68 protein-coding genes are annotated in these 81,734 nt (G+C 73.1%); 37 read left to right on the forward strand and 31 right to left on the reverse strand.

Features of this window, described 5'->3' with window-relative positions:
- Positions 1–132: 132 nt before the first annotated feature.
- A complete protein-coding gene (locus OJ997_RS16360; protein ID WP_270026238.1) occupies positions 133–678 on the reverse strand; it encodes a TetR/AcrR family transcriptional regulator in 546 nt (181 codons plus the stop codon).
- A gap of 17 nt (positions 679–695) precedes the next feature.
- On the opposite strand from OJ997_RS16360, the gene ilvD reads away from it, so the two are divergent.
- Positions 696–2,573 (forward strand): dihydroxy-acid dehydratase, encoded by a 1,878-nt coding sequence (gene ilvD, locus OJ997_RS16365; protein WP_270026239.1) that lies wholly within the window; start codon positions 696–698, stop codon positions 2,571–2,573.
- Here ilvD and OJ997_RS16370 read toward each other — a convergent pair.
- Together OJ997_RS16370 and OJ997_RS16375 are read right to left on the reverse strand one after the other, a co-directional pair.
- Complete coding sequence (locus OJ997_RS16370) at positions 2,554–3,750, reverse strand: MFS transporter (protein ID WP_270026240.1); 1,197 nt, start codon at positions 3,748–3,750, stop codon at positions 2,554–2,556. The genes ilvD and OJ997_RS16370 overlap by 20 nt on opposite strands.
- A 6-nt stretch (positions 3,751–3,756) precedes the next feature.
- On the reverse strand, positions 3,757–4,920 hold the full coding sequence (locus tag OJ997_RS16375) for an FAD-dependent oxidoreductase (RefSeq protein ID WP_270026241.1): 1,164 nt from the start codon (positions 4,918–4,920) through the stop codon (positions 3,757–3,759).
- 131 nt (positions 4,921–5,051) lie between these two features.
- Here OJ997_RS16375 and OJ997_RS16380 point away from each other — a divergent pair, with 131 nt between their 5' ends.
- Positions 5,052–5,546, forward strand: a complete 495-nt coding sequence (locus tag OJ997_RS16380) for a hypothetical protein (RefSeq protein WP_270026242.1) — start codon at positions 5,052–5,054, stop codon at positions 5,544–5,546.
- Here OJ997_RS16380 and OJ997_RS16385 read toward each other — a convergent pair.
- The 3 genes from OJ997_RS16385 to OJ997_RS16395 all read right to left on the reverse strand — a co-directional run bounded on the left by OJ997_RS16385 (position 5,504) and on the right by OJ997_RS16395 (position 13,344).
- On the reverse strand, positions 5,504–5,824 hold the full coding sequence (locus tag OJ997_RS16385) for an STAS domain-containing protein (RefSeq protein ID WP_270026243.1): 321 nt from the start codon (positions 5,822–5,824) through the stop codon (positions 5,504–5,506). The genes OJ997_RS16380 and OJ997_RS16385 overlap by 43 nt on opposite strands.
- Before the next feature lie 64 nt (positions 5,825–5,888).
- Positions 5,889–6,536 carry a class I SAM-dependent methyltransferase gene (locus OJ997_RS16390; RefSeq protein WP_270026244.1) on the reverse strand — a complete coding sequence of 216 codons (648 nt, stop codon included), beginning with the start codon at positions 6,534–6,536 and terminating at the stop codon, positions 5,889–5,891.
- A 13-nt stretch (positions 6,537–6,549) separates the two neighbouring features.
- The gene (locus OJ997_RS16395; RefSeq protein WP_270026245.1) at positions 6,550–13,344 is read right to left on the reverse strand and encodes a S8 family serine peptidase; all 6,795 of its coding nucleotides are present in this window, start codon (positions 13,342–13,344) and stop codon (positions 6,550–6,552) included.
- Between the two features lie 120 nt (positions 13,345–13,464).
- Here OJ997_RS16395 and OJ997_RS16400 point away from each other — a divergent pair, with 120 nt between their 5' ends.
- The 5 genes from OJ997_RS16400 (at position 13,465) to OJ997_RS16420 (ending at position 20,389) form a co-directional block, all read left to right on the forward strand.
- Entirely contained in the window at positions 13,465–14,301 is an 837-nt protein-coding gene (locus OJ997_RS16400) for an undecaprenyl-diphosphate phosphatase (protein WP_270026246.1), read from the forward strand.
- A 125-nt stretch (positions 14,302–14,426) separates the two neighbouring features.
- Positions 14,427–17,348: a M64 family metallopeptidase gene (locus OJ997_RS16405; RefSeq protein WP_270026247.1), complete on the forward strand. Its 2,922-nt coding sequence runs from the start codon at positions 14,427–14,429 to the stop codon at positions 17,346–17,348.
- Between the two features lie 72 nt (positions 17,349–17,420).
- On the forward strand, positions 17,421–18,023 hold the full coding sequence (locus OJ997_RS16410; protein ID WP_270026248.1) for a class I SAM-dependent methyltransferase: 603 nt from the start codon (positions 17,421–17,423) through the stop codon (positions 18,021–18,023).
- A 72-nt stretch (positions 18,024–18,095) separates the two neighbouring features.
- Entirely contained in the window at positions 18,096–18,515 is a 420-nt protein-coding gene (locus tag OJ997_RS16415) for a universal stress protein (RefSeq protein WP_270026249.1), read from the forward strand.
- Between the two features lie 5 nt (positions 18,516–18,520).
- A complete protein-coding gene (locus tag OJ997_RS16420; RefSeq protein WP_270026250.1) occupies positions 18,521–20,389 on the forward strand; it encodes a cation:proton antiporter in 1,869 nt (622 codons plus the stop codon).
- Here the strand turns inward: OJ997_RS16420 and OJ997_RS16425 are convergent.
- The 6 genes from OJ997_RS16425 to OJ997_RS16450 all read right to left on the reverse strand — a co-directional run bounded on the left by OJ997_RS16425 (position 20,349) and on the right by OJ997_RS16450 (position 26,148).
- Positions 20,349–21,338 (reverse strand): CE1 family esterase, encoded by a 990-nt coding sequence (locus OJ997_RS16425; RefSeq protein ID WP_270026251.1) that lies wholly within the window; start codon positions 21,336–21,338, stop codon positions 20,349–20,351. The two genes, OJ997_RS16420 and OJ997_RS16425, sit on opposite strands and share 41 nt — an antisense overlap.
- 42 nt (positions 21,339–21,380) lie before the next feature.
- On the reverse strand, positions 21,381–22,019 hold the full coding sequence (locus OJ997_RS16430; RefSeq protein ID WP_270026252.1) for a trimeric intracellular cation channel family protein: 639 nt from the start codon (positions 22,017–22,019) through the stop codon (positions 21,381–21,383).
- Positions 22,020–22,265: 246 nt separating this feature from the next.
- Entirely contained in the window at positions 22,266–23,129 is an 864-nt protein-coding gene (locus OJ997_RS16435; protein ID WP_270026253.1) for a SigB/SigF/SigG family RNA polymerase sigma factor, read from the reverse strand.
- A gap of 49 nt (positions 23,130–23,178) precedes the next feature.
- A complete protein-coding gene (locus OJ997_RS16440) occupies positions 23,179–23,589 on the reverse strand; it encodes a hemerythrin domain-containing protein (protein WP_270026254.1) in 411 nt (136 codons plus the stop codon).
- Positions 23,590–23,804: 215 nt separating this feature from the next.
- Positions 23,805–25,496, reverse strand: coding sequence for a M28 family metallopeptidase (locus OJ997_RS16445; RefSeq protein WP_270026255.1), 1,692 nt, complete (start codon positions 25,494–25,496; stop codon positions 23,805–23,807).
- A 94-nt stretch (positions 25,497–25,590) separates the two neighbouring features.
- Complete coding sequence (locus OJ997_RS16450; RefSeq protein WP_270026256.1) at positions 25,591–26,148, reverse strand: hypothetical protein; 558 nt, start codon at positions 26,146–26,148, stop codon at positions 25,591–25,593.
- Between the two features lie 80 nt (positions 26,149–26,228).
- Between OJ997_RS16450 and OJ997_RS16455 the strand changes: the two genes are divergently transcribed.
- The 3 genes from OJ997_RS16455 (at position 26,229) to OJ997_RS16465 (ending at position 31,525) form a co-directional block, all read left to right on the forward strand.
- Positions 26,229–26,975, forward strand: a complete 747-nt coding sequence (locus OJ997_RS16455) for an FAS1-like dehydratase domain-containing protein (RefSeq protein ID WP_270026257.1) — start codon at positions 26,229–26,231, stop codon at positions 26,973–26,975.
- Positions 26,972–28,093, forward strand: a complete 1,122-nt coding sequence (locus OJ997_RS16460; protein ID WP_270026258.1) for an acyl-CoA dehydrogenase family protein — start codon at positions 26,972–26,974, stop codon at positions 28,091–28,093. Before OJ997_RS16455 ends, OJ997_RS16460 begins: the two co-directional genes overlap by 4 nt.
- Before the next feature lie 90 nt (positions 28,094–28,183).
- Positions 28,184–31,525: a DUF7379 domain-containing protein gene (locus OJ997_RS16465; RefSeq protein ID WP_270026259.1), complete on the forward strand. Its 3,342-nt coding sequence runs from the start codon at positions 28,184–28,186 to the stop codon at positions 31,523–31,525.
- Here OJ997_RS16465 and OJ997_RS16470 read toward each other — a convergent pair whose 3' ends face one another.
- Positions 31,526–32,845 carry a LolA family protein gene (locus OJ997_RS16470; protein ID WP_270026260.1) on the reverse strand — a complete coding sequence of 440 codons (1,320 nt, stop codon included), beginning with the start codon at positions 32,843–32,845 and terminating at the stop codon, positions 31,526–31,528.
- Positions 32,846–32,903: 58 nt separating this feature from the next.
- Positions 32,904–33,482: an RNA polymerase sigma factor gene (locus OJ997_RS16475; RefSeq protein ID WP_270026261.1), complete on the reverse strand. Its 579-nt coding sequence runs from the start codon at positions 33,480–33,482 to the stop codon at positions 32,904–32,906.
- 78 nt (positions 33,483–33,560) lie between these two features.
- On the opposite strand from OJ997_RS16475, the gene OJ997_RS16480 reads away from it, so the two are divergent.
- Complete coding sequence (locus OJ997_RS16480; RefSeq protein ID WP_270026262.1) at positions 33,561–34,184, forward strand: L,D-transpeptidase family protein; 624 nt, start codon at positions 33,561–33,563, stop codon at positions 34,182–34,184.
- Here the strand turns inward: OJ997_RS16480 and OJ997_RS16485 are convergent.
- Together OJ997_RS16485 and OJ997_RS16490 are read right to left on the reverse strand one after the other, a co-directional pair.
- A complete protein-coding gene (locus OJ997_RS16485) occupies positions 34,181–35,338 on the reverse strand; it encodes an FAD-dependent oxidoreductase (RefSeq protein ID WP_270026263.1) in 1,158 nt (385 codons plus the stop codon). The genes OJ997_RS16480 and OJ997_RS16485 overlap by 4 nt on opposite strands.
- Before the next feature lie 84 nt (positions 35,339–35,422).
- Entirely contained in the window at positions 35,423–36,490 is a 1,068-nt protein-coding gene (locus tag OJ997_RS16490; RefSeq protein WP_270026264.1) for a PDDEXK nuclease domain-containing protein, read from the reverse strand.
- Between the two features lie 191 nt (positions 36,491–36,681).
- On the opposite strand from OJ997_RS16490, the gene OJ997_RS16495 reads away from it, so the two are divergent.
- The 3 genes from OJ997_RS16495 to OJ997_RS16505 all read left to right on the forward strand — a co-directional run bounded on the left by OJ997_RS16495 (position 36,682) and on the right by OJ997_RS16505 (position 40,132).
- On the forward strand, positions 36,682–39,033 hold the full coding sequence (locus OJ997_RS16495; protein ID WP_270026265.1) for a phosphoketolase family protein: 2,352 nt from the start codon (positions 36,682–36,684) through the stop codon (positions 39,031–39,033).
- An 81-nt stretch (positions 39,034–39,114) separates the two neighbouring features.
- Entirely contained in the window at positions 39,115–39,603 is a 489-nt protein-coding gene (locus OJ997_RS16500) for a universal stress protein (protein WP_270026266.1), read from the forward strand.
- Positions 39,584–40,132 carry a hypothetical protein gene (locus tag OJ997_RS16505; RefSeq protein ID WP_270026267.1) on the forward strand — a complete coding sequence of 183 codons (549 nt, stop codon included), beginning with the start codon at positions 39,584–39,586 and terminating at the stop codon, positions 40,130–40,132. The genes OJ997_RS16500 and OJ997_RS16505 overlap by 20 nt, the downstream gene beginning before the upstream one ends.
- A gap of 3 nt (positions 40,133–40,135) precedes the next feature.
- Here the strand turns inward: OJ997_RS16505 and OJ997_RS16510 are convergent, their stop codons facing one another.
- From OJ997_RS16510 to OJ997_RS16525, 4 genes are all read right to left on the reverse strand, one after another.
- Positions 40,136–40,669: a DNRLRE domain-containing protein gene (locus OJ997_RS16510; RefSeq protein ID WP_270026269.1), complete on the reverse strand. Its 534-nt coding sequence runs from the start codon at positions 40,667–40,669 to the stop codon at positions 40,136–40,138.
- A 245-nt stretch (positions 40,670–40,914) separates the two neighbouring features.
- Entirely contained in the window at positions 40,915–42,522 is a 1,608-nt protein-coding gene (locus OJ997_RS16515; RefSeq protein ID WP_270026270.1) for an urease subunit alpha, read from the reverse strand.
- Complete coding sequence (gene ureA, locus OJ997_RS16520; RefSeq protein ID WP_270026271.1) at positions 42,515–43,174, reverse strand: urease subunit gamma; 660 nt, start codon at positions 43,172–43,174, stop codon at positions 42,515–42,517. Before ureA ends, OJ997_RS16515 begins: the two co-directional genes overlap by 8 nt.
- On the reverse strand, positions 43,174–44,157 hold the full coding sequence (locus OJ997_RS16525) for an agmatine deiminase family protein (protein ID WP_272599866.1): 984 nt from the start codon (positions 44,155–44,157) through the stop codon (positions 43,174–43,176). The genes ureA and OJ997_RS16525 overlap by 1 nt, the downstream gene beginning before the upstream one ends.
- 47 nt (positions 44,158–44,204) lie before the next feature.
- Here OJ997_RS16525 and OJ997_RS37615 point away from each other — a divergent pair, with 47 nt between their 5' ends.
- A complete protein-coding gene (locus tag OJ997_RS37615) occupies positions 44,205–45,773 on the forward strand; it encodes a DNA polymerase/3'-5' exonuclease PolX (RefSeq protein WP_270026273.1) in 1,569 nt (522 codons plus the stop codon).
- A 1-nt stretch (position 45,774) separates the two neighbouring features.
- On the opposite strand, the gene OJ997_RS16535 is transcribed toward OJ997_RS37615, so the two are convergent.
- The gene (locus OJ997_RS16535) at positions 45,775–46,692 is read right to left on the reverse strand and encodes a LysR family transcriptional regulator (protein WP_270026274.1); all 918 of its coding nucleotides are present in this window, start codon (positions 46,690–46,692) and stop codon (positions 45,775–45,777) included.
- A 71-nt stretch (positions 46,693–46,763) separates the two neighbouring features.
- Here OJ997_RS16535 and OJ997_RS16540 point away from each other — a divergent pair, with 71 nt between their 5' ends.
- Genes OJ997_RS16540 through OJ997_RS16555 form a run of 4 tightly spaced genes read left to right on the forward strand, consistent with a single transcriptional unit; the run spans position 46,764 to position 51,839 of the window.
- The gene (locus OJ997_RS16540; protein ID WP_270026275.1) at positions 46,764–48,080 is read left to right on the forward strand and encodes a flavin monoamine oxidase family protein; all 1,317 of its coding nucleotides are present in this window, start codon (positions 46,764–46,766) and stop codon (positions 48,078–48,080) included.
- Positions 48,073–48,954 carry a dihydrodipicolinate synthase family protein gene (locus OJ997_RS16545; RefSeq protein WP_270026276.1) on the forward strand — a complete coding sequence of 294 codons (882 nt, stop codon included), beginning with the start codon at positions 48,073–48,075 and terminating at the stop codon, positions 48,952–48,954. The genes OJ997_RS16540 and OJ997_RS16545 overlap by 8 nt, the downstream gene beginning before the upstream one ends.
- The gene (locus OJ997_RS16550; RefSeq protein WP_270026277.1) at positions 48,951–50,396 is read left to right on the forward strand and encodes an aminobutyraldehyde dehydrogenase; all 1,446 of its coding nucleotides are present in this window, start codon (positions 48,951–48,953) and stop codon (positions 50,394–50,396) included. Before OJ997_RS16545 ends, OJ997_RS16550 begins: the two co-directional genes overlap by 4 nt.
- Before the next feature lie 6 nt (positions 50,397–50,402).
- A complete protein-coding gene (locus tag OJ997_RS16555) occupies positions 50,403–51,839 on the forward strand; it encodes a CoA-acylating methylmalonate-semialdehyde dehydrogenase (RefSeq protein WP_270026278.1) in 1,437 nt (478 codons plus the stop codon).
- On the opposite strand, the gene OJ997_RS16560 is transcribed toward OJ997_RS16555, so the two are convergent.
- Positions 51,778–52,746, reverse strand: coding sequence for a LysR family transcriptional regulator (locus OJ997_RS16560; RefSeq protein ID WP_270026279.1), 969 nt, complete (start codon positions 52,744–52,746; stop codon positions 51,778–51,780). The genes OJ997_RS16555 and OJ997_RS16560 overlap by 62 nt on opposite strands.
- Positions 52,747–52,818: 72 nt before the next feature.
- Here OJ997_RS16560 and OJ997_RS16565 point away from each other — a divergent pair, with 72 nt between their 5' ends.
- From OJ997_RS16565 to OJ997_RS16595, 7 genes are read left to right on the forward strand one after another with little or no spacing between them, the layout of a single operon-like run.
- The gene (locus tag OJ997_RS16565; protein ID WP_270026280.1) at positions 52,819–53,940 is read left to right on the forward strand and encodes an NAD(P)/FAD-dependent oxidoreductase; all 1,122 of its coding nucleotides are present in this window, start codon (positions 52,819–52,821) and stop codon (positions 53,938–53,940) included.
- Positions 53,941–53,946: 6 nt separating this feature from the next.
- Positions 53,947–55,272, forward strand: coding sequence for a 2-oxoadipate dioxygenase/decarboxylase (gene hglS, locus OJ997_RS16570; protein ID WP_270026281.1), 1,326 nt, complete (start codon positions 53,947–53,949; stop codon positions 55,270–55,272).
- A gap of 6 nt (positions 55,273–55,278) precedes the next feature.
- Entirely contained in the window at positions 55,279–56,787 is a 1,509-nt protein-coding gene (gene amaB / locus OJ997_RS16575; RefSeq protein ID WP_270026283.1) for an L-piperidine-6-carboxylate dehydrogenase, read from the forward strand.
- Positions 56,784–57,902, forward strand: coding sequence for a Glu/Leu/Phe/Val family dehydrogenase (locus OJ997_RS16580; RefSeq protein ID WP_270026284.1), 1,119 nt, complete (start codon positions 56,784–56,786; stop codon positions 57,900–57,902). Before amaB ends, OJ997_RS16580 begins: the two co-directional genes overlap by 4 nt.
- Positions 57,899–59,257: an FAD-binding oxidoreductase gene (locus OJ997_RS16585; RefSeq protein WP_270026285.1), complete on the forward strand. Its 1,359-nt coding sequence runs from the start codon at positions 57,899–57,901 to the stop codon at positions 59,255–59,257. The genes OJ997_RS16580 and OJ997_RS16585 overlap by 4 nt, the downstream gene beginning before the upstream one ends.
- 36 nt (positions 59,258–59,293) lie before the next feature.
- Positions 59,294–61,003 (forward strand): hypothetical protein, encoded by a 1,710-nt coding sequence (locus tag OJ997_RS16590; protein WP_270026286.1) that lies wholly within the window; start codon positions 59,294–59,296, stop codon positions 61,001–61,003.
- 37 nt (positions 61,004–61,040) lie between these two features.
- Complete coding sequence (locus OJ997_RS16595) at positions 61,041–61,832, forward strand: SDR family NAD(P)-dependent oxidoreductase (protein WP_270026287.1); 792 nt, start codon at positions 61,041–61,043, stop codon at positions 61,830–61,832.
- Here the strand turns inward: OJ997_RS16595 and OJ997_RS16600 are convergent.
- A complete protein-coding gene (locus OJ997_RS16600) occupies positions 61,822–63,213 on the reverse strand; it encodes an SAM-dependent methyltransferase (protein WP_270026288.1) in 1,392 nt (463 codons plus the stop codon). The genes OJ997_RS16595 and OJ997_RS16600 overlap by 11 nt on opposite strands.
- Positions 63,214–63,238: 25 nt before the next feature.
- Here OJ997_RS16600 and OJ997_RS16605 point away from each other — a divergent pair, with 25 nt between their 5' ends.
- The 3 genes from OJ997_RS16605 (at position 63,239) to OJ997_RS16615 (ending at position 67,416) form a co-directional block, all read left to right on the forward strand.
- Positions 63,239–64,234, forward strand: a complete 996-nt coding sequence (locus OJ997_RS16605; RefSeq protein WP_270026289.1) for a hypothetical protein — start codon at positions 63,239–63,241, stop codon at positions 64,232–64,234.
- A gap of 61 nt (positions 64,235–64,295) precedes the next feature.
- Positions 64,296–66,407 carry a glycogen debranching protein GlgX gene (glgX, locus tag OJ997_RS16610; RefSeq protein ID WP_270026290.1) on the forward strand — a complete coding sequence of 704 codons (2,112 nt, stop codon included), beginning with the start codon at positions 64,296–64,298 and terminating at the stop codon, positions 66,405–66,407.
- A gap of 31 nt (positions 66,408–66,438) precedes the next feature.
- The gene (locus tag OJ997_RS16615) at positions 66,439–67,416 is read left to right on the forward strand and encodes an SDR family NAD(P)-dependent oxidoreductase (protein ID WP_270026291.1); all 978 of its coding nucleotides are present in this window, start codon (positions 66,439–66,441) and stop codon (positions 67,414–67,416) included.
- Here the strand turns inward: OJ997_RS16615 and OJ997_RS16620 are convergent.
- The gene (locus OJ997_RS16620; RefSeq protein ID WP_270026292.1) at positions 67,413–68,123 is read right to left on the reverse strand and encodes an ABC transporter permease; all 711 of its coding nucleotides are present in this window, start codon (positions 68,121–68,123) and stop codon (positions 67,413–67,415) included. The two genes, OJ997_RS16615 and OJ997_RS16620, sit on opposite strands and share 4 nt — an antisense overlap.
- Complete coding sequence (locus OJ997_RS16625; protein ID WP_270026293.1) at positions 68,120–69,001, reverse strand: ABC transporter ATP-binding protein; 882 nt, start codon at positions 68,999–69,001, stop codon at positions 68,120–68,122. The genes OJ997_RS16620 and OJ997_RS16625 overlap by 4 nt, the downstream gene beginning before the upstream one ends.
- A 113-nt stretch (positions 69,002–69,114) precedes the next feature.
- On the opposite strand from OJ997_RS16625, the gene OJ997_RS16630 reads away from it, so the two are divergent.
- The 7 genes from OJ997_RS16630 to OJ997_RS16660 all read left to right on the forward strand — a co-directional run bounded on the left by OJ997_RS16630 (position 69,115) and on the right by OJ997_RS16660 (position 73,547).
- The gene (locus tag OJ997_RS16630; RefSeq protein WP_270026294.1) at positions 69,115–70,263 is read left to right on the forward strand and encodes a sensor histidine kinase; all 1,149 of its coding nucleotides are present in this window, start codon (positions 69,115–69,117) and stop codon (positions 70,261–70,263) included.
- Complete coding sequence (locus tag OJ997_RS16635; protein WP_270026295.1) at positions 70,260–70,397, forward strand: hypothetical protein; 138 nt, start codon at positions 70,260–70,262, stop codon at positions 70,395–70,397. The genes OJ997_RS16630 and OJ997_RS16635 overlap by 4 nt, the downstream gene beginning before the upstream one ends.
- Complete coding sequence (locus tag OJ997_RS16640; protein WP_270026296.1) at positions 70,394–70,996, forward strand: response regulator transcription factor; 603 nt, start codon at positions 70,394–70,396, stop codon at positions 70,994–70,996. Before OJ997_RS16635 ends, OJ997_RS16640 begins: the two co-directional genes overlap by 4 nt.
- Positions 70,997–71,064: 68 nt before the next feature.
- Complete coding sequence (locus OJ997_RS16645; RefSeq protein WP_270026297.1) at positions 71,065–71,823, forward strand: SDR family oxidoreductase; 759 nt, start codon at positions 71,065–71,067, stop codon at positions 71,821–71,823.
- A gap of 9 nt (positions 71,824–71,832) precedes the next feature.
- A complete protein-coding gene (locus tag OJ997_RS16650) occupies positions 71,833–72,123 on the forward strand; it encodes a hypothetical protein (protein WP_270026299.1) in 291 nt (96 codons plus the stop codon).
- Positions 72,120–72,920, forward strand: coding sequence for a Rossmann-fold NAD(P)-binding domain-containing protein (locus OJ997_RS16655; RefSeq protein WP_270026300.1), 801 nt, complete (start codon positions 72,120–72,122; stop codon positions 72,918–72,920). Before OJ997_RS16650 ends, OJ997_RS16655 begins: the two co-directional genes overlap by 4 nt.
- A 3-nt stretch (positions 72,921–72,923) precedes the next feature.
- Positions 72,924–73,547 (forward strand): hypothetical protein, encoded by a 624-nt coding sequence (locus OJ997_RS16660; RefSeq protein WP_270026301.1) that lies wholly within the window; start codon positions 72,924–72,926, stop codon positions 73,545–73,547.
- Here the strand turns inward: OJ997_RS16660 and OJ997_RS16665 are convergent.
- From OJ997_RS16665 to OJ997_RS16680, 4 genes are all read right to left on the reverse strand, one after another.
- A complete protein-coding gene (locus OJ997_RS16665) occupies positions 73,544–74,872 on the reverse strand; it encodes a peroxidase family protein (RefSeq protein ID WP_270026302.1) in 1,329 nt (442 codons plus the stop codon). The genes OJ997_RS16660 and OJ997_RS16665 overlap by 4 nt on opposite strands.
- Positions 74,853–75,479 (reverse strand): sigma-70 family RNA polymerase sigma factor, encoded by a 627-nt coding sequence (locus OJ997_RS16670; RefSeq protein ID WP_270026303.1) that lies wholly within the window; start codon positions 75,477–75,479, stop codon positions 74,853–74,855. Before OJ997_RS16670 ends, OJ997_RS16665 begins: the two co-directional genes overlap by 20 nt.
- Positions 75,476–75,781 carry a hypothetical protein gene (locus OJ997_RS16675; protein WP_270026304.1) on the reverse strand — a complete coding sequence of 102 codons (306 nt, stop codon included), beginning with the start codon at positions 75,779–75,781 and terminating at the stop codon, positions 75,476–75,478. The genes OJ997_RS16670 and OJ997_RS16675 overlap by 4 nt, the downstream gene beginning before the upstream one ends.
- Before the next feature lie 85 nt (positions 75,782–75,866).
- Entirely contained in the window at positions 75,867–76,577 is a 711-nt protein-coding gene (locus tag OJ997_RS16680; protein WP_270026305.1) for an alpha/beta fold hydrolase, read from the reverse strand.
- A gap of 164 nt (positions 76,578–76,741) precedes the next feature.
- Here OJ997_RS16680 and OJ997_RS16685 point away from each other — a divergent pair, with 164 nt between their 5' ends.
- Positions 76,742–77,452 carry an alpha/beta fold hydrolase gene (locus OJ997_RS16685; RefSeq protein WP_270026306.1) on the forward strand — a complete coding sequence of 237 codons (711 nt, stop codon included), beginning with the start codon at positions 76,742–76,744 and terminating at the stop codon, positions 77,450–77,452.
- On the opposite strand, the gene OJ997_RS16690 is transcribed toward OJ997_RS16685, so the two are convergent.
- Both OJ997_RS16690 and OJ997_RS16695 read right to left on the reverse strand, forming a co-directional pair.
- A complete protein-coding gene (locus OJ997_RS16690; RefSeq protein ID WP_270026307.1) occupies positions 77,449–80,163 on the reverse strand; it encodes a helix-turn-helix transcriptional regulator in 2,715 nt (904 codons plus the stop codon). The genes OJ997_RS16685 and OJ997_RS16690 overlap by 4 nt on opposite strands.
- Before the next feature lie 2 nt (positions 80,164–80,165).
- A partial coding sequence (locus OJ997_RS16695) for a helix-turn-helix transcriptional regulator (RefSeq protein ID WP_270026308.1) occupies positions 80,166–81,734 on the reverse strand: 1,569 nt, incomplete at its 5' end.

An 81,734-nucleotide genomic window follows, 5' to 3' on the forward strand; every position in this document is an offset into this window, starting at 1 on the left:
ACGATCTTCGATGACCGTAACTTGACGGTAGGCCTGCACACCAACCCGACCGTGCCGCGCGGAGCCCGAGAGGCGCTGAGCCTGGGCGCGCGGTTGGCACCCGCGCTCCCTTCCCCCCTCGATGGCCGTTGTTCAGCGCCGCATGCCCCGAAGAACCAACTGAGCTAAGCGCCGAGCGCCACCAGGATCGAGCGCCCCCGCCTCGCGCGTGGATTTGAAGACAAGCCGCAGATCCTCGTGCGAAGCATCCTCCCGCAACACCGGCCGAGCCCGCTCCACGAGGTCGCGCAACGCGCGAGTCGCAGCCTCACGCGCCGCGGCCACGTCCGCGCGGCGCTCCGCGGCGTCATCCCAAGCCGACTGTGAGAGGAAATCCGTGGCTCCTTCCTCGGCGGTCTCATACGTCGCCCGCTCCAACGCGTCCCACGCGTCAGGCGAGTCCAACGCCGCCGTGAACCGCTCGACCAAGCGCGAAGCGCGGACGATCACCAGCGCCGCGATCACGTCCTCCTTCGCCCCCACCTGGCGGTAGATGCTCCCCACGCCCGCTCCGACGGCGGCGGCCAGGACGGGCATGGCCACGTCCAGCCCGTCGCGCGCGAAGAGCGAGTCCGCGGCCGCCAACGTGCGCGCCACCTTCTCTTCGCCGCTCAACTCGGCCCACACCGGAATGGCCATTCCGCTACCTTACCGACATGCCCGCGCTTCGTTCCCGCACCGTGACCCACGGCCGCAACATGGCCGGCGCCCGCGCGCTTCTGCGCGCCGCGGGTGTGGAGAAGGACGACCTCGGGCGCAAGCCGATCATCGCGGTAGCCAACAGCTACACGCAGTTCGTGCCGGGGCACACGCACCTGAAGCCGGTGGGCGAGATCGTCGCGGAGGCGGTCATCGAGGCGGGCGGGATCCCGCGCGAGTTCAACACGATCGCGGTGGACGACGGGATCGCGATGGGGCACGGCGGGATGCTGTACTCGCTGCCGTCGCGGGACCTGATCGCCGACAGCGTCGAGTACATGGTCAACGCGCACTGCGCGGACGCGCTGATCTGCATCTCCAACTGCGACAAGATCACGCCCGGGATGCTCAACGCGGCGCTGCGGCTGAACATCCCGACGGTGTTCGTGTCCGGCGGCCCGATGGAGGGCGGCACGGCCGTCCTGGTCGACGGCACGGTGCGCACGCGCGTGAACCTCATCACCGCGATCTCCGACGCCGTGGCCGATCAGGTGTCCGACGAGGACATCGCGATCATCGAGGAGTCGGCGTGCCCGACGTGCGGCTCGTGCTCGGGAATGTTCACCGCGAACTCGATGAACTGCCTGACCGAGGCGCTCGGGCTCGCGCTGCCCGGGAACGGCTCGGTGCTGGCGACGCACACCGCGCGGGCCGACCTGTACCGCGCCGCTGGCCGTGCGGTCGTCGACATCACGAACCGCTACTACGACGGCGACGACGTCTCCGTGCTCCCGCGCAACGTCGCCACGCGGGAGGCGTTCGAGAACGCGATGACGCTCGACGTCGCCATGGGCGGCTCGACCAACACCGTGCTGCACCTGCTGGCGGCCGCGCAGGAGGCCGAGCTCGAGTTCACGATGCAGGACATCGACGAGATCTCACGCCGCGTGCCGTGCCTGAGCAAGCTCGCGCCGAACGGCACCTACCTGATGGAGGACTGCCACCGCGCCGGCGGCATCCCCGCGATCCTCGGCGAGCTGCACCGGGCGAACCTGCTGCACACGAACGTCCACACGGTCCACTCGACGTTCGAGCGCTGGCTCGCCGAGTGGGACATCCGCGGCGGCACCGCGACCGCCGAGGCGATCGAGCTCTTCCACGCGGCGCCCGGCTGCAAGCGCAGCGCGCAGGCGTTCTCACAGTCCGAGCGCTGGGAGACGCTGGACACCGACGCGGCGGACGGCTGCATCCGCGACGTCGAGCACGCGCACTCAAAGGACGGCGGGCTCGCGATCCTCTACGGGAACATCGCGCTCGACGGGTGCGTCGTGAAGACCGCGGGCGTCGACGAGTCGATCCTGAAGTTCTCCGGCCCGGCGCGGGTCGTCGAGTCCCAGGACGCGGCGGTCGAGCTCATCCTCAGCGGCGGCGTGAACGCGGGCGACGTGATCGTGATCCGCTACGAAGGGCCGAAGGGCGGGCCGGGCATGCAGGAGATGCTCTACCCGACGTCCTACCTGAAGGGCCGTGGCCTCGGAAAGGAGTGCGCGCTGATCACCGACGGGCGGTTCTCCGGCGGGACTTCCGGCCTCTCGATCGGTCACGTCTCCCCCGAGGCGGCGGCCGGCGGCGCGATCGCGCTCGTCGAGGAGGGCGACACGATCGACATCGACATCCCGAACCGCACGATCGCGCTCGCCGTGACCGACGCCGAGCTGGCCGAGCGGCGCGAGGCGCTGGAGGCGACGACGGGCTACCTGCCGGTCGGACGTGAGCGCGTGGTCTCCCCCGCGCTGCGCGCCTACGCGGCGATGGCGACGTCCGCCGACCGCGGCGCCGTCCGCGACGTGGCGCTGATCGAAGAGCGCGCGCGGGTCAGCTCGCCAACGCCCTGATGTCGGGCACGCTGAGCAGGCCGAGGATCACGACGAGCGCGAGCCCGAAGGCCAGCCACAGCGCGGTGCCGACCCCGAGCAGACCGGCGATCGGTCCCCACAGGGCGACGCCGAACGACGAGAACACGAGCGAGCCGAACCAGTCGTAGGAGCTCACGCGGGAGAGCGACTCGCGCGGGATTTGACGCTGGAGCGTGGACTGCCAGACCGAGGCGGCGACGGTCACCCCGATCGAGGACAGGAGGGCGCCGGCGGCGACCACCACGACCGACGGGCTCGCCGCCAGGCACGCGAGCGGCAACGCGAACAGCGCGTCCGCGATCGCGGCGAACAGCAGCGGGCGCCGCGGCTCGACCTGGGTCGCGATCAGGCTGCCGACGAGCGTCCCGATCCCCGCCGCCGCCAGGACCGTGCCCCAGGCGGCGGCGCCGCCGAGGTCGTCACGCGCGACGATCGGCCCGAGCACGAGCCACGCGCCCCAGAGCACGTTGCCGACCGCGAAGTAGGCGACGAAGGTCCACACCCAGCGGCGTGAGCGGAACGCGTCCCAACCCTCGCGCAGGTCGGTGAGGAAGGAGCTCGCCGCGACGGCGGCCACTCGCTTCGGCAGCCGCAGCAGCATGAGGCAGGCCGCGCTCACCGCGAACGTCGCCGCGTCCGCCGCCACCGCCCAGCCCGCGCCGGCCACGGCGATGAGCACGCCCGCCGCGACCGGCCCGAGGATCTCGCCGACGGACAGGACGGACGAGCGCAGCGCGTTGGCGGGCTGCAGCTCCTTCTCCGGCACGACTTCCGGGAGCAGGCCGGTCGACGCGGGGCTGAAGAAGCCGGTGGCCGCGCCGCTCACCGCGGCCAGGAGCGCGAGCATCCACACCTCGGCGACGCCGCCGATCAGCAGCGCCGCCATCGCCCCCTGGCTCGCGACCCGCACCAGGTCGGCGAGCACCATCACCGTCCGCCGCGAAGCGCGGTCGGCGACCACGCCGCCCACGAGCACGCAGCCGACCAGCGGGATCATCCCCGCGGCGAGCACGAGCCCGACGGCGGAGACCGAGCCGCCGATCTCCAGCACCGCGAAGGCCAGCGCCACGGCGACCATGCGGTCGCCCAGTCCGGACATCGCCTGGCCGCTCAGCAGCAGGGCGAACTCGCGCCTGCGCAGAACGGCGAGACTCACAAGGCGTCAGACCCTACCGAGGACCTCGATGGCGTCCGTGCCGGTGCCGAGCGGGACGTTGACGGGCGTGCCGGCCGGGCGACCGTCGGCGGCGTCGAGGCCTTCGACGTAGCCCGCGAGCTCACGGCCGGCGATCTTGGCCGGCGGCCACCACAGCGCGCGGCCGGCGACCTCGCCGCTGCGCATGTACCGTGCCCAGCGCTCGGTCAGGAGCATCCCGCGCAGGACCGGCGTGAACGGCTCGGGCGTGACGGGCGCTCCGGCGCGGGCGGCGATCTCGGCCGCGGCGGCGTCGGCCTGCTGGCAGGCGATCCCGCCCTGTTTGACCGGGTAGTCGGTCACGTCCCCGGCCGCGTAGACGTCGGGCGCGCCGAGCACGCGCGAGTGCGCGTCCGTGGGCAGGAAGCCGGCCGGGTCGGCCGGGAGGCCCGGGAGCTTGGGCCCTTCGAGCCGGGGCGCGGAGACGATCCGCTCGACGTCGAGCAGCGTCTCACCGGCGCGCACACGGCCCGGCGCCACGATCTCCGCCTCGACGCCGGCGTGCAGCATGATCCCGGCCTGCGCGAGCAGGAACGACAGCTCGGTCGACGCGTCCTCGCCGAACAGATCGAGCGGCCCGGCCTCGGGCGTGACGAGGTGGATCTGGGCGTCCACGCCCATCTGGAACGCGCGCTCGGCGAGCATCAACGCCAGCTCGTACAGCGGCAGCGGCCACGTGGTGCCGGGCGGGACGACGAACGCGATCCGCTTCAGGTAGCCCTCCTCGATGTCCTGGACGATGCCGTGCAGGCGCTCCTGGGCGGTCTTGGAGCCGGTGAACGCGGTCGCGGCGGCGAACGGCTCGACCGGACGCGCGCCCGACGCGATCAGCAACGCGTCGTAGCTCAGGCGCGAGCCCGCCACCGTCGTCACCTCGTGCGCGACGGGATCGACGCTCGCCAGCCGCCCGCGCAGGTGCGTGAAGCCGACGTCCGCGGCGATCCGGTCCAGCGAGTACGTGGTCGCGCCCCCGGCCGCGAACGGCGACAGCACGCTCAGCGGCCGGTACGTGAGGTCCGCCTCGGGCGCGAGGAGGGTCACCGCCACACGGTCGCCGGCGAGGCGGCCGAGGGCGAGTGCGGCTTCGACGGCGGCGGGGCCGCCGCCGGCGATCAGGACGCTGGTGGGCATGCGTCCAGGATCGACGCGATCGGGCGTCGCGCCGTCCGGGACAAGCGCGGTTCAGGCTGCGGAAAACCCGCAACGCTCGCACGCTCGACGCCGGATGCCGACCGTTCGCGACGACCGTACGCTCGGGTGCAATGGAGACCGTCCAACACGTCCTGGTCCGCGCGACACCGCAAGCGACCACCGGCGCGGTCTGGTCCGCGGACCTCCTGAGCACCCCGCTCGCCCGAGCCCTGAGCGCGATGGCGTTGTGGCCGGATCGCCTGCGGGCCTGGGCGCGGCGCGCGCCCGCCCCGCCGCGGACCGCCCGGTCGGCCACGCTGCGCGACCTGCTGGCGCCCGGCAGCCCGTGGCGGTTGCTCGCCGAGCACCCCGTCGTGCTCGGCCTGCGCTGGCCGGCCGGAGACGCGGAGGTCCGGTGGACGATCGACGCCCAGCCGTTCGGCGCCGGGCACACACTGCTGGTCAGCCGGACGGAAGCGCGCGGCGGGCGCCGGTTCGCGCTTGCGTGGCCGCTGATCGCGCCGTTCGCCGCCCTGCTGCGCGGCCAGGTCCTACGCGCGGTGAAGGCCGAGGCGGAGCGGGCTCAGGCGCGGCCGTCGCGGAGCGCGGCGCTGCGCGAGTCGTAGACCGCGAGCGCCGAGCGGAGCCCTGACAGGGTCAGCAGCACCGCCGCCGCGGTGCCGCGCGGCGCGACGATCGCCAGCTGCCGCTGCTCGTGGCGGAGCTGACGGTTGGCCTCGATGATCGCGGCGAGCGCGGTCGAGTCGATGAACCCGACCTCGCTCAGGTCGATCACCACACGCGCGCCGTTCGTGCGCACCGCGACGCCGAGCGAGTCGCGGAACGCGTCCACGGTCGCGACGTCCAGCTCAGCGGGCGGCGAGATGATCGTCGGTTCGTGCACGGCGCGGGAGCTACCCGCGAACCCCGGCATCCGATGCGCAGGTGCCCGCGGGGTTGACGCCAAGCTACCACGGACTGGCCGGTCCACTACGCGCCGTGCCGAGCAGGTACGGGATCGTCGGCTCGATCGACGCGGCGCTGAACTCGATCCGCTCGCAGGCCTCGAGCGTGAACCCGGCGGCGGTGATCGCGGCGCCGGTGTCCCGCGCGGGGTGGCAGCCACCGGCGAGCGCGGGCCACGCGCCGGAGCGGTCGGCGAGCCGGATCAACGCGCGCTTGACCCCGCGCTTCGGGACGACGTGCTCGTAGAAGCGCAACTCCCCGCCGGGCTTGAGCACGCGCCGGATCTCGGCGAGTGCGCGAGTCTGGTCGGGGACCGTGCACAGGACGAGGCTGACGACCGCCGCGTCGAGCTCGCCGTCGGCGAAGGGCAGCGCCTCCGCCACGCCCGGCCGGACCGCGACCCGCACCGGCGCGCGCACCGCCGCCTGCTCGGCGAGGGCGCGGAGGGTCGGCTCCGGCTCGAGCGCGACGACCTCCGTGACGGTGCCCGGGTAGTGCGCGAAGTTGGCGCCGTGCCCGGCCCCGATCTCGACGACGCGGCCGCTCAGGCCCGCGACGAGCCGTCGGCGGTGCTCAGCCGCGCCGCGGGCGTCGGCGCGGGCCGCGGCCCGTGGGTACAGGCGGGCGAAGCGCGGATGTGGACGGTCCACGCGCCGAAGGATGTCAGCGCGACTTCACCACGACCACGCGCACCTTGCCCGTCGTGCCGGCCGGGAGCTTCAGCGTCGCCTTCTTCTTCAGGGTCATCTTGGCGCTGCACGGCGCCGGGGTCGCGCCCGGGTCGTTGGACACCGGGCACGCCCAGGCCACGAGCTTGCCCTTGACCTTGCCGGGCCGGCGCAGCGCGACCTTCGGACCGGAGGCGGCCTTGGGCTTCGCGGCGGCGGCGCTCGCGCCACCCGACAGGCGGGCGAACGCCAACGTGGAGCCGTCGGCGTTGCGCACCGGCGCCTCGCGCGTCGACAGCGTCAGCGAGCCGGACGAGCTCGAGACGACCGGGCCGACGTAGCGCGCCGACCACACGATCGTCGTGCCGCCCACGTTCGAGGCCGTCTCCCGCACGCGCAGGATCGCGCCGAGGTCGCCCGTGGCGATCGTGTAGGGAGAAGCGGTGCCGCGGGAGACGCAGACGTTGGTGCAGCGCATCAGCTCGGTGACGTCGGTGACGACCGGCGGGCCGCTCCAGGTGCCGGGGGTGATCGTCACGTCGTCGCCGACCTTGGGCGAGGCACCCGTGATCGTCGGGAGCGTCTTCCAGCGCGGGCCGGCGAGGGTCGTGGTGACCGTCTCGGCCGACCGGGCGCTGACCGTGCCGTCGACGTTCGCGGCCGTGCTGACCGCGACGATCTTGAAGCCGACGTCCGCGGCGACGAGCAGGTAGCGGTCACCGGTCGCGCCCGCGATCGGCGTGCAGCCGTTGCTGTCGCAGCGCTCCCACGAGAGGCTGTAGACCGTGTCCGACGTGGCGTCCCAGACGTAGCCGCCGACGCTGAGCGTCGCGCCCTGCTGGATGATCGGGCTCGAGCTGGAGATCACCGGCACCTGCAGGTTCACGGGCGGCCCGGCGACCACGGCGGCGCTCTGGGCGGAGCGGGCCGTGCCCGTCCCCCACTGGTTGCGCGCGATGACTTCGACGGCGATCGTGGAGTCGATGTCGGCCGGGGTCAGCAGGTAGCGGTCGTTGATCGCGCTGGCGATCGGCGAGCAGTCCGCGCCCGAGCAGCGCAGCCACTGGTAGACGTAGCCGGTCGGGCTGTTGGACCACGTGCCCGGCGCGGCGGTGAGCGTCTGGCCGCGCTTGGTGACCCCGCTCACGGCCGGCGGCGCGGACGCCACCGGCAGAGGCCGGGCGAGCACGGGCACCGGCGTGCTGCGGGCGGTCACGTACTGGGTGTTCCAGCCGGCGGTGACCACGAGCACGATCGTCTGGCCGGCGTCGGCGGCGACCGCGCGGTAGCGGTTCTCACCGTCACCCACGGACACGCAGCCGGTCACGCCGTCGGCGGCGCAGCGCTGCCAGTCGAAGGTGACCTCGGAGTTCGGGAACGTGTAGCGGCCGGGATCGCCCGTCAGGACCTCCCCCACGTACGCGTTGCCGGTGACCGACGGCGCCACGGTGTTGGCGAGCGCGAGCCCGCCGACCACGGACGACAGCGCGCCATCGGCGACAGTGTCCCCGGACGGGCTGGAGGCCGCGACCCGCACGCCGATGCGCTTGCCGACGTCGGAGAGGCCGAGCGGGTAGACCGAGCCGGAGGCGACGCGCTCGCAGCTGGCGTCGGTCAGGTCGGTCGCGGTGGCCGCGCAGCGGTACCACGAGTAGGTGTAGGTCGCGCCGGGCGCGTTCCAGGTGCCCGGCTGGCCCGTGAGCGAGGAGCCCTCACGCGCGGTGCCGGTCGGGATCGGCGGCGCGACGGTGTTCGCGGGCGGCGTGGGCACGACCGAGCCGGCGGCCGACACCGCGCTCACGCGCCCGTCGACGTTGGTCGCCGTGACCTTCAGGCGCACCTGCGTGCCGATGTCGGCGGTCTGCACGGTGTAGTTGACGCCCGTGGCGCCCGGGATGTCCACGCCGTCGCGCTGCCAGGCGTACTCGACGGCCGGCCCGCTCGGCATCCAGTTGCCGCGTGACGCGGTCAGCTCGTAGCCGACCTTCATGATGCCGATGACGGTCGGGAGCGCGATGTTGAGCGGCGGCGAGGCGGTGACGACCGCGGTCGGGGCGGTGGCCGCGGCGGCGCTGCCGTCCGCGTTGGACGCCGTGATCACCAGTCGCACCTGCGCGCCGATGTCGGCCGAGTCGAGCTGGTAGGCGGTGCCGGTCGCGCCCGCGATGTTCGTCCACGGGTCCGACACGGTGGCGCGGCGCTGCCACTGGTACGCGTAGTCGTTCTCGATCCCGAGCCACTGGCCGGGCGTCGACGTCAGGGTGTAGGCGCGCTTCGGGGTGCCGGAGAGCGTCGGCGCGACCTGCGAGAGCGGCGGGCCGGCCAGCACGACGGCCGAGCCGATGCTGACGGCGGAGACGGTCGCGTCGGCGTTGCTGGCGGTCACGCGCACGCGGATCCGCGAGCCGACGTCCGCGACGGTCAGCGTGTAGGCCATGCCGGTCGCGCCCTGGATGTCGACGAAGCCGGTGCCCGGGTCGCGCTGCCACTGCATCGCGTAGTTGTTGCCGGTGCCCGTCCAGCTGCCGGTCGAGGCGCTCAGCGTGGTCGCGCGCACGGCGGCGCCGGTCGCGGTCGGGTTGACGACGTTCACGGGCGGCGAGGCGACGACGGTCGCGCTGGCGGCGCTCGCGCGGTTGGAGGAGCCGTCGGGGTTGGTGGCGGTGACGAGCACGCGCACGGTGAAGCCGACGTCGGCGCCCGCGAGCTCGTAGTCGGCGCGGTCGGCGCCGGCGATCGCGGTCCACGTCACGCCGTCGCTCGAGCGCTGCCACTGGTAGGTGATCGCGTTGGTCGCGCCGCCCCACGTGCCGGCGGTCGCGGTGAGGACCGAGCCGCGGCGCGCGGTGCCGGAGATCGCCGGGGCGCTCGTGCTGACCGGGCCGTCACTGACCACGGTCGCGGTCGCGAGGCTCGTCTGGACCGCGCTGCCTTCGGGGTTGGTGACGGTCACGAACAGCCGCAGGGTCGCGCCGACGTCGGCGGCGGACAGCGCGTAGGTCGCGCCGGTCGCGCCCAGGATGTCCTGCCACGAAGCGCCGGCGTCGGTCGAGCGCTGCCACTGGCGCTCGGTCACGTTGCCGATGCCCGTCCACGTGCCGGTGGCGCCGGTGAGCGTCTGGCCGCGCTTGGCCGTACCGGTGACCGTCGGGCGGACGGTGTTGGCCGGCGCCGCGCTCGGGACCGCGGCCGTCGCGACGCTCGCCGCGTTCGTCACGCCGTCCGGGTTGGAGGCGGTGATCAGCAGCCGCACCTGCATGCCGACGTCCGCGACGGTGAGGTCGTACGCCGGGCGGGTCGCGCCCTGGATCGCCGTCCAGGTCGTGCCGTCGCTCGAGCGCTGCCACAGGTAGTCGTAGACGTTGTCGTTGCCGGTCCACGTGCCGAGCGTGCCGACCAGCGTCTGCGCGCGCTGGACCGTGCCGGTGACCACGGGGCGCGCGGTGTTCGTCGGCGGCGTGGCGACGACCTGCGCGGTCTGGACGCTCGAGGCGGTGGTCGCTCCCTCCGGGTTGGTCATGGTCACGAGCAGACGGATGTAGCGGCCGACGTCGCTCGTGGCGAGCACGCGCGAGGAGGCCGTCGCGCCCTGGATCGAGGTCCAGGTCACGCCGTCCAGCGACGACTGCCACTGGAAGCTCGGAAGGTTGCCGATGCCGGTCCAGCTGCCGGTGGTCCCGCTCAGCTGGGAGCCGCGGGACGCCGTACCGGTGACGACCGGGCGCGCGTTGTTGGCCGGCAGCGAGCTTGGGACCGCGATCGTGGGCGAGCTGGACGCGGTCGCGCTGCCCTCGGGGTTGGTGGCGGTCACGACCACGCGCAGCTGCTTGCCGACGTCGTCGACGGTCGGCGTGTAGGCCGTGGCGGTCGCGTCGAGGATGTTCACCCCGTCGCGCTGCCACTGGTACGTGTACGCGTTGCCGTTGCCGCTCCAGGTGCCGCGCGTGGCCGACAGCACGGAGGCGCGCTGCACGTTGCCGGTGATCGCGGGCGCGACGGTGTTGACGGCCGGCGCGCCGAGCACGCGCACGGTCGCGGTGCTGTACGCGCGGCCCGTGCCGTCGGGGTTGGTGACCGTCACCTGCAGGCGCAGGTAGCGCCCGACGTCGCCGGCGACGATCCCGTAGGAGCTGGCGATCGCGCCGGGGATGTCGTTCCAGGTCGTGCCGTCGGCGGACGACTGCCAGCGGTAGGCGTACGCGTTGTTGGCGCCGCTCCAGGTGCCGGGCAGGCCCGTCAGCATCAGGCCGCGCTGCACGGTGCCCGTGACGGTCGGCGCCGCCTGGTTGAGCGGACCCGCGGCGAGCACCGGCGGCGTCGCCGCGCTGGCCTCGACGATCGTCCCGTCCGGGTTGCTGGCGGTGACGACCACGCGCACGAGCGCGTCGACGTCGGCGGCGACCAGCGTGTACGCCGCGCCGACGGCCCCGGCGATGTCGACGTAGCCCTCGCCGAAGTCGCGCTGCCACTGGTAGCTGTACATGTTGTCCGGCCCGGTCCACGCGCCGCGCGTGGCGCTCAGGGTCTTGCCGCGCTGCGGCGTGCCGCTGATCGTGGGCGCGCTCGTGTTCGCGGGCGGGAACGGGGACACGGGCAGCTCGGTGGGATCGCTCGCCTCGGAGGCGGTGCCGTCCGGGTTGGTGACCTTCACGAGCACGCGCACGCGCACGCCCTCGTCGTCCTGGGTGAGCCGGTAGGTGTTCAGCGTCGCGCCGGGGATCGGCGACCACGTGTTGCCGCCCGCGTCCTCACGCTGCCACTCGTACGCGTAGTCGTTGCTCGAGCCGTCCCAGCCGCCCGTCGTCGCGGTCAGCTCGAACGTGCGCCGGGTCGTGCCGGACAGGGTCGGCGCGGACGTGTTGACCGGCGGGTCGGAGACGATGACCGTCGTCGGGTCGCTCGTCGCCGGCGTCTGCCCGAAGGCGTTGATCGCGGTGGTCGTGACGCGCACGATCGTGTTGCGCTCGGCCGTGGTCAGCGTGTAGCTGGCGTTGCTCGTGCCGATCGGAATCCAGGTCACGCCGCCGTCGGCGGAGCGCTCCCACTGGTGCGCGTAGGTCGTGCCGCCCGGGCTCCAGCCCGCGCTGGTGGACAGCGTCTGGCCGCGACGCAACACGCCGGTGATCGTCGGGCGCACGATGTTGACCGGCACGCCGGAGGTGATCGGGCCGACGGCCGCCGAGGTCGCGCTGGAGACGCCGAAGGGGTTGGTGGCCATCACGGTCACGCGCAGCGTCGCGCCGATGTCGGACTGGCCGGGGATGTAGGTGGAGGCGGTCGCGCCCGGGATCGACGTCCAGCTCGCGCCCGAGTCGTTGGAGCGCTGCCAGACGTAGCTGTAGGACGTGCCCGCCGGGTCCCAGTAGCCCGTGGAGGTGCTCAGCGTCGCGCCCTGGCGCGTGGTGCCGGAGATGATCGGCGGGGAGCCGTTCGCGGGCGCGCCGCCGAGGGTGCCGGCCAGCGCGCGGTCGGCGTTCACGCGGCCGCCGGTGACCGAGCGACCGGTCAGGTCGGCCTTCGCGTCGACGGAGCCCATGATCGCGCTCTTGATGTCGAGTGCGCTCAGGCCGGGCCGCGCCGACAGCACGAGCGCGGCGACGCCCGCCGTGTTCGGGCTCGCCATCGACGTGCCCTGCAGGTAGGAGTACTCCGGCCCGATGTAGGTCGAGAGGATCGCGGTGCCGGGCGCGAACACGTCCACGCTCTGCGCGCCGTAGTTGGAGAACGACGCCTTGCGGTCGTCGACGTCGGTCGCGCCGACGCAGAGGATGTTGGCTGCCGGCAGCGCGCACGGGCCGTACGGCGTGACGTCGTTGTTGATGTTGTCGTTGCCGGCCGCGATCACGTACAGCGTGTTCGGGTGCGCGTTGACCGCCGCGAGCTGCGTCTGGTCCAGGCCGGGCCCGCCGAGGCTGGCGTTGACGATGCGCACGCCCATCTTGCCCGCGTAGTCGAAGGCCTCCGCGATCGCGAGGCTCGACCCGCGGCCGGACGCGCCGAGCGCCCGCAGCGGCATGATCTTCGCGCCGTACGCGACGCCGGTGATGCCCGCGTTGTTGTCGGCCTGCGCCGCGACGGTGCCGGCGACGTGCGTGCCGTGGCCGTGGTTGTCCTGCGGATCGTTGTCGGGGCCGGGCTCGGCGTCGCCCTCGGTGACCTGGAGCCCGGGGTTGGCGGTGACGAAGTCCCAGCCGCGCCAGTCGTCGACATAGCCGTTGCCGTCGTCGTCGACGCCGTTGATCGGGTCCGCCGGGTTGGTGATCAGCTGATTGGCGAGGTCCGGGTTGGTCGCGAGCACGCCCGTGTCGACGATGCCGACCGTGACACCCGCGCCGGTGGCCTTGCTCCACGCCTCCGGGACGTCCATGTCGGCGTCCGCGGTGCCGGACGGGTAGTAGGCGCCGCCGCCGTTGGGCACGTACATGCGCTGGCCGGTGTTCTCCAGGCCCCACAGCGACGTGAAGTACGGGTCGGCGGTCTGCGCGGTCATGACCGTCACTGGCTCCGCGTAGACCACGTCGGGGTCGCGGTTGAGCGCGGCGACGGCCTCGGCCAGCTCGCCCGGCTCGGCGGTGACGAGCTCGGTGTCGGTGATCGCGGTGCGGCGCTCGAGCTCCACGTCGGCGTCCGCGCGCACGTCGGCGCGCTGCGCGGCGCTGAGGCCGGGCTCGCGCCGCACGACGATCTCGGTCGCGCCCTGGCGGTCGAGCGCCTCCAGGCGCTGCGGGTCGATCGCCGCGTCCGCCGTGGCCGCCGGCACGCACGCCGCGACCAGGGCCGCCAGCCCCACCAGGAATCGACTCCGCGCACTCTTCACCCCCTGGTCATCGACCGCGGCGCCCGAACCACGGACTCGGGCCACGCCATCTCAGCGGGTGTCCGAGGCGCCCTTCTAGGATCGGGCCGCCCGATGAACGTGCTCGAAGCCATCCTGCTCGGCGCCGTCGAAGGCCTGACCGAGTTCCTGCCGATCTCCAGCACCGGCCATCTGACCGTGCTCGAGAAGCTGCTCGGCCACCAGATCGACGACCCCGACATCACCGCCTTCACGGCGATCATCCAGAGCGGAGCCGTGCTGGCGACGCTGCTGTTCTTCCGCAAGGACCTGTGGCGGTTCCTGACCGCCCTGGTGCGCGGCGTGCTCACCCCGGACCAGCGCGGCACGGCCGACTACCGCTTCGCCTGGGCGCTCGTGCTCGGCTCGATCCCGATCGGCATCGTCGGCCTGCTCTTCCAGGACACGATCGAGACGACGCTGCGCAACCTGTGGTTCGTCGGCAGCGCGCTGATCGGGTTCAGCTTCGTGATGCTGTTCGCCGACCGCACCGCCACGCAGGAGCGCTCCGAGGAGGACGTCACCTGGCGTGACACGCTGATCATCGGCGTCGCGCAGTGCCTCGCGGTGATCCCCGGCATCTCCCGCTCGGGCGCGACGATGTCGGCCGGCCTGCTGCGCGGGCTGGACCGCGTGGCCGCGACCAAGATGGCGTTCTTCCTGTCGATCCCGGCGCTGACCGGCGCGACGATCCTGCAGACCGTGACCAAGTTCGACGAGATCGCCAACGGCGTCGGCTGGACGGCGACGCTCGTCGCCACGCTGACCAGCTTCGTCGTCGCCTACGTCGCCGTGGCGTGGCTGCTGCGGTTCATCGCCCACCACACCTACACGGTGTTCGTCATCTACCGGATCGCGCTCGGCAGCCTCGTGCTGATCCTGCTCGCGACCGGCGCCGTCGCCTCCACCTGAGCGGCGCACCTCTCGGCGGCTGTCCGACAGCTGCACACCGGATTCCGTCGTTTGTTCGATGCGAGCCGCCGGTGTGCGCGGTTAGCGTCGCATGAGAGGGTGTCACCGAGGAAGAGGGGTTGGGAATGAGCAGGTGCGTCGGGGTCGCGGTCGCGGCCGTAGCCATGCTGTTGGCGTTCGCGGGGGTCGCGAACGCGCAGGAACGGCTCCCGGAGCCGAAGGTCGTCCCGATCCAGGTGACCGGGCCGCCCACGGAGCGGTTGAACATCATCGTGATGGGCGACGGCTACCAGAAGGACCAGCAGGAGATCTTCCGCCGCGACGTCGACCGCAACCTGTCGGTGATGTGGGCGACGGAGCCGTTCCGGTCCTACCGCAACTACATCAACATCTACGCGGTCGAGATCGCGTCGGTCGACTATGGCGTGCGCTGCGACCCCGACGGCCGCAAGCGGCACGCGGACGGCACGATCCGCGACACGGGCGAGCGTGAAGGCCCGATCAACACCAAGCAGACCGCGCTGAAGATGGTCTACGACGGCGGCTGCAGCGACCCGCTGGCGCGCGGCACCGTCTACGCGCGCGACCGCGCGCCGAACTGCGCCAACTACGCGGCCTACTACCCCGAGGGCGTCAACCCGTGCGAGACGGGCGACGAGGCACACGCGCGGATCGTGACCAACTACGTCTCGCCGGTGCTCGGGATCCCGCGCACCGCGCAGAACCTGCAGACGCTCGCGATCTTCAACACCTTCACCTACGGCGGCATCGGCGGCGTCCAGGCGACGACGTCCGGCGGCTCGCCGCAGGGTCCGCTGATCTCGCTGCACGAGCTCGGCCACTCGCTCGGCACGATGGCCGACGAGTACCCGTACCAGTCGCGTGACGTGGTCCGCAACTGCTACACCGGCAACGAGGTCGGCTCCTTCCACCACTCGATCTACAGCGCGGCCGAGCTGCTCACGCGCCAAGCCAAGTGGTGGCGCTGGATCGGCGAGGACAGCCTCTCCGGCGGCAAGATCGGCGCCCACGAGGGTGGCGGCACGTACCCGTGCGGCCAGAAGCGCCCGTCCTCGCACTCGATCATGCGCTGGATCGGCTTCGACTGGGACCAGGTCGGCCTCGAGCACATGGTCGCCCGCATCACCGGCATGCGCAACTCGGGCCAGATGAACGTGCAGAACACCGCGGTCGGCGCGGTCGCCAAGGACCAGGTCCTGTGGGTCGAGCCGGGCAACCCGCGCTTCCACGACGTCAAGGTCACCTGGCGCACCGGCGGCGCGACCGGCCCGGTCGTCGGCACCGGCCGCAATCTGGACCTGGAGCCGCTGAACCTCCCCGCGGGCACGGTCGTGCACGCCGAGGTCCGTGACCCGATCGGCCCGGACGGCGAGGACTGGGTCCGCAACCCGTCGACGAACAACAGCTCGACCGACTCGGGCTTCAACGGCTCGCGCTTCGTGCAGACGCGCACGTGGACGGTCGGCGACACGACGGTCACGCCGGGAGCGGCCGCGGCCGACATCGTCCGGCACTCCGTCAACACGCGTCCCGTCGCCCAGGACGAGGTCGTGTTCGTCAACACGAACCACCCGCTCGACAAGGTCCTGCCGGTGACGTGGACGCTCAACGGCGCCGCGCTGCCGAACCCGGGCAACAGCCGCACGCTGGACCTCGGCACGCTGGACCTGCCGGTCGGCACGCACACGCTGGTGGCCACGGTCACCGACGGCGCCGCGTCGGACTCGGTCGAGTGGAAGATCGACAACGTCGACCCGACCGCCCACCGCACGCTGGCCACTCCGCTCACGACCTCCACGACGGCCGCGGGCCAGGGCATCTACTTCGACGGCTGGGACATGCTCCTGGACCCGAAGGACGACACCACCGGCTACGAGGGCACGCCGGCCGTCGTCGGCCAGCTGCGCCTCGACGGCGACGGCTGGTTCAACTACTTCGGCTTCCCGGAGAAGCCGATGCCGCAGTCGCCGTACGAGTTCCGCCACTCCGGCCAGGTCGTGAAGGCGCTCACCTACGGCAACCTCGGCACCGGCGGCGTCTCCAAGGCCGGCTTCGAGCAGACCCTGCCCGACACGCATCCGGGCGGCGGGTTCATCCCCGGCTTCGGCACGCACACGGTCGAGCACCGCGCGATCGACCCGGCCGGCAACTACTCGATCCCGGAGTCCTACAAGGCAACGGCGCTTCCGGGCGCGGCGCTGACGTGCGGCACGACCGTGACGGGCACGCAGTCGGCGGTCAACGTGACCAGCGGCGTGACGTGCGTGAGCGGGGCCACGGTCAGCGGCGCGGTGACGGTCGCGGCCGGCGCTTCGGTGCTGGTCCGGAACTCGACCGTCGGCTCGCTGAGCGCGACCGGTGCCGAGGCCGTCCAGGTCATCGGCTCCACCGTGGGCGGCGCGGCCAAGGTCGAGAACTCGACCAAGGACGTCACGATCGCGGGCTCGACGTTCAACGGCGGCCTGACGCTGAGCGGCAACACGCAGGTCACGGCCAACGAGCGCTACTCCCGCCTGGCGGGCGCGTACGGCCCGATCCTGGCCGGCAGCACGATCAAGGGCGCGCTGGTGTGCGCGGGCAACAGCGCCGCCGTGAAGGACTTCGGCGCGGCGAACAAGCTCGGCAGCAGCTACAGCGGCTGCGCGCTGGCGTCCTCGGTCGGCGGCGAGACCACGCCGTCGGGCACCGTTCCGGCGACGCTCTCGCTGTCGCTGGGCACGATCCCGTCGCTCGGCTCGTTCGTCCCGGGTGTGGCGCGCGAGTACACGGCGACCACCGAGGCGACGGTCATCTCCACCGCGGGTGACGCGACGCTCTCGCACAGCGATCCCGGCCACCTGGCCAACGGCGCGTTCACGCTCGCCGAGCCGCTCCGCATCGAGCTGGCGAAGTCGTCGTGGACCGGCCCGACCTCCAACGAGAAGGTCGGCATCACGTTCAAGCAGCTCGTGAAGGCCAACGACCCGCTCCGCACGGGCTCGTACAGCAAGACGGTCACCTTCACGCTGTCGACGACGCAGCCGTAGGTCGCTCGACCTGATTTGCCCCGACGGCAAGTGCTCTTGCCGTCGGGGTGAGTCGGTGCCACGGTGGACGACATGGACAACGATGTCGCCGAGTGGGAAGCCCGGTACGCGAGCCAGGAGCACGGGCTCTTCAGCGGGAACGTGAACGGGCCGCTGCCGGTCGAGGTCTCGGGGCTCACGCCCGGCCGTGCGATCGACGTCGGCTGCGGTGAGGGCGCGGACGCGATCTGGCTGGCGCGGGCCGGCTGGGAGACCACCGGGCTCGACGTGTCGACCGTGGCGCTGGCCCGCGCGGCCGAGGCGGCTCGCGCCGCGGGCGTCCAAGTCGACTGGATCGCCGCTGGTGTCGCGGACGCGTCGGGCACGTTCGACCTGGTCGCCGCGCACTACCCGGCGATCAAGCGCTCCCCGGGCGAGCCGGAGCTCGCGGCGCTGCTGGGCCTCGTGGCCGTCGGCGGGACGCTGCTCGTGGTCGGTCACGGCCCGCCGAACCCGGAGTTCGCCCGCTCCCGCGGCTTCGACCCCGCCGACTACGTGCTGCCGGACACGGTCGCCGCCGCGCTCGACGACCGCTGGGAGGTCCTGGTGCACGAGCAGCGCCCGCGCGTGCGCCCGACGCCCGCCGGCTCGCCGTGGACGCACGACGACGTGCTCCGGGCCCGCCGCCGAACCTAAAGTGCCTGGCACTTTAGGTTGGTGGTTACTCCCCATGGAGAGCGGATGCGTTGTCCGTGAGCATGGGGACGCATGGAGAACGGACTGGTTCTGTGCGCGGTCGATCGCACCGAGACGGGCACGAAGGTGCTGGACGCGGCGAAGGCGACGGGTGCGCCCGTGCTGATGGCGCACGTCGCCAACAGCCTGCTGGACTCGACGATCCCGGCGTTCGTCGCCGACCCCGAGACCGAACGGGTGGTCGCGCACGGTCCAACCGGGCCCGGGCTGCTGGAGCTCGCCCGTAAGCGGAAAGCCTCGCTGATCGTGCTCGGCACGCGCGGGAAGCGGTGGCCCAGCGTCGCGCGCTACGTGACCAAGCGGGCGCCCTGCCCGGTGCTGGTGATCGGGCCGGCGGCGGACCCTGAAGCCGAGCCGGTCACGCGCTCCTCGTTCGACCGCGGGCTGCTGCGGCGCGCGGCCCAGCCCGTGCTCATCGCACCGAGCGGCTGACGCGGATGGACAACGAGCTCGCCGTCCTCGGCGGAGCGTTGATCGTCGCCGGGCTGTTCGCCCGCTTCGGTCGCCGCATCGGCCTGCCGACCATCCCGTTCTTCATCGTCGCGGGCATCATCTTCGGGCCGGAGACGCCCGGCGTCGTGCTGCTCGAAGATCCACACGAGCTCGAGCTGCTGGCGACGCTCGGGCTCGTCCTGCTGCTGTTCCACCTCGGGATCGAGTTCTCGGTCGACCAGCTGCTGCAGGGCGGCCGCAAGCTGTTGTGGGCCGGCGGTTCGTACATCGGCCTGCTGTTCGGCGCCGGCCTGATCTTCGGCTGGGCGGTCGGCTGGGGCACGCGCGAGATCTTCGTCCTGGCGGGCATGATCGGCACCTCCTCCACGGCCATCGTGACGAAGCTGATGGTCGACCTGCGCCGGATCAAGCGGCCGGAGTCGGGGATGATCCTCGGCATCATCGTCGTCGAGGACGTGTTCCTCGCGTTCTACCTCGCGCTGCTGCAGCCGATCCTCGGCGGCTCGGAGGGCGCGGGCGAGATCGTCGTCTCGGTGCTGATCGCGTTCTCGTTCCTGATCGGCCTGTTCTCCCTGGCGCGCTGGGGCGGGAAGCTGGTGCGCCCGTTCTTCAGTGCCGGTGACGCCGAGCTGTCGGTGATCCTCGCGATGGGCTTCGGCGTGTTCGTCGCCGGGTTCGCGCACTTCGCCGGCGCGTCGGACGCGGTCGGCGCGCTGCTCGCGGGCATGGTCGTCGCGGGAACCGGGCTCGGCCACCGGGTCGAGAAGCTGCTGGTGCCGATCCGCGACGTCTTCGCGGCGATCTTCTTCTTCTGGTTCGGCACGACGATCGCGCCGAGCGCGCTGGGTGAGATCGCCGGTGCCGTGGCCGCCGCGGTGGTGCTCACCTTGGCGATGAACATCGTCGCGGGCATCGTCGCCGCGCGCATCTACGGCTACGGGCGGCTCGCGGCGTCCAACACGGCGCTGATGCTCGTCAGCCGCGGCGAGTTCGAGCTGATCCTCGCCTCGCTCGCGATCGCCGCCGGGCTCAACAGCAAGGTCGCGGCGTTCGCGGCGCTGTTCGTGCTCGCGCTCTCGATCATCTCGCCGCTCGCCTCCGCCCGCTCCCACGTGCTGGCGAGCTGGCTCCCGCGGCGCTGGTTCGCTCCCGACTCGGACGAGCGCGACCACATGGAGGAGGCCGAAGAAGCGATCTCGATCATCGAGGTGGGCGCCATCCGCCGGCTCGGCGCGGACACCGTCGAGTACCCGGTCAAGCCGCACTACGCGGTCGTCGGCGCGCTCGTGCGCGAGCTCGACCTCCCCCGCGACGCGCTGGTCACCGCGATCGTCCGCGGCGACGAGGTCGTCGCCCCGCGTGGCTCCACGCGCATCCGCTCGGGTGACCGGCTGCACATTCTCGCCCGGCAGGAGGTCGCGCGCGAAGTCGAGGCGCTCCAGGACCGCTGGCGCCACGGCCCGATGCACGCGCCGCCCCGCCCCCGCCGCAAGCTGCGCGGCGGCGCGCCGATCTTCACCATCCGTCCGGGCGACGACGACGCCATGGACGGCGGGTTCGACGACCCGACCGAGATCCTCGGCCAGGCGGTCGTCGCGAAGCTCCGCGCCCGCCGCGACCAGCCGGGTGCGCTGGTCGCGCTCGAGGACGGCCGCTACGCGGTGACCGGCCCGCTGCTGATCGCGGGCTCACGCGACGACGTCACGGCCTACGCGCGCCGCCGGGTCGGCACGGGTGACCCTGACGAACGCGCGTGGCTGCAGACGATCGTGGGCGCGCTGGCGGTGGACATCTTCGACGCCGCGCCGGCACTCACCGGCGCAGGCGATAGCGCTCGAAGAAGTCCCACATGATCCGCGAGGCGTCGATCTCGCGGGTGACGAGCCCGCCGCCGTGCGGCGGGCCGTTGGAGCCGGGCCATGTGTGCCCGCCGTTGGCGACCCGGTAGAGCTCGACGGACACGCCGTCACGGCACTGCGCGTAGGCGAGGCGGGTGACGTTGGCGCTGACCGGCGTGGCGTTGGGGCCGCGCCGGCAGCCGTCGAGCCGCGCCCACGTCTGCAGCGCGACTGGCACGGTGTAGCCCCAGCGCAGGTCGCCGTTGCCCGTGTACGGGTTCGTCGTGTCCTGCTGGCCGTGGAAGGTGAGGACGGGGAGCGGCCGCTCGGGCTCGCAGTCCTCGACCTCGGGCACCGTCGGGTCGTCGGGGTCCGGCCGGCCGGCGCGCAGACCGGCGTTCGGCGCGATCGCCGCGAGCTTGCCGGCGAGCCGGCAGCCCAGCGCCGACGTCATCCGCCCGCCGCCGGAGTGCCCGGTGGCGTAGACGCGCCGTGGGTCGCCGCACAGCCGCTGGTTGACGACGTCGATCACGCGGCTCAGGAAGGCGATGTCGTCCCGCGCGGTCGGCGGCGGCAGCTCACCGGCCGTGGTCGGGACACCGGGCACGTTCCACGCCCAGCTGCCGTTCGGGTCCGGCGGGTTCTGGGGCGCGAGCGGGAGCGCGCCGCTCGGCGCGGCCACGAGGAAGCCCTCGTCGTCGGCGACGGGCCGCAGGCCGCTGACCTCTATCTGCACGGGCCCGTTGGCCGAGCTGCCGTGGAGGTTGAGCACGAGCGGCAGCGGCGCGCCGCGCCGCGCGCCCTCGGGCACGTAGACCAGGACGGGGTAGCTCGTGCCGCCGAAGCGCACGTCCAGCGTCGTGTCCCCCGCCTCCCGCACGCAGCGGGTGTTCGCCGCCGCCGGGGCAGCGGACGCCAACGTCGCCGCGGCACACGCCGCGGCCGTGATCCAACGAGCTCGCATCGGACGCTCTCCCTTCGTCGCTGAGGCGGTCCTACCCCGCGACTAGTCCGACGAACGCCGCCGCGGCGGCTCGCGCGGCGCGTCGATCCCGTAGCGCACGCCGAACATCCGCACCGCGAAGCACAGCGCGGCGCCCAGGAGCGGGAACACCGGGCTGAGGCTGCCGGCCTCACGCCCGAGCACGGCGACCGCGGCGCCGACGGCCGCCGGGATGGCGTAGAGCTCCTGGCGGAGGACGGTCGGGATCTCGCGGAGCAGGACGTCGCGCAGCATGCCGCCACCGATGCCGGTGATCGCGCCGAGGATCACGGCCTGCGCGGGGCCGAGCCCGAAGTCCAGGGCCTTGCTCGCGCCGCTGACGCAGAACAGGCCGAGCCCGACCGCGTCGAAGACCTGCACGCCGCGCTGGAAGCGGTCCAGCGCCGGGCCGGCGAAGAAGCAGACCACGCCGGCCGCGCCGGCGGCCGCCAGGTAGCGCCAGTCGCGGAACGTCTCGGGCGGCACGCCGATCAGCAGGTCGCGGACGATGCCGCCCGCGAGGCCGACGACCGCGGACAGCACGACCACGCCGAACACGTCGAGCTGGGCGCGGACGGCGGCGAGCCCGCCGCTGAGGCCGAACACGAACGTGCCGACGAGGTTCAGCCACAGCAGCAGGGTCGGGTCCAGGCCGGCGATCACGGCCAGGACGCTAACGCGCGGTCACTCGAAGAGCTGGCCGCCCTCGTCGATCAGGGTGATGATGGAGAGCACGCCGACGCAGGCCGAGATGACGAGCAGCAGCACCAGCGGCTGGTCGAGCCCGATCAGCAGGATCGCGCAGCCGAGGATGAACTCGCCCGAGCGGGGCCTCGGTGCTTATACCCCGTCCTGCCCTCCCGTCAAGTCGTCCAAAACCCGCTCAGCAGTGCTCGCCGCGCTCGAGGTCTACGGCTCCTCGCGCGCGGCGGTCGGCTCCCAGCTCGCGATGCTCGGTCTGATGGTGGTGTTCACGTGCATGGGCCTGTGGTTGTTGTCGTCGGGGTTCGCCGCCTGACCGTCGTCGGCGAGCGTCGTCAGCGCCTCGCGCAGCAGCCGGGACACGTGCATCTGGGAGAGGCCGACCTGCTCGGCGATCTCGCGCTGGGTGAGGTCGGCCTGGAAGCGCAGGCGCACGATCCGCTCCTCACGCTCGGGCAGGCGGGACAGCATCCGGTCGATGTCCGCGACGCGCTCGACGTGGGCGTAGCCGGGGTCGGAGCCGCCGAGGAGATCGCCGCGCGTCACGCCCTCTTCCTCGTCGGACCAGGGGCGGTCGAGCGAGTCGGCGCGGTGGGCGCTGACGGTCGCGCGCGCCTCGAGCACCTGCTCCACGCTCACGTCCAGGCGCTCGGCGACCTGCTGGGCGCTCGGGGTGTGCCCGGTCTGCGAGGCCAGCTCCTCCGTGGCGCGCTCGACCTTCGGGGCGAGCTCCTGCAGGGACCGCGGCACCCGGACCGTCCAGCCCAGGTCGCGGAAGTAGCGCTTGACCTCGCCGAGGATCGTCGGCATCGCGAACGACGTGAACGCGAGCCCGCGTCCCGGGTCGAAGCGCTCGATCGCCTTCATCAGGCCGACCGCGGCGACCTGCTCGACGTCCTCACGCTCAGAGCCTGAGGAATAACGGCGCGCGAGATGGCGCGCCAAGGGAAGGAAACGCGCGACGAGCGCTTCCAGGGCCTCCGGATCACCGTCGGCCCGGTACCGCTCGAACAGCGGCGTGACATCTTCTGCCCGGCCGCGCTCGCGCGACAAGGTTGCAACTGGGGCCATGCCTCACTCTGTCCAACGCGGTCCCGGACCACGCCTGCCCCGTTTGAGTTCAGACGGTGAGGGCCGATTGCAGGCGCTCGAGCTCCGCCTGGGCCAAGGTGACCTCGACGATCGGGAAGAGCTCGCGCTCCTCGAAGCGGACGTGGTCGTGCAGCGCGTCGCCGAGCGCGTGCGCGGCGGCGACGTCGGCCACGGTGGTCGCGCGTCCGCGGAGGTCGGCGTGCTCGGCGAGCATGCGCGCGACGGCCGGTTCCCAGCGCGGATCCCCGGCGCAGAGCCCCGGAGTGAACAGCCGCTCCTCGACCTCGAAGTGCTCCTCGCCGCGCGTGCGCAGGAAGGCGTGGAGCTGGTCGAGCACGTCCTCGAGGCTGTCGCGGTGCGCCCGGCGCAGGCGGCGGGCGACGTCGAGGGCGTGGTGGTGGTCGTGAGAGAGTCGGGTGAGCTCGGGCGCGCGTTTCATGTCAAGCGACGATGACGGGCGCGCGCCCGGTGCTCATCCGTAGGACCTACTGACTAGCACCGGTGAACGCAAGTACGTGCGATCGCTGGTGGCCGCCGGCGCCGGCTGGGACCGCCCGGTGACCGGAAGTGTGCCGGGGCACATGACCGGTCGCTGGGTGGGTCCAGGCGGTGATCGGCGGCCGCCAGAATCGTGCGTACTTACGTGAGCCGGTGCTAGCGACCGACCCGGTGGTTGTGGCCGTGCCAGCGCGGGCCGCGACGCGGCCACTTGGGCGGCTTGTGGCCACCCGGCTTGGTGCCGAACGCGTCCTTGGAGGCGCCGAAGTAGTACACGGCGTAGGACGCGGCGGCGGACAGCTCCTTCAGGCTCTTGAGCGCCCCGCCGGACATCTTGCGACGCGCGGCGCGCTTGTCCGCGTCGCTGCCCTCGGGCGCGAGGCCCTCGGCGCTCAGCGGCATCACGCCGGTGAACACCGTGCTCAGGTTGTCGCAGATCTGGTGGTAGCACGGGTCGTACCACGAGCCCGCGGAACCGCCGAAGATCCGCTCCTCGTCGGGCGTCTTGACGCCCTCGGCGCCGGCGTAGATGCCGCCGGACGGGATGCCCCGTAGCGTGAAGCCGACGTAGTCCGAGCGCCCGTCGAACGGACCCTTGACGACCGGCTGGCCCTGCGAGCGGAACCAGTCCTCGAACACGGCCTCGACCTTGCCGGAGTCCGGGGACTCGGAGGCCTCGCTGCCGCCCTCGGTGTCGTCGCCGTCACCGTCGTAGACGCCGCGGATGTAGTTGGCGGACGCGAGCATGTCGTAGTCGAGCATCACGTCGATCTTGTCCGCCTCCTTCTGGCTGAGGGTGCGGGCGTAGTACGAGGAGCCGACCAGGCCGTTCTCCTCGGCGCCGAACCACATGAAGCGGACCTTGTTGCGCAGGTCGTAGCGGCCGTTGGCGAGCTCCTGCGCCATCGCGAGCAGCGCCGACGTGCCGGAGCCGTCGTCGTTGATGCCCGGGCCCTCGGGCACCGAGTCCAGGTGCGCGCCCGCGACCACGACGTGGTTGGCGTCGCCGCCGCGCGTCTCGGCGATCACCTGCGGCAGGAAGCGGTCGGTGAACGTGCCGTAGACCTTGAAGTCGACGGTCGGGTTCTGGCCGGCCTTGTAGGCCTGCAGCAGCTCGTTGCCGAGCGCGTAGCTGGAGATCACGGCCGCGATCGTCGCCGGCGGGTCGGGCTGGTTGTCGACGAAGATCGGGTTCTGGCGCTCGGGCGTGTTGCCCTCGTTGTAGATGATCACGCCGGTCGCGCCCGCGGCCTGCGCGAGCTGCCACTTCTCGACGAACGCGCAGGTGCCGCGCTGGACGAGCGCGATCTTGCCGGAGACGCCGGTGTAGTCCGCGGCCGCGCAGCCGCTGACCGAGCCGCCGGTGGGCGGATCGAGGATCCCGCCGACCGGGAACACGGGCGCGTTCGTCAGCACGGTCGTGGGCGAGTTGGCCATCGTGATGAAGTCCGACGTCGGCAGGTCCGACTGCTCGGCGGTGCCGGGCCGGTACACCTTCGGCGTCGGCTTGACCTGGTTGAGCACGGCCGGCTGGCTCTCGCCCCAGGTCGGATAGTTGAACTGCGTGACCTGCGGTCGGTAGCCCGCCTCACGCAGGGTGCTGACGACGTAGTCGAGCGACTCCTGGTAGCCGGGCGAGAACACCTCGCGCGTGTCGTCGTTGAGCGTCGCGATCCGCTGCAGCGCGGTCAGATGCTCCTTGATGTTCGGGACCGATACGCCTTCGACGAAGCGCTTCGCGCCGTAGTCGCGCGGGGTGATCCCCCCACCCGTCGCGGACGCGGTTGCAGGGACAAGGGCGAACGTGGCGGCGCAGGCGACCGCCAGAGCCAGACGACTCCGGGACAAAGAAGTACCCCCTCTTCGTTGTGCGGCAATGGACCAGTGACGGTCCGTCAGCAGGAGCCTACAGGGATCTACTAGCCCGCATAGTTGGTTGTTGTCAGCTTTCCGCGAAGGCCGTCTTGCAGTCGTCGGCGATGCCTTCGAGCGTGTCACGAAGGGTTGACAGCTGGGCGGTGAGCGAGCCGCCGTCGAGCAGCTCGCCGAGCGCCGCGAACGAGGCCTTCGCGCAGTCGGTGACGACGGCGCCCTTGGCTTTGGCGGCCTCCGCCTCGGCCCGCGCCTGGTCGGCCGTGGCCTGCGCCTGCTCGGTGGCGCCGTCGAGCCCCGCAGCGGCCTCCTTGGCCGTGTTCGCCTTCTCGACGGCGGCGTCGGCGGTGCGCTTGGCCGCCTCGACCGCGGCCATCGCGGCCTCGAGATCCTCGCCCTTGGTCCCCAGCCGCGTCGACAGCTCCTCGTAGGCGGCGTCGAGCGCGGCCTGCATCGTCGTGTCGGGCTCCTCCTCGGCCTCGAGCGTCGCCACCTGCGCGTTGGCCTGGTCGAGCTCGGCTTGGGTGTCGTCGAGGTCCGAGCGGACGCTCAGCGCCCACACCAGCAGCGCGACGACGGCGACGGCGAGCAGGGCGCTCGCCCACATCCACACGGGGCGACGGGTCATGGGCGCGACGGTAGGCGCGACCGTGCGCACGGCGCATCACCCGCCGCGGGTGACTGTGTCGCGTACGATCGGGCGTCCGCATGCACGAGCTGATCCAGCGCGGTCCCGCTGAGGCGCTCGCCGGGCTGCTCGGCGTGCCGATGCCGCGCGAGACGCTCCCGTTGCTGTGGCACTGGCTCTACCTGCTCGACCGGCCCGCGCAGGCCGAGCTCGGCCCCGACGGGCATCCGGCGGAGGGTGTGGAGCCGGGGCGCCGGCGGATGTGGGCGGGCGGGCGCGTGCGCTCGGTCGCGCCGCTGCGCTTCGACGAGCCCGCGACGCGCCGGCGCCAGGTGCTCGACACCGTCGACAAGCAGGGTCGCAGCGGGCACCTGACGTTCGTGACGGTCGGCGTGCAGGTGTTCCAGCGCGGCGAGCTGGTCGTCGACGAGCGCCAGGACCTCGTGTACCGGGACCCGCCGAGCGAGCCGCTGGCGCGCGAGGAGGTCGAGGCCGTGCAGCCGCGTGACGGCGACTGGTCCATCGACGTCACCGCACCCCTGCTGTTCCGCTTCTCCGCGCTCACCTACAACGGCCACCGCATCCACTACGACCGCGACTACGCGCGCGAGGTGGAGGGCTATCCCGGCCTCGTCACGCACGGTCCGCTGCAGGCGCTCGCGATGGCCGAGGCCGCGCGCGCCCGCGACGTCGGCGGCCACGAGATCGAGTACCGGCTGCTCGCGCCGCTGTTCGAGCATCAGGGGCTCGTCGTGCGCGCCGACGCGAGCGGCTTCGCCGTCCACGACCGCGGCGGCCGCCAGACCGCGCGCGCCACGATCACATGACGGAGCTGCGCTTTCAGGTCCGCGAGCTGTGCGCGCGCTTCCCCGACGCGTACTGGCGTGAGCGCGACCAGGCGCGCGAGTACCCGCAGGCCTTCGTCGACGCCCTCACCGCCTCACGCCTGCTCGCCGCGCTCATCCCCACCGAGTACGGCGGCCTCGGGCTCGGCCTGACCGAGGCGAGCGTCGTGATGGAGGAGATCAACCGCTCCGGCGGGCACTCCGCCGCCTGCCACGCGCAGATGTACACGATGGGCGCGCTGCTGCGGCACGGCAGCGAGGAGCAGAAGCGCACGTACCTGCCCGCGATCGCGCGCGGCGAGCTCCGCCTGCAGGCGTTCTCGATCACCGAGGCCGAGGCCGGCTCGGACACGCGCGCGATCACCACGAGCGCCCGCCGCGAGGGTGACGCGTACGTCATCGACGGCCACAAGAACTGGACGAGCCGGATCGAGCAATCCGACCTGCTGCTCCTGCTCGCCCGTGCCGAGGAAGGCCTGAGCCTGTTCCTGATCGACCTACGGGCGGTGCGGGCCGAGCAGCCGGATGCGCTCGCGGTCACGCCCGTGCGCACGATGTTCAACTACGCCACCAACGCGGTGGAGTACCGGGGACTGCGCGTGCCGGCGAGCAGCCTGGTCGGCAACGCGGGCGAAGGGTTCCGCTACGTGCTCGACGGCTGGAACGCCGAGCGCATCCTGCTCGCCGCCGAGGCGATCGGCGACGGCTACTGGTTCACGGAGCGCGCGACCGCCTACGCCAACGCCCGTGAGGTCTTCGGCCGTCCGATCGGCGCCAACCAGGGCGTGCAGTTCCCGATCGCCCGCGCGTACATGGCCGTGCGCGCCGCCGACCTGATGCGCTACGAGGCCGCAAGGTTGTTCGACGCCGGCGAGCCGTGCGGCGCCGAGGCCAACATGGCCAAGCTGCTCAGCTCCGAGGCGAGCTGGGCGGCGGCCAACGCCTGCCTGGACACGCACGGCGGCAACGGCTTCGTCGACGCCTACGACGTCGAGCGCAAGTTCCGCGAGACCCGGCTCTACCAGGTCGCCCCGGTCAACAACAACCTCGTCACGAGCTTCGTCGCGACGAAGGTGCTGGGGCTCCCCCGCTCCTACTGAGCAACTCGTCGTATCAATCGCGGCTGAGCGGTCCTCCACAGCTGAGAGGTCTCACGCCGAGGAGGAACGATGAGGGGACAGCGTCTTGCGGTGTTGGTGGGTGTCGACGAGTACCCGAAGCTCGCGCCGCACCAGCAGCTGCGGGGGTGCGTGAACGACGCGGAGCTGATGGCGGCGGTGCTGCGGGACGCGTTCGGGTTCACCGAGGAGGGGATCACGCTGTTGCGCGACGGCGAGGCGTCCCGCGACGGGATCCTGGCGGCCTGGAACGCGCTCGTGGAGCGCGCCGGGCCGGACGACGTGGTCGTGCTGCACTACAGCGGGCACGGCTCGCAGATGACCGACCGCGAGGGCGACGAGCCCGACGGTCTGGACGAGACGATCGTCCCGGCCGACTCCGGGCGCGGCTCCGAACCCAACCGCGACATCACCGACGACGAGGTCTACGAGCTGCTCACGCGGCTGACGGCCAAGACGCCGCTCGTCACGCTGATCTTCGACTGCTGCCACTCGGGCACGGTCACGCGGGACGTGACCGGCGCGGGCGTGCGCCGGCTGGAGCCTGACCGGCGGCCGGTCGAGGCGCTTCCGCCCTCCCCCGTCGGGGCGGTGGCGGGGACGCGCGGCGCGGGCCCGAGCGGCTGGCTCCCGCCGTCGCGCCGCTACACGCTGCTGGCCGGCTGCCGCGACGAGGAGCTCTCGCACGAGCACGTCGCCCCGCACGGGCGCACGCACGGCGCGCTCACGTGGTTCCTCACGCAGGCGCTCGCCCGCGCGCAGGCCGGCGCGACGTACCGCGACGTGTTCGACCACGCGGCGCTCGGCGTGACCGCCGCGTTCCCGAGCCAGCACCCGCAGCTCGAAGGCGCCGTGGACCGCGAGGTCTTCGGGATCCGCGACACCGAGCCCGCCCCGTCCGTGCTCGTCCTCTCCCGTGCGGGCGCGCAGGTGACGCTCAACGCGGGCGCCGCGCAGGGCGTCGCGATCGGGTCGCTGTGGAGCGCGTTCGCGGGCGCGCAGCCGGTCGGCCGGTTGCGGGTGAACGACGTCGGCGTCACGACGTCCACGGCGCTCGTCGTCGAGGAGGACCAGGGCGGGATGCTCGCTCCACCGGCGCGGGCGGTGCTCGAGCGCGTCGCCCCGGACGCGCCGCGGCTGCGGGTCGAGGTGCCGACGGAGCTGCCGGCGCTCGCCGGGCTCGTGGACGCGTCACCCGTGCTGGAGCGAGGCGGCGGGGACGCGCGCGTGCTCGTCGTCGGTCCGCGCACCACGGTCGCGGCGGACGATCCCGCGCCCCAGCTCGGTCCGCTCGTCGGTCGGCTGGTGGTGGTGCTCGGGCCGGACGGCCGGCTCCTGCTCCCGGCCCGACCGCCCGACACGCTCGCCACCGTGCTGAAGGACCTCGAGACCGTCGCGCGCTACCGCCGGGCGCTCGCGATCGAGAACCTGGGCACGCAGCTCGACGGCGACGTCGACCTGACGCTGTTGCGTCGCGCGGCCGACGGCACGTGGGTCGAGGCGACGCCCGAGGAGGCCGGCGGCGAGGTCGTGTTCGAGGTCGGTGAGCCGCTCGGCCTGCGGATCGCCAACCGCTCGACACGGTCGCTGTATCCGGCGGTGCTCGACCTCGGGCTCGCGTACGCGGTCAGCGTGCACGGGGTCTACGCCGGCAAGGAGGAGCTCGTCCCGGGTGCGGCGATCGAGGTCGGCACGCGGCCCGGCTCCGAGTTGCCGCTGCAGATGCCCGATGCCTTCCCGTTCGGCGGCGACGCGGACGCGTCCGAGGGCGGCATCGAGATCGTGAAGCTGTTCGTCACGACCTCCCCGGCCGACTACACGGAGCTGCTGCAGCCGAGCGTGCGGCCGGCCACGCGGGCGCTGCGCGACCTGCCCTTCGCCGCGGCGCCGCCCGAGCCGAGGGAGGACTGGACGACGGTCACCCGCGCGCTGAGGCTGCGGCCGCGGACGGCGGCGTCGCCGCTGCGGCCGGCGGGGACACCGGTCGAGGTCGCCGGGGTGTCGTTGGTCACGCCTGGGCTGCGCGGCGGCGCGCTCGCGGTCGGCACGGGCGGCGGCGGCCGGACGCGCGCCGTGGACCTCACGACCGACGCGTTCGAGTCCGTCGTGCGGTCGGCGGGGCTGGAGGTGCAGGCCGCGATCGAGCTCAGCGACGTCGCACCCGCGGCTGCGCGGTCGCTCGACGCGGCGCCGCCCACGATCGCGCTGCGCCCGGCTGCTCCCGGCCCGGGCGAGAGGCAGCTGGTGCTCGCCAAGGACGAGGGCGGGATCCTCACCTGGCACTTCGCGGTGCCGTCGCGCGACGTTGACGATGCTCGCCGCGAGTACCGGATCGAGCGTCGCGTCGTCGTGGCGCCCGAGCCGGCCGAGGCGGCCACGCGCGGGCTCGCCGGCGCGGTCGCCTCCAAGCTCGTCAAGGTCCTCGTGTTCCCGCTCGTCGAGCCCGCGATCGGTCGCGTCGCCGACCACTTCGCGGGCAAGTGGGAGGCCGCCAAGCGCCCGTACCGGCTGCGGTTCAGCACGCCGGACGACTTCACGTCGCCGGGCGGCCGGGACGTGCGGGACGAGGACTGGCGCGAGCTTGCCGGCAAGCGGACGCTCCTGCTCGTCCACGGCACGTTCAGCCGCTCGCACTCGGGCTTCGGCCAGCTCTCACGCGCGACGTTCGAGGACCTGTACCGCAGCTACGGCGGGCGCGTGCTCGCGCTGGACCACTTCACGCTCTCGCACACGCCGCAGCAGAACGTGGAGTGGCTGCTGCGGCAGATCCCGGACGCGACCGACCTCGAGCTCGACATCGTCTGCCACTCGCGCGGCGGGCTCGTCTCGCGCACGCTCGCGGAGCGCCAGAGCGCGCTGTCGCTGGGCTCGCGCTCGCTGCGCGTGCGCCGCGTGATCTTCGTCGCCACCCCGAACGCAGGCACCGCGCTGGCCGACGGCGCCCACCTCGGCGACCTGCTCGACACGTACACGAACGTCCTGAACTTCGTGCCCGACAACGGCGTCACCGACGTGCTCGAGGGCATCGTGACCGTCGCCAAGATGGTCGCCGTCGGCGCGATGAAGGGGCTCGACGGGCTGCGCTCGATGGTCCCCGACGGCGAGTTCCAGCGCTGGCTGAACGCCGGCCCCAAGCCCCAGGGCACGACCTACTGCGCGCTCGCGGCGGACTATGAGCCGACGTCCCCCGCGCTGCGCGGCTTCATCGCCGACGCGGTCATGGACACGATCTTCAAGCAGCTCGGCAACGACCTCGTCGTCCCGACCGACGGCGTCTACGCGGCCAACGGCGCGGCCTCGTTCCCCATCGCCGATCGGCACGTGTTCGCCAAGGACGCCGGCGTCGTGCACACGAACTTCTTCGCGAACCGCACGGCGCAGGACAAGCTGCTCACGTGGCTGGGTGCGCCGTGATCAGCCCAGCGAGGCCGTGGCGGCGAGCAGCTCCTCCCGGGTCAGGGGGCCGGTGATCGTCACGACGAGCTCGTCGGTGACCACGTAGACGTGCGGTTCCACGCGCGGGTCCAGGACGAGGTTGGCGGTCGCGCCGCGCAGGGCGCCGCCGTTGATGCGGACCCGTTCGGGTTCGACGAGGTTGCCCTCGCCGGACGCGATCGGGTCGGCCCACGCGTCCGGGTCGGCGCCGGTGCGGCGCGTGCTGACGATGACGGTGTCGAGGCCGCGGCGGTAGGCCGTGCTGACGACGTCCCGCGACGGCGGGTTCAGCGCCTCGTTGCCGGTCGGTGAGGGCGTGGTCGTCGCGACCCGCGTGACGGAGCGGCCGAAGCCCGCGGGCAGCGCGCGGGGGGCGATCGGCGTGTAGCCGACGCGCGCCTGCGCGGCGCTGAACGGCACCGTGCGGAAGCCCTCGTCGACGACGGTCGCATCGGCGGGGTAGTCGGGCGCGAACGCCGAGGCGGGCAGCGACGGGTTCAGGCGTAGGTCGTCGAGCTCGAAGCCCTGGACGAGGCGGCCCTGGAGCGTCTCGCGGACGGAGAGCGGGAAGCCGGTCTGACGGTCGACGACGACCTCCAGCCGGTCGCCGCTGTAGCCGAGCTTGTTGACCGGGATGTCGGCGCGGAGCACGTACGCGGCGCGGCCGTCCACGGTCTCCTCGCGCACGGTGCCGGTGCGGGCCGCGGCCAGCGCACGCGTGATCGCGGCGGCCTGCAGGCCGAGCCGGCGGTCGCCGATCAGGCCGTCCGGCGCACCCGGGGCGACGCCGCGGGTGACGAACGAGCCGGGCGCGTACGGCAGCTCGAGCTGGACCTCGCGCGCGTCGCGGGCGGAGTAGTAGAAGTCGCCGTCCTGGGCGCTGCCGAGCACGCGCAGGTCGCCGCGGTCGGTGAGCGCGACGCGCAGGCGGTCGGTCGTGAGCGGCTCCTGCTCGTTCAGGCGCTGACGGACCACGAGCGTGGCGCGGAGCGAGCGCACGCCGGCGAGCGCGGCGCGGGCGCGTTCGACGACCTGTGCCGCCTGCGCGGGCTCGTTGACGATGCCGCGGTCGACCCGGCCCGGGAGGAGCGCGAGGACGAGCACGATCGTCGCGGCGAGGGCGGTCGCGCCGGCCAGCGCAGGGACCAGCCGTGGGCGCCAGGCACGGCGCTTGGCGGTACGGCGGCTCGCGACCTCGTCCTCGAGGCGCGCTCGCAGCTCGGCGTGGAAGCCCTCGCGGTGCGGGGGTGCCGGCAGGTCGCGCAGCGCGCGGCCCAGCTCCTCGTCGCGGTCGGTCATCGCGTCGCCTCCGTCCGGGTCCGCTGGGTGGGGCGCAGGCCGCCCCTCTCGCGCGAGGTCATGCGGCCTCCGATCGGGCTTCCAGGACGGGACGGAGTGCCGCGCGGGCGCGGCTCAGGCGTGAGGCGACGGTGCCGGGCGGGATGCCGACGACCTCCGCGACCTCGTCGTAGCTGTAGCCCTCGGCGTCGACCATCAGGACGACGATCCGCAGGTCCGCGGGCAGCCCGGCGAGCGCGTTGGCGAGGTCCATGCGGGTGTCGCTCGCCTCGCCGATGTCGGGGCTGGACGCGGCCGCGCGGCCTTCCAGCGCCTCGAGGTCGACCTCGCCGCGGCGCGCGATCCGGCGCAGCTCGTCGACCGCCGCGTTGGCGACGATCCGGTGCAACCAGGTGCCGAAGCTCGAGCGCCCGTCGAACTTGGGCAGCGCGCGGAACGCGCGGACGTACGCGGTCTGCAGCACGTCGTCCATCGTCGCCTCGTCGCCCAGCATCGAGTACGCGAGCCGGCGCATGGCGGGGCCGTTGGCCTCCAGCAGCTGCTCGAACGCTCCGACGTCACCGCCCTGCGCGCGTTTGATCAGGCGCCGTTCGCCCCGCTGCGGCGGGGCGACGACGGCGATGAAGATGAGCAGCATCGACCCTTAGACCTACCAACCCCGTGATTTCTTCACGGCGGTCGTGAAGAAATCGCGCGCCCCGTTCGTCCAACGGTCATGAAGGCACGTTTGATCCTGTTGGTCGCGGCGCTCGTCGCGATGTTCATCCTCCCCACCACCGCTGTCGCCGCCCCGCGCTGCGACGACAAGACCGCCGCCGTCCAGGAGCGGCTCTCCGAGTTGCACTTCCCCGGCGGCGTCGTCGACGGCTGCTCCGGGCCGTCCACCAAGGCCGCGCTGCAGGCGTTCCAGAAGGCGAATGGGCTCAGCGCCGACGGCGTTCTGGGCCCGAAGACCCGCGCGGCGCTGGATGCCCCGGCGACGTTGAAGCCGGTGAGCCGGAAGCCGGGACTCCACGTCGAGGTCGACCGCTCCCGCCAGCTGCTGCTCGTCGTCGAGGACGGCACCGTCGAGCGGATCTACTCCGTCTCGACCGGCAAGCAAGGCTACGAGACGCCGGCCGGGACGTTCAAGGTCGGCCGCAAGGAGCTGCGCTCGTGGTCGGTGCCCTACATGGTCTGGCTGCCCTACGCGAGCTACTTCAACGGCGGCGTCGCGTTCCACGCCGGCACCACCGACGTGGAACGCGCCAGCCACGGCTGCGTGCGTGTCCCGGCCGCGTTCGCGCGCGAGCTCTATGACCTGCTCGAGCCGGGCACGACCGTGATCGTCACCCGCTAACGGCGCAGCGGCAGGTCCTCCATCGGCGCGCGCGAGAGCTGCGGCGGGCGCGCCGTCGCCAAGAGCGGCGCGAGGTAGCGCCCGGCGACCTTGCCGGGTGGCGACCACAGCGGCGTGTGCGAGACGGTCGGCTCGTCGGTCGGGATCGGCTCGCCCGCGCCGCTGACCGGCGCCCGCAGGTACAGCGGCGCGCCGCCGGTGAGCAGCAGGCCGCGGAGCAGCGGCTGAAACGGCTTCGGCGTGAGCGCGGCTCCGTGGTCGGCCGCGATCGCCTCGGCGGCCGCGTCGGCCTGCTGGGCCGCGAGCCCGCCCTGCTTGAGCGGGAACGTCGTGGCGTCGCCGGCGGCGTACACGTCTTCGGTGCCGGCCACGCGGCCGTGCCCGTCGACCGGGATGAACCCGGAGGCGTCGTGCGGCAGACCGGCAACCGCCGGCCCGACCAGGCGGGGCATGGCGATCACCCGCCCGGCAGGCACGGGCTTCCCGCCGGCGAGCTCCAGCCAGCCGTCGTGCACCTCGCCCAGCCGCGCACCGGTGCGCACCGCGATCCCGCGTGCGGCGAGCAGCTCCGCGACCGCCGCGCCGGCCTCGCGGCCGAACATCCACAGCGGCGCGGGCTCGGGCGTGACGATCGTGATCCGCGGCTCGCGACCCCGGCTGCGCAGCTCGGTCGCGGCCATCATCGCGAGCTCGTACAGCGGCAGCGCCCAGGTCGAGACGCTCGGCAGCACGAACGCGAGCGTCGCCGTCTCGCCGAGCGCGGCCTCGACCGCGCCGACGTCCTTTGGCCCCGTGAAGGTGATCGCTCCCGCGACGGCGGGCAACGGCCGCACCCCGAGCGCGACGAGCAGCGTGTCGTACCCCAGTGTCTCGCCACGGTCGTCGACGACCGTGTGCTCCTCCGGCACGACCCGCACGAGCTTCGCCCGATGGTGATCGAAGCGCGCGTGATGCTGGATGACCGAGAACGGCACCGCGTTCGGCAGGCCGAACCCGAACGGCGCGGCGACCGAAGCGGCGGGTGCGCTCAGCGCGTCATTGGGCGCGAGCACGGTGATGCGCGGACGTGGGCCGGCGAAGGCCCGGAGCGCCGCAACCGCCTCGACAGCGGCGACGCCCCCGCCCGCGACGACGATGTGCGGCGGCAGGTTCATGCCACGACGGTACGGCGGGCGTCGCGCGTGGCCATCCGTAGTCCGCCGCGCCGCGCGTGCGGTCGACCACGGTCGCCTTTCGAGCTATCCGAGCGGTTTCGTCGACGCGGATCGATGGTGCGTGATGCGCTCGACGAGGCGCGCGCGAACGTCCTCCAGCTCTGCGAGTTCGTGCGGGTCGGGCGCCGACGCGTCGGTCTGCCAGGTCGAAACCGCGATCGGAGCGCTCACCCGATGGAGTGAGAGCTTCGCCACCGTGTCGTCGCGCCCGGCCGCGAGGATGATCCCGACGCTGTCACGGTCGTCCCCGACGCGCAACTGCTCGTCGACCGCGTTGAGATAGAAGTTCATCTTGCTCACGTGCTCAGGCTCAAAGCGCCCGACCTTCAGGTCGATCACGACAAACCGGCGCAGTGTGTGGTGATAGAAGAGCAGGTCGAGGAAGAACTCCTGCTCGCCAACCAAAAGAGCCTTCTGACGCCCGTAGAACGCGAACCCGCTGCCGAGTTCGAGCAGGAACCGCTGGATGTCGTCGATGAGCGCCTGCTCGAGCTCTCGCTCCCGAGCGCTCTCGGCGAGGTCGAGGAAGTCGAAGACGTACGGGTCCTTGACCGTCTGCAACGCGCGATCTGCATCAGCCGGCGCAAGCGCATGCGCGAAGTTCGTCACCGCTGCACCTTGACGCTCGTGCAGACGCAGATGAATCTGTGCCTCGAGCTCGCGGCGTGACCACCGCTGCTCGCTGGCCTTCGCCGCGTACCACGCGTAGACGTCGGGCTGATCCGTGAAGGCGTCCAACAGCAGCCGGTTGTGGGACCAGCCGATGTGTGCCACCACTGGTGGCACTTTCTCTGGATCGGGCCAGAGCGTAGCCAGCCGACGCATGTAGAAGAGGTTCCGCCGCGAGAACCCACGCGCGCCACCCATGTCGGCGGTCAGGTCCGCGCTGATCCGTCCAACGACATCGTCTCCCCAACCGCTGACCTGTTGCTGCGTGAGAATCTCGCGACCGATCGACCAATACAGCATCACCAGCTGGCTGTTTACGGCCTGCGCCGCGCGCGCTTGAGCCGCCCGCACCCGTTGCTTGAGACGCTCGATTAGCGCTCGGTAGTCGTCGCTGACCGCGAACGAATCGACGGATTCACCCATCAGGATTCTCAGCTTTCACGTGACCACGCACGAACGTATGTTCGCACGCGCGTCGGCGGAAGACCCGTAGTTCGCACGTCGACCTCGCGGACGAGTCCGGACGCGCGGCCTCGGCGGCAATGCGAGCGTGCGCCGGGCTGGGACGCCGGACTGCGCGTCGCGGGACAACCGGGCACGATGAAGGGATGGCAATGACAGAGACCCGTTCTCCGCTGTCGGTGGAGGAGGTCGCGCGGATCGACGCCTGGTGGCGCGCCGCCAACTACCTGTCCGTCGGGCAGATCTACCTGCTCGAGAACCCGCTGCTGCGCGAGCCGCTCAAGCCTGAGCACATCAAGCCGCGGCTGCTGGGCCATTGGGGCACGACCCCGGGGCTGAACCTGCTCTATGCGCACCTGAACCGGGTCATCCAGGCCCACGACCTCGACACGATCTACATCGCCGGACCTGGGCACGGTGGGCCGGGGCTCGTCGCGTCCACGTGGCTCGAGGGCAGCTACAGCGAGTTCTATCCCAACCTCGAGCAGGACGAGGAGGGCATCCGCCGGCTGTTCCGGCAGTTCTCGTTCCCGGGTGGCATCCCGAGCCACGTGGCGCCGGAGACGCCCGGTTCGATCCATGAGGGCGGCGAGCTGGGCTACGCGCTCGCCCACGCGTACGGCGCGGCGCTGGACAACCCGGACCTGCTGGTCGCGTGCGTGATCGGCGACGGCGAGGCCGAGACCGGTCCGCTCGCCGCGAGCTGGCACTCGAACAAGTTCCTGAACCCCGCGCGCGACGGGGCGGTGCTGCCGATCCTGCACCTGAACGGCTACAAGATCGCCAACCCGACCGTTCTCAGCCGCATCAGCCACGAAGAGCTCGAAGCGCTGATGCGCGGCTACGGGCACACGCCGCACTTCGTCGAGACCGACGACCTCGAGACGGTGCACGAACAGCTTGCCGCCGCGCTCGACGAGATCGTCGCCCAGATCAAGACCATCCAGGACGACGCGCGCGGCGGCAAGACGGAGCGCCCGCGCTGGCCGATGCTCGTCCTGCGCACGCCGAAGGGCTGGACCGGCCCGAACCAGGGCACGCCCGCCTCGCACCAGGTCCCGCTGTCGGGGCTGAGCGGACACGAGGAGCGGGTCGAGCAGCTCGAGGCGTGGATGAAGTCCTACCGCCCCGAGGAGCTGTTCGACGACCAAGGGCGACCGTTCCCTGAGACCGTCGCGCTCGCCCCGAAAGGCACGCGACGGATGGGCGCGAACCCGCACGCCAACGGCGGCCTGCTCCTGCACGACCTCAAGCTCCCGGACTTCCGCGACTACGCGGTCGAGGTCGCCTCCCCCGCGACCACGACCAGCGAAGCGACCCGCGTCCTCGGCACCTGGCTCAAGGACGTGGCCACCGCCAACGACACGAGCTTCCGCATCTTCGGCCCGGACGAGACCGTGTCCAACCGGCTCGGCGCGGTCGTCGAGGCCACCGACCGCGCGTGGATGGCGGGGATCGACCCCGCCGACGACCACATGGCCCCGAACGGCCGCGTGATGGAGGTCCTGAGCGAGCACCTGTGCCAGGGCTGGCTGGAGGGCTATCTCCTCACCGGCCGCCACGGCCTGTTCAACAGCTACGAGGCGTTCATCCACATCGTCGACTCGATGTTCAACCAGCACGCGAAGTGGCTGAAGACGACGCGCCACATCCCGTGGCGGCGGCCGGTCGCGTCACTGAACTACCTGCTCTCCTCGCACGTCTGGCGCCAGGACCACAACGGCTTCTCGCACCAGGACCCGGGCTTCATCGACCACGTGGTCAACAAGAAGGCCGAGGTCATCCGCGTCTACCTGCCGCCGGACGCGAACTGCCTGCTGTCGGTCGCCGACCACTGCCTGCGCAGCCGCCACTACGTGAACGTGATCGTCGCCGGCAAGCAGCCCGCGCTCGACTACCTGACGATGGACGAAGCGGTCGCGCACTGCACGCGCGGGATCGGCATCTGGGACTGGGCGTCCAGTGACGAGGGCGGCGAGCCGGACGTCGTGCTCGCGTGCGCCGGAGACATCCCGACGCTGGAGACCGTCGCCGCCGCGGCGCTCCTGCGCGAGCATCTGCCCGGCCTGAAGGTGCGCGTGATCAACGTCGTGGACCTGATGCGCCTGCAGGACGAGAGCGAGCACCCGCACGGCCTCAGCCACGGGCTCTACGACGCGCTCTTCACCACCGACAAGCCGACGATCTTCGCCTACCACGGCTACCCGTGGCTGATCCACCGGCTCACGTACCGGCGCGCGAACCACATGAACCTCCACGTGCGCGGCTACAAGGAGGAGGGCACCACCACGACGCCGTTCGACATGGTGATGCTCAACGACATGGACCGCTTCCACCTGGTCATCGACGTGATCGACCGCGTGCCCGGCCTCGGCCAGCGGGCCGCGCTCCTGCGCCAGGAGATGGTCGACGAGCGCCTGCGGGCGCGCGCCTACACGCGCGAGTTCGGCGACGACCCGGCCGCGCTGCGCGACTGGACGTGGCCTGCGGAGAACCCGCAATAGGACGCGGAGTTCCCCGCTGATCGGGAGGCGCTCGCGGACCTAGGTTGGAGACACCAAAGAGCTCCGACCGAAGGACCGATCATGAGCGCCTCCCCAGTGATCCTCAGCTACGACGGCTCCGAAGACGCGGTGGTCGCGATCCAGCGCGCCGCGGCGCTGTTCGGGCCGCGCCCCGCGCTCGTCCTCGTCGTCTGGCCGCGCGCGCACGCCCAGCTCGCCTATGGCTGGCCCGGCATGGCCTATGCGCAGGACCTCGACGCGATCGACAAGGCCGCGGCCGAAGGCGCAGCCGAACTGGCCGAGAAGGGCGCCGCGCTGGCCCGCGAAGCCGGCCTCGACGCCGAGCCGCTGACCATGCGCGCGAGCGGCCCGATCTGGCAGGCGATCCTCGACGTCGCCGAGGACCGCGACGCCGCCGCGATCGTGCTCGGCTCCCGCGGCCTGAGCGGCATCAAATCGCTCGTGCTCGGCAGTGTCTCCGGCGCGGTCGTCCACCACACCACGCGGCCGACCCTGGTCGTGCGCCACGGCTGCCCCGCGGAGGACGAGGATGTCGCCCGCGCCGCATGACGTGATCCTCATCCACCAGTGCATCGGCTGTGGCGCGATCGAGACGCCGCAGCCGTGCCTGGGGGGCTGCCACGAGCACCGGCTGGACCTCGTCCCGGCCGAGGAGCACGAAGCCGCCGCCGCAACCGTCGACGCGCTCGAGCGCCTCCTGGCCGAGCGCGAGCGGCTGCTGCGCGACGTCGCGCACTCCACGCTGAGCGACGAGGAATGGGCCGCCCTGCGCACCCGCGCCCGCGCCGCGCTCCACACGCCACCCATCCCGGAACCGGCCGACACTGTCACGACCTGGAAGTGCGACTGCGGCCACATCGAGGCGCCTCAGCCCTGCATCGGCGTCTGCGTGCGGCCTGAGCGCGCGATGGTCCCCGCGGACGAGTACACGCCGATCCTCGCCCGAGCCACCGAGCTCGCCGCCCACGCCGAGCGCCTCAGCCCCGCGCTACGCCTGCTGGCCTGGACCACGCCGCGCCCCGACCACCGCGAAGCCACGGCGACGGCGCTGCGCACCGCCGCCATGACCTGCGTGTGATGGCTAGAGCCGCGGGCCCGGCGGCTCGTAGGTGATCGCCAGCTGCGGCTTCCCGTTCAGGCTCCACGTGTCGATCGCCAACGCGAAGTCCTCGTTGTCGCTCTTGACGAGGAACCCGTTGTTGTCCTCGGCGCCGGAGACGATCTCGGCGACCGCGTCGGTGGCGTCGAGCACCGCGTTGCCGAACGAGTCGATCAACGTGATCGCGGTGCCGATGTCACCGCCCGCCGAGGTCCACGACTGCGTGGACGTGCGCTCCGTCCAGGTCACGTAGGCGGGATCCCACGCGGACGCGATCGCGCCGCCCGTGATCGTGCAGAACACGCAGAACGGATCGCCGCCCGGATCCGGCGCGACGAAGCTGAGCGTCGCGTCGATGATCTCCGAGCCGCTGGGCACCTCCGCCGCGATGTCGAAGCCGAGCAGCGCCCGGTGCTCGACGCCGGGCGGGTCCCCGTCCGTGCCGACCATCGCGCCCTCACACCCACCCGAGTCCGGGCTGTCGATCGTGCACCACTGGTCCGCCGTGATGCTCACCCACTCCGAGGCGCGCGCCTGCGTCGCCCCGCCAAGAAGAACTGCCGCCGCCGCCATTGCTGACGACAGGCGTACGACGAAACGAGCCGCTCCCGCGGTCATCGCATCTACCCCCTCTTAGGAACCCCTCCGAGCAGTCCGGCCTCGGACTAGCGCGGCGGACACTACACCGATCGGGAGACCTCAATCAACCGAGTTCACATTGACTGTGTTCGCGCTGACCGAACGGGCAGCGTGACCGGATTTCAGCCGATCAGGAAGCGCCCGGAGAAGGCGAGCGACTCGACCGGTGGCGCGTCGACCGGCTCGCCGTCGAGCGTGACCGCGTAGGTCCGCGGGTCCACGCGGACCTCGCCCTGGCGGTCGTTGTGAAGCATGTCTGCGGCGGTGAGGTCGCGGCAGCCCTCGACGCGCGCGCGGCGGCGCACCGTGGGCAGCTCGGCGTCCATCGCGCTGCCGGCGAGGAACGCGAGCGAGTTGCGCGCGGCGGCGCCGCCGATGCCGCCCACCTGCGGGCGAACGCGCACGGGCTCGGCGAGCATCGTCGTGGCGTTGCCGTCACCCGAGGCGCCCCACGCGGCCATCCCGGCCTTGATCACGAGCTCCGGGCGCACGCCGACCAGCGACGGCTGCCAGAGCACGGCGTCGGCGAACCGGCCAGGCGTCAACGCGCCCACGTGGCCCGCCAGCCCGTGCGTCAAGGCCGGGTTGATCGTGACCTTGGCGATGTGGCGCAGGACGCGCGCGTTGTCGTGCGCGCCCTCGCCGCCGCGGACGGCCTTCATCCAGTCCGCGTTCTGCAGCGCGCGGCGCACGACCTCGCCCGCGCGGCCCATGCCCTGCGAGTCCGACGACATCATGTGGATCACGCCGAGGTCGTGGAGCACGCCCTCGGCGGCCATCGTGCGGGCCCGCACGCGCAGATCCAAGATGGCGAGGTCGCCGCTGCGACGGCTCGGGTCCAGCAGGTGCACGGCCTCGACCATCGCGCGGCCCTCGGCCTCGGTCCCCGGGCCGAACGGGAGGCCCGGGTTGGTCGAGGAGGTCAGCACGCGCTCGCGCCCGGCCAACGCGAGCAGGTCGGGAGCGTGGCCGCCGCCGCAGCCCTCGATGTGGAAGGCGTGGATCGTCCGGCCGCCGAACGCGGCGAACGTCTCCTCGACCGAGATCGCCTCGTTCAGCCCGTCGGTGTGGATCGCGAGCTGGACGTCCTCGGCGTCGCAGATGTCGAGTGCCGTGCGGATCTGCTCGGGCCCGGCGGCGACGTCCTCGTGGATCTTCAGCCCGGCGCCACCCGCGCGCAGCGCGTGCAGGACGGGCTCCTGGCGCGCCGAGGAGCCGCGGACGAGCAGCGCGGCGTTCAAGGGGTAGGCATCCAGAGCCGCCCACGCGGTCTGGAGCAGCTCGGGCGGGTTGCAGCCGAGGTTCCAGACCGGACCGGGGTCCTGGATGACCAGCGTCGTCAACCCACCCGCCAATGCCGCATCCGCGACCTGCGGCGACAGCCAGTGCACATGCGTGTCGATCCCACCGGGCGTGACGATAAGCCCGGCGGCGTCGTGCACCGCGGTCGCCGTGTCCAGCACGACGTCGATCCCGTCCATCGTGTCCGGGTTGCCCGCCCGCCCGACGCTGACGATCCGGCCGTCATTGATGCCGATCGAGGCGTAGCGCACGCCGAGCACGGGGTCGATCAGCAGCCCGCCGGTGATCGCGACCTCGACGCCGCCGCGCTCGGCGCGCACGCCGAGCCCGTCACGCATCGTGCCGCCCCAGCCGGGGACGATCGCGTCCGGCTCGCCCTCGGGCTCGAGCCACAGATCACTGTCGGCGAGGCGGACGCGGTCAGGCACCGCGGTACCCCCGCTCACGGGCGAGCACCAGCGCGGCGTCGAGAGCGCCGACCTCGTCCAACGGTCCGTCGACGAGCCCGCCGTGACCGCGCACGACCCGCGCGCCCGCGATCGGCACCAGCCGCACGGTCACCGGCTCGCCCGGCACGAACACGACCTTCGCGCCCGGCGCGATCGCCAGTCGCAGCCCCCAGGCCGCGGCGCGGTCGAAGCGCAGCACGCGGTTGGTCTCGAAGAAGTGGAAGTGCGACGTCACGGCGACGGTGACCTCACCCTCGTTGACGACCTCCAGCGCGACGCCGTCCTCGACCCACTCGGGCGGCACGTCCACCGCTTCCGGCGGCCCGTCGCGCCGGATCGGGTCGTGGAGCACGACCAGCCGGTGCCCGTCGGTGAACAGCGGCTCGACCTCCACGCGCGGCACGGCGTCGGCGACGCCTTCGAGCACGTCGGCCTCACCCAGCACGCCGTAGCCGAAGGCCTGCACGTCGGCGTACGAGCGCCCGTCGCGCGCCGCCTCGCACACCTCGTCGGCGATCAGCGCGACCGCCTCGGCCTGCGTGAGCTTGAGCCCACGCGCGCGGCGCTTACGCGCGAGCTCGCCCGCCAGGAACAGCAGCAGCCGGTCTTCCTCGCTCGGGAGCAGCCGCATCAGACCGCCGGCTCCTGCTGGGTGATGCAGTGGATGCCGCCGCCCCGCGCGAACAGCGGCCGCGCGTCCACGAGCTCCACGCGCCGCCCGGGGTACGCGTCGGCCATGATCGCCGCGGCCCGCGCGTCGGCCTCTTCCTCCCCGAACCCGCACAGGATCACGCCGCCGTTGACGAGCGTGTGGTTGATGTAGCTGTAGTCGACGGGGCCGTGCTCGTCGTGCGTGAGCCGCGGCGCCGGCACCTCGATCACCTCGAGCTGCTCGCCGCGCAACTGGTCGGCGATCGCGCGCGAGACCTCGTAGTCGGGGTGCCCCGGGTCGTCCTGGCGATGGACGAGCACGCGACCCGGCGCGCAGAACGTGGCGACGATGTCCACGTGCCCGCGCGTGCCGAACGCGTCGTAGTCGCGCGTGAGCCCGCGCTCGAGCCAGATCACGCGCTCGGCGCCGATCGTCCGCGCCAGCTCGGCCTCCACGCGCGCGGCGTCCCAGTCGGGGTTGCGCCCCGCGTCGAGCTGCACCGTGCGCGTGATCAGCGCCGTGCCCGCGCCGTCGACGTGGAGGCCGCCGCCCTCGTTCACCAACGGCGAGTCGAACACCGGCACGCCGGCCTGCGACGCCACGAACCGGGCGACCCGCGCGTCGTGCTCCCACGACGCCCACTCCTGCGCGCCCCAGCCGTTGAAGATCCAGTTGATGGCCGCGAGCTCACCCGCCTCGTCGAGCACGAACGTCGGCCCGATGTCCCGCATCCAGGCGTCGTCGAGCGGCGTGTGCACCACGTTCACGCGCGGGTCCAGATGGCGCGCGGCGTCCGCCACCGCGACCGGGTCGACGACCATCGTCACCGGCTCGAAGGCGAGGATCGCGCTCGCGACCGCGGCCCACGTCGTCCGCGCCTCCTCGGGCTCGTCGCCGAGCGTGTAGCCGGACGACGGCCACGCCATCCACGTGCGGGCGTGCGGCGCCCACTCGGGCGGCATGTGGAATCCGGACTCGGGCACGGGCGCAGCCTACCTAGTGTGTGGTTGTGGACAACGCCGCCCTCGCCGACCAGCTCGACGCGTTCGCGGCGCTGCTCGAGCTCGCGGAGGCGAACGCCTACCAGGCGCGGGCGTACCGGCGCGCGGCGGAGCTGATCCGCGCCACGCCGGTCCCGGTCGAGGACCTCATCCGCAGCGGCCGTGTGCGGGAGCTGCGGGGGATCGGCGCGGGGATCGAGGGGCGGCTGCGGGAGCTGGTCGAGACCGGCTCGATCGCGGAGCTGCGCGAGCTCGAACGCGAGCTCTCCCCCGGGCTGATCGGCCTCGGCCGCTTCCTCGGGCTCACGACGAAGCGGTCGGTCGAGCTCGCGAAGGCCCTCCGGGTACGCACGCCGGACGAGTTCCGCGAGGCTGTCGCCGGCGGACGGCTGCGCGACGTGCCGGGCGTCGGCCCGAAGCTCGAGGCGCGCATCAAGGTGGCGCTCGAGCGCACCGATGCGCGCAGCGGCCCGACCGTGCTGCTCAACCGGGCGAAGACGCTCGTGGACGGGATCGCCGCCGCGCTCGACGGTGAGGCGGCCGGCGACACGCGTCGTTGGCACCACGCGCCGACGCGGCTGGCCGTGGTGAGCGCCGCCCCCGATGCGCTCGCGCGCTTCGAGGCGCTCCCGCAGATCGTCGCCATGATCGAGGGCCACTGCGGGTTGACGGTCGAGGGCATCCCCGTCGAGCTCGTCGTCGCGCCACCCGAGCGCTTCGGCACCGCGTTGCTCCAAGCCACGGGATCGCCGGAGTACCTGGCCGCGCTCGGCCCGCTCCCCGACGCCCCGACCGAACGCAGCGTCTACGAGGCCCTGCGCCTCCCGTTCGTCCCGCCCGAGCTGCGCGAGGCGCCGTTCACCGGCGAGCCACCGCGTCTGCTCGAGCAGGCCGACATCCGCGGAGACCTGCACACCCACACGACCTGGTCCGACGGCCGCTTCAGCGTCGAGGAGATGGGTCGCGCGGCCCGCGACCGCGGCTACGACTACCTCGCGATCTGCGACCACACGCCCGCGGTCGGCGCCGTGAAAGGCCTCACCGGCGATGACGTCCGCCGCCAGGGCGAGGAGATCGCCGCGGCCAACGAGCGCCTGGCGCCGTTCCGCATCCTGAAGGGGATCGAGTGCGACATCCTGCCCGACGGCCGGCTCGACCTCCCCGACGACGTGCTGGCTGAGCTTGACTGGGTCCAGGCCAGCGTGCACGGCGGCCAGCGGATGCCGAAGGCCGAGATGACCAAGCGCGTCGCCGAGGCGTTGCAGCACCCGTCGGTCAGCTGCCTCAGCCACCCCAAGGGCCGGATCATCGGCCGCCGGCCCGAGAACGCGCTGGACCTCGAGGCGATCTTCCCGATCGCGCGCGAGCACGACGTCGCGCTCGAGGTCAACGGCCTCGCGCCCCGGCTGGACCTCAGCGGCGAGCACGTCCGCGCGGCGCTGCAGGCGGGCGTGAGGATCGTCTGCTCCACCGACGCGCACTCGATCGACAGCCTCGCGACCATGACGCTCGCCGTCCACACCGCCCGCCGCGGCGGCGCCACCGCCGCGGACGTCGTCAACACCCGCCCGCTCTGAGTCAGCGCGTGCGGTCGAGCTCGTCGGCCACGGTGCGCATGTGCGTCTCCAGGCCGGCCAGCAGCTCGCGCACACCCGGGGTGAGCCGGGCGCCGGCCCGGGTGATGATCGCGAAGGTGTCGAACAGCGCGGGCTGGAAGGACGCGGTGCTCAGGCCGGCGGGGAAGTACGGCGCGTGGATGAACGCGCTCGGCAGGTAGGTGTCGCCGACGCCGGCGGCCACGAGTCGCAGCGCGATGTCCTTGAGCTCGACCTCGACCTTGGGCTCCAGGCGCAGCCCGAGGGCCTGGGCGCGCTCGGCGAGCTGGCGCCGGATCGGGTCGTTGTCGGCCGACTCGGCGTCGTAGAAGATCAGCGGCGTCGTGGCCAGGCGCTCGATCGTGGCGGGCTCACGGGTGCGCTCGGGGTCGGCGCTGACGTAGATGACCTCGTCGCGGACGATCGGGCGCACGTCGAGCTTGTCGTCGTCGATCGGGAGCGCCACGAGCGCGGCCTCCAGCTCGCCGCGGCGGACGCGGTCGGCGATCACCGACGAGTTGCGGCCGACCAGGCGCACGGACACGTTCGGGTGGCGCTGAAGGAAGCTGACGACGAGCTCGTCGAGCCGCCACGCCGACGGTCCCCCGAAGATCCCGAGCGCGACCGTGCCCGTGCGCAGCTCGGTGAGCTCCCCCACGCTGTCGGCCGCGTCCTCGACGGCGCGCAGGCTGCGCGTGGCGTGCTCGGCGAACGCGCGCCCCGCTTCCGTCGCCACCACGCCCCGGCCGGCGCGGACGAACAGGCTCGCGCCGAGGGTCTGCTCGAGCTTGCGGATCTGCTCGGCCACGGCGGGCTGGGACACGCGCAGGGTCTCGGCCGCGGCGGTGAACGAGCCGAGCTCGAACGCGGCGCAGAAGCAACGGAGCTGTTGCAGAGACAAAAGCTCAGCTTTGGATTGCGCCAAGCGATTGAGGCTACCTGTCCGGGCGCGCGTGCAGAACCATGGTCGCCATGACTCGGGATGTGGTGATCGTCGGCGGTGGGATCGCCGGCCTGTCGGCGGCCTGGCGACTGCGCCACCGCGACGTGCTGCTGCTGGAGGCCGGCGATCGACTCGGCGGCCGGATGCGCTCGGACCCCTGCGGCGACTACTGGCTCAACTACGGCGCGCACCTGTTCCCCGCGCCCGGCACGCTCGTGGACCGCATCACGCACGAGCTCGGGCTCGAGACCGTCCCCGTGACCGGCGGGATGATGGGGCTCGCCGTCGACGGCACGATCCTCGACGGCGGCCGCGTGGAGAGCTACCCGTTCCGGCTGCCGCTGTCGGTGCGTGAGCGGGTCGCGTTCGCGAAGGCCGGCGTGAAGGTCCAGCTCGCCGTCCGCCGTTACCACGCCGCGCCCAACCGCTACGAGTTCGAGAACGACCGCACGTTCGCCGACTTCCTCGGCCCGCTCCCGCCGAAGGTGCACGAGATCTTCGCCTGCGCCGCCCACCGCGCGACGGGCGAGCTGGACGAGCTGGCCGCGGGCGCCGGCATCGGGCTGTTCGCGCTGGTGTGGGCGGGCAAGGGCTCGCTGATCGCGCGCAACCTGCGCGGCGGCACCGGGATGCTCCCGGCCGCGATCGGGCGTGAGCTGGGCGAGCGCGCACGCGTGGACAGCCGGGTCGACGCGGTTCGGGAGGACGGCGACGTGCTGGTGGTCAGCGTCGGCGGCGAGGAGATCCGCGCGCGGCAGGTGATCATGGCCGCGAACGCGCCCTACGCCGCGCCGCTCGTCGCGGCCGTCGCCGAGCAGGCCGCCGACGCGCTCTCCCGCCTCACCTACGGCGCGTTCCTCAGCGTCGCGATCGAGACGAACGAGACGACCGCGATGCCCTACGACGGCGTCTACGCGGTCGCCACGCCCGGCCGCGTGTTCGACATGTTCACCAACCAGGCGCACGCGCTGCGCGTCGGGCCGCGCCGCCCCGGCGGGAGCCTGATGCTGTTCGCCGGCGCGCAGCGGGCGGCGGCGCTGATGCGCGAGAGCGACGCGGTGATCGCCGAGCGCTTCCTCGCCGACCTGCACGCGATGTACCCGCAGACCCGCGGCGCGATCGCCAACGCCACCGTGCGCCGCTGGGAGCTGGGCAACGTCTATGCCAGCCCCGGCCGCGGCGCGCTCCAGCCCGCGCTGGAAGGCGCCCTCGGCGCCCACGAGAACCTGCACCTGGCCGGCGACTACTTCGCCGAGCTGGGGACGATGGAGGCCGCCGCCCAGACCGGGCTCGCCGCGGCTGAGCGCGTCGAGTCCCGAATCCGAGAGGCCATTACGCATGTCTGATTTTCACGGCGTCCTGCCCGCGCTGATCACCCCGTTCACCGCGGACGGGAGCGCGATCGACACCGAGGCGCTCGAGGCCGTCGTCGAGCGCCTGATCGGCGCCGGCGTGGGCGGCCTCGTGCCCGGCGGCAGCACCGGCGAGTTCACGACGCTGAGCACCGCGGAGCGCCGGCAGCTGACCGAGGTGGTCGTCGAGGCCGCCGCCGGCCGCGTGCCCGTCGTCGCCGGGACGGGAGCGCTCTCGACCGCGGAGACCGTCGCGCTGAGCGTCCACGCCGAGCAGGCCGGCGCGGCCGCGGTGATGGTCGTGCCGCCGTTCTACGACGCGCTGTCCTGGCGCGAGCTGCAGGCCCACTACGGCGCGGTCGCGGACGCCATCTCGATCCCGATCATGTACTACAACCTGCCGTCGGCGACCGGCGTGAACCTCACCGCCGAGCAGCTGCGCGCGCTGCCGATCGGGTGCCTGAAGGACACGGGCGGCGACGCGACCGCCGCGCAGGAGCTGATCCAGACCGACGGCCCGACGCTGCTCAACGGCTGGGACACGCAGACCTTCGTCGCGCTCGCCTCGGGCGTGCAGGCCGTCGTCTGGGGCACGGCCTCGATCATCCCGGAGCAGTGCGTCGAGCTGCATCGCCTGCTGATCGACGACATCGACCTCCCCACGGCGCGTGAGCTGTGGGCGCGGATCTGGCCGCTGTGCCAGTTCCTCGAGAGCGTGAGCTACCCCGCCGCGATCAAGGCCGGCGCGACGATCACGGGCTTTACGACCGGTCCGGTCCGCGCGCCGCTGCTCCCGCTCGAAGCCGACGCGCAGCGCGAGCTGGCCGCCGCGATCGCGTTCGCGACCGCCGCGGAGACCGTGCGATGAGCACCGCGACCACGATCGCCTTCCGCAACCTCGTCGGCGGCGAGCTGGTCGACGCGCTCGACGGCGGGATCCGCGACGTCGTCAACCCGGCGAGCGGCGAGGTGATCGGGCGCGTACCCGAGGGCACCCAGGCCGACGTCGAACGCGCGGTCGGCGCGGCGCGCGCGGCGCGGACCGGCTGGCGCGACACGACTCCCGGCCAGCGCCAGGAAGCGCTGCTCGCCCTCGCCGACGCCGTCGACCGGCATGCCGACGAGCTCGCCGCGCTCGAGGTCGCCAACGTCGGCAAGCCGCGCTCGCTCGCGGCCGAGGAGCTGCCGATCTGCGCGGACGAGCTGCGCTTCTTCGCGGGCGCCGCGCGCACGCTGCACGCGCCCGCAGCGGGCGAGTACAGCCCCACGCACACGTCGTTCGTCCGCCGCGAGCCGGTCGGGATCGTCGGCCAGATCGCGCCCTGGAACTACCCGCTGATGATGGCGATCTGGAAGCTCGCGCCCGCGCTGGCCACCGGCAACGTGGTCGTGCTCAAACCGTCCGAGCTGACGCCGCTGAGCACGCTGCGCCTCGCCGAGCTGGCCGCGGAGATCCTCCCGCCCGGCGTGCTCAACGTCATCACGGGCGAAGGTGATCCGGTCGGGCGCGGGATCGTCACGCACCGTGACGTCGCGCTCGTCTCGCTGACGGGCAGCGTGCCCGCCGGCAAGTGGATCGCGCAGGCCGCGGCCGACACGCTCAAGCGCGTGCACCTGGAGCTCGGCGGCAAGGCGCCGGTCGTCGTGCTGGATGACGCCGACCCGGCCAAGGTCGCCGCCGGGCTGCGCGTCGCGAGCTTCTGCAACTCGGGCCAGGACTGCACCGCGGCCACGCGCGTGCTGGCCACGCCGGGCGTCTACGACGCGCTGCTCGAGGAGCTGGTGCCGACCGTCGCCGCGCTGCGGGTCGGCGACCCGGCCGAGGGCGACGCGATCGAGATGGGACCCGTCGTGTCGGAAACCCAGCAGGCGCGGATCCTCGGCTTCCTGGACCGCGCGGTCGACGGCGGCGCCAACCTCCTGCTCGGCGGCTCCACGGGCCGCGCGACGGGCGCGTTCGTCGAGCCGACGATCGTCACCGGCGTCGGGCAGGACGCCGAGATCGTCCAGCGCGAGGTGTTCGGGCCGGTCGTCACCGTCCAGCGCGTCGCGGACGCCGACGAGGCGATCCGCCTCGCCAACGACGTCCCCTATGGCCTCGCCGCTTCGATCTGGACCCGCGATGTCGGCCGCGCGATGAACGCCATCCGGGCGCTCGACTTCGGCTGCGTGTGGGTCAACGACCACCTGCCGTTCCTGTCGGAGATGCCGCACGGCGGCTTCAAGGAATCGGGCTACGGCAAGGACCTGTCGACGTACGCGCTCGACGACTACACGCGCGTCAAGCACGCGATGATCAACCTGGACTGAGGGCTGATGCTCGAACTCGAAACCCGGCGGACCGCGCCGATCTACGACCCCGCGACGGGCCAGGTGCAGCGCGAGCTCGAGCTCGCCGACGCGGCCGACGTCGACGCCGCGGTGCAGGCCGCGAAGGCCGCGTTCGGAGGCTGGGCGGACACGTCCGTCGTGCGCCGCGCCCGCGTGATGTTCAAGTTCCGCGAGCTGCTCGTGGAGCGCACCGACGAGCTCGCGCGGATCATCGCCTCCGAGCACGGCAAGACCGTCGAGGACGCGCGCGGTGAAGTCGTGCGCGGGATGGAGGTCGTCGAGTACGCGTGCGGGATCGCGGAGCTCACCAAGGGCGAGTTCTCCGACCAGGTCTCGACCGGCGTGGACCTGCATTCGTTCCGCCAGCCGCTCGGCGTCTGCGTCGGGATCACGCCGTTCAACTTCCCGATCATGGTCCCGCTGTGGATGCACCCGATCGCGATCGCGACGGGCAACACGTTCGTGCTCAAGCCGTCCGAGCGGGACCCGTCCGTGAGCGACGTGATCGCCGAGCTGTACCGCGAGGCCGGACTGCCCGACGGCGTCTTCTCCGTCGTGCACGGGGACAAGGTCGCGGTCGACGCGCTGCTCGACCACCCGGACGTGGCGGCCGTGAGCTTCGTCGGCTCCACGCCGATCGCGAAGTACGTCCACGAGCGCGGCACGGCGGCCGGCAAGCGCGTGCAGGCCCTGGGCGGCGCGAAGAACCACGCGATCGTCATGCCGGACGCCGACCTGGACTTCGCCGCCGACCACCTGACCGCCGCGGGCTTCGGCTCCGCGGGCCAGCGCTGCATGGCGATCTCGATCGCCGTCGCGGTCGGCGACACGGCCGACGAGCTGGTCGAGAAGCTGCGTCTGAAGGCCACCGCGATCAAGGTCGGCCCGGGCCTCGATCCCGCGTCCGAGATGGGTCCGGTGATCACCGCGGACGCCCGCGATCGGATCGTCGGCTACATCGACCGCACCGACGCCGACGTGGTCGTCGACGGCCGCGGCCTCGACGGCGACGGCTTCTTCGTCGGCCCCACGCTGCTCGACAACGTGACCACCGAGATGGAGGTCTACACCGACGAGATCTTCGGGCCGGTGCTCGGCGTCGTGCGCGCGGACTCGCTCGAGGAGGCGATCGCGCTGATCAACCGCAACGCGTTCGCCAACGGCACCGCGATCTTCACCGGCTCCGGGCAGGCCGCGCGCACGTTCCAGCGCGACATCCAGGTCGGCATGATCGGCATCAACGTCCCGATCCCAGTCCCGATGAGCTTCTACAGCTTCGGCGGCTGGAAGCAGTCGCTGTTCGGCGACCACCACATCCACGGGCCCGAGGGCGTGCGGTTCTACACGCGCGGGAAGGTGGTCACGACCCGCTGGCCCGACGCCCCCGAGCAGGCGCACCTGAACTTCCCGACCGCGCGCTGACGTCGAACGGCGCCGCGAGCTCGCGCATGATGCTCGTGATCGCGGCGACCGTCGGGCGCTGCTGACCGCCGCGCCGGCCGATCGCCACGAGGTCGCGACGCACGTCGTCGGCGAGCTCGTGGCGCACGAGCCCGGGCGCGGGCAGCAGGGTCAGCATCATCGGCGTCGTCATCGTGAGGCCGAGCCCCTGGGCGGCGAGGGCGAGCGAGACGGCGGTGTCGTCGACCACGTGCGCGACGTCGGGCTCGAAGCCCGCGCGCCGGCAGGCGGCGAACATCGCGCGCCCGTAGTTGGTGTGCTCGGGCGGCAGGATCCACGGCTCGCCCGCGAGGTCGGCGAGCCGCACGCCTTCGCGGCCGCCGAGCGCGCGATCAGAGGCGGCGCCCACGCCGAAGCGCTCGGTGGCGATCCGCACCCGGTCGATGGTCGGCGCCTGCGGTACCGGCGCGCTGGGGTAGTCGAGCCCGAAGGCGACGTCGGCGTCGCCGTGCTCGACCGCGGCGGCCGCGTTGTCCGGATGCACCTCGAGCGTGCGGACGGACAGCCGTGGGTGGCGCGCGGTCGCGGTGTGGATCGACGGGGCGAGCAGCGAGGCGGCGAACGTCGCGAAGGTGGCGACGGTGAGCGCGCCCGCGACCTCCTCCCCCGCCGCCTCGAGCGCCGCGCGCGCCTCCTCCTCGGCGCGCAGGATGTGCCCGGCGTGCTCGACGAGCACGCGGCCCGCGTCGGTGAGCTGCACACGGCGGCCGACGCGCTCGAGCAACGGCCGGCCCGCGGCGCGTTCGAGCACGGCGAGCTGCTGGGAGACCGCGCCGGCGGTGTAGCCCTGCGCTTCGGCAGCGGCCGCGATCGTCCCGTGCCGGGCGATCTCGCGCAGCGATCGCAACCCTCCCCACGGCAAATCCATATAGCGATCCTATTGCTTTGAGCGCACCAACAATCGCTTGTGCCATCGCATCGGGAGCGGGAGGATGCCGGCATGGAGGCAGAGATCGTCATCGTCGGCGGCGGCGCGCTCGGCACGAGCATCGCGTGCCAGCTGGCGCAGGCCGGCGTCACGGACGTGGTCCTGCTCGACGCGGCCGAGCTGGGTGGCGGCTCGTCGGGCAAGCCGCTCGGCGGTCTGCGCGGCACGTTCTCGGACGCGCTGAACGTGGCGCTCGCCGCGCGCGGGCTCGAGCACTACCGCCGGCTCGGGCCGGAGCTCGCGTTCGACCAGGTCGGCTACCTGTTCCTGCTCAGCAGCGCCGAGCAGGTCGAGCGGTTGGAGCCGTCCGTCGCGCTGCAGAACGCGCTCGGCGTGCCCAACCGGATCATCAGCGCCGCCGAGGCGCACGCGCTGTCGCCGGTGATCGACCCGGACCGCTACGTCGCCGCGACCTACTGCCCGAGCGACGGCCACGCGCGGCCGCGCGTCGCAATCGAGGCGTGGGCCACCGAGGCGCGGCGGCGCGGCGTGCGCGTGCTCGAGCGCTGCGAGGTGCGCGGGATCGACGTGCGCGGCGGCGAGATCGCGGGCGTGCACACGACGCACGGCACGATCGCCACCTCGACCGTCATCTGCGCCGCGGGCGCGTGGTCGGCGCGGATCGGGGCGATGGCCGGCGTGACGCTCGACGTGCGCCCGATCCGCCGTCAGATCGCCTTCAGCGGCGCGTGCGACCACGGCCGCGTGCCGTTCACGATCGACCTGGAGACCAGCTTCTACTTCCACAACGCCGGCGACGGGATGCTGCTCGGCTACTCCGACGCCGCCCAGCCCGACGGGTTCGACCGCACGTACGACGAGCGCTGGCTCGACGCCCTGCGCGGCCACGCCCGTCGCTGCGCGCCCGCGCTCGCCGATCTCCCGCTCCCCGACGGCTGGGCCGGCCTGTACGAGATGACGCCCGACGCGAACGCGCTGATCGGCGAGGCGCCGAACGTCAGCCGGTTCCTGTACGCGACCGGGTTCTCCGGCCATGGCTTCAGCCAGGCGCCGGCCGCCGGCGAGGTCATCCGCGACCTCGTGCTCGGTCGCGAGCCGTTCGTCGACGTCACCCCCCTGCGCGCCGAGCGCTTCGCCGAGCGCGCGTCCATCCTCGAAGCCACGATCGTGTAGGTACCGATGTTCGTCGAACCCTGGAAGCTCCGGGCCCGCTTCGCGCGCTCGCTGTCCGAGATGTACGGGAACGAGGTGCCGGCCTACCGGACGCTGGTCGAGGTCTCGCACGCCGTCAACGCGGACGTGGTGCGCAGGCACGGCGCGGACGCCGAGCGGCTCGGGTCGCTCGACCGCGTGACCGCCGAGCGCCACGGCGCGATCCGGCTCGGCACGCCGCGTGAGCTGGCCCAGGTGGCGCGGATCTTCGGCGCGATGGGCATGTTCCCGGTCGGCTACTACGACCTGCGCGACGCGGCGCCGACCCCGGTCCCGGTGGTCTCGACCGCGTTCCGCCCGGTCGACGAGGACGAGCTGGCCCGCAACCCGTTCCGCGTCTTCACCTCCGTGCTGGCGACCTCGGACCGGCGCTTCTTCGACGCGGCGCTGCAGGCGCGGCTGGAGGCCTTCCTGGACGCGCGCGAGCTGTTCGGCCCCGAGCTGCTGGCGCTGGCCGACCGCGCCGAGGCCGACGGCGGGCTGGACGCCGACGACGCCGACCGCTTCGTCGCGCTCGCCACACAGGCCTTCGAGCTCTCGCGCGCACCGGTCGACGGGCCGTGGTACCGCGAGCTGGAGGCGATCTCGAGCGTCGCGGCGGACATCGGCGGCGTCGCCTCCACGCACGTGAACCACCTGACGCCGCGGGTGCTCGACATCGACGACCTCTACGCGCGCATGCAGACGCGCGGCATCAAGATGATCGACGCGATCCAGGGGCCGCCGCGCTGGAAGGGACCGGACGTGCTGCTGCGCCAGACCTCGTTCCGCGCTCTGGCCGAGCCGCGGGCGTTCCGCGACGCGGACGGCGTGGTGCGCGACACCGCCCTGCGCGTGCGCTTCGGCGAGGTCGAGGCGCGCGGGATCGCGCTCACCCGCACGGGCCGCGCGCGCTACGACGAGCTGATCGGGCAGCCGGTCGAGGTCTGGAACGCGCGGCTCCCGCACACCGAGCACGGGCTCGCCGCCGCCGACCTCGCGTACTTCACCTTCCACGCCACGGACCGCCCTCGGGACGAGCAGACGCCGACCGAGCTCGCGGCGCTGCTCGCGGGCGGCTGGGTGACGGCCGAGCCGATCGTCTACGAGGACTTCCTGCCACGCTCGGCGGCAGGCATCTTCCAATCCAACCTCACGAGCGCCGGCCGCCATCAAACTGGGCAGCAGCACGCTGCCCTCGACGCCGACTGGATGGCGGGCGTGCTCGACCGCGAGCTCGCCGACCCCTTCGACCTCTACGACGCCCAGCGTGAGCGCTCGCTCGACGCGCTCGACGTCCTTGCCAGGAGCTGACCCTTCATGACCGCCATCGCCTCGACCCTCACCACCACCGACGAGCTGCGCAACCGCGCTCGAGTCGCCCTCACCGCGTGCGGCGTCGGCGCGCTCGACGGTCCCGTCCAGGCGCGCTCGCCGATCACCGGCGAGGCGCTGTTCGGTGTCCCGGGCGCGGATGCCGACGCCGTCCGCACCGCGATCGCCAACGCCAAGACCGCGTTCGAGACCTGGCGCACCGTGCCCGCCCCGGTACGCGGCGCGCTGGTCAAGCGGCTCGGCGAGCTGCTCACCGAGCACAAGGCCGACCTTGCGGAACTGGTGACGATCGAGGCGGGCAAGATCCCCTCCGAGGCGCTCGGCGAGGTGCAGGAGATGATCGACATCTGCGACTTCGCGGTCGGCCTCTCGCGCCAGCTCGACGGGCGCACGATGCCGTCCGAGCGGCCCGGGCATCGCCTGATGGAGACCTGGCACCCGCTCGGCGTCGTCGGCGTCATCTCGGCCTTCAACTTCCCGGTCGCGGTGTGGTCGTGGAACACGGCGATCGCGCTCGTCTGCGGCGACACGGTCGTGTGGAAGCCGAGCGAGCTCACCTCGCTGACCGCTTTGGCGAGCGCGGCGCTGCTGGACCGAGCCGCCCGCGAGTGCGGTGCGCCGGAGCACCTGAACGCGGTGGTCGTGACCGACGCCGAGACCGCGCAGGTCCTGGTCGACTCGCCCGACGTCGCGCTGGTGAGCGCGACCGGGTCCGAGCGCATGGGCGCGGCCGTCGCCCCGCGCGTGGCGGCCCGCTTCGGCCGTGCGCTGCTGGAGCTGGGCGGCAACAACGCCGCGGTCGTCGCGCCGAGCGCCGACCTGGAGCTGGCCGCCCGCGGCATCGTGTTCTCCGCCGCCGGCACCGCGGGCCAGCGCTGCACGACGATGCGGCGCCTGATCGTGCACGAGGACGTCGCGGACGCGCTCGTGGAGCGGCTCACCGGTATCTACGCCTCGCTGCGGATCGGCGACCCGTACGCGGACGACACGCTCGTCGGGCCGCTGATCAACGAGGCCGGCGTCGAGGCGATGCAGCGGGCGCTCGCGCAGGCCGTCGAGGACGGTGGCGAGGTGCTCGTCGGCGGCGCGCGCCGCGAGGGTCTATACGTCGAGCCCGCGATCGTGCGCATGCCGGCGCAGACCAAGATCGTCCAGACCGAGACGTTCGCGCCGATCCTCTACGTGCTCACCTACCGCGAGCTGGACGAGGCGGTGGCGCTGCACAACGACGTGCCGCAGGGGCTGTCGTCGAGCATCTTCACCACCGACCAGCGGGAGGCCGAGCGTTTCCTCGTCGCGTCCGACTGCGGCATCGTCAACGTCAACATCGGCACGTCCGGCGCGGAGATCGGCGGCGCGTTCGGCGGCGAGAAGACCACGGGCGGCGGCCGTGAGTCCGGCTCGGACGCGTGGCGCGCGTACATGCGCCGCGCGACCAACACGATCAACTACTCCGACGAGCTGCCGCTCGCGCAGGGCGTGACCTTCACATGAGCCTCGAGCTGATCGACGAGTGGGGCCCGGAGAAGATCGTCTGCGTCTCCGACGGGCGCACCGGCATGCGCGGCGTGCTCGTGATCGACAACACCGCGCGCGGCGTCGGCAAGGGCGGCACGCGCATGCAGCCCGACGTGACCGTCGAGGAGGTCGCCCGGCTCGCCCGCGTGATGACGTGGAAATGGGCCGCGGTCGACCTGTTCTTCGGCGGCGCGAAGGCCGGCATCCGCTTCGATCCGCACTCGCCGGACAAGGAACGCGCGCTGCGGGCGTTCGTGCGCGCGCTCTCGAACGAGGTGCCGAGCGAGTACGTGTTCGGGCTCGACATGGGGCTGACCGAGGACGACGCGGCCGTCATCCAGGACGAGCTGGGTGACCGCGGCGCGTCGGTCGGCACGCCGCGCGAGCTGGGCGGCGTGCCCTACGACCAGTGGGGCGTGACGGGCTACGGCGTGGCCGAGGCCGCCGACGCGGCGCGTTCGCTCAACGGAGCGTCGGTCGTGATCCAGGGCTTCGGCGCGGTCGGTGCGGCCGCGGCGCAGCGGGTCGTGGCGCTCGGCGGGACCGTCGTCGCCGTGTCCAGCTCGCTCGGCGGCACGTACGACCCCGACGGGCTCGACGTCGACGCGCTGCTCGCGGCGCGGGCGGAGCACGGCGACGCGGGTGTGGCGGGGACGTTGCGTCCCGGCGACGAGCTGGACGTGCAGGCCGACGTGCTCATCCCCGCCGCGACGCAGGACGTGATCGACGTGGCTCGTGCCGAGTCGTTGCGCTTCGCCACGATCGTCGAGGGCGCGAACCTGCCGATCCGGCCGGACGCGCTCGAGCGGCTGGCCGCGCGCGGCGTGACCGTCGTGCCGGACTTCATCGCCAACGCCGGGGGCGTGATCGCCGCCGCGTACGCGATGGAGGGCCGCCACTCGCCGTTCCCGATCGACCCGGACGCGATCTTCGCCGCCGTCTCGCAGAAGATGCGCGCGAACACCGCGACCGTGCTCGAGGCCGCCGAGACCGACGGCGTCACCAGTCACGAAGCGGCCCGGACGCTCGCCGCCGACCGCGTCCGCACCGCGATGCGGCTCAAGGGCCGGATCCCGGAGTACGCGCTGTGAGCCTGCTCGACGAGCTGCGCGCCGTCGTGGGCGACGCGCACGTGCTCACCGACCCCGACCTGCGCGCGCCGTTCGAGCGCGACTGGACCGGCCGCTTCGGCGCCGACGCGCTCGCCGTCGTGCGCCCGGCCGACACCGAGCAGGTCAGCGCGGTCGTGCGCGTGTGTGCGGCGCACGACGTCGCGCTCGTCCCCCAGGGCGGGAACACCGGTCTGGTCGGCGGCGGCGTGCCGCGCGGCGGTGAGGTCGTGCTCTCGCTCACGCGGTTGAACACGGTGGCGCCGGTCGATCCCGCGCTACGTCACGTGCTGGTCGGCGCGGGCGCGACGCTCGCCCAGCTCCATGTCAGCGCCGCGGCGGCCGGGCTCGCCACGGGGCTGGACTTCCGCGCGCGGGACTCCGCCACGCTCGGCGGCATCGTCGCCTGCAACGCCGGCGGCGCCCGCGCGCTCCGCTACGGCACCGCCCGCGCTCGCGTCGCGGGCCTGGAGGCCGTGCTCGCGGACGGGACGATCATCAGTCGCCTGTCCGGCCTGGCCAAGGACAACGCCGGCGTCGACCTCTCCCAGCTGCTGATCGGCTCCGAGGGCACGCTCGGGATCATCACCCGCGTCCTCTGGCAGCTCGTCCCGCGCTACCCGAGCCGCGTCGCGGCGCTCGTGCCGCTGCCGGACATCGAGTCGGCGTCCGGGCTCCTGGCCGCGCTCACCACCCACGCGCCGGCCCTCGAGGCGTGCGAGCTGCTCACCCACGACGCGCTCTCCCTGTCGTTGCAGCATCAGCGCCGCACGAACCCCGTCGAGGACGCGCCGTTCTACGTCTTCACCGAGCTCGCCGACCACGAGGACCCGACGCCGCAGCTCGTCGCCGCGTTCGAGCACGCGGGGATCGAGGACGCGGCCGTCGCCGACGACACCACCTCCCGCGAGCGCCTCTGGGACCTGCGCGAGGGCGTCGCCGAGGCCATCGCGAGCGTCGGCGTCCCGCACAAGCTGGACGTCGGCGTCCCGCTCGCGCAGCTCGGCGCGTTCCTCACCGAGCTGCCGCTCGTCGTCCGCGCGGCCGCGAGCGACGCACGGCTCGTCGTCTTCGGCCACCTCGGCGACGGCAACCTGCACGTGAACGTCCTCGACGCGGGCGACCACACCGACACCACGGTCGACGACGCCGTCCTCGGCCTCGTGCTCGACCACGGCGGCACGATCAGCGCCGAGCACGGCATCGGCACCGCCAAGGCCCACTGGCTCGAGCGCGCCCGCCCCGAGTACGCGGTCCTGCAGGGTCTGAAGGCCTGGCTCGATCCGGCCGGCACGCTCAACCCCGGAAGCGTCTTGCTCCGGGCAACAACCACGTAACGGAACCGGGGCGCCGCGCGCTTAGCGTGCGGCCCCGTGATTCGCCAGATCGTGAGCGCGGCGTTCGTCGCCGCGCTGCTCGCGCCTGCCGTGGCGCAGGCGCAGGACCAGCCACTCGCGCGCGTTGAGCTGAACGCCGACCATGCCGGCGAGGCCAAGCTCGCCCTGACCGCTTCCGCCCCCGGCGCCGACTGGCAGCTGGCGGGCAAGGAGTCCGCCTTCCTGGAGGTCCAGGTCGACGGGAAGCCCGTGACGAACGTCGTCACCTTCAACGGCCCCGGGCCGTTCACGTACGAGGTCGCGCTCGGTCGTGTGAGCGCCGGCAAGCACGACATCACGGTCACGCTCGACGCGGCCAAGTCGCCGGTCGACGAGGCCGTGATCAGCAAGCTCGAGCCGTCGCTCGCGCCCGCCGACGACATCGTCGCCCGCTACGCGCCGATCCTCTACGGCCGCAACCTGCCGGAGGTCCCGGGCGCGTTCGAGAACGTCAACACCGACGTGCCGATCCTCGCGTACCACACGTCCGCGGCCGACGCCCAGGGCAACCGGGTGATCGAGTACACGGTGATCTGGTCCAACGAGGACGGCGGCACCAACACGCCGTCGCTGATGGCGCGCTGGGGCCGCACGACCGACATCGAGTGGTTCTACCGCGTCACGGTCGACGCGCAGGGCAACCGCATCACCGACGCCTTCCAGGCGCTGAACCACGGCACCGAGGCGTTCAACGGCGTGCGCGAGGACGACCACCCGCTGATCCAAGTCGCCTCGTCCAACAACAACATGGTCGCGGTCACCGACGTGGCCACCTCCTCGGGCTACCGCTTCTTCCTGGAGACCGGCGACCGGCTCCCGGACAACCGCGCCCGTGAGGTGATGATGGACCAGAACCCGTGGACCTACGGGCTGATGGCCAAGGAGATGGTCCGCGAGGGCAAGGTCGAGACCGTCCCGGACCCGGACACGCAGACGATGTCCGACCAGCGCAACTACCTGTTCGCCGAGCTCAAGAAGGCCACGAGCTACGCCACGGCGCCGCCGGCGGGCAGCTGGGCGGGCGTCGCGCTCGCCGCCAAGGTCGGCGACCGCTGGTACACGTCCAACAAGGGCGTCGCCGGCTTGTCGATCGAGCGCGACCTGGCCGCCGCCACGACGATCGAGCTGCCGGTCGGCACGACCCCGGCCAACATCTCCGCGATCAAGGCGTTCGCGGTGCCGAACGGCACGCCCGGCGCGTACAGCATCGACGTCACGTCGATCAACCGCGGCTTCAAGCTCGGCGCCGACTTCATGCCGGGCGTCTCGTTCCTGAACTGGAAGGGCAAGGAGACCCTCACGCCGGCGCGCACCGAGGTGATCCTGTGGGAGAACGAGAACGTCGTCGAGGCGCCGGTCGGCGGCTCGGTGCCGGCCACGCTGTCGCTCACGCTCGGCGCGCCGGCCTCATTCGGCGCGTTCACGCCGGGCGTCGAGAAGACGTACACCGCCTCGACCTACGCCGACGTGGTGTCCACCGCCGGTGACGCGAGCCTCGCCGTCGGCGGGCTCGGCCACCTGACCAACGGCGCGTTCAGCCTGCCCGAGCCGCTCCAGGTCTCGCTCTCGAAGTCGTCCTGGGCGGCGCCCGTCAGCAACGACCGCGTCGCGATCGGCTTCAGCCAGAAGATCAACGCCAACGACGCGCTGCGCACCGGCAGCTACGCGAAGACGCTCACGTTCACCCTCTCGACCACCACGCCATGAGCTGACTCATCCACGACCAGTAGCGTCCCGCCCACATATGGACCTCCAGCTGCAGGATCAGGTATGCGTCGTCACCGGCGCGAGCAAGGGGATCGGACGCGCGGTCGTGGACACGCTCGCCGCCGAGGGCGCCCGCGTGGTCGCGGGCGCCCGGAGCGTCGGCACGCTCGAAGGGCTCGACCGCGTGACGCCGTTCGCCGTCGACCTGTCGACGCCGGACGGGCCGGGCGACCTGATCGCGCATGCGGTCGCGACGCACGGTCGCGTGGACGTGCTCGTCAACAACGTCGGCGCCGCGCACATCCGGCTCGGCGGCTTCCTCTCGCTCACGGACGAGGAGTTCGCGGCGTCGATGGAGCTGAACTTCTACGCCGCGCTGCGCGCGACCCGCGCCGCCGTGGCCGACATGCTCGGCCGCGAGGCGCCGGGCGCGATCGTCAACGTCGGGTCGGTCAACGCGTTCTTCCAGCCCGACGGCGGCGTGATCGACTACGGCGCGGCCAAGGCGGCACTGCAGAACGTCGCCAAGGCGCTCTCGCAGGAGCTCGCGCCCAAGGGCATCCGCATCAACAGCGTTTCCCCCGGTCCGGTCGCCACGGACCTGTGGCTGGGTGAGCACGGCGTCGCGGCGACGATCGCCGCCGCCAGTGGCGGCAAGCCCGAGGACGTCCACGCGCAGATGATCGCCGGCGGGATGCCGACCGGCCGCTTCTCGACGCCCGAGGAGGTCGCGACGCTGGTCGCCCTCCTGGCCTCGCCGCGCACGGCCAACGTGACCGGCTCGGACTACCTGATCGACGGCGGCCTGGTCAAGACCGTCACGCCTTGAGCTGGGCCTGGCAGAGCTCGAGGTTGCGCACCGTGGCGGGGTCGGGTCCGTGCTGCTCGAGCGAGCGCTCGAAGTACGCGACCGCGCCCTCGTAGTCCTCGAGCTCGGCCAGCAGCAGGGCGATCGTGAACGGCAGGTCCTCCTCGCCCGCGAGCGGGAAGTGGCGGGCGTAGATCTCGTGCAGCGCTTCGCGCAGGTCCTCCTGCGCGGACGGGTCGGCCTCCGCGGCCTGCTCGCGCAGCGTGCCCGCCACACCCAGCAGCGCGAACGCGTCCCAGCCGCTCAGGCGCAGCAGCGCGACGAGCTCCGCGACCCCGAGCTTCTCCGCGGCGCGCTCGACGCCCTCGGTCAGGAAGGAGTGGTCCTGCGGGCTGAAGCGATCGATCCCGTCCGCGTAGGCCAGCCGCGTCTCGGCGAACCCGCCCGGCGGGTCCCCGAAGGCCAGCGCGGCGACGTCGACCGCCACGTGCCGGTCGCCGCCGGTCAGCGCCTCGCCGCCGTGCCGGCGCGCGTACCAGCCGAGCGCGTGCGTGTTGACCATGACCGAGAAGCTGCCGCCGTGGCGGTCGAGCTCGGGCGGGCCGCGGTGGGCCAGCGATGCCTCGGTGCTGTGCGCCTTGTCGCCCACGAGGACGAGCAGGCGGTCGCCCGACAGCGCACCTAGGCGGCGCAGGCACTCGATCCCGGCGCGCGGGACCGTGATCACGGTGTCGCGAAAGGCGTCCTTGTAGTGCTCGAGCAGCGCGTCTAGATCCGGGTCGCCGTAGGGCGTGGCGGCGCGGCGCGACCAGGTCAGGTCCATCGACGGCACGTCGTCGCCCGCCACGGCCAGGAGCAGCTCCTCCAGCTCGCCGTCGCCGACCGCGAACGCGTCGAACGGAACGCTGTCGAACACGTAGTTCGCGATCACCACGAGCGGGTTCGCGAGCCGGTCGAGCTCGACGCCGCGCCGGCGGAGCGCGAGCGTGGCGTCCGCCGACACGTCGAAGCGCGCGAAGTCCAGCCGTTCGTCATCGAGCGCCGGGTTGGCGGCCCACTCGTCGAGCGTGCCGTCGCCGAGGTCGGTCATCACGTACACGATCGGGGGCAGCGCGAGCGGCAGCGCGTCCGTCCACGCCGCGAGCTCGCGCACGAACCCGTGCGCGAACCGCCCCGCCCCGGCGCCGAGCTCGACCACGTACAGCGGCTCGGTCAGGTCCAACGCCCCGCGCGCGCAGTCGCGCAGGAACCCGACGACCACCCGCGCGTAGGCCGCCGCGACGAACGGGTTGTCGACGGCCTGGTGTGGCACGTCCGCGAACGCCTCGCTGGTCACGCCGTCGTAGAAGGCGCGCTGCAGGTCCCAGACCCGCGCTTCGGACACCGGCTTGGGCTCGCTCACGCCCGCAGCCTAACCTTCGTCCCCGATGGCCTGGCGGCTCGCTTCACGGACATTGGCCGAGGGCGTCGAGCGCCGGCGCGCTCGCGTGGCCGAGAACCCGTCATGGACCGGCTACGAGCTGCTCGCGCGCGGGCTGCGGTGGATCGACGAGGTCGACGAGTCGCAGCGGCTCTTCCACGCCGCGGCCGTCGACCTGATCGAGCGGATGGAGCGACTCGGCCGCGGCGACGGCGCGATGTGGGCACGCGCCACCGGGTTCTTCCGGATGGCCGGCGAGCCCGAGTCGGCGCGCGAGTGGGCGCGACGGGCGATCGACGGCCTCGACGCCCCGACCGCCGTCGACACGCTGTTCGCCGGCGGGGACGTCGACGCGGCCCTGGCGCTCGCTCAGCGCGAGGGCATCCGGACACTCGCGGTCGAGCTCGTGGAGGCGGCGCGCGACGGCGACCTCGCGCGGCTGGACGCGGTGGCCGCCAAGCCCGTGCGCGAGATCGTCGGCGGCCGCTTCGCCCCGTTCGAGGCCGGCGGCGTGTACCCGCTCGACTCGTGGGACTGGCTCGAGCTCGCCCACCTCGCCCGGGCGCGCCTCGCCGGCGAGCCCGCGCCGACGCACACCGAGATGCTGAGCCGCAGCGGGCTGCTCGGGCCTGAGCGGCGGCGGCCGCGCGCCGTGCGCCACCGGCCCGGCGGCACCGACCGGATCACCGTGCCCGGCCGGGACGGTGCGCCGCTCGAAGCCCTCGTCGACCGCGAGTCGCCCGACTACGTGGAGCTCCGGCTGGACCCCCGTCCGGACAGCTATCTCGCGCTCGGCTTCGACTGGACCGACGGCGACGGCTACACCGGCAGCCTGTTCGTCGAGCCGCGGTCGAGCCCCCAGGACGTGCTCCCGTTCCAGGGCAAGGACTTGCGCGAGGTGATCGACGCGGCGGTCGATTGGCTGGAGAGCATCGACGAGCCCTGGGCCGCGCGGACGCTTCGCACAGTCGCGGGGCAGATAGAAACGCGCGGCTCTGGGTAGATCGGCCGGGCCGCTCCCCGCGACGGGACGGCCTGATCCCGAAATTCCCCTCAGGAGCACCATGTCCACTCTCACGGTCCCCGCCGGCAAGCTGCTTGCGGGCAAACCCTTCCCCCAGGGCGCGACCGCCGACGCGTCCGGCACCAACTTCTCGCTTTGGGCGCCGAACGCCGAGCGCGTCGAGCTGTGCCTGTTCGACGACGACGGCAACGAGACGCGCGTCGACCTCGTCGAGCGCACCGCCCAGCAGTGGCACGGCTTCCTCGAGGGCATCCGCCCCGGGCAGCGCTACGGCTACCGCGTCCACGGCCCGTGGGACCCGGCCAACGGGCAGCGGTTCAACCCCGCCAAGCTGCTGCTGGACCCGTACGCGAAGGCGATCGAGGGCACCGTCGACTGGGACGGGCCGACGCTGCTGCCCTACCAGGCGGGCGAGGGCGACGACGCCGACCTGCTGCGCGAGGACACCGACAGCGCGCCCGCGCTGCCCAAGTGCGTCGTCGCCGACCAGCGCTACGACTGGGGCGACGACGTGTGGCCGCGCACGCCGTGGAGCGAGACCGTGATCTACGAGGCGCACGTGCGCGGGCTCACGATGACCCACCCGGACGTGCCGGAGGAGCTGCGCGGCACCTACGCCGGCCTGGCGCACCCGGCCATCACGGACTACCTGAAGTCCGTCGGAGTGACCGCGGTCGAGCTGCTGCCCGTCCACCACTTCATCGACGAGAGCTTCCTCGCCGACCGGGGCCTCACGAACTACTGGGGCTACGCGTCGATCGGCTTCCTCGCGCCGCACGGCCCGTACAGCGCGGCCGGCTCGCGCGGGGAGCAGGTGGCCGAGTTCAAGGACATGGTCAAGGCGCTGCACGCCGCGGGGATCGAGGTGATCCTCGACGTCGTCTTCAACCACACCGCCGAGGGCAACCACCTCGGCCCGACGCTCTCGTTCAAGGGCATCGACTCGGCCGCGTACTACCGCACCGCCGAGGACCCGCGCTTCTTCCACGACTACACCGGCACGGGCAACAGCCTCGATCCGACCCACCCGCAGGTGCTGCGGCTGATCATGGACTCGCTGCGCTACTTCGCGCTCGACTGCCACGTGGACGGGTTCCGCTTCGACCTCGCCGCGGCGCTCGCACGCGGGCTGCACGAGGCCGACCGCCTGTCCGGCTTCCTGGACACGATCCACCAGGACCCGATCCTCTCCCAGGTCAAGCTGATCGCCGAGCCGTGGGACGTCGGCCCGGGCGGCTACCAGGTCGGCAACTTCCCCGTGCTCTGGAGCGAGTGGAACGGCGAGTACCGCGACGACATCCGCGACTTCTGGCGCGGGGAGCTGCCGCTCGCGACGTTCGCCGAGCGCTTCTCCGGCTCCGCCGACCTGTACGCCGACGACGGCCGCCACCCGAGCGCGTCGATCAACTTCGTCACCGCCCACGACGGCTTCACGCTGCGCGACCTCGTCTCCTACAACGACAAGCACAACGAGGCCAACCTCGAGGACAACCAGGACGGAGCGAATGACAACTCCTCCTGGAACTGCGGGGTCGAGGGCGAGACGGACGACGAGGCGGTGCTCGAGCTGCGCGCCCGCCAGCAGCGCAACCTGCTGGCCACGATGCTCCTCTCCCAGGGCGTGCCGATGCTGCTCGGCGGCGACGAGCTGGGTCGCACGCAGGGCGGCAACAACAACGGCTGGTGCCAGGACAACGAGATCTCCTGGTACGACTGGGACGGCGTCGACGAGGAGCTGCTCGCGTTCACGCAGCGCGTGATCGCGCTGCGCCAGGCCGAGCCCGTGTTCACGCGCCGGCGGTTCTTCAGCGGCGAGTCGCGCTCCGGCTCCGGGCTCGCGGACGTCGAGTGGCTGCGCCCCGACGGGCAGGCCATGGCCGACGGCGACTGGGGCAACGGGCACCACCGCTCGCTGGCGATCTTCCTCAACGGCCGCGAGGTCGACCCCGCCGAGGACGGCACGCCGCAGCGCTCGGACTCGTTCCTCGTGCTGGTCAACGCGCACCACGAGGGCGTCGAGTTCACGCTCGATCCCGAGCTCGGCGACGCGTGGCGCACCGAGCTGGCGACCGACGGCGAGGGCGGCGAGCTCGAAGGCGGCGCGTCGACCACGCTGACGGGACGGACGCTGCGAGTGCTGCGCCGCGTGTGAGCGAAGACCGGAGCGCGCGCGTATCCGGGGCATGGACGTACTGAAGGGCAAGCGGATCCTCATCACGGGCGCGAGCAGCGGCGTCGGGCTCGCGACCGTGGAGCGGATGGCGGACGAGGGCGCCGCGATGGTCCTGATCGCGCGCGGCGCCCAGGCGCTGGAGGAGGCGGCCGCGCTGGCCCGGGAGCGCGGTGCGGTCGCGCACGCGATCCCCACCGACGTGACCGACCGCGCGGCCGTGAATGACGCGGTCGCGCGTGCGGACGAGCTGCTCGGCGGGATCGACGTCCTCGTCTCCAACGCGGGCGCCGTCGCCTTCGGCCACTTCCTCGAGGTCGAGCCCGACGACTTCGACCGCACGGTCGCGGTCTCGTTCACCGGCGCGGCCAACGTCATCCGCGCCACGCTCCCGATCATGCGGGATCGTGGGGGCACGATCGTGGTCGTGTCGTCGATGATGGCGCAGCTGCCGCTGCCCGCGTTTTCGGCCTACACGGCGGCCAAGCACGCGCTGCGCGGGCTGATCAACACGCTCATCGTCGAGGAGCGCGAGCAGCGGACCGGCGTGCGCTTCGCGATGGTCAGCCCCGGCCCGCTCGACACGCCGATCTACGGCCGCGCCACGAGCGCCACCGGCCACCAGCCGGCCAAGCTCTTCGACGCCTACCACCCGGACGAGATCGCCAAGGCCGTCGTGAAGGCGATCGGGCGGCCGCGCCACGAGCACGTGGTCGGCGGCGAGTCCAAGCTCATGACCGGGCTCTACAAGGTCGCGCGGCCACTGGGCGAGATCCCGCTCGTGCTCGTGGATCGCTGGTACCGGATCGGCGGCGAGCCGGCGGTCTCTCCGGGCGCGCTGTGGAGCGAGAACGACCATGCCCGGCTCGGCGACGGCCATCCCGGCCGGCGCAGTGGTGACGTGGTGGCGCTCACGCGCAACCTGCTCACCGCCGCGAACCGGGCGCGGAAGCTCGGCACGCAGCTCCTGCGCCCGGTCCCCGAGCGCTAACGGCGCGGCTCCCAGCGGAACCGGCGCTTGGTCACCTCCCAGCCGATCGCCGTCCAGACGATCAGGCCCGCGATCGACGGCAGGAGCGCGCCGCCGGACGCCCAGCCCTGACGGACGAGGTCGGCGAGCGCGCCGCCCGGCGTCAGGTGCATGAGCCACGTGACGGCGTCCGGCGCGACGGACAGGACCCAGGCGGCGCTCGCGAGCGCGGCCAGGAACACCGGCGCGACCGTGATCTGGGCGAGCTCGGCGCTCGCCGTGAAGGCCGCGGTGGCGAGCGCGAGCGAGGCCGCCATCACGCTTCCGAAGAGGTAGGCCGGGACGAGCGCGAGCGGGCGATCCGGCAGCGGGGCGCCGAGCGCCACGGCGCAGGCCAGCAGCACGAGCATCTGGACCGCGGCCAGGACTACCAGCGGCGCCAGCAGCCCGGCGAGGATCTGCGGATCGCTCAGCTCGCCGCTGCGCAGCCGCTTGAGCACCAGCTGGCGGCGGCGCGCGGCGATCGACGTCGTCGCGGTGGCGTAGACGCAGAACAGCAGCACGAACACGAACTGCATCGCGACGACCTCGCCCCAGCTGCCCTCCTCGCCGTCGGCGGCGATCAGGGCGCCGAGGCCGAGCGGGAGCAGGAGCGCGGTCGCGCACACGAGCTTGTTGCGGGTGAGGATGCGCGTCTCGGAGAGCGCGAGTGCCGCGACGCGGGTCATGCGACCACTTCCATGAAGGCGTCTTCGAGCGAGCCGCCGCGCGCGTGCAGGCGGTCGAGCGTGAGGGCGTGGCTGTCCGCCCAGGCGAGCAGCCGGGCGAGGTCGGGCTGCAGGTGCGGGGTCTCGAGGATCAGCTCGCCGACGCGGCTGTCGACGCGCAGCGCGGCGAGCTCGGGCGGCAGCGGCACGGTGGGCGTGCGGAAGGCGATCCGGGCGGGCAGCTGGGCGGAGACCTGGCCGAGCGTGCCGGCGACGGCGATCTTGCCGTCGCGGAGGATCGCGACCTGGTTCGCGAGCGCCTCGGCCTCCTCCAGGTAGTGCGTGGTGAGCAGGATCGTCGTGCCCGCGTCCACGAGCTCGGCGATCACCCGCCAGGTGCGGCGGCGCGACTCGGGGTCGAGCCCGGTGGTCGGCTCGTCGAGTAGCAGCAGCTCGGGGTCGCCGTGGATCGCGAGGGCGACCTCCAGCCGCCGCTTCTCGCCGCCGGAGAGCTGCTCGACGGCGACGTCGGCGCGGTGTTGCAGATCGAGGCGCTCGAGGTCGCTGGTCACGTCGCCCTTGCGGGTGCCGAGGCGCGCCCACAGGTCGGCGGTCTCGCGCACGGTCAGCTCGCCCGCGAAGCCGCCGTCCTGGAGCATCACCCCGGTGCGGCGGCGGACGGTGCGGCGCTCGCCGCGCGGGTCGTGGCCGAACAAGCGCACGCTGCCGCTCTGTGGCGCCTGGTGGCCTTCGAGCGTCTCGAGGGTGGTCGTCTTGCCGGCGCCGTTGGCGCCGAGCAGCGCGAAGACCTCCCCGCGCTCGACGGTGAAGTCGATGCCGTCGACGGCGAGGTGGTCGCCGTACGCGCATCGCAGGTCGGTCACTTCGATCACTGCCATGCCTTGCAGCCTGCCTGCGCGGACGCCGTCGCGTTAGTGCCCGGTTGTCACCAGATTCCGTGCGCGTGTCATGACGTCTGCCGTGTTCGTCACGCACGCGGTACGTTCGCCGTGTGGACCGGACCGACGTGAGCCTGGAATGGATGCGGCGCGTGACCCAGTGGACGCTGGCGAGCGTCGCCGGGCTCGTCGTGCTGATCCCGGCGGGCGACCTGTTCTCGCGCGACGACCTCTCCCCCCTGGCGATCGGGCTTGCGTTGGTGGGGCTCGCGTTCGTCGGCTACGTCCAGACCCGGCTGCTGCTCGCCGGCATGGCGGGCCTGGACGAGGCGCCGCGGTCGCGGCCGGTGATCGGCGCGGCGGCGGTCGTCGCGCTCGCGCTCTGGGGCCTGCTCGTCCCGGACGAGGAGCCGCATTGGATGTGGGTGCTGCCGTTCGCCGGCGTGCTGTCCGGGGCGGCGTTCGGGGCGGGGCCGCGCAGTCGCTGGGTGATCGTCGGCGGCGGGATCGCCGTGGCGGTCGCCGTCGGCTGGCTGGCCACCGGTGACTTCGCGCGGGTCGGCGGCGCGGCCTGGCTGCTCGCCTCGTTCGTGCTCCTGTGCCTGGCCCAGGTGTGGATCTGGGACGTGACGCTGCGGCTGGACGAGGCGCGCGTGGCGGCCGGTGAGGTCGCGGTGCTGCGCGAGCGGCTGCGCTTCGCGGGCGACCTGCACGACATCCAGGGGCACCAGCTGCAGGCGATCGCGCTCAAGGCCCAGCTCGCGTCGCGGCTGATCGGCCACGACGACGAAGCCGCGCGCGGCCACGCCGACGACGCGCACGCACTCGCCCTGCAGGCGTTGTCGGAGACCCGCGAGCTGGTGCAGGGCTACCGGCGCGTCGGGCTCGCGACCGAGCTGGCCAACGCCGTCGGCATCCTCAAGGCCGCGGGCGTCGACGCCGAGGTCGAGGGCGCGCCGGAGTCCGTCCCGGTCGCGCTGCAGCCGCTGTTCGGCTCGCTCGTGCGCGAGGGCGCGACCAACCTGCTGCGCCACACGAAGGCCGCGCGCTGCGAGATCGCGGTCGAGCGCGACGGCGACGACGTCGTCGTGCGCGTGATCGACGACGGCGTGGCGCGCGTGGTCGTCCCGTCCGGCGACGGCACCGGCGTCGCCGGCCTGCAGGAGCGCTTCGCGGCGGTGGGCGGCCGCGTGGACGCGGAGCCGCTGGCGCCGCGCGGCTTCGAGCTGGTCGGCCGCGCACCGCACAAGGCCACGACATGACGCCGCGCCCGCGCGCCGCACAAGGCCGCGACATGACGCCGCGCCCGCGCACCGCCCGTGACCTCGCCGCGCCGTGCCCGCGCGCCACCCACGACCTCGCCGCGGCCGGCCTCGCCGCGCGCCCCCACTCGTGATCCGGCTCCTGCTCGCCGACGACGAGGACCTCCTACGCGAGGCGCTCGCGACGCTGCTCGAGCTCGAGCCGGACTTCAAGGTGGTCGCCCAGGCCGGCGACGGGCGCGCCGCGGTCGAGCTCGCCAAGCAGCACGAGCCGGACCTGATCGTGCTCGACCTCGAGATGCCGGAGCTGGACGGCGTGTCGGCCACCGAGGCGATCCTCGCGACGCGCAGCGTGCCGGTCGTCCTGCTCACCCGCCACGCGCGGCCCGGCGTGCTGCGCCGCGCGCTCACTGCCGGCGCGCGGGCGTTCGTCCCCAAGACCACACCGGCGGACCGGCTCGCCCGGATCCTGCGCGACGTCCACGCGGGCGGCCGCTACGTGGACTCCGAGATCGCCGCGACCGCGCTCACCGAAGGGGCCTGCCCGCTCAGCGACCGCGAGCTCGACCTGCTGCGTCACGTCCACGCGGGCCGCAGCGCGAGCGCGATCGCCGCCATCGCCCACCTCGCCCCGGGCACGGTGCGCAACTACCTCTCCTCGGCGATGGCCAAGCTCAACGCGCCGACCCGCGCCGAGGCGGCGCAGATCGCCTACGAGGAGGGCTGGATCTAGGCGCGCGTGTCACACATTGGCCCCGCTGTCCGGTCATGACGGGTGCACATGCATCCAGGGAGGTTCTCATGAAGATCGTGGTCATCGGCGGCACTGGGCTCATCGGCTCGCAGATCGTCACCCGGCTCGGCGAGCACGGGCACGAGGCCGTCGCGGCCTCGCCCGACACCGGCGTGAACACGCTGACCGGCGAAGGGCTGGCCGACGTGCTCGTCGGCGCGGACGTCGTGATCGACGTCTCCAACTCGCCGTCGTTCGAGGACGCGGCGGTGCTCGACTTCTTCGAGCGCTCGACCGGCAACCTGCTGGCGGCGGAGGCCGCGGCGGGCGTCGGCCACCACGTCGCGCTGTCGGTGGTCGGGACCGAGCGCATGGCCGACAAGGGCTACTTCCGCGCGAAGAGCGTGCAGGAGACGCTGATCCGGGGCTTCTCGGTCCCGTACACGATCGTCCACGCCACGCAGTTCTACGAGTTCATCAAGAGCATCGCGGCGCTCGCGACCGACGGCGACACGGTGCGCCTGCCGCCCGCGCTGTTCCAGCCGATGGCGGCCGAGGACGTCGCCAAGGCCGTCGGGCGGATCTCGGTCGGCGCGCCGGTCAACGGCATCGTCGAGATCGGCGGGCCCGAGCAGTTCCGGATGGACGAGCTCGTCCGCCAGGCGCTCGCGGCGCGCAACGACCCGCGCACGGTCGTGACCGACCCGGACGCGCCGTACTTCGGCATCTACACGGTCGACGACACCACGCTCGTGCCCGCCGACGGCGCGCTGCTCGGCGAGGTCCGCTTCCAGGACTGGCTCGAGCGCCAGCTCGCGACCGCGTAGCCGACCGCCATGAGCGACACGACCACCACCCTCGAGCACGCCGAGGAAGAGCTCACCACGGCCGGGCTGGCGCTCGCGGAGACGCTCCGCGTCGCGGAGCTGGCCGTGATCGCCCTCCTCGTGCTGCTCGTCAGCCCGCCCCTGCTCATCCTCGCGGTCGTGGTCATCGTGCCCACGCTCGCGATCGCCGCGGTCGTGGGCGTGATCGCGCTGCCGGTGCTGGCGGTGCGGCACTTCCACCACCGGCGGCGCCACCACGCGCACCGGCTCGTCCACCGCCTCCTCGGGCACGCACGATGATCGCCACCGTCACGACCCCACGCAGCCTGCTCGGCATCGAGGACCTGGCGGCGGACGAGCTGCACGCGCTGCTGGACCTGGCGGCGCTGATGAAGCGCCACCCGCTGGCCTGGCGCGGCGCGCTCGAGGGGCGCGCCGTGGCGTGCCTGTTCGAGCGGCCGTGGACGCGCGGCCGCGTCTCCCTCGAGGTCGCCGTGCACCGGCTCGGCGCGCTGCCCGTCGTGCTGGAGCGCAGCGGCGGGATCGAGGAGACCGCGCGGCTGCTGTCCTCCTACTGCGACGCGATCGCGATCCGCACGGACCACCATCGGGACCTGCTCGACCTCGCCGCACACGCGACGGTCCCGGTGATCAACGCACTGACCGACGCCGCGCACCCGTGCCGCGCCCTTGCCGACTGCCTGACGCTGCGCGAGCGGTTCGGCGAGCTCGCCGGGCTGGAGGTCGCCTACGTCGGCGGTCGCGAGCCGGCGATGCACTCGCTGATCGAGGCGGCGATCCGCACGGGGATGACGGTGCACGTCGCCGCCCCGGAGGCGCTGCTGCCCGACCCCGCGCTGCTCGCCCGCGCCGGCACCGCGGTCCGCGTCTGCGAGAGCGCGCGGGAGGCGGTCACCGACGTGGTCGCGGTCTACGCCGCGGCGGCGCGCAGCGACCTGCCGTCCGCGTTCAGCGTCACGCCGGAGCTGCTGTCGTACGCGGCGCCGCGCGCCGTCATGGTCGACGCGAGCCCGGACCTGCTGCCCGTCGAGCAGGCCGTGCTGCGCGTGCTCGTGACCGGCGACTGGGAGATCTGACCGATGCACACCGTCGAGCTCCTCCGCCCGTCGGAGGTGTTCCCGGCGTGGCCGCGCGCGCAGCACCACGCGCAGCTCTACGCCCGTGAGACGCCGCCCGCGCGACACGTGTTGCGCACGACCGGGTTCCTGGCCCCGGAGCACGCCGACCGTGTGGCCGAGTGGTTCCTGGCTCCGGATGCGCCACCGACCGCGGACGTGCGGCGCGCCTATCGGGCGCTCGAGGACGAGTCCGTGCTGCTGCTCGCGCTCGTCCGCGAGTGCCTCGGCGTCCGGGTCCGGTACGCGACCGAAGAGCCGTACGCGAGCGCTTCCGACCTGTGCTCGGACCTGCGCGAGCACGGGTCGATGACGCTCGTGCGCGAGGCGTCGCACCCAGTGCTGAGCGCGGCGGGGTTCGACGCGCTGCGGGTCGTCCACGACGTGCTCGGCCACGCCGCGCTCGGCGTCGGCTTCGACCTGCAGTCCGAGTTCGCCACCTGGCTGCAGTGCCGGACGCTGTTCTCGCCAGCGGCGCGCCCGGCCGCGTTCTGCGAGCTCGTGGGCGCCGTCACGGCGTACGTCGTGACCGGTGAGAAGCCCGGCCTGCGCGCGAAGCTGCCGCCGGCCGGGCTGCTCGGCGACTAGACCGGGTCGAGGATGTCGGCGAGGCCGAAGCCGTCAGCACGGCGGCTCGGCAGCGTCGGCGTCCACCCGGGGTCGACCGACCGGAAGGACTCCGGGTCGCTGTCGACGACCCCGACCAGGACCTCGCCGACGATCCGCCCGCCGACCGGCCCGAGCCGGTCGCCGGCGTGCAGGACCTCGGACTCCTTGAGGATGTAGAGCCACAGCGGGGTCTCGTCCGTCCAGCTGAGGCCGACCTGCGCAGGCGTCAGCGGCCGCACGCCGAGGCGCCGCGCGACGGCCTCGCCCGACGCGAGCCCGACGGACTGGCCGCGCTGCAGGTCGCGGTTGGCCAGCGACGCGTAGTCGCTGCCCGGCGCCTCCCCGGTGATCTGCGTGGGGAGCGCGATCAGCGGCGCGGGGAGCCGCCCGTCGATGCGCTTGGCGCGCTGCGCGAACTGGAGCGCCCAGTCGACCGTGTGCGCGGGCGAGACCGGGCCGAAGCCCATCAGGTCCGGGAACAGCGGCACCGGGCCAAAGCGGGCGTTGACCTGGTAGCGGGGGCGGATCTGGGCGTGGCCGTAGCGGTAGGCGGCGTCGGCGAACTCGAACGGGATGTACGGGTCCTCGTCGAGCTCGTACAGCCGCGGGCCGTGCTCGAGCAGGTCGGCGGTCAGCTCCGCGCCGATCAGCCCGGGCAGGAACTCGCGCACGAGCACGTGCTGGTAGTGCCAGGTCGCCGCGCGGCGGGCCTCGGCGAACACCTCGGCCTCGCGCACGCCATCGTCGCGCAGCCGGTCGACGAGCCGGTTGTGCAGCCCGATGAACGCCACCAGCATCTGGCTGAGGAACAGGTGCGTGTCGTTGCGCGGATCGCCGATCAGCGCGATCCCCTCGTGGTTGCGCGGGACGTCGACGCCCGACGGCGCGAGCAGGAGCTTGGCCGGGTCGGTCGCGGCGTACAGGTACGGGGCGCCGATCGGGCCGGTCCCGTAGACGCCTTCGAGGTTCGCCTTCGGGACGCGGAAGTTGCGGATCCTTCGCGGGTCGGCGCGATCGACGAGCGGCGAGCGGTCGGCGGTGATGTCGTGCGCGACGAACTGGCCGAAGAACGGCCACACCGCGGCCCCGTGGGCGTCCGTGTCCGCGGTGTCGTCGCCGAGGTCGCACGGGCCGCCGGCGCGGCCGAGCGCGTGCAGCGCCTCCGCGTCGACCCGCAGCGGCGGCAGGTCGGGGAACAGCGGGCGGTAGCGGCCGCCGTGGATCGGCGCGTCGACGCGCTCGGGCGCGAGGCAGTGGTCGCGGATGAGCGGCGCCCGCGCGGCGTCAGGCGGCGAGAGCGACATGCGCGTCCTCCTCGGTCAGGAGCCGCTCGAGCGGCTCGAGGTCGCCGGTGCGGGCGGCGGCGAGGAACACCGACGCGAGCTCCTCGTGCTCGGCCGCGTCGACGGGCCAGCGCGGCGCGCCGACGATGTGTCGGCGCGCCCGCGTCACGAGCTGGCGGGCGTTGGCCTCGCTGAGCCCGACGACCGCCGCGATCCGCCGGTGCGGGTAGTCGAACGCCTCCCGCAGCAGGTAGACCGCCCGCTCGGTCGGAGAGAGCGTCTCGAGCACGGACCTCAGCGCGAGCTCGATCGCCGCCCGCCGCTCCGCCGCAAGCCTCGGGTCGGCGCCGGGGTCGACCATGTCCGTGAGCCGCGGGGCGAAGTCGGTCTCGTGGCGCGCGCGGGCGGACTGGCCGACGTTGAGCGCCAGACGCGTCGTCGTCGTGGCCAGGAACGCGGCCGGGTCGCGGACGACGCTGCGGTCGCTCTCCTGCCAGCGGATCCACGCCTCCTGCACGACGTCGTCGGCGTCGGCCGGGGTCCGCAGCACCCGCCGCGCGATCCCGAGCAGGCGCGGGCGGGCGTGCGCGAACGAGCGGGCGTCGGCCGCCGACACCGGGGCGCTCACGCCGCCACCCGGCGCAGGGCGCCGACGGCGGGCTGGGCGGCCGCCGCGCGGTGCCGGCGGACCATCCGGAACGGCATCGTGAGCAGCGCGGCGATGCCCGCGAGCAGGGCGGCGGCCGCGAGCAGCGCGGCGACCAGTACGAGGATGACCGCCGCTGGACCGCTCAGCATCACGCCGAGGACCAGCCACGGCGCGAGCAGGAAGACGACGGGCGGGCCGTACAGGGCGACGGCGCAGACGAGGGGCACGACCTCGCTGAAGGCCGTGCCCTCGGTGGGGGCGGTGGGCTGGGAAAGGGCCATGGGACGAGCCTCCTCCGGCGCGGCCGCCCCCTCATCTGGGGCACCCCCGCGTCGACCCCCTAGTCCCTGGCGCCAGGCACCCTAGTCACGCAACGGCGTGCAGCGCGGCGGCCTCGCGGATCAGGTGCGCCGTGGCGCGCGGATGCGCGACCGACAGCGCGTGCGAGGCGCCCGGGACCTCGATCCGGCGGCGCCCGCCGGCCCGCTCGGCCATGTGGTGCTCGAGCGCCGCGGGGATGTTCCGGTCCTCCTCACCCCACACGAACCACGACGGCACGTGCTTCCACAGCGGGTCGCCGGAGGGCTCGACCAGCGCCTCCTGGGTCACGGGCCGCTGGGTGATCGCCATCCGCGCCGCCTGCGCGGCCGGCACGTCCGCGCAGAACTGCGCGTGGAAGCGGTCGCGGATGATCGTGAGGTCGGTCAGGCCGTCGGCGCGCGGTGTGGGCTCGAGCGCCTCGCCGAGCGTGCTGCCCGGGCACATGCCCGCGAGCGTGAACGCGCTCTCCCCGGCCTTCGGCGCGAACGCGGCCACGTAGACGAGGCCGGTGATCTCCCCCGCGTCCGGCGACACGTTCGTGATCACCATGCCGCCGTAGGAGTGCCCGACGAGCACGACCGGCCCGTCGATGGTGGCGACGAGGTCGCTGATCGCGGCGGCGTCCGACGCGAGGCCGCGCAACGGGTTGGCGGCGGCGATCACCGGGTGGCTGGTCTCCAGCAGCGTGTCGACGACGCCGTCCCAGCTCGCGGACTCGGCGAACGCGCCGTGGACGAGGACGATCGTGGGCTCCATCGGGGTTCCCTTCGGTAGGGGTGCGGTTGCACCCCTCACTGACCGCACAGCACCCCTCGTCCGTGACACCGAACATAAAGAGGGACTGTCCCTCTTTAGCAACAGGTGTCGCGTTTTCGGGTGTCACGGAACCGGGGTGCCGTGCGGTCACGTCGGTCAGACCCATGAGATCTCTGCAGTCGCCGACGATCGTGCTGGTGCACGGGGAGTTCGCCGAGTCCGCGAGCTGGAACGGCGTGATCGACCTGCTCGCGGCGGCCGGGCAGCGCACGGTCGCGGCTGCCAACCCCCTGCGCGGGCTCGCGGCCGACGCGGGCGCCGTGGGTGACCTCGTCCGCTCGATCGAGGGCCCGATCGTGCTCGTCGGGCACGGCTACGGCGGCGCGGTGATCACCGGCGTCGTCGCCGACGACGTGACCGGGCTCGTGTTCGTCGCCGGGTACGCGCCGGACGCCGGCGAGAGCTGCTTCACGCTCGCGCAGCAGTTCCCGGGCAGCACGCTCGGCGAGCACCTCGACGCGGTCCTGCGCGCCGACGAGACGACCGACCTGTCGCTCGTCCAAGCGCACTTCCACGCCGAGTTCGCCGCCGACCTGCCCGAGCGCGAGGTCACGCGGCTGGCGACCACGCAGCGCCCGATCACCCGCGAGGCGCTGCTCGAGCCCGCCGGCCCGCGCCCGCTGTGGAAGGCGGTCCCGTCACGGTTCCTGATCGCCGGGAACGACCGCCTGCTGCCCGCGACCGCGCAGCGCTTCATGGCCGAGCGCGCCTGCGCGCGCCGGGTGCTCGAGCGGCCGACGGCGTCGCACGCCGCGCCGGTGTCCGAGCCCGTGGCGACCGCGGAGCTGATCCTGGAAGCCGCGCGGCACGGCTAGGCGTTGACGGTGTCCGCGAGCGCCTCGCGCAGCTCTTTGCGGGTGCTCACGTCAAGCTTGCGGAACACCTTGCGCAGGTGGTACTCGACCGTGCGCGGGCTGATGAACAGCTGCGCGCCGATCTCCGGGTTGGTGTTCCCGTCGCGGGCGAGCCGCGCGACCTGGACCTCCTGCGGCGTGAGCACGTCGCGCAGGTCCGGCGTGATCCGGCGCGCGGTCTCGCCGGTCGCCAGCAGCTCACGGCGGGCGCGCTCGGCGAACGCCTCCGCACCGATCCGGCTGAAGTCCAGGTGCGCGGCGCGCAGCAGCTCCCGCGCCTCCGTGCGGCGCTTGGCCCGCCGCAGCCACTCGCCGAACAGCAGTCGGCTGCGGGCGAGGTCGACGGCCGCGCGACTGCGCTCGAGGTGCTCGATCGACGCGCGGTAGGCGGCTTCGTCGTCGTGCACCAGCGCCCGGCAGCGTGCCTCGACGCCGAGTGCCCAGGCCGTCCCCGCCGCCTGCGTCCGCGGGCGCAACCGCTCCAGCGCGGCGGCCGCCTCGTCCGGCCGCCCGCAGCGCGCGGCGGCCTCCACCAGCTCGACGAGCGCCGGGCCGTAGGCCATCACGTCCTCGTGCTCGACCGCCTGCTGCGCCTCGGCAAGCGCGTCGGCGTACTCGCCGCAGCCGTTGTAGAGCAGCGCGGTGAGCCAGAAGCCCAGGCCGAACGCCGAGCCCTCGCCGCGTGCCATCGCGTTCGGGAGCCCGAAGTCCAGCAGCGCCCGGACCTGCGCGCGGTCGCCGCGGGTCGCCGCCAGCGCGAACGCCGCGTACTTGAGCGGCGGGATGCCGGTCGCGCGGATGAGCGAGTCGACCTCGTCGATCAGCGCCTTCGCGGCGCCGAAGTCCCCCGCGTGGACGTTGTGCACGGCGAGGAAGTTCGCCATCACGGGCAGCAGGCTCAGCGCGCCCGTGTCGCGCGCGAGCTGCACCCCGCGCGTCGCCAGCGCGTGCCACAGCTCGTCGTCCCAGAGGTCCTGGGACATCCGGCACGCGAGCCACAGCCAGCGCCGGTCCGCGCCGCCGCCGTCGGCCTCGGCGAACGCCCGCGCCGCCGCGGAGAGCGGCTCGACCGACTCGGCGTAGCCCGCGCTGAACCGCGTCACGAGCGCGTCGAGCAGCGCCTCGGCGGGCCCTTCGGTGCGGACCCGGTGCGCCGCCGCCACGGCCACCGCGTGCTCGTCCGGGCCGATCGCCAGGCGCCCGGCGAACATCGCCGACGCCATCGCGTCCAGGTACGCCTCCCGCGCCAGCACGGGGTCCAGCGGCTCCAGTCGCCGCGCCGCCTCCAGGAACAGCGGCGGCGAGTCGCGCCCGCGCCCACGGGCGAACACGATCTCCGCGCACAGCCGCTCAAGCCGGGCGCTGCCGAGCGCGTCGAGCGGACCGAGCTTCGCCGCCGACACGAGCTCCTCCGCGGCCGCGGCGTCGGCGACCTCGAGCTTGGCCTGCGCGGCGGCGAGCGCGCGCTGCGCACGGCGGGCGGGATCCGGGGTCAGCTCCGCCGCGCGCTCCAGGAACGCGGCGGCGGCCGAGAGCCCACCACGGCGCTGGGCGCGGTCGGCGGACCGCTCCATCTCGGCGGCGACCGCCTCGTCGGGCGTGGTGGTCGCGTGCGCGCGATGCCACGCGTAGCGGTCGGGATCGACGACCGGGTCGGTCGCCTCCGCGAGCGCGGCGTGCACGGCGCAGCGGTCCAGCAGGTCCGCCCCGCGGTACACCGCCGACCGCACCAGGGGATGCTTGAACCGCACCCGGGCGCCCAGCTCGATCAGGTCCGCGGCCTCCGCCGGGCGACCGGCGTCGCCGCCGATCCCGAGTCGCGTGGCGGCGTTCCACAGCAGGCTCGAGTCGCCGAGCGGCTCGGCCGCGGCCGTCAGCAGCAGCCGTTGCGTGTCCGGCGGCAGCGACGCGACCCGCTGGCGGAACGTCTGCTCGATCCGGTTCGCCAGCGGCCGCGCGTCCGGGAGGCCGAACCCGCCGGCCAGCTCGGCCGGGGTCAGGCCCCGCGGCAGCTCCAGCAACGCGAGCGGGTTCCCGCGCGTCTCGGCGAGGATCCGGTCGCGCACGCGCGCGTCCATCCGCCCCGGCACGGCCGACTCGAGCAGCGAGCGCGCCTCCGCGGTCGCCAGGCCCTCCACGCGCAGCTCCGGCAGCCCGGCCAGCGCGTCCGGGTCGCACGGCTCGCGCACCGCGAACACCATCGCGATCCGCTCCGCGAGCAGCCGGCGGGCGACGAACGCGAACACCTGCGCGGAGGCCCGGTCCAGCCACTGCGCGTCCTCGACCAGGCACACGAGCGGTTGCGCCTCGGCGGTCTCGGCCAGCAGGCTCAGCACCGCCAGGGCGACCAGGAAGCGGTCCGGCGCGCTCCCCTCGCGCAGCCCGAAGGCGACTTCGAGCGCCTCCTGCTGGGGCGACGGCAGCGCCCGCACCCCGTCGAGCATCGGCGCGCACAGGTGATGCAGGCCCGCGTACGGCAGCTCCATCTCGGCCTGCACGCCGACCGCACGGGCGAGCCGGCAGCCGCCCGCCTGCCCGGCCGCGTACTCCAGCAGCGCGGTCTTGCCGATTCCGGCCTCGCCGCGCAGGACGAGCACCGCGCTCTCCCCCACACGGATCCGTTGCAGCAGCGCGTCCAGCGCAGCGCACTCGTGGCGGCGGCCGCGCAGCATGCTCAGGGGAGCGCGTCCGCGAGCTCGCGCCGCGAGCTGATGCCCAGCTTGCCGAACACCTTGTGCAGGTGGTACTCGACGGTCCGCGGGCTGAGGAACAGCCGCGCGGCGATCTCCGGGTTGGTGTGGCCGTCCGCGGCGAGGCGGGCGATGTGCGTCTCCTGCGCCGTGAGGGCTTCGTGGCGCCCGTTGGCCGGCCGGCGCACGCTCTCGCCGGTGGCCTGCAGGCCGCGGCGGGCGCGCTCGGCGAACGCGTCCGCGCCGATCTGGGTGAGCTGGTCGAACGCGAGCCGCAGCTGCGCGCGGGCGTCCGCGCCGCGCCCGTCCTGGAGGCACAGCCACTCGCCGTAGAGCAGCTGCGCCCGGGCCAGCTCGCCACGTACGCGCGTGCGTCCCAGCCGCTCGATCGCCTCGCGATGGTCGCGCTCGTCATCGCTGAGCAGCGCCTGCGCGCGGGCCTGGATGCCCAGCGCCCAGTCGGTGCCGCTCGCGCGGGTGACCGGCTCCAGGTGCGCGAACGCGTCTCGCGCCAGCTCGGGCTGCCCGCTCTTGACCCCCGCCTCGACGAGCTCACTCAGCGCCCAGCTCGCCGGCCCGGCGTGGTTCGGGTGCGCCGCCGCTTCCTGCCCCGCGACGACCGCGTCCTGGAACCGGCCGTGGCCGTTCGCGAGCACCGCCCGCGCCCACTGCGTGTTGAGCAGCCCGACGCCCTCGCCGCGCGCGACCATGCCGCCGAGCGTCATGGCGATGAGGTCGGTGAGCTCCTGCTCACGCCCCCGCCAGGCCGCGAGACCCAGCGCGCTGTAGGGCGCGAGCGTCGTGCCGGTGGCGTGCTGGACCGCGTCGAGCTCGGAGATCAGCGCCTCGGCGGCGGCGAACTCCCCGGCGAGCACGTGCGCGACCGCCCGCGAGTGCAGGGTGAGCGGGAGCACGCTGAGCGCGCCGACCGCGCGGGCCAGCTCGTTGTGCCGCGTCGAGAGCGACATCCAGCCCGCCTCGTCCCACAGCTCGGCGGCGTCCGAGGACGCGAGCCACAGCCAGCGCAGCCCGGTCTCCGCCGGGAGGTCGTCACGGCGGAAGGCCTTCACCACCCGCCGGCGGACGGGCACCGCGGCGGCGTAGCCGTCGGTGAACCGCGCGGCCAGGCTCTCCAGCACGAGGTCGACCTCACCCGAGCGGGGCGGGAGCCGGCGGACGGCGTCCGCGAGCTCGGCCGCGCAGGCCTCACCCGCCCGGCCCGCGAGCCGCGCGGCGGAGAACGCCTCCAGGTAGGTCTCGCGCGCGAGCTGGTCGTCGAGCGGCTCCAGTCGGCGGGCGGCGGCGAGCAGCAGCGACGCGGCCTCGGCGCCGTGGCGCGAGGCGAACGCGATCTGGCCGCGCAGCAGGTCCACCCGGGCGCGGGACAGCGCGTCCAGCGGCGTCTCCGCGGCGGTCGTGAGCAGCACGAGCGCTCCGTCGAACGCGCCCGCGCGCAGCATCGTCTCCGCCGCCGCCAGCGCGCGCAGCCCGCGCCGCCGCGGGTCGGGCGTGAGCGCGGTCGCCTGCTCCAGGAACGCGGCCGCGGCCGCCAC

The organism is Solirubrobacter phytolaccae (assembly GCF_027587195.1).
Lineage (GTDB): Bacteria > Actinomycetota > Thermoleophilia > Solirubrobacterales > Solirubrobacteraceae > Solirubrobacter > Solirubrobacter phytolaccae.

Coding starts and splice junctions, on each gene's coding strand:
- OJ997_RS16360 (WP_270026238.1), bottom strand. CDS start 678: ATGGCCATTCCGGTGTGGGCCGAGTTGAGCGGCGAAGAGAAGGTGGCG.
- ilvD (WP_270026239.1), top strand. CDS start 696: ATGCCCGCGCTTCGTTCCCGCACCGTGACCCACGGCCGCAACATGGCC.
- OJ997_RS16375 (WP_270026241.1), bottom strand. CDS start 4,920: ATGCCCACCAGCGTCCTGATCGCCGGCGGCGGCCCCGCCGCCGTCGAA.
- OJ997_RS16380 (WP_270026242.1), top strand. CDS start 5,052: ATGGAGACCGTCCAACACGTCCTGGTCCGCGCGACACCGCAAGCGACC.
- OJ997_RS16400 (WP_270026246.1), top strand. CDS start 13,465: ATGAACGTGCTCGAAGCCATCCTGCTCGGCGCCGTCGAAGGCCTGACC.
- OJ997_RS16405 (WP_270026247.1), top strand. CDS start 14,427: ATGAGCAGGTGCGTCGGGGTCGCGGTCGCGGCCGTAGCCATGCTGTTG.
- OJ997_RS16410 (WP_270026248.1), top strand. CDS start 17,421: ATGGACAACGATGTCGCCGAGTGGGAAGCCCGGTACGCGAGCCAGGAG.
- OJ997_RS16415 (WP_270026249.1), top strand. CDS start 18,096: ATGGAGAACGGACTGGTTCTGTGCGCGGTCGATCGCACCGAGACGGGC.
- OJ997_RS16420 (WP_270026250.1), top strand. CDS start 18,521: ATGGACAACGAGCTCGCCGTCCTCGGCGGAGCGTTGATCGTCGCCGGG.
- OJ997_RS16425 (WP_270026251.1), bottom strand. CDS start 21,338: ATGCGAGCTCGTTGGATCACGGCCGCGGCGTGTGCCGCGGCGACGTTG.
- OJ997_RS16435 (WP_270026253.1), bottom strand. CDS start 23,129: ATGGCCCCAGTTGCAACCTTGTCGCGCGAGCGCGGCCGGGCAGAAGAT.
- OJ997_RS16440 (WP_270026254.1), bottom strand. CDS start 23,589: ATGAAACGCGCGCCCGAGCTCACCCGACTCTCTCACGACCACCACCAC.
- OJ997_RS16450 (WP_270026256.1), bottom strand. CDS start 26,148: ATGACCCGTCGCCCCGTGTGGATGTGGGCGAGCGCCCTGCTCGCCGTC.
- OJ997_RS16455 (WP_270026257.1), top strand. CDS start 26,229: ATGCACGAGCTGATCCAGCGCGGTCCCGCTGAGGCGCTCGCCGGGCTG.
- OJ997_RS16460 (WP_270026258.1), top strand. CDS start 26,972: ATGACGGAGCTGCGCTTTCAGGTCCGCGAGCTGTGCGCGCGCTTCCCC.
- OJ997_RS16470 (WP_270026260.1), bottom strand. CDS start 32,845: ATGACCGACCGCGACGAGGAGCTGGGCCGCGCGCTGCGCGACCTGCCG.
- OJ997_RS16475 (WP_270026261.1), bottom strand. CDS start 33,482: ATGCTGCTCATCTTCATCGCCGTCGTCGCCCCGCCGCAGCGGGGCGAA.
- OJ997_RS16480 (WP_270026262.1), top strand. CDS start 33,561: ATGAAGGCACGTTTGATCCTGTTGGTCGCGGCGCTCGTCGCGATGTTC.
- OJ997_RS16485 (WP_270026263.1), bottom strand. CDS start 35,338: ATGAACCTGCCGCCGCACATCGTCGTCGCGGGCGGGGGCGTCGCCGCT.
- OJ997_RS16490 (WP_270026264.1), bottom strand. CDS start 36,490: ATGGGTGAATCCGTCGATTCGTTCGCGGTCAGCGACGACTACCGAGCG.
- OJ997_RS16495 (WP_270026265.1), top strand. CDS start 36,682: ATGACAGAGACCCGTTCTCCGCTGTCGGTGGAGGAGGTCGCGCGGATC.
- OJ997_RS16500 (WP_270026266.1), top strand. CDS start 39,115: ATGAGCGCCTCCCCAGTGATCCTCAGCTACGACGGCTCCGAAGACGCG.
- OJ997_RS16505 (WP_270026267.1), top strand. CDS start 39,584: ATGTCGCCCGCGCCGCATGACGTGATCCTCATCCACCAGTGCATCGGC.
- ureA (WP_270026271.1), bottom strand. CDS start 43,174: ATGCGGCTGCTCCCGAGCGAGGAAGACCGGCTGCTGCTGTTCCTGGCG.
- OJ997_RS16525 (WP_272599866.1), bottom strand. CDS start 44,157: ATGCCGCCCGAGTGGGCGCCGCACGCCCGCACGTGGATGGCGTGGCCG.
- OJ997_RS16540 (WP_270026275.1), top strand. CDS start 46,764: ATGACTCGGGATGTGGTGATCGTCGGCGGTGGGATCGCCGGCCTGTCG.
- OJ997_RS16545 (WP_270026276.1), top strand. CDS start 48,073: ATGTCTGATTTTCACGGCGTCCTGCCCGCGCTGATCACCCCGTTCACC.
- OJ997_RS16550 (WP_270026277.1), top strand. CDS start 48,951: ATGAGCACCGCGACCACGATCGCCTTCCGCAACCTCGTCGGCGGCGAG.
- OJ997_RS16555 (WP_270026278.1), top strand. CDS start 50,403: ATGCTCGAACTCGAAACCCGGCGGACCGCGCCGATCTACGACCCCGCG.
- OJ997_RS16560 (WP_270026279.1), bottom strand. CDS start 52,746: ATGGATTTGCCGTGGGGAGGGTTGCGATCGCTGCGCGAGATCGCCCGG.
- OJ997_RS16565 (WP_270026280.1), top strand. CDS start 52,819: ATGGAGGCAGAGATCGTCATCGTCGGCGGCGGCGCGCTCGGCACGAGC.
- hglS (WP_270026281.1), top strand. CDS start 53,947: ATGTTCGTCGAACCCTGGAAGCTCCGGGCCCGCTTCGCGCGCTCGCTG.
- amaB (WP_270026283.1), top strand. CDS start 55,279: ATGACCGCCATCGCCTCGACCCTCACCACCACCGACGAGCTGCGCAAC.
- OJ997_RS16580 (WP_270026284.1), top strand. CDS start 56,784: ATGAGCCTCGAGCTGATCGACGAGTGGGGCCCGGAGAAGATCGTCTGC.
- OJ997_RS16595 (WP_270026287.1), top strand. CDS start 61,041: ATGGACCTCCAGCTGCAGGATCAGGTATGCGTCGTCACCGGCGCGAGC.
- OJ997_RS16605 (WP_270026289.1), top strand. CDS start 63,239: ATGGCCTGGCGGCTCGCTTCACGGACATTGGCCGAGGGCGTCGAGCGC.
- glgX (WP_270026290.1), top strand. CDS start 64,296: ATGTCCACTCTCACGGTCCCCGCCGGCAAGCTGCTTGCGGGCAAACCC.
- OJ997_RS16615 (WP_270026291.1), top strand. CDS start 66,439: ATGGACGTACTGAAGGGCAAGCGGATCCTCATCACGGGCGCGAGCAGC.
- OJ997_RS16620 (WP_270026292.1), bottom strand. CDS start 68,123: ATGACCCGCGTCGCGGCACTCGCGCTCTCCGAGACGCGCATCCTCACC.
- OJ997_RS16625 (WP_270026293.1), bottom strand. CDS start 69,001: ATGGCAGTGATCGAAGTGACCGACCTGCGATGCGCGTACGGCGACCAC.
- OJ997_RS16635 (WP_270026295.1), top strand. CDS start 70,260: ATGACGCCGCGCCCGCGCGCCGCACAAGGCCGCGACATGACGCCGCGC.
- OJ997_RS16645 (WP_270026297.1), top strand. CDS start 71,065: ATGAAGATCGTGGTCATCGGCGGCACTGGGCTCATCGGCTCGCAGATC.
- OJ997_RS16650 (WP_270026299.1), top strand. CDS start 71,833: ATGAGCGACACGACCACCACCCTCGAGCACGCCGAGGAAGAGCTCACC.
- OJ997_RS16655 (WP_270026300.1), top strand. CDS start 72,120: ATGATCGCCACCGTCACGACCCCACGCAGCCTGCTCGGCATCGAGGAC.
- OJ997_RS16660 (WP_270026301.1), top strand. CDS start 72,924: ATGCACACCGTCGAGCTCCTCCGCCCGTCGGAGGTGTTCCCGGCGTGG.
- OJ997_RS16665 (WP_270026302.1), bottom strand. CDS start 74,872: ATGTCGCTCTCGCCGCCTGACGCCGCGCGGGCGCCGCTCATCCGCGAC.
- OJ997_RS16675 (WP_270026304.1), bottom strand. CDS start 75,781: ATGGCCCTTTCCCAGCCCACCGCCCCCACCGAGGGCACGGCCTTCAGC.
- OJ997_RS16680 (WP_270026305.1), bottom strand. CDS start 76,577: ATGGAGCCCACGATCGTCCTCGTCCACGGCGCGTTCGCCGAGTCCGCG.
- OJ997_RS16685 (WP_270026306.1), top strand. CDS start 76,742: ATGAGATCTCTGCAGTCGCCGACGATCGTGCTGGTGCACGGGGAGTTC.
- OJ997_RS16690 (WP_270026307.1), bottom strand. CDS start 80,163: ATGCTGCGCGGCCGCCGCCACGAGTGCGCTGCGCTGGACGCGCTGCTG.